The 110,869-nt window shown below is 70.1% G+C and carries 105 protein-coding genes (1 of these 105 cut by a window edge); 56 read left to right on the forward strand and 49 right to left on the reverse strand.

Features of this window, described 5'->3' with window-relative positions:
- Window positions 1-55: 55 nt before the first annotated feature.
- The 4 genes from CDO81_RS07045 to dnaA form a co-directional block, all read right to left on the reverse strand.
- A complete protein-coding gene (locus CDO81_RS07045; RefSeq protein ID WP_088482485.1) occupies window positions 56-835 on the reverse strand; it encodes an SNF2-related protein in 780 nt (259 codons plus the stop codon).
- A 294-nt stretch (window positions 836-1,129) separates the two neighbouring features.
- A complete protein-coding gene (gene gyrB / locus CDO81_RS07050; protein ID WP_088482486.1) occupies window positions 1,130-3,640 on the reverse strand; it encodes a DNA topoisomerase (ATP-hydrolyzing) subunit B in 2,511 nt (836 codons plus the stop codon).
- Between the two features lie 110 nt (window positions 3,641-3,750).
- Complete coding sequence (gene dnaN / locus CDO81_RS07055) at window positions 3,751-4,863, reverse strand: DNA polymerase III subunit beta (protein ID WP_088482487.1); 1,113 nt, start codon at window positions 4,861-4,863, stop codon at window positions 3,751-3,753.
- Window positions 4,864-5,065: 202 nt separating this feature from the next.
- On the reverse strand, window positions 5,066-6,601 hold the full coding sequence (gene dnaA / locus CDO81_RS07060; RefSeq protein WP_088482488.1) for a chromosomal replication initiator protein DnaA: 1,536 nt from the start codon (window positions 6,599-6,601) through the stop codon (window positions 5,066-5,068).
- Window positions 6,602-6,862: 261 nt separating this feature from the next.
- On the opposite strand from dnaA, the gene rpmH reads away from it, so the two are divergent.
- The 9 genes from rpmH to CDO81_RS07105 all read left to right on the forward strand — a co-directional run bounded on the left by rpmH (window position 6,863) and on the right by CDO81_RS07105 (window position 14,417).
- Complete coding sequence (rpmH, locus tag CDO81_RS07065) at window positions 6,863-6,997, forward strand: 50S ribosomal protein L34 (RefSeq protein WP_054021782.1); 135 nt, start codon at window positions 6,863-6,865, stop codon at window positions 6,995-6,997.
- A gap of 47 nt (window positions 6,998-7,044) precedes the next feature.
- The gene (locus CDO81_RS07070) at window positions 7,045-7,551 is read left to right on the forward strand and encodes a ribonuclease P protein component (RefSeq protein ID WP_088482489.1); all 507 of its coding nucleotides are present in this window, start codon (window positions 7,045-7,047) and stop codon (window positions 7,549-7,551) included.
- Complete coding sequence (gene yidD / locus CDO81_RS07075) at window positions 7,548-7,883, forward strand: membrane protein insertion efficiency factor YidD (RefSeq protein WP_088482490.1); 336 nt, start codon at window positions 7,548-7,550, stop codon at window positions 7,881-7,883. Before CDO81_RS07070 ends, yidD begins: the two co-directional genes overlap by 4 nt.
- Entirely contained in the window at window positions 7,876-9,594 is a 1,719-nt protein-coding gene (gene yidC / locus CDO81_RS07080) for a membrane protein insertase YidC (protein ID WP_088482491.1), read from the forward strand. The genes yidD and yidC overlap by 8 nt, the downstream gene beginning before the upstream one ends.
- 324 nt (window positions 9,595-9,918) lie before the next feature.
- Complete coding sequence (gene mnmE / locus CDO81_RS07085; protein WP_088482492.1) at window positions 9,919-11,283, forward strand: tRNA uridine-5-carboxymethylaminomethyl(34) synthesis GTPase MnmE; 1,365 nt, start codon at window positions 9,919-9,921, stop codon at window positions 11,281-11,283.
- A 93-nt stretch (window positions 11,284-11,376) separates the two neighbouring features.
- A complete protein-coding gene (locus CDO81_RS07090; protein ID WP_144397158.1) occupies window positions 11,377-11,892 on the forward strand; it encodes a hypothetical protein in 516 nt (171 codons plus the stop codon).
- Window positions 11,893-11,909: 17 nt separating this feature from the next.
- Window positions 11,910-12,236 carry a hypothetical protein gene (locus CDO81_RS07095; protein WP_088482494.1) on the forward strand — a complete coding sequence of 109 codons (327 nt, stop codon included), beginning with the start codon at window positions 11,910-11,912 and terminating at the stop codon, window positions 12,234-12,236.
- Window positions 12,237-12,253: 17 nt separating this feature from the next.
- Window positions 12,254-12,949, forward strand: a complete 696-nt coding sequence (locus tag CDO81_RS28460; protein ID WP_206602079.1) for a C40 family peptidase — start codon at window positions 12,254-12,256, stop codon at window positions 12,947-12,949.
- Window positions 12,950-13,058: 109 nt separating this feature from the next.
- The gene (locus tag CDO81_RS07105) at window positions 13,059-14,417 is read left to right on the forward strand and encodes a tetratricopeptide repeat protein (RefSeq protein ID WP_158218177.1); all 1,359 of its coding nucleotides are present in this window, start codon (window positions 13,059-13,061) and stop codon (window positions 14,415-14,417) included.
- Here CDO81_RS07105 and CDO81_RS07110 read toward each other — a convergent pair.
- Genes CDO81_RS07110 through CDO81_RS07125 form a run of 4 tightly spaced genes read right to left on the reverse strand, consistent with a single transcriptional unit; the run spans window position 14,384 to window position 17,614 of the window.
- A complete protein-coding gene (locus CDO81_RS07110) occupies window positions 14,384-15,301 on the reverse strand; it encodes an SMP-30/gluconolactonase/LRE family protein (protein WP_158218178.1) in 918 nt (305 codons plus the stop codon). The genes CDO81_RS07105 and CDO81_RS07110 overlap by 34 nt on opposite strands.
- Complete coding sequence (locus CDO81_RS07115) at window positions 15,288-15,773, reverse strand: acyl-CoA thioesterase (RefSeq protein ID WP_088482497.1); 486 nt, start codon at window positions 15,771-15,773, stop codon at window positions 15,288-15,290. Before CDO81_RS07115 ends, CDO81_RS07110 begins: the two co-directional genes overlap by 14 nt.
- 9 nt (window positions 15,774-15,782) lie before the next feature.
- Window positions 15,783-16,850 (reverse strand): aldose epimerase family protein, encoded by a 1,068-nt coding sequence (locus CDO81_RS07120; protein ID WP_088482498.1) that lies wholly within the window; start codon window positions 16,848-16,850, stop codon window positions 15,783-15,785.
- Window positions 16,847-17,614 (reverse strand): SDR family NAD(P)-dependent oxidoreductase, encoded by a 768-nt coding sequence (locus CDO81_RS07125; protein ID WP_088482499.1) that lies wholly within the window; start codon window positions 17,612-17,614, stop codon window positions 16,847-16,849. Before CDO81_RS07125 ends, CDO81_RS07120 begins: the two co-directional genes overlap by 4 nt.
- A 228-nt stretch (window positions 17,615-17,842) precedes the next feature.
- Between CDO81_RS07125 and CDO81_RS07130 the strand changes: the two genes are divergently transcribed.
- From CDO81_RS07130 to CDO81_RS07150, 5 genes are all read left to right on the forward strand, one after another.
- Window positions 17,843-18,772 carry a dihydrodipicolinate synthase family protein gene (locus CDO81_RS07130; RefSeq protein WP_088482500.1) on the forward strand — a complete coding sequence of 310 codons (930 nt, stop codon included), beginning with the start codon at window positions 17,843-17,845 and terminating at the stop codon, window positions 18,770-18,772.
- 8 nt (window positions 18,773-18,780) lie between these two features.
- Complete coding sequence (locus CDO81_RS07135; RefSeq protein ID WP_241516904.1) at window positions 18,781-20,667, forward strand: glycoside hydrolase family 97 protein; 1,887 nt, start codon at window positions 18,781-18,783, stop codon at window positions 20,665-20,667.
- 29 nt (window positions 20,668-20,696) lie between these two features.
- A complete protein-coding gene (locus tag CDO81_RS07140; protein WP_158218179.1) occupies window positions 20,697-21,449 on the forward strand; it encodes a FadR/GntR family transcriptional regulator in 753 nt (250 codons plus the stop codon).
- A gap of 2 nt (window positions 21,450-21,451) precedes the next feature.
- Window positions 21,452-22,429, forward strand: coding sequence for a LysR family transcriptional regulator (locus CDO81_RS07145; protein WP_088482503.1), 978 nt, complete (start codon window positions 21,452-21,454; stop codon window positions 22,427-22,429).
- 99 nt (window positions 22,430-22,528) lie between these two features.
- A complete protein-coding gene (locus tag CDO81_RS07150) occupies window positions 22,529-23,989 on the forward strand; it encodes a hypothetical protein (protein WP_088482504.1) in 1,461 nt (486 codons plus the stop codon).
- A 1-nt stretch (window position 23,990) separates the two neighbouring features.
- Here CDO81_RS07150 and CDO81_RS07155 read toward each other — a convergent pair whose 3' ends face one another.
- A complete protein-coding gene (locus CDO81_RS07155; RefSeq protein ID WP_088482505.1) occupies window positions 23,991-24,302 on the reverse strand; it encodes a hypothetical protein in 312 nt (103 codons plus the stop codon).
- Between the two features lie 65 nt (window positions 24,303-24,367).
- Here CDO81_RS07155 and CDO81_RS07160 point away from each other — a divergent pair, with 65 nt between their 5' ends.
- From CDO81_RS07160 to CDO81_RS07170, 3 genes are all read left to right on the forward strand, one after another.
- Window positions 24,368-24,736 (forward strand): hypothetical protein, encoded by a 369-nt coding sequence (locus tag CDO81_RS07160; RefSeq protein ID WP_158218180.1) that lies wholly within the window; start codon window positions 24,368-24,370, stop codon window positions 24,734-24,736.
- Window positions 24,737-24,865: 129 nt separating this feature from the next.
- Window positions 24,866-25,087 carry a hypothetical protein gene (locus CDO81_RS07165; RefSeq protein ID WP_088482507.1) on the forward strand — a complete coding sequence of 74 codons (222 nt, stop codon included), beginning with the start codon at window positions 24,866-24,868 and terminating at the stop codon, window positions 25,085-25,087.
- Window positions 25,084-25,437 carry a hypothetical protein gene (locus CDO81_RS07170; protein WP_088482508.1) on the forward strand — a complete coding sequence of 118 codons (354 nt, stop codon included), beginning with the start codon at window positions 25,084-25,086 and terminating at the stop codon, window positions 25,435-25,437. The genes CDO81_RS07165 and CDO81_RS07170 overlap by 4 nt, the downstream gene beginning before the upstream one ends.
- On the opposite strand, the gene CDO81_RS07175 is transcribed toward CDO81_RS07170, so the two are convergent.
- Together CDO81_RS07175 and CDO81_RS07180 are read right to left on the reverse strand one after the other, a co-directional pair.
- Window positions 25,432-29,541: a hypothetical protein gene (locus CDO81_RS07175; RefSeq protein ID WP_144397159.1), complete on the reverse strand. Its 4,110-nt coding sequence runs from the start codon at window positions 29,539-29,541 to the stop codon at window positions 25,432-25,434. The genes CDO81_RS07170 and CDO81_RS07175 overlap by 6 nt on opposite strands.
- 51 nt (window positions 29,542-29,592) lie before the next feature.
- Window positions 29,593-30,693 carry a PQQ-dependent sugar dehydrogenase gene (locus tag CDO81_RS07180; protein ID WP_088483011.1) on the reverse strand — a complete coding sequence of 367 codons (1,101 nt, stop codon included), beginning with the start codon at window positions 30,691-30,693 and terminating at the stop codon, window positions 29,593-29,595.
- Window positions 30,694-30,858: 165 nt separating this feature from the next.
- On the opposite strand from CDO81_RS07180, the gene CDO81_RS07185 reads away from it, so the two are divergent.
- Complete coding sequence (locus CDO81_RS07185) at window positions 30,859-31,422, forward strand: DUF3617 domain-containing protein (RefSeq protein ID WP_158218181.1); 564 nt, start codon at window positions 30,859-30,861, stop codon at window positions 31,420-31,422.
- 25 nt (window positions 31,423-31,447) lie between these two features.
- Here the strand turns inward: CDO81_RS07185 and CDO81_RS07190 are convergent, their stop codons facing one another.
- From CDO81_RS07190 to pdxR, 3 genes are all read right to left on the reverse strand, one after another.
- Window positions 31,448-32,185: a TFIIB-type zinc ribbon-containing protein gene (locus tag CDO81_RS07190; RefSeq protein WP_088482511.1), complete on the reverse strand. Its 738-nt coding sequence runs from the start codon at window positions 32,183-32,185 to the stop codon at window positions 31,448-31,450.
- A gap of 64 nt (window positions 32,186-32,249) precedes the next feature.
- Entirely contained in the window at window positions 32,250-33,878 is a 1,629-nt protein-coding gene (locus CDO81_RS07195) for a peptide chain release factor 3 (RefSeq protein WP_088483012.1), read from the reverse strand.
- 72 nt (window positions 33,879-33,950) lie between these two features.
- Window positions 33,951-35,402, reverse strand: coding sequence for a MocR-like pyridoxine biosynthesis transcription factor PdxR (pdxR, locus tag CDO81_RS07200; protein ID WP_088482512.1), 1,452 nt, complete (start codon window positions 35,400-35,402; stop codon window positions 33,951-33,953).
- Window positions 35,403-35,473: 71 nt separating this feature from the next.
- Here pdxR and CDO81_RS07205 point away from each other — a divergent pair, with 71 nt between their 5' ends.
- Together CDO81_RS07205 and CDO81_RS07210 are read left to right on the forward strand one after the other, a co-directional pair.
- The gene (locus CDO81_RS07205) at window positions 35,474-35,941 is read left to right on the forward strand and encodes an OsmC family protein (protein ID WP_088482513.1); all 468 of its coding nucleotides are present in this window, start codon (window positions 35,474-35,476) and stop codon (window positions 35,939-35,941) included.
- The gene (locus tag CDO81_RS07210) at window positions 35,938-36,573 is read left to right on the forward strand and encodes an FMN-binding negative transcriptional regulator (RefSeq protein WP_088482514.1); all 636 of its coding nucleotides are present in this window, start codon (window positions 35,938-35,940) and stop codon (window positions 36,571-36,573) included. The genes CDO81_RS07205 and CDO81_RS07210 overlap by 4 nt, the downstream gene beginning before the upstream one ends.
- A 12-nt stretch (window positions 36,574-36,585) precedes the next feature.
- Here the strand turns inward: CDO81_RS07210 and CDO81_RS07215 are convergent, their stop codons facing one another.
- The 7 genes from CDO81_RS07215 to CDO81_RS07245 form a co-directional block, all read right to left on the reverse strand.
- Window positions 36,586-37,284 carry a LytR/AlgR family response regulator transcription factor gene (locus tag CDO81_RS07215; protein ID WP_088482515.1) on the reverse strand — a complete coding sequence of 233 codons (699 nt, stop codon included), beginning with the start codon at window positions 37,282-37,284 and terminating at the stop codon, window positions 36,586-36,588.
- A complete protein-coding gene (locus tag CDO81_RS07220; protein ID WP_088482516.1) occupies window positions 37,281-38,327 on the reverse strand; it encodes a sensor histidine kinase in 1,047 nt (348 codons plus the stop codon). Before CDO81_RS07220 ends, CDO81_RS07215 begins: the two co-directional genes overlap by 4 nt.
- Complete coding sequence (locus tag CDO81_RS07225) at window positions 38,324-38,893, reverse strand: hypothetical protein (protein WP_088482517.1); 570 nt, start codon at window positions 38,891-38,893, stop codon at window positions 38,324-38,326. The genes CDO81_RS07220 and CDO81_RS07225 overlap by 4 nt, the downstream gene beginning before the upstream one ends.
- A 121-nt stretch (window positions 38,894-39,014) precedes the next feature.
- The gene (locus CDO81_RS07230; protein WP_088482518.1) at window positions 39,015-39,638 is read right to left on the reverse strand and encodes a type 1 glutamine amidotransferase family protein; all 624 of its coding nucleotides are present in this window, start codon (window positions 39,636-39,638) and stop codon (window positions 39,015-39,017) included.
- 2 nt (window positions 39,639-39,640) lie between these two features.
- Window positions 39,641-40,141, reverse strand: coding sequence for a Dps family protein (locus tag CDO81_RS07235; RefSeq protein WP_088482519.1), 501 nt, complete (start codon window positions 40,139-40,141; stop codon window positions 39,641-39,643).
- Between the two features lie 246 nt (window positions 40,142-40,387).
- On the reverse strand, window positions 40,388-42,610 hold the full coding sequence (gene katG / locus CDO81_RS07240; RefSeq protein WP_088482520.1) for a catalase/peroxidase HPI: 2,223 nt from the start codon (window positions 42,608-42,610) through the stop codon (window positions 40,388-40,390).
- Between the two features lie 116 nt (window positions 42,611-42,726).
- Complete coding sequence (locus CDO81_RS07245; RefSeq protein WP_088482521.1) at window positions 42,727-43,647, reverse strand: hydrogen peroxide-inducible genes activator; 921 nt, start codon at window positions 43,645-43,647, stop codon at window positions 42,727-42,729.
- 65 nt (window positions 43,648-43,712) lie between these two features.
- Between CDO81_RS07245 and panB the strand changes: the two genes are divergently transcribed.
- Both panB and panC read left to right on the forward strand, forming a co-directional pair.
- Window positions 43,713-44,519 carry a 3-methyl-2-oxobutanoate hydroxymethyltransferase gene (gene panB, locus CDO81_RS07250; protein ID WP_241516905.1) on the forward strand — a complete coding sequence of 269 codons (807 nt, stop codon included), beginning with the start codon at window positions 43,713-43,715 and terminating at the stop codon, window positions 44,517-44,519.
- 115 nt (window positions 44,520-44,634) lie between these two features.
- Entirely contained in the window at window positions 44,635-45,471 is an 837-nt protein-coding gene (gene panC, locus CDO81_RS07255; protein ID WP_088482522.1) for a pantoate--beta-alanine ligase, read from the forward strand.
- Here the strand turns inward: panC and CDO81_RS07260 are convergent.
- Entirely contained in the window at window positions 45,464-45,931 is a 468-nt protein-coding gene (locus tag CDO81_RS07260) for an FKBP-type peptidyl-prolyl cis-trans isomerase (RefSeq protein ID WP_088482523.1), read from the reverse strand. The genes panC and CDO81_RS07260 overlap by 8 nt on opposite strands.
- 151 nt (window positions 45,932-46,082) lie before the next feature.
- On the opposite strand from CDO81_RS07260, the gene CDO81_RS07265 reads away from it, so the two are divergent.
- Window positions 46,083-46,778 carry a peptidylprolyl isomerase gene (locus CDO81_RS07265; RefSeq protein ID WP_241516906.1) on the forward strand — a complete coding sequence of 232 codons (696 nt, stop codon included), beginning with the start codon at window positions 46,083-46,085 and terminating at the stop codon, window positions 46,776-46,778.
- A 19-nt stretch (window positions 46,779-46,797) separates the two neighbouring features.
- Here CDO81_RS07265 and CDO81_RS07270 read toward each other — a convergent pair whose 3' ends face one another.
- Both CDO81_RS07270 and CDO81_RS07275 read right to left on the reverse strand, forming a co-directional pair.
- Window positions 46,798-47,226, reverse strand: coding sequence for a type II toxin-antitoxin system VapC family toxin (locus CDO81_RS07270; protein ID WP_088482524.1), 429 nt, complete (start codon window positions 47,224-47,226; stop codon window positions 46,798-46,800).
- Entirely contained in the window at window positions 47,223-47,495 is a 273-nt protein-coding gene (locus CDO81_RS07275; protein ID WP_088482525.1) for a FitA-like ribbon-helix-helix domain-containing protein, read from the reverse strand. Before CDO81_RS07275 ends, CDO81_RS07270 begins: the two co-directional genes overlap by 4 nt.
- A 194-nt stretch (window positions 47,496-47,689) precedes the next feature.
- Here CDO81_RS07275 and CDO81_RS07280 point away from each other — a divergent pair, with 194 nt between their 5' ends.
- From CDO81_RS07280 to CDO81_RS07300, 5 genes are all read left to right on the forward strand, one after another.
- Window positions 47,690-48,586, forward strand: a complete 897-nt coding sequence (locus CDO81_RS07280) for an alpha/beta fold hydrolase (RefSeq protein ID WP_206602080.1) — start codon at window positions 47,690-47,692, stop codon at window positions 48,584-48,586.
- A 25-nt stretch (window positions 48,587-48,611) separates the two neighbouring features.
- Window positions 48,612-49,661 (forward strand): sensor histidine kinase, encoded by a 1,050-nt coding sequence (locus tag CDO81_RS07285; protein ID WP_088482527.1) that lies wholly within the window; start codon window positions 48,612-48,614, stop codon window positions 49,659-49,661.
- Window positions 49,658-50,377: a LytR/AlgR family response regulator transcription factor gene (locus CDO81_RS07290; RefSeq protein WP_088482528.1), complete on the forward strand. Its 720-nt coding sequence runs from the start codon at window positions 49,658-49,660 to the stop codon at window positions 50,375-50,377. Before CDO81_RS07285 ends, CDO81_RS07290 begins: the two co-directional genes overlap by 4 nt.
- Window positions 50,378-50,405: 28 nt before the next feature.
- On the forward strand, window positions 50,406-51,527 hold the full coding sequence (locus tag CDO81_RS07295) for a 6-phosphofructokinase (RefSeq protein ID WP_206602081.1): 1,122 nt from the start codon (window positions 50,406-50,408) through the stop codon (window positions 51,525-51,527).
- Between the two features lie 127 nt (window positions 51,528-51,654).
- Window positions 51,655-51,843, forward strand: coding sequence for a hypothetical protein (locus CDO81_RS07300; RefSeq protein WP_144397160.1), 189 nt, complete (start codon window positions 51,655-51,657; stop codon window positions 51,841-51,843).
- Between the two features lie 38 nt (window positions 51,844-51,881).
- Here the strand turns inward: CDO81_RS07300 and recG are convergent, their stop codons facing one another.
- Window positions 51,882-53,948, reverse strand: a complete 2,067-nt coding sequence (gene recG / locus CDO81_RS07305; protein WP_088483016.1) for an ATP-dependent DNA helicase RecG — start codon at window positions 53,946-53,948, stop codon at window positions 51,882-51,884.
- 83 nt (window positions 53,949-54,031) lie between these two features.
- On the opposite strand from recG, the gene CDO81_RS07310 reads away from it, so the two are divergent.
- The 3 genes from CDO81_RS07310 to CDO81_RS07320 all read left to right on the forward strand — a co-directional run bounded on the left by CDO81_RS07310 (window position 54,032) and on the right by CDO81_RS07320 (window position 55,917).
- Entirely contained in the window at window positions 54,032-54,403 is a 372-nt protein-coding gene (locus CDO81_RS07310) for a COG4315 family predicted lipoprotein (protein ID WP_088482530.1), read from the forward strand.
- A gap of 159 nt (window positions 54,404-54,562) precedes the next feature.
- The gene (locus CDO81_RS07315) at window positions 54,563-55,078 is read left to right on the forward strand and encodes an RNA polymerase sigma factor (RefSeq protein ID WP_088482531.1); all 516 of its coding nucleotides are present in this window, start codon (window positions 54,563-54,565) and stop codon (window positions 55,076-55,078) included.
- Window positions 55,075-55,917, forward strand: coding sequence for an anti-sigma factor family protein (locus CDO81_RS07320; RefSeq protein WP_088482532.1), 843 nt, complete (start codon window positions 55,075-55,077; stop codon window positions 55,915-55,917). Before CDO81_RS07315 ends, CDO81_RS07320 begins: the two co-directional genes overlap by 4 nt.
- A 16-nt stretch (window positions 55,918-55,933) precedes the next feature.
- On the opposite strand, the gene CDO81_RS07325 is transcribed toward CDO81_RS07320, so the two are convergent.
- From CDO81_RS07325 to CDO81_RS07335, 3 genes are all read right to left on the reverse strand, one after another.
- On the reverse strand, window positions 55,934-56,686 hold the full coding sequence (locus CDO81_RS07325; RefSeq protein WP_158218182.1) for a substrate-binding periplasmic protein: 753 nt from the start codon (window positions 56,684-56,686) through the stop codon (window positions 55,934-55,936).
- Window positions 56,687-56,805: 119 nt separating this feature from the next.
- Window positions 56,806-57,174, reverse strand: a complete 369-nt coding sequence (locus CDO81_RS07330; protein WP_088482534.1) for a hypothetical protein — start codon at window positions 57,172-57,174, stop codon at window positions 56,806-56,808.
- Window positions 57,175-57,191: 17 nt separating this feature from the next.
- On the reverse strand, window positions 57,192-57,563 hold the full coding sequence (locus CDO81_RS07335; protein ID WP_158218183.1) for a TraR/DksA family transcriptional regulator: 372 nt from the start codon (window positions 57,561-57,563) through the stop codon (window positions 57,192-57,194).
- Between the two features lie 129 nt (window positions 57,564-57,692).
- On the opposite strand from CDO81_RS07335, the gene queA reads away from it, so the two are divergent.
- Complete coding sequence (gene queA / locus CDO81_RS07340) at window positions 57,693-58,757, forward strand: tRNA preQ1(34) S-adenosylmethionine ribosyltransferase-isomerase QueA (RefSeq protein ID WP_088482536.1); 1,065 nt, start codon at window positions 57,693-57,695, stop codon at window positions 58,755-58,757.
- Here queA and CDO81_RS07345 read toward each other — a convergent pair.
- Both CDO81_RS07345 and CDO81_RS07350 read right to left on the reverse strand, forming a co-directional pair.
- Entirely contained in the window at window positions 58,709-59,314 is a 606-nt protein-coding gene (locus CDO81_RS07345) for an IMPACT family protein (protein WP_088482537.1), read from the reverse strand. The genes queA and CDO81_RS07345 overlap by 49 nt on opposite strands.
- Window positions 59,315-59,319: 5 nt before the next feature.
- Window positions 59,320-60,144: a substrate-binding periplasmic protein gene (locus CDO81_RS07350; protein ID WP_158218184.1), complete on the reverse strand. Its 825-nt coding sequence runs from the start codon at window positions 60,142-60,144 to the stop codon at window positions 59,320-59,322.
- A 43-nt stretch (window positions 60,145-60,187) separates the two neighbouring features.
- Between CDO81_RS07350 and tgt the strand changes: the two genes are divergently transcribed.
- The 3 genes from tgt (at window position 60,188) to CDO81_RS07365 (ending at window position 62,844) form a co-directional block, all read left to right on the forward strand.
- Window positions 60,188-61,315: a tRNA guanosine(34) transglycosylase Tgt gene (tgt, locus tag CDO81_RS07355; protein WP_088482538.1), complete on the forward strand. Its 1,128-nt coding sequence runs from the start codon at window positions 60,188-60,190 to the stop codon at window positions 61,313-61,315.
- A gap of 151 nt (window positions 61,316-61,466) precedes the next feature.
- Window positions 61,467-62,216 carry a PEP-CTERM sorting domain-containing protein gene (locus CDO81_RS07360; RefSeq protein ID WP_088482539.1) on the forward strand — a complete coding sequence of 250 codons (750 nt, stop codon included), beginning with the start codon at window positions 61,467-61,469 and terminating at the stop codon, window positions 62,214-62,216.
- A 130-nt stretch (window positions 62,217-62,346) separates the two neighbouring features.
- Window positions 62,347-62,844 (forward strand): hypothetical protein, encoded by a 498-nt coding sequence (locus tag CDO81_RS07365; protein ID WP_241516907.1) that lies wholly within the window; start codon window positions 62,347-62,349, stop codon window positions 62,842-62,844.
- Window positions 62,845-62,867: 23 nt separating this feature from the next.
- Here the strand turns inward: CDO81_RS07365 and CDO81_RS07370 are convergent, their stop codons facing one another.
- The 9 genes from CDO81_RS07370 to CDO81_RS07410 all read right to left on the reverse strand — a co-directional run bounded on the left by CDO81_RS07370 (window position 62,868) and on the right by CDO81_RS07410 (window position 71,909).
- Complete coding sequence (locus tag CDO81_RS07370; RefSeq protein WP_088482540.1) at window positions 62,868-65,084, reverse strand: sensor histidine kinase; 2,217 nt, start codon at window positions 65,082-65,084, stop codon at window positions 62,868-62,870.
- A gap of 11 nt (window positions 65,085-65,095) precedes the next feature.
- Window positions 65,096-65,926 carry a phosphate/phosphite/phosphonate ABC transporter substrate-binding protein gene (locus CDO81_RS07375; RefSeq protein WP_088482541.1) on the reverse strand — a complete coding sequence of 277 codons (831 nt, stop codon included), beginning with the start codon at window positions 65,924-65,926 and terminating at the stop codon, window positions 65,096-65,098.
- Between the two features lie 156 nt (window positions 65,927-66,082).
- On the reverse strand, window positions 66,083-67,540 hold the full coding sequence (locus CDO81_RS07380) for a radical SAM protein (protein ID WP_088482542.1): 1,458 nt from the start codon (window positions 67,538-67,540) through the stop codon (window positions 66,083-66,085).
- Window positions 67,537-68,262 (reverse strand): prolipoprotein diacylglyceryl transferase, encoded by a 726-nt coding sequence (locus CDO81_RS07385; protein ID WP_206602082.1) that lies wholly within the window; start codon window positions 68,260-68,262, stop codon window positions 67,537-67,539. The genes CDO81_RS07380 and CDO81_RS07385 overlap by 4 nt, the downstream gene beginning before the upstream one ends.
- Window positions 68,259-68,489, reverse strand: coding sequence for a hypothetical protein (locus CDO81_RS07390; protein ID WP_088482543.1), 231 nt, complete (start codon window positions 68,487-68,489; stop codon window positions 68,259-68,261). Before CDO81_RS07390 ends, CDO81_RS07385 begins: the two co-directional genes overlap by 4 nt.
- Window positions 68,490-68,492: 3 nt before the next feature.
- The gene (locus tag CDO81_RS07395) at window positions 68,493-68,771 is read right to left on the reverse strand and encodes a hypothetical protein (protein WP_088482544.1); all 279 of its coding nucleotides are present in this window, start codon (window positions 68,769-68,771) and stop codon (window positions 68,493-68,495) included.
- Complete coding sequence (locus tag CDO81_RS07400) at window positions 68,768-70,666, reverse strand: MFS transporter (RefSeq protein WP_088482545.1); 1,899 nt, start codon at window positions 70,664-70,666, stop codon at window positions 68,768-68,770. Before CDO81_RS07400 ends, CDO81_RS07395 begins: the two co-directional genes overlap by 4 nt.
- The gene (locus CDO81_RS07405; RefSeq protein ID WP_088482546.1) at window positions 70,663-71,439 is read right to left on the reverse strand and encodes a DUF2145 domain-containing protein; all 777 of its coding nucleotides are present in this window, start codon (window positions 71,437-71,439) and stop codon (window positions 70,663-70,665) included. Before CDO81_RS07405 ends, CDO81_RS07400 begins: the two co-directional genes overlap by 4 nt.
- Window positions 71,436-71,909, reverse strand: coding sequence for a hypothetical protein (locus tag CDO81_RS07410; protein WP_088482547.1), 474 nt, complete (start codon window positions 71,907-71,909; stop codon window positions 71,436-71,438). Before CDO81_RS07410 ends, CDO81_RS07405 begins: the two co-directional genes overlap by 4 nt.
- Before the next feature lie 190 nt (window positions 71,910-72,099).
- Here CDO81_RS07410 and CDO81_RS07415 point away from each other — a divergent pair, with 190 nt between their 5' ends.
- Entirely contained in the window at window positions 72,100-72,879 is a 780-nt protein-coding gene (locus CDO81_RS07415) for a hypothetical protein (protein WP_144397161.1), read from the forward strand.
- An 8-nt stretch (window positions 72,880-72,887) separates the two neighbouring features.
- Here CDO81_RS07415 and CDO81_RS07420 read toward each other — a convergent pair whose 3' ends face one another.
- Both CDO81_RS07420 and CDO81_RS07425 read right to left on the reverse strand, forming a co-directional pair.
- On the reverse strand, window positions 72,888-73,355 hold the full coding sequence (locus CDO81_RS07420) for a YiaA/YiaB family inner membrane protein (protein WP_088482549.1): 468 nt from the start codon (window positions 73,353-73,355) through the stop codon (window positions 72,888-72,890).
- A 108-nt stretch (window positions 73,356-73,463) separates the two neighbouring features.
- Window positions 73,464-74,690, reverse strand: a complete 1,227-nt coding sequence (locus CDO81_RS07425) for an amidohydrolase family protein (protein ID WP_088482550.1) — start codon at window positions 74,688-74,690, stop codon at window positions 73,464-73,466.
- A 127-nt stretch (window positions 74,691-74,817) separates the two neighbouring features.
- On the opposite strand from CDO81_RS07425, the gene CDO81_RS07430 reads away from it, so the two are divergent.
- Entirely contained in the window at window positions 74,818-75,597 is a 780-nt protein-coding gene (locus CDO81_RS07430; protein ID WP_088482551.1) for a helix-turn-helix domain-containing protein, read from the forward strand.
- On the opposite strand, the gene CDO81_RS07435 is transcribed toward CDO81_RS07430, so the two are convergent.
- Genes CDO81_RS07435 through CDO81_RS07455 form a run of 5 tightly spaced genes read right to left on the reverse strand, consistent with a single transcriptional unit; the run spans window position 75,594 to window position 83,327 of the window.
- Complete coding sequence (locus tag CDO81_RS07435) at window positions 75,594-78,377, reverse strand: serine/threonine-protein kinase (RefSeq protein WP_088482552.1); 2,784 nt, start codon at window positions 78,375-78,377, stop codon at window positions 75,594-75,596. The genes CDO81_RS07430 and CDO81_RS07435 overlap by 4 nt on opposite strands.
- Window positions 78,377-78,952: an ECF-type sigma factor gene (locus tag CDO81_RS07440; RefSeq protein WP_088482553.1), complete on the reverse strand. Its 576-nt coding sequence runs from the start codon at window positions 78,950-78,952 to the stop codon at window positions 78,377-78,379. The genes CDO81_RS07435 and CDO81_RS07440 overlap by 1 nt, the downstream gene beginning before the upstream one ends.
- A 6-nt stretch (window positions 78,953-78,958) precedes the next feature.
- A complete protein-coding gene (locus CDO81_RS07445) occupies window positions 78,959-80,251 on the reverse strand; it encodes a tryptophan--tRNA ligase (RefSeq protein WP_088482554.1) in 1,293 nt (430 codons plus the stop codon).
- Complete coding sequence (locus CDO81_RS07450) at window positions 80,233-81,315, reverse strand: LacI family DNA-binding transcriptional regulator (protein ID WP_338139986.1); 1,083 nt, start codon at window positions 81,313-81,315, stop codon at window positions 80,233-80,235. Before CDO81_RS07450 ends, CDO81_RS07445 begins: the two co-directional genes overlap by 19 nt.
- Before the next feature lie 59 nt (window positions 81,316-81,374).
- Window positions 81,375-83,327 (reverse strand): glycoside hydrolase family 3 protein, encoded by a 1,953-nt coding sequence (locus tag CDO81_RS07455; protein ID WP_158218185.1) that lies wholly within the window; start codon window positions 83,325-83,327, stop codon window positions 81,375-81,377.
- A gap of 215 nt (window positions 83,328-83,542) precedes the next feature.
- Here CDO81_RS07455 and CDO81_RS07460 point away from each other — a divergent pair, with 215 nt between their 5' ends.
- From CDO81_RS07460 to CDO81_RS07495, 8 genes are all read left to right on the forward strand, one after another.
- Complete coding sequence (locus CDO81_RS07460; RefSeq protein WP_088482556.1) at window positions 83,543-86,290, forward strand: TonB-dependent receptor; 2,748 nt, start codon at window positions 83,543-83,545, stop codon at window positions 86,288-86,290.
- 58 nt (window positions 86,291-86,348) lie between these two features.
- Window positions 86,349-87,710 carry a GH1 family beta-glucosidase gene (locus CDO81_RS07465; RefSeq protein ID WP_088482557.1) on the forward strand — a complete coding sequence of 454 codons (1,362 nt, stop codon included), beginning with the start codon at window positions 86,349-86,351 and terminating at the stop codon, window positions 87,708-87,710.
- Window positions 87,711-87,845: 135 nt separating this feature from the next.
- Window positions 87,846-89,075: an ABC transporter substrate-binding protein gene (locus CDO81_RS07470; protein WP_088482558.1), complete on the forward strand. Its 1,230-nt coding sequence runs from the start codon at window positions 87,846-87,848 to the stop codon at window positions 89,073-89,075.
- A 136-nt stretch (window positions 89,076-89,211) separates the two neighbouring features.
- Window positions 89,212-90,102 carry a carbohydrate ABC transporter permease gene (locus CDO81_RS07475; protein WP_088482559.1) on the forward strand — a complete coding sequence of 297 codons (891 nt, stop codon included), beginning with the start codon at window positions 89,212-89,214 and terminating at the stop codon, window positions 90,100-90,102.
- Between the two features lie 125 nt (window positions 90,103-90,227).
- The gene (locus CDO81_RS07480; RefSeq protein WP_088482560.1) at window positions 90,228-91,094 is read left to right on the forward strand and encodes a carbohydrate ABC transporter permease; all 867 of its coding nucleotides are present in this window, start codon (window positions 90,228-90,230) and stop codon (window positions 91,092-91,094) included.
- On the forward strand, window positions 91,091-92,146 hold the full coding sequence (locus tag CDO81_RS07485; RefSeq protein ID WP_088482561.1) for an ABC transporter ATP-binding protein: 1,056 nt from the start codon (window positions 91,091-91,093) through the stop codon (window positions 92,144-92,146). Before CDO81_RS07480 ends, CDO81_RS07485 begins: the two co-directional genes overlap by 4 nt.
- Before the next feature lie 12 nt (window positions 92,147-92,158).
- Window positions 92,159-93,550, forward strand: coding sequence for a glycoside hydrolase family 30 protein (locus tag CDO81_RS07490; RefSeq protein ID WP_088482562.1), 1,392 nt, complete (start codon window positions 92,159-92,161; stop codon window positions 93,548-93,550).
- A 113-nt stretch (window positions 93,551-93,663) separates the two neighbouring features.
- A complete protein-coding gene (locus tag CDO81_RS07495) occupies window positions 93,664-95,931 on the forward strand; it encodes a putative bifunctional diguanylate cyclase/phosphodiesterase (RefSeq protein WP_088482563.1) in 2,268 nt (755 codons plus the stop codon).
- Here the strand turns inward: CDO81_RS07495 and asd are convergent.
- Window positions 95,917-96,753 carry an archaetidylserine decarboxylase gene (gene asd / locus CDO81_RS07500; RefSeq protein WP_088482564.1) on the reverse strand — a complete coding sequence of 279 codons (837 nt, stop codon included), beginning with the start codon at window positions 96,751-96,753 and terminating at the stop codon, window positions 95,917-95,919. The two genes, CDO81_RS07495 and asd, sit on opposite strands and share 15 nt — an antisense overlap.
- A 192-nt stretch (window positions 96,754-96,945) precedes the next feature.
- Here asd and trhO point away from each other — a divergent pair, with 192 nt between their 5' ends.
- From trhO to CDO81_RS07530, 6 genes are all read left to right on the forward strand, one after another.
- Window positions 96,946-97,743, forward strand: coding sequence for an oxygen-dependent tRNA uridine(34) hydroxylase TrhO (trhO, locus tag CDO81_RS07505; protein ID WP_158218186.1), 798 nt, complete (start codon window positions 96,946-96,948; stop codon window positions 97,741-97,743).
- A 108-nt stretch (window positions 97,744-97,851) separates the two neighbouring features.
- On the forward strand, window positions 97,852-99,153 hold the full coding sequence (locus CDO81_RS07510; RefSeq protein WP_088483021.1) for a UDP-N-acetylglucosamine 1-carboxyvinyltransferase: 1,302 nt from the start codon (window positions 97,852-97,854) through the stop codon (window positions 99,151-99,153).
- Between the two features lie 151 nt (window positions 99,154-99,304).
- Window positions 99,305-100,222, forward strand: coding sequence for a TIGR02285 family protein (locus CDO81_RS07515; protein WP_088482565.1), 918 nt, complete (start codon window positions 99,305-99,307; stop codon window positions 100,220-100,222).
- A 2-nt stretch (window positions 100,223-100,224) separates the two neighbouring features.
- Window positions 100,225-101,142, forward strand: a complete 918-nt coding sequence (locus tag CDO81_RS07520) for a pseudouridine synthase (protein WP_088482566.1) — start codon at window positions 100,225-100,227, stop codon at window positions 101,140-101,142.
- Window positions 101,139-102,221 carry a sensor domain-containing diguanylate cyclase gene (locus tag CDO81_RS07525; protein WP_088482567.1) on the forward strand — a complete coding sequence of 361 codons (1,083 nt, stop codon included), beginning with the start codon at window positions 101,139-101,141 and terminating at the stop codon, window positions 102,219-102,221. Before CDO81_RS07520 ends, CDO81_RS07525 begins: the two co-directional genes overlap by 4 nt.
- A 124-nt stretch (window positions 102,222-102,345) precedes the next feature.
- Complete coding sequence (locus CDO81_RS07530) at window positions 102,346-103,323, forward strand: GGDEF domain-containing protein (protein WP_088482568.1); 978 nt, start codon at window positions 102,346-102,348, stop codon at window positions 103,321-103,323.
- A gap of 276 nt (window positions 103,324-103,599) precedes the next feature.
- Here the strand turns inward: CDO81_RS07530 and CDO81_RS07535 are convergent, their stop codons facing one another.
- Together CDO81_RS07535 and CDO81_RS07540 are read right to left on the reverse strand one after the other, a co-directional pair.
- On the reverse strand, window positions 103,600-104,418 hold the full coding sequence (locus CDO81_RS07535; protein ID WP_088482569.1) for an HDOD domain-containing protein: 819 nt from the start codon (window positions 104,416-104,418) through the stop codon (window positions 103,600-103,602).
- A 39-nt stretch (window positions 104,419-104,457) separates the two neighbouring features.
- A complete protein-coding gene (locus CDO81_RS07540) occupies window positions 104,458-105,219 on the reverse strand; it encodes a sulfite exporter TauE/SafE family protein (protein ID WP_088482570.1) in 762 nt (253 codons plus the stop codon).
- Between the two features lie 325 nt (window positions 105,220-105,544).
- Here CDO81_RS07540 and CDO81_RS07545 point away from each other — a divergent pair, with 325 nt between their 5' ends.
- The 5 genes from CDO81_RS07545 to CDO81_RS07565 all read left to right on the forward strand — a co-directional run.
- Complete coding sequence (locus tag CDO81_RS07545) at window positions 105,545-106,942, forward strand: TIGR03790 family protein (protein ID WP_144397162.1); 1,398 nt, start codon at window positions 105,545-105,547, stop codon at window positions 106,940-106,942.
- Between the two features lie 103 nt (window positions 106,943-107,045).
- A complete protein-coding gene (gene gspG / locus CDO81_RS07550; RefSeq protein WP_088482571.1) occupies window positions 107,046-107,462 on the forward strand; it encodes a type II secretion system major pseudopilin GspG in 417 nt (138 codons plus the stop codon).
- Between the two features lie 10 nt (window positions 107,463-107,472).
- Complete coding sequence (locus CDO81_RS07555; RefSeq protein WP_158218187.1) at window positions 107,473-108,660, forward strand: type II secretion system F family protein; 1,188 nt, start codon at window positions 107,473-107,475, stop codon at window positions 108,658-108,660.
- Window positions 108,657-110,171 carry a GspE/PulE family protein gene (locus tag CDO81_RS07560; RefSeq protein ID WP_088482573.1) on the forward strand — a complete coding sequence of 505 codons (1,515 nt, stop codon included), beginning with the start codon at window positions 108,657-108,659 and terminating at the stop codon, window positions 110,169-110,171. Before CDO81_RS07555 ends, CDO81_RS07560 begins: the two co-directional genes overlap by 4 nt.
- Window positions 110,164-110,869, forward strand: partial view of a hypothetical protein gene (locus CDO81_RS07565; protein ID WP_088482574.1) — the 5' portion only. 437 nt of this gene lie beyond the right edge of the window; only the first 706 of its 1,143 coding nucleotides appear in the window; it begins with the start codon at window positions 110,164-110,166; its stop codon lies beyond the right edge, outside the window. Before CDO81_RS07560 ends, CDO81_RS07565 begins: the two co-directional genes overlap by 8 nt.

Below are 110,869 nucleotides of genomic sequence, written 5' to 3' on the forward strand. Positions count from 1 at the left end.
CGCGCTCACGCACCTCGGGCGAGAACTTGTTCGACTTGCTCATGGCTCAATCCTCTCAGAGTGTTGAGCCTCCTCGAAACCCGGGGCGATTCAGTACAACGTGCAACCGGCGATCCAGTAGTCCTTCTAGGCCAAAGCGCACAGACAGTTCTGAACGCCACTGTTGCACCAGCGTGGCAGGAACGACCACAACCGTCCGCGCGTGCTCGGGTTCATCAAGGAAGTACTGCCGGATGATGATCCCCGCCTCAATCGTCTTGCCCAGGCCCACCTCGTCGGCCAGCAGGTAGCGCTGTACAGGATCAGTCAGGACCCGGCGAACCACTTCAAATTGGTAGTCGACCAGATCAATCGCTGAGCTAAGCAAGGCCGTTATACCCATGGCTGCAGCACGCTGCCGCGACACTTGCCTAACGAACTCACTGCGCGCGTCGGCAAGGAATGGGGTCTCAGTGGCCTCAACTGCCAGTAGCGACAGTGGATCGTGCAGTGGCCGCCCCCAGCGTACCTGCAGGTGCTCAGTTTCGATCGTCAAGCGATCATTGTTCGGAAATTGGACGAGGACCTCGTTGTCCTCGTCGTGTAGCACGCGTCCCACTTGCCACCGGCCCGCGGCGTGCCGACGGTACACGCGCGTCTGGATAGGGAGTCTTACCCCCTGCAGAGAGGCCACCGGGCATTCAACGATATCGGGCAGCGGTGCCCCCGGAGCGTCGAAATACTGGACACGTGCCACGCCACCGATAGCGCCTAGGAACTTGCCGATGCCCCAGGTGTTGTAAGGCGTCAGCTTCACCTCCACGAAGGAGCCTGGCTTGATGCCGATCGAACGCATCAGTAGGACCAGCGCCGGCGAAACACAAAGACATCACTCGGCTCATGCGAGTGGCAGCCGCTGAAAAGCTCGGACAGTCCCAAGCTGCCTTGGCTCCCCACAACAGGGCAATCTAGCTCAACCATTTCCTAACCTCCACTGCAGTCGAACGACGAGCTTGTGTGCCCAAGCTTCTTCGTAAGTGCTTTGAAATCGTGCCGCTATCTCATTAGTCAGTCGCAAGAACTCTGGCGTTCAGTCGCATTTAAGTGGCGCCGGTCGCATTTAATCTGGCGCCCTACGGATTCAGTCAGATCAAACGTCGATATTCCCCGCCCTCAACGCATTCGTCTCAATGAAATCACGACGGGGTTCAACTTCATCGCCCATCAGCATCGTGAAGACCTTGTCCGCCTCGATGGCGTCTTCGATCTGCACGCGCAGCAGGCGGCGCACGGTGGGGTCCATGGTCGTTTCCCAGAGCTGCTCGGGGTTCATCTCGCCCAGGCCCTTGTAGCGCTGGCGGTTGACGGCGTTTTCGGCCTGGCCCATCAGCCAGGCCATGGCGGTGCGGAAGTCGTCGACCTTGGCTTCCTTGGCTTTTTCGCCTTCGCCCTTGCGCACCAGCGCGCCGGGCTTGATGAGGCCCTGGAAGCTCAGGCCGGCGTCGGCCAGCACTTCGTAGTCGGCGCCGTGCACGAAGTCAGCCGAGATGATGCTGGCGCGCACGTTGCCGTGGTGGATGCGGGCGATCTTCAGGAAGAACTTGTCGGTGCGCGGGTCGGTCTCCACCGTCACCTCGGCGTTGTGCAGCGCGGCCTTCAGGGCGGCGGCGCTGGCCTCGGCTTCTTCGCGGGTGTCGACCTTCAGCGCCAGGCCGTTGGCCAGCACGTGCAGGGCTTCGATGTCCATCCAGTTGGACAGGCGCTCGATGACGCTTTGCGCGGTGACGTACTTGCGAGCCAGCGCGTCGAGGGCGTCGCCCACGAGCGTGGTGCCGTCGCCGGTGTCCAGGCTCGCGTCCTGCAGCGCCACCTTGAGCAGGAAGCCGTCGAACTCGTGGCCGTCCTTCAGGTATTGCTCGTGCTTGCCGACCTTGACCTTGTACAGCGGCGGCTGCGCGATGTAGATGTGGCCGCGCTCCACGAGCTCGGGCATCTGGCGGTAGAAGAAGGTCAGCAGCAGGGTGCGGATGTGGGCGCCGTCCACGTCCGCGTCGGTCATGATGATGATGCGGTGGTAGCGGAGCTTGTCGGGGTTGAAGTCGTCGCTGCCCGCGCCGCGGCCGATGCCGGTGCCCAGGGCCGTGATGAGCGTGATGATTTCGTTGCTGGTCAGCAGCTTTTCATAACGCGCCTTCTCCACGTTCAGGATCTTGCCGCGCAGCGGCAGGATGGCCTGGAACTTGCGGTCGCGGCCCTGCTTGGCGGAGCCACCGGCGGAGTCACCCTCCACGATGTAGATCTCGCACAGCGACGGGTCTTTTTCCTGGCAGTCGGCCAGCTTGCCGGGCAGGCCCAGGCCGTCGAGCACGCCCTTGCGGCGCGTCATCTCGCGGGCCTTGCGGGCGGCTTCGCGGGCGCGGGCGGCATCGAGGATCTTGCCGCAGATGGTCTTGGCATCCAGCGGGTTCTCGAGCAGGTAGTCGGTCAGCAGGCGGCTGACGATGTCTTCCACCGGCGCGCGCACTTCCGACGACACGAGCTTGTCCTTGGTCTGCGAGCTGAACTTGGGCTCGGGCACCTTCACCGAGACCACGCAGGCCAGGCCTTCGCGCATGTCGTCACCGGCGACTTCGACCTTGGCCTTCTTGGCGAGTTCGTTGTCTTCGATGTACTTGTTGATGACGCGGGTCATGGCCGCGCGCAGGCCGGTCAAGTGGGTGCCGCCGTCGCGCTGCGGGATGTTGTTGGTGAAGCAGAGGACGTTCTCGTTGAAGCCGTCGTTCCACTGCATGGCCACCTCGACGCCAATGGTGGTGCCCTGGTCGGACACCTTCTCGCCGACGGCGTGGAAGATGTTCGGGTGCAGGGTCGTCTTGCCCTTGTTGATGAACTCGACGAAGCCCTTCACGCCGCCGGCGTAGGCGAAGTTGTCTTCCTTGTTGCTGCGCTCGTCGACCAGGCGGATCTTGACGCCGTTGTTCAGGAACGAGAGCTCGCGCAGGCGCTTGGCGAGGATGTCGTAGTGGTAGTCGTTGTTCTCTTTGAAGATCTCGGTGTCGGGCAGGAAGTGGACCTCGGTGCCGCGCTTGTCGGTCTCGCCGATGACCTTCATGGGGCGCGTTTCGACGCCGTCGACCATGACGCTCTCGCCGTTCTGCGGGATGCCCTTGGCGAACTCCAGGAAGTGCACCTTGCCGTTCTGGCGCACGGTCAGGCGCAGGAACTTGGACAGGCCGTTCACGCAGGAGACGCCCACGCCGTGCAGGCCGCCCGAGACCTTGTAGCTGTTCTGGTTGAACTTGCCGCCGGCGTGCAGCTCGGTCAGCGCAATCTCGGCGGCAGAGCGCTTGGGCTCGTGCTTGTCGTCCATCTTGACGCCGGTCGGGATGCCGCGGCCGTTGTCGATGACGGAGATGGAGTTGTCGGTGTGGATGGTGACGACGATGTCGTCGCAGTGGCCCGCGAGCGCTTCGTCGATGGAGTTGTCGACCACCTCGAACACGAGGTGGTGCAGGCCGGTGCCGTCGGAGGTGTCGCCGATGTACATGCCCGGGCGCTTGCGCACCGCCTCCAGGCCTTCCAGGATCTGGATGGAGCTGGCGTCATAGGCCTGCTGCGGGGCTGGTGCGGGGACGTTCTCGGGAGTGGCGTTATCGCTCATCGGGGACTTTCAAGGCCGCAACGCGGCCGTACAACTCTCAAACTAGAACCCCCGCTTGGCGGGGGCAGGGGGTGCGAAACGAGCACGGCATGCAATGCCGATGCGGATCGCTAGATCCGCATCGGCATCACGACGTACTTGAACCCGGTGGTGTCAGGGATGGTGAGCAGCGCGCTGCTGGCGCTGTCGTTGAGGTCGATGCACACCATGTCCTGGCTCATGTTGGACAGGGCATCCATCAGGTAGGTGACGTTGAAGCCGGTCTCGATCTTGTCGCCGCCGTAGTCGATCTCGATCTCTTCCTTGGCTTCTTCCTGCTCGGCGTTGCTGGACGCGATGGACAGCAGGCCCGGCTCGAAGGTCAGGCGCACGGCCTTGAACTTCTCGCTGGTCAGGATGGCGGCGCGCTGCAGGCTGCTCAGCAGCGGGGCGCGGCCGAGCGTGAGGCGGAACTTGTGGTTCTTGGGGATGACGCGGTTGTAGTCAGGGAACTTGCCCTCGACCAGCTTGGTCACGAACTCCATGCCGCTGAAGCTGAACTTGGCCTGGTTGCCGGCAAAGCGCATCTCGATGGCATCGTCGTCCTTGCCGTCCTTCAGCAGGCGCTGCAGCTCCAGCACGGTCTTGCGCGGCAGGATGACTTCCTGCTTGGGGATGTCGGTGTCGAGCTCCGCCTGGGCCAGGGCCAGGCGATGGCCGTCGGTGGCCACGAGCGTGAGGTTCTTGCCCTCGGCAACGAACAGAATGCCGTTGAGGTAGTAACGGATGTCGTGCACCGCCATCGCGAAGTGCACCTGGTTGATCAGGCCCTTGAGCGCCTTCTGCGGCACGCTGAACGCGGGGCCGAAGTCAGCGGCTTCCTGCACCAGCGGGAAGTCATCGGCCGGCAGGGTCTGCAGCGTGAAACGGCTCTTGCCGCCCTGCAGGGTCATCTTGTTCTGGTTGCTCGTCAGGCTCACCGTCTGGTCGGCCGGCATGGAGCGCAGGATGTCGATGAGCTTGCGGGCGCCCACCGTGGTGGACAGGTTGCCGGCATCGCCGTCGAACTGCACCGTGGTGCGCACCTGGATCTCGAGGTCGCTGGTCGTGAGCTCCACCTGGTTGCCGGTCTTGCGGATCAACACATTGGCCAGGATCGGCAGCGTGTGACGCCGCTCGACGATGCCCGACACCGCCTGCAGCGCGGCGAGCACCTGATCCTGGGGAGCTTTCAGAACGATCATGGAGGCCTCTTGGGTAAGAGCTTGTGAGAGCTGAACAAGGGATTTCAGGGGGGCGTACACCCTCTGAAACGCGCGCGCGCGTGAAGCTGCGATTGTCGCCCGGAATCGTGACGGCGCCGGGCTGGGGGCAGGCGGTGGGAGCTACGGGTCAACCCTGAAATGGGTGACCGCGTCCTCGGCGGGCCGTCTCGCGCGGCGGGGGTCAGCCCTTCAGCGTCTGCTCCAGCACGTGCAGCTGCTGGTTCAGTTCGGTGTTCTTCTGACGTTCGCCGCCGATCTTGCGCACCGCGTGCAGCACGGTCGTGTGGTCGCGCCCGCCGAAGAGTTCGCCAATCTCGGGCAGGCTCTTCTGCGTGAGCTCCTTGGCCAGATACATCGCGATCTGGCGCGGCCGGGCGATGCTGGCCGGGCGCTTCTTGGAGTACATGTCGGCGACCTTGATCTTGTAGAAGTCGGCCACCGTTTTCTGGATGTTCTCCACACCGATCTGGCGGTTCTGGATGGACAGCAGGTCCTTCAGCGCCTCGCGCGCCAAGGTGATGCTGATCTCCTTGTGCGAGAACTTGGCATAGGCCAGCACCTTGCGCAGCGCACCTTCGAGCTCACGCACGTTGGCGCGCACGTTCTTGGCGACGAAGAAGGCGACGTCTTCGGGCATGGGCTGGCCCTCGGCCTCGGCCTTCTTGATCAGGATGGCCACGCGCATCTCGAGCTCCGGCGGCTCGATGGCGACCGTCAGGCCGGCGTCGAAGCGGGAGGTCAGGCGCTCGTCGATGTCCACCAGGCCCTTCGGGTAGGTGTCCGAGGTCATGATGATGTGCGCCTTCTTGGCCAGCAGCGCCTCGAAGGCGTTGAAGAACTCCTCCTGCGTGCGGTCCTTGCCGGCGAAGAACTGCACGTCGTCGATCAGCAGCAGGTCCAGCGAGTGGTACTTGGCCTTGAGCTCGTCGAAGGTCTTGCGCTGGTAGTTCTTGACCACGTCCGAGATGAACTGCTCGGCGTGCAGGTAGAGCACGCGGGCGTCCGGGCGGTCCTTCAGCAGGGCGTTGCCGACGGCGTGGATCAGGTGGGTCTTGCCCAGACCCACGCCGCCGTAGATGAACAGCGGGTTGTAGGTGATGCCCGGCGCGCCGGCCACATGCAGGGCGGCGGTGCGGGCCATCTGGTTGGCGCGGCCGGGCACGAGGGTGTCGAAGGTGAGCTGCGGATTGATGCGGTGCTTGGCCGAGGCCGGCGCCTGCGAGGGCAGCACGATCGGGCTGGCCGCAGGCGCAGCCGCCGCCCGAGGCGCGGCGGCGCTGGGCTCGATGGGCAGGCTGGCCTGCTGCGGCGCGGCGGCGGGACTGGCCGGGGCGGCGGCCACGTCGCGTGCGGGCGCCGACAGCGCCAGTTCCAGCCGCGTCGGACGGCCGGCGAGGTCGGTCAGGATGGACTCGATGCGTGCTGCGTACTGGCGGCGGATCCAGTCCCGCTTGAAATGATTGGGGACCTTCAGCGTGGCCACCAGCGCGCCGGCGCTATCGGCTGCCACGGTGGCGGCGGGCAGCGGGCGGATCCAGGTGTTGAATTGCTGCTCGGGCAGTTCGGTGGCCAGGCGCTCGCAGCCGCGCTGCCACAGGTCGGACGCCCACTGCGCCGACACGGCGCCATCGCCATCCGCTGCATTCACTGCCACGACACCTGCTGCGCCCGAGTTCAAAGCCTGCACCCCGTCCACCCTGTATTCTTCTTCGCTCATTGTGGAAAACTTCTTTTCGAGCGGCCGGATTGTACGGAATCGGGGGCGCTCGAGGGCAGGTTATCCACAGAATTTCGGAGGGGGTCAATCCCTGGCAAACCCGCCTTGAGCCAGGCCACTTATTGACCGCCTGGGCGGCTTCTGCTGTAATGCCGGGTTTTCGCGCATCGCAACGTGGCTTGACGGTCAGGTTAGATGCGCTTTTTAGTCGGGCGCCAACCGCTGTGCCCGGCCAGCACAAACCCTCAAAAGAGGTCTCCCATGAAGCGTACCTACCAAGCCTCCAAGACCCGCCGCGCCCGTACCCACGGCTTCCTCGTGCGCATGAAGACCCGCGGTGGCCGCGCCGTCATCGCCGCTCGTCGCGCCAAGGGCCGCAAGCGCCTGGCCGTCTAAGCCGCGCGGCGGCGCCCCTCGCGCCGCCAGCCCTCCGGGCGCACCCGATGATCGGCAAGCTGCAACGCCCGGTGGATTTCGAGCGTGTGCTCGGCCACCAGAGCCGGGCGCGCAGCGCGCATTTCGCGTTGCACCACCTCCCGGCCTCTCCGGCGCCCAGCGCCTGGCACGCCGCCAAGTTGCGCACAGCTCAGGCTGAGTTATCAACAGGTGGCCCCGCATCTGTGCATAACCCTGTGGACGATGTCCCGCCCGCGCCGCAAGGCTGCTGGGTGGGTATGGTCGTTCCCAAGCGTCACGCGCGCCGGTCGGTGACACGCCAGCTCTTGAAGCGCCAGATTCGCGCCGCATTTGCCGAGCGGCCCGGCATGCCGCCCGGGATGTGGGTGGTGCGCTTGCGTTCTCCGTTCGATCGCCAGAAGTTCCCGAGTGCCGCGTCTGACGCCTTGCGTCAGGCGGCGCGTGCCGAACTGGCGCAGCTGCTCGACCGCGCCCTCAAGCCGCGGGTCGAGACGCGCGCTGAGCTGGCGCCGCAGGCCAAGCCCACGCCATGACCGCGCCCGCGTCACCTCAACCCAGCTGGGCTGCGCGTGCCCTGATGGCCGTGGTGCGCGCCTACCGTCTGCTGCTCAGCCCGTGGCTGGGCAATGCCTGCCGCTTCGAGCCAACCTGCTCGCGCTACTCCCTGGCAGCCCTGGAGCGCCACGGTGCGCTGGCCGGCAGCTACCTGACGGTGCACCGCCTGCTGCGATGCCAGCCGTTCTGCAAGGGTGGGCACGATCCGGTGCCTGACAATCCGCCGCGGCTCTTTTCGCGCCTGCTTTCTCCCTCCGTCGCGCGTGCCAGCGCGTCGTCGTCTCCCTCGCCTGAGTCCTTCCATGACTGATATTCGCCGCACCGTGCTGTGGGTGGTGTTCACCGCGTCGCTGTTCCTGCTGTGGGACGGCTGGCAGAGGCACAACGGGCATCCCTCGATGTTCAGCCCGGCTCCGCGCCCCGTGGCTGCCGCGTCGGCACCGGCCGGTGCCGCCAACGCGGGCGTTCCGGCCGCTGCAGCAAGCACCGGCGCTGCCGCACCGACCGCTGCCGCCCCCGCGGCTGCGCCTTCGGAGAAGGTGACCATCCGCACCGACGTGCTGACCGTCACCGTCGACACCCTGGGTGGCGACATCGTTCGCGCCGAGCTGCCCAAGTACCTGACGTCGCCCGACCCGACGGTGACGGACCAGCTGCTGCAGATGGTCCACCTCAAGCAGCCCGCGCCGTTCACGCCTGAGCCGGTTGTGCTGTTCAACGCCGCCCAGCACTACCGCGCCCAGACCGGCCTGGTCAGCGCCCAGGGCCCGCTGCCCGCCCACACCACGCCGATGACGGTGGTGGCCGGCGAGCGCGAACTCAAGGACGGCCAGGACGAAATCAAGCTGCGCCTGGAGTCGGCCGAAGTCGGCGGCGTCAAGCTGGTCAAGACCTTCACCTTCAAGCGCGGCGCCTACACCGTGGGCGTGACGCACGAAGTCATCAATGCCGGCGCCGCGCCCGTCACGCCGCAGGTCTACCTGCAGCTGGTGCGCGACGGCAGCACCGTCACCGGCGGCGCCGCCTTCACGCCCAGCTTCACCGGCCCGGCGGTCTACAACGACAAGACCAAGTTCAAGACGATCAAGTTCGAGGACATCGACAAGAACAAGGTCGACATCGAGAAGACCGCCAACGACGGCTGGGTCTCGATGGTCCAGCACTACTTCGCCAGCGCCTGGCTCGTGAACGAGCCGGGCAACCGCGAGTTCTTCGTGCGCAAGCTGCCCGGGCAGGTCGGCCTGCGTGCCGACACCTATGCCACCGGCATGGTCTTCACGTTGCCCACGCTCGCGCCGGGCGCCAGCACCACGCAAAGCGCCACGCTGTTCGCCGGTCCGCAGGAAGAGAACAACCTCGCCAAGCTGGCCCCAGGCCTGGAGCGCGTCAAGGACTACGGCATGCTGACCATCATTGCCGAGCCGCTGTTCTGGCTGCTCGACAAGCTGCATGGCCTGATCGGCAACTGGGGCTGGACCATCGTCGCGCTGGTGCTGCTGCTCAAGATCGCGCTCTACGGCCTGAACGCCAGCGCCTACCGCTCCATGGCCAAGATGAAGGCGCTCGCGCCGCGCATCAACGACCTCAAGGAGCGTTACAAGGACAAGCCGCAGGAGATGCAGCAGGAGATGATGCGCATCTACCGCGAGGAGAAGGTCAACCCCATCGGCGGCTGCCTGCCGATCTTTGCGCAGATGCCGATCTTCATGGCGCTGTACTGGGTGCTGCTGTCCACCGTCGAGATGCGCCAGGCGCCGTGGATCCTCTGGATCACCGACCTCTCGGTGCGCGACCCCTACTTCATCCTGCCGCTGCTGATGATGGCTTCCAGCCTGTTCCAGGTCTGGCTCAACCCGCCGGCCGCCGACCCCATGCAGCAGAAGATGATGTGGATCATGCCGGTGGCCTTCGGCATCATGTTCTTCGTCTTCCCGGCCGGCCTGGTGCTGTACTGGCTGACGAACAACATCCTGTCGATCGCGCAGCAGTGGATGATCAACAAGCAGCTAGGCGTGAACTGACCCACCCCCTGCGGCCTGACGGCCGCCCCCTCAAAGGGGGCGCCACCAGCGGCCCGGCAAAGCCGGTTCCGCGGTGGCCGCTGGAGGAAGCGCGGCGCTACACGCGCGCAGACGGCAGGCGTGAATTGGTTCACGCCCCCTGAATAAGCCCCCGCAGCCGGGGGCTTCTTTTTTGCCGCGGACAGCAGTTCAATGGCTCCGCGGGGCAGAGAACACCGGCCCGGACGAGTCTCACGCGAGCACTCGAACCAGGCCTCCCCCGCGCCAATTCCGCAAACAGCCACCTCCGGGGGGCTGTTCGCCTTGGGCGCCGACAATCGCGCCATGCTCGCCCGCCAAGCCGACCCCATTGCCGCCATCGCCACTGCGCCCGGACGAGGCGCGGTGGGCATCGTGCGGGTGTCGTCCCCACAAGATCTGGTGCCGCTCATCCGCGCCGTTTGCGGCCGTGACCTGAAGCCGCGCGAGGCCACCTATCTGCCCTTCCGCGACGCGTCCGGCGCGCCCATCGACCATGGCCTGGCGCTGTACTTTCCGGCGCCGCATTCCTACACCGGCGAGCATGTGCTCGAACTGCAGGCCCACGGCGGCGCGGTGGTGATGCAACTGCTGCTGGCGCGCGTCATCGAGGCGGGTGCCGCTGTCCGTCTGGCCGAACCCGGCGAGTTCACGCAGCGCGCCTTCCTCAACGGCAAGCTCGACCTCGCCCAGGCCGAGGCCGTGGCCGACCTGATCGACGCCAGCACCGAGGCCGCCGCGCGCAGCGCCAGCCGGGCCCTGGGTGGCGCCCTGAGCCATGAGGTGGGTGTGCTGCGTGACCAGCTCATCCAGCTGCGCATGCTGGTGGAGGCTACGCTCGACTTCCCCGAGGAGGAGATCGACTTCCTGGACAAGGCCGATGCCTTCGGCCGCCTGGACCGCCTGACGGCGCAACTGAGCGCCGTGCAGGCCCGCACCCGCCAGGGCGCGCTGCTGCGCGACGGCCTGAAGGTGGTGCTCGCCGGCCAGCCCAACGTGGGCAAGAGCTCCCTGCTCAATGCGCTGGCCGGCGCCGAACTGGCCATCGTCACGCCCATCCCCGGCACCACGCGCGACAAGGTCAGCCAGACCATCCAGATTGAAGGCGTGCCCCTGCACATCACCGACACCGCCGGCCTGCGTGACGATACGGCGGACGAGGTCGAGCGCATCGGCGTGTCGCGCAGCTGGGATGCCATCGGCGAGGCCGACGTGGTGCTCTTCCTGCACGACCTGTCCCGCGTCGGCCAGGCCGACTACGAAGCCGAGGACGAGCGCATCCGCGCGCGGCTGGCCGGCGTCGAGGCCCATCGCATCGTGCAGGTCTTCAACAAGACCGACCTCGGCACGCCGCCCACGGGCGAGATCGCGCTGAGCCTGAAGACCGGCGAAGGCCTGGCCGCGCTGCGCCAGCGGCTGCTGCAGACGGCCGGCTGGCAGGCGGTGCCCGAGGGCCTCTTCATCGCTCGCGAGCGGCATGTGCAGGCGCTGGCGCGCACCGCCGAGCACCTGGCCCTGGCCCGCACCATCGCCGAGCAACGTGATGCCGCGCTGGACCTGCTGGCCGAGGAGCTGCGCCTCGCGCACGACGCCCTGGGCGAGATCACCGGTGCGTTCTCGGCCGACGAACTGCTGGGCGTCATCTTCAGCAGCTTTTGCATCGGCAAGTAGCTCCCGCTTCATCCGCAAGGGAGAGCATGAGCCCGCCACCGGCCTGGGCTAGGCTTGGCCACCGCCCGTGAGGCGGTGAACCGGGACCTGACCATGTCGACACCTACTCTGCCGGCCCGGGCTGCACCGGCGGCACCGATGCCGCTCTGGCGCCTGCTGGCGGCCGGCCTGTTGCTCAGTCTGCTCTGCGCCTGCACCGGCCTGAAGCTGGTGGCCGACCACGATGCCGAGGCGGCCAAGGGCATCACGGAGACCTCGGCCGAGGTCTTTGCGTTCTACGACAAGCTGATCGATGCCCGCGCCGAGCCGGGCAGCGCGAAGTTGGCCTATGCGGGCTATGCCGCTGACTGGGGGCGCATCGAGACGCGCATCCGGGTGATGGAGGTGCGTGAGGCCGCGCGGCCGCTGAATGCCGAGTCGCAGCGCATCGCGCGCACCATCCTCGAGTTCTGGCAGAAGTACCGCGCGGCCCACCAGAAGAATGGTGACTATCCGGCCGCCTTGGCGGCCATCCACCGCGACCGCTTCCAGCGGCTGTTCACCGCCGCACTCGTGGCCGAACGGGCCAAGGGCCTGGCGACGGCGGATGCCGACCCCGGCAAGGATTGAAGGACGAGGACACAGCCATGGACATCGACATCGGCGCCATCCTGCAGACTGCGCTCGGCGCGGCCACTGATGCCGTGCGCAAGAGCGCGCCGCAGGTGGAGGACTACTTGCGCGAGATCGCCCACGGTCACGAGGCCGCGATCCGTTCGCTCGCCGAGGCCTTGGCGCGGGGCGACATCGACGAAGCCACCTTCAATGATGAGATGGACGACGAGGGCCGCACCCTGCAGGCCGAACTGCAGGCCGTGGCCGTGGTCACCAAGGCGATCGCGCAGCGGGCCGTGAACGCCTTCCGGGATGCGCTGGTCGACGGCATCACCACGGCGGTCAAGGCCGCACTCTGACACGGGGAGAGGCAAGCATGGCCACGGGTGAACAACTGCTGGCGCTGGCGGCGCCCCATGTCGGCGAGACCTATGTACTGGGCGCGCGCGTGCCCAAGGACAACCCCGCCTGGACGGGCCCCTGGGATTGCGCGGAGTTCGCGTCCTGGTGCCTGTACCAGGCCAGCGGCCGGCTGTTCGGCTGCGACCAGAACACCAAGCCTGCCATTGCCGACGCCTACACCGGCTACTGGCAGCGTGATGCGCTGGCGGCGCACTGCACGGTCGCCGTGGCGGTGGCGCGCGCCACGCCGGGTGCCTTCCTGCTGCGCTACCCGGCCGCCGGGCTGATCGGCCATGTGGCCATCTCGGACGGGCAGGGCGGCACGGTGGAGGCCCATTCCACGGCCACCGGCGTCATCCGCGGCCAGGTGGACGGCCGCCGCTGGGACGTGGGCGTGCTGCCGCCGATGCTGAGCTACGCGGAACCCGTGCTGCTGCAACCTACCGTGCCGCCCGGGCTGGTGCTGCGCCTGAAGCAGCCCAACATGAAGGGCGCCCTGGTCACGCGGCTTCAGCAGGCCCTGGCCGCGCGCGGCTTCTCGCCGGGCGATGTGGACGGCGCCTACGGGCCGCACACCGCGGCGGCGGTGCATGCCTTCCAGCTGTCGCAGGGCCTGCTGGCCGACGGCGAGGCCGGCGACAAGACGCTGAAGGCCCTGGGCTTGCGATAAGCGCGCTCGGGCGTGATGTACGACAGCTTCCGCCGCGGTGCCGGTGCGCCGCGGGCGGGGTGGCCGTTGCACACTCGCCGCCAGCCTGGATGGCTGGAGGGCGCGCCCCATGTCCGCACGATCCATGTTCCGTTGGCTCCCGGGCCTGTTGCTGGCCTGGGGCACCGCCTGTGCGCAAGCCGAGCTTGCGTGGCAGCGGTCACTGCACCTGTCCTATGCCGAGGCCATCGAGTCGGTGGCCCGGGCGCAGGCGGCGGCGGTCACGCCGGCCGAGCGCGACGAGGCGGCGCGCCGGGCGTTGGAGGTGCAGGCGCTCTACGGCCGCCATGCCGAATTGGCCGCGCTGCTGCGCGAGTTGTCCGAGCGGCCCGGGCTGGCGGATGAGCGGCTGCTCTACCAGGCGCGGCTGGACATGCTGGCCGGGCGTCATGCCGAAGGCGCGCGCCTGCTGGAACCGCTGCGGCGCAAGTTCGTGCGCCTGCCCGAGGGGCCGCTGCGCCGCGAATTGCGGCTGACCCTGGCCACACTCGACCTGCACCTCGGCCAGCCCGAAGACGCCACGCGCGAGCTCAACCGCATCGTGGATGCCGCCCGGGAGGCGGGAGATCTCGAATTGGCCGCGCGGGCCTTCAGCGCCTTGGGCGCGGTGCAGCTGGAGATGTTCGACTATGCGGCGGGCCTTGCCTACTACCAGCAGGCCTTGCGACTGGCGCCAGCCTGGGCGTTGCAGACGCGCGAGCGCGCCCGCATGGGCATGGCGCAGATGCATCACATGCTGGGCAACCGCCGGGAGGCCCTGGCGCTGCTGGACACCGCGCTCGCGGCCTTCCACCGCAGCCAGAACCTGCGCGCCGAAGCGGATGCGCTGCTGCTGCGCGGTTTTTTCCTGAGCCGTGACGGCCAGGTCCAGGCGGCCCTGGAGCCTTACCGTCAGGCCTTGGCGCTGCGCGAGCAGCTCGGCGGCGACGCCGACGTCGTGAACGCGCTGACGCATCTGTGCGGCACGCTCAGCGATGCGCGCCTGCTCAGCGAGGCACTGTCGCTGTGCGAGCGGGCCACCCGCATGGCCGAGGCCACCGACAGCCAGAGCCTGCGCTGGGATGCCTACTGGGTCAGCGCCGAGGTCCAGGCCGCGGCTGGCGACTTCCGCCTGGCTTACGAGCATCAGCAGCGCGCCACGCGGGCGCTGCAAAAGCACGCGCGGCTCAACCTGGTGAACATGACCGGCGCAATGCGCGAGCGCTTCGACACCGATCGCCAGCGTCAGGAGGTGGAGCGGCTGACCACCCAGCTCGAGGACGCGCAAGCCATGCGAGCGCAGTGGCAGCGCATTGCCGCCGTGCTGGGCCTGCTGGCGGTGGCGCTGGCGGGTGTGGTGGCCTGGCGGTGGCCGCGGCGAGGGCTTGCCGCCGAGCCACGCGCCCAGGCCAGCACTCAGGCGTCGTTGAACAGCGCCTCGGCCTTGTAGAGGCCAGGTTCGACCGTCATGCCAAAGAGACTGCCCGACTGCGGCTGGGCCATCAGCGCGGCGCTGCTCAGGCCGGCGCGGGCGCTCGTGACGAGCAGCTGGTCGCCGGCCGGCCCACCCAGGGCCGGGCAGGTGGTGTGGGCCACGGGCGCGGTGTAGCGGGCCACCAGGCGGCCATCCGGTGCATAGCGTGCCACCGTGCCGGCACCCCATTCAGCATTCCACAAGTGGCCTTGGGCATCGACCACGGAGCCATCAGGAAAGCCGTGCCCGGGCGCTTTCTGCACGAACAGCCGCGGCTCGCTGACCCGCGCGCTGGCCGAGTCGTAGTCACACACCACGATGCGCCGCGTGGGCGTGTCGCAGTAGTACAGACGCCGCCCGTCGGGGCTGAAGCACACGCTGTTGGCAATCGCCACGCCGTCCAGCGGCAGCCGGCGCAGGCCGCGGGCCAGGCTGTACTGGTAGAGGCCGCCCACCGGCCGCTGCGGGTCGGCCTCGTGCAGCGTGCCGAACACGAAGGCGCCGCTGCGGTCGCAGCGCCCGTCGTTGGCGCGGGTGGCGAGTTGCGGCTCCAGCGGTGCGATGGTTTCGGGTTCGGCCGTGAGGCGGCCGGTGGCGCGCAGGTCGGGCAGCGTCAGCCAGGCCAGGCGCTTGGCCAGGGCGAGCAGCAGGCGGCCCGAGCGCGCATGCACGAAGCTGCCCACGCGCTCGGGCAGGCGCACCTGCAGCGGGCAGCTCTCGCCGGGCGTCCAGGCGTAGAGGCAGGCGCCTTCGATGTCGGTCCACCACCAGCGGCCGCTGCCGGCATGCCACTGCAGGCCTTCGCCCAGCGTGGCGGCCTGGGCGAGGGCGAGGGACAAGGGGTGTTCAGCTTTGCTCATCGGGGGTCTTGTCGCGAGGGGTCTCCAAGGCGGCGCGGGCCTGCTTGCGGGCGATCGCCGCGGCATGGCGGCTGCGTTCCTCGGGCGTGAAGGGGCGCAGCGGCGGCACCGGCACGGGCTTGTTGGCGTCGTCCACCGCCACCATCGTGAAGTAGCAGCTGTTGACGTGGCGCTTCTGCTGGGTGCGGATGTTCTCGGCCACCACCTTGATGCCCACCTCCATCGAGGAGGTGCCCGTGTGGTTGATGCTGGCCAGGAAGGTCACCAGCTCGCCCACGTGGATGGGCTGGCGGAAGATCACGCGGTCGACCGACAGCGTGACCACGTAGCGCCCGGCGTAGCGGCTGGCGCAGGCATAGGCCACCTGGTCCAGCAGCTTGAGGATGTTGCCGCCGTGCACGTTGCCGGAGAAGTTGGCCGTGTCGGGGGTCATCAGCACCGTCATCGTCAGCTGGTGCGCAGGCAGGTCCATGGGTCGCTCCTAGGTGAAGCGGTGGATTGTGGAGCTGCGCCACACCTCGCCGGGCCGCAGCACGGTGCTGGGCCAGTCTTCGCTGGCTTCGTGATGCGGGGAGTCGGGGTTGTGCTGCGTCTCCAGGCACACGCCGTCGCCCTGTCGGTAGATGTGCCCGCCGGGGCCGACCAGGCTGCCGTCGAGAAAGTTGCCCGCGTAGAACTGCACCGCGGGCTCGCTCGTGAGGATGGCCATGCATCGGCCGGAGGATGGGTCGTGCAGGTGCGCGGCGAGGCGCAAGCCATCGGCATCGCGCGGGCCGTCGAGCAGCCAGTTGTGGTCGTAGCCCCGCGCATGCAGCAGCTGTGGATGGGCATGGCGGATGCGCGCCTCGATGACCGTGGGCTCGCGGAAGTCGAACGGCGTGCCCGCCACCGGCGCGTGGCGCTGCGGGATCAGGTGCTCGTCGACCTCGCTGTAGCGCGAGGCTGGCAGCTGCAGCCGGTGGCCGAGCGCACTGCCCCTGCCTGCCAGGTTGAAGTAGCTGTGGTGGGTGAGGTTCACGACCGTGGCGCGGTCGGCGGTGGCCTCGTAGTCGATGCGCCAGCTGTTCTCATCCGCGCCGAGCGCATAGCGCACGCTGGCCTGCAGCTCGCCGGGGAAGCCCATCTCGCCGTCCGGGCTGGTGTAGCGCAAGCGCAAGGCCGCAGCCTCGCCTGCGTGCGGCACGTCGGGTTCGGCCTGCCAGAGCCGGTGGCCGAAGCCCTCGGCACCGCCGTGCAGGCAGTTGGGGCCATCGTTGCGGCTGAGCGCGTACGTGTGGCCGTCGAGCGTGAAGCTGGCTCCGCCGATGCGATTGCCGTAGCGACCCACGATCACGCCAAAGGCGGGGTTGCGGTGGATGTAGTCGTCGAGGTTGTCGAAGCCCAGCACCACGTTGGCCACGCGGCCCGCCGCGTCGGGCACGTTCAGCGTCGACACGATGCCGCCGAGCGTCAGCACCGTCATCGCCAGGCCGTGGGCATTGCTCAACGTGTACTCGTGGACGACCCGGCCGTCCGGCAGTCGGCCGGCTTCGCGGCGCTCGACCGTCATGCCCAGCCACCATCGACGACGAAGTCCTGCGCGGTGCACATGGCGGAATCGTCCGCCGCCAGGAACAGCGCCATGCGGGCGATGTGCTCCGGCATCAGGGGCGTGCTGATGCACTGGCCCTTGGCAATCTCCTGCTTGGTCTCTTCTGTGACCCAGAGCTTGAGCTGCTTCTCGGTCATGACCCAGCCCGGCACCAGCGTGTTGACGCGAACATTGAACGGCCCGAAGTCTCGCGCCAGGCAGCGCGTGAGCCCCTGGATGGCCGCCTTGCTCGCGGTATAGGCCGGCATGCCGCCCTGCTTGAGCATCCAGCTGATGGAGCCGAAGTTGACGATGCTGCCGCCGCCGGCGGCCTGCATGTCCGGCAGCACGGCCTGCGCGGTGAAGAAGGGGTGCTTGAGGTTCACGCCCACGCTCGCGTCCCAGAAGTCGGACGTGGTGTCGGTCACCGCATGGCGCTTGTCGTTGGCGGCGTTGTTGAGCAACACGGTGAACGGGCCGGTACGGCTGCGCAGCGTGGCGACGGCCGCGCGCAGAGCGTCCACGTCAGACAGGTCAGCCACCACGAACTGCGGGGCATGCCGGGCGGTGCGCGCCAGCCGCTCGGCCAGCGCCTGCCCTTCGTCCGCGGCCAGGTCGATGAAGCCCACCCGGGCGCCCTGCGCTGCGAAGGCCTCCACCAGGGCCTGGCCGATGCCGGTGGCCCCGCCGGTGATCAGCACCCCGCGGTCCTGCAGGCTGGGATAGAGAGCGTAGGAACTCATGCGTGTGTCTCCGGAATCGGCTCACCCCTCGGGCGGCCTGGCTTCTGCGGCCGGGTGGGCCGATTGTTAGTCATACTTTTTGATTCAAAACAGATCGATTCACGGGTAAACCCGATCATCTGCCTTAAATAGTCATACTTTAATGAAGGCCGGGCCGGCGGAACAGCCGGCCGCGGCTGTCGTCTGGCGGCGCCGCGGACACCATTTCCCACCGAGACAAGGGACGCCATGAACGCCAATGCCAGCCGCCCTTACCGCGGCGTCTTCCCCGTTGTGCCCACCATCTTCCATGCCGACGGCACGCTGGACTTGGCCGGCCAGCGGCGCTGCGTGGACTTCATGATCGACGCCGGCTCCACAGGCCTGTGCATCCTGGCCAACTTCTCGGAGCAGTTCGTGCTCTCCGACGCCGAGCGTGAGACGCTGACGCGGGCCATCCTGGCGCATGTGGCCGGCCGCGTGCCCGTCATCGTCACGACGACGCACTACTCCACGCAGATCTGCATCGAGCGCAGCCGCCTCGCGCAGGACCTGGGGGCGGCCATGGTGATGGTGATGCCGCCCTACCACGGCGCCACCTTCCGCGTGTCGGAGGGGCAGATCGAGGCGTTTTACCAGCGGCTGTCCGACGCCATCGGCATTCCCATCATGATCCAGGACGCTCCCGTGGCCGGCACGCCGCTGTCGGTGCCGCTGCTGGCGCGCATGGCCAGCCAGATTGAGCACGTGAAGTACTTCAAGCTGGAGATGCCGCAGGCGGCCAGCAAGATGCGCGAGCTGATCCGTGTGGCCGGTGCGGCCATCGAAGGCCCCTGGGACGGCGAAGAAGCCATCACGCTGCTGGCTGACCTGGACGCCGGCGCCACCGGGGCCATGACCGGCGGCGGCTACCCGGATGGCATCCGGCTGATCGTCGATGCCTACCACCGCGGCGACCGCGAGGAAGCCGTGGCGCAGTACGGCCGCTGGCTGCCCCTCATCAACTACGAGAACCGCCAGGGCGGCATCCTGACCGCCAAGGCGCTGATGAAGGAAGGCGGCGTGATTCGCAGCGATGCGCCGCGCCACCCCTTCCCCGAGATGTCGCCCGAGGTGCGCGCCGGCCTGCTCGATGCCGCCCGACGCCTGGACCCCCTCGTGCTGCGCTGGGGCCGGTGATGCGCGCCATGCTTTCCGCGCTGCTGGCGCTGCCCGCGCTGGCCCACGCCCTCAGCAGCCCTGACGGCCAGTTGCAGGTCGATTTGAGCGTCAATGCGGACCGACAACTCGTCTACGCGGTGCAGCGCGCCGGCGTGCCGGTGCTGCTGCCCTCGCGCCTGGGCCTGGTGCTGGAGGAGGCCGACTTCAGCCATGACCTGCGCCTGGTCGCCACCTCGCCCGTCGCGCGCCAGCGCGAGCGCTACACCCTCTACAGCGGCAAGCGCAGCCAGGTGGACGTGCGGGCGAACGAGCAGCGCTTCACCGTCGCCAACGCCGCCGACCAGGCCCTGGTGCTGACCGTGCGCGCCGCGAATGACGGCGTGGCCCTGCGCTACACGGTCGAGGGCACCGGCCGCAAGCGCTTCCAGCGCGAGCTGACGAGCTTCGCCTTCGCGCCGGATGCGCGGGCCTGGCTGCAGCCCATGGCGGTCGCCAAGACCGGCTGGAAGCGCACCAATCCGTCCTACGAGGAGCACTACCAGATCGACATCCCGGTGGGCACGCCGGCGCCGTCGCAGGCGGGGTGGGTCTTTCCGGCGCTGTTCCGCAGCGGCGCCCACTGGGTGGCCGTGACCGAGGCCGGCATGGACGGGCGCTTCCACGCCTCGCGCCTGGCGGCGGACTCGACCGGCGGCACCTACCGCATCGACGGGCCCGAGCCGAGCGAGGTCTTCACCGGCGGCCGGCTGCTTGCGGAGACCGACGGCCCCCTGACCACGCCCTGGCGGGTGCTGGCCATCGGGTCGCTGAAGACGGTGATGGAGTCCACCCTCGGCACCGACCTCGCCGCGCCCGCCGTGCCGGTGGACCGCCGCGTGCTCAAGCCCGGCGCAGCCGCCTGGAGCTGGGCGCTGCTGAAGGACGATGCCACCGTCTTCGACGTGCAGAAGCGCTTCATCGACTACGCCGCCGACATGCGCTGGCCCTACACGCTGGTGGACGCCGACTGGGACCGCAAGATCGGCGATGCGCAGATGAAGGTGCTGGCCGACTACGCCCGCACCCGGGGCGTGGCGCTGCTGGCCTGGTACAACTCCTCGGGCGACTGGAACGACACGCCCTACACGCCCAAGAGCGCGCTGCTCACCGCCGCCGACCGCCAGCGCGAGTTCGCCCGCATGAAGGCCCTCGGCGTGAAGGGCCTGAAGGTGGACTTCTTCGGCGGTGACGGCGCCTCGATGCAGGCCTACTACGTCGACCTGCTGAATGAAACCGCCGCGCAGGGCCTGCTGCTGAACTTTCACGGCGCCACGCTGCCGCGCGGCTGGAGCCGCACCTACCCGCAGCTGATGACGACCGAGGCGGTGCGCGGCTTCGAGTTCGCCACCTTCGGGCAGGACGACCAAGACCAGGTCGCCCGCCACGCGGCCATGCTGCCCTTCACCCGCAATCTCTTCGATCCCATGGACTTCACGCCCCTGGTGTTCGGCGACATCCCCAACATCAAGAGGGCCACGCGCAACGGCTTCGAGCTGGCGCAGAGCGTGCTGTTCCTGTCGGGCCTCCAGCACTACGCCGAGACGCCGCAAGGCATGGCCACCGTGCCGGCCTACGTGAAGACCTTCCTGCGCGAGCTGCCCGCGCGGTGGGACGAGGTGCGCTTCCTGGACGGCGTGCCGGGCGAGTACGTCGTCCTGGCGCGCCGTGCGGGCCGGCAGTGGTTCCTCGCCGGCTTCAATGCCGGCGAGGCGGCGCGCCCGTTGCAGCTCGATCTGCACTGGCTTTCGGGCCGCACGGGGCAGCTCATCACCGACGGCGCGGGCGAACGCGAACTGGTGCAAGGGCGCCTGCGCGGCCCCACCGCCACGTTGACCCTGGCACCCCGCGGTGGCTTCGTTGCCCGGTTTCGATAATGCCCTTTTCAGCTGCGAGCCTGCCGCCGATGCGAACCCGCGCGGACCATTCCACCTACAGTGCCCAGCCCGAGGGCAAGAGCCAGCATGCGCGCATCGTCGGCGAGCTGGGGCAGGCCATCGTCGGCGGCGAGTTCAAGCCCGGCGACAAGCTGCCGCCCGAGCCCCAGCTGCTGGAGCGCTACGACATCAGCCGCCCCGTGCTGCGTGAGGCGGTGCGTGTGCTGGTGGCCAAGGGCCTGGTGGTATCGCGCCAGCGGGCCGGCGCCATCGTGCGGCCGCGCAACGAGTGGCACATGCTCGACCCCGACGTGCTGTACTGGCTCATCCAGGCCCAGCCCCCGCGCGACTTCGTGCAGACGCTGCTGGAGGTGCGCCGCGTGTTCGAGCCGGCGGCCGCCGCGCTGGCCGCCCGGGCGGCCAGCGACGAGCAATTGCAGGGCATTGCAGCCGCCTATGAGGGCATGGCCTCGGCCACCACCACGGCCGAGCTGCTGGAGCCCGACCTGGCCTTTCATCGGCGCATCGCCGAGGCTACCGGCAACGACCTGCTGGCCTACATCGGCAACATGCTGTCGCTGGCGCTGCGCGAGTCGATCATCCTGTCCAGCCAGCTGCCCAACACCCACGAGCTCTCGCTGCCTCGCCACAAGGCCATCCTGACCGCGCTGCAGGCCCGCGACCCGCTCGGCGCGCGGCAGGCCACGCTGGTGCAGCTGGAAGAAACGGGCGACGACATCAACACCGTGCTCGCCGCCGACGGCCGCGTGAACCTGGCCTGAGCATGGACGACGACGACGACACCGCCGCCCCGCTGACCGACGCCAGCCCCAACCCCAACTGGTTCCTGAGGGCACGGCTCAAGACGCGCCAGCTGCTGCTGCTCATCGCGCTGGACGACGAGCGCAACATCCACCGCGCCTCCGAGGTGCTGTGCATGACCCAGCCCGCCGCCTCCAAGCAGCTCAAGGACCTGGAGGACATGCTGGACGTGAAGCTCTTCGAGCGCCAGCCGCGCGGCATGACGCCCACGCTCTACGGCGAGACCATGATCCGCCACGCGCGCATGGCGCTCACCTCGCTGTCAGCCGCGCATGAGGACATCGTCGCGCTCAAGCACGGCCTGTCGGGCCAGGTGGAGGTGGGCGTCATCATGACCCCGGCCATGGGCCTGCTGCCGCGCGCCATTGCCCGCATCAAGCAGCAGGCGCCGCGGCTGCGCATCGGCGTGCACATGGAGAGCAGCAAGGTGCTGCTGGACATGCTGCAACGAGGCTCGCTCGACTTCATGATCGGCCGCATCCTGGAGGGCGACACCGCGGGCGGCCTGCACTACGAGGAACTGGCGGTGGAGCCGGTGTGCGCGGTGGCCCGGGTCGACCACCCGCTGGTCAAGGCCGACAACCTCAAGCTCGCCGAGCTGGCCGACCGGCCGTGGGTGCTGCCGCCCCCGGGCAGCGTGCTGCGCCACCGCTGGGAGCTGATGTTCCGCCGCGCCGCCCTCGACCCGCCGGCCGACGTGGTCGACACCACGGCGCTCTTGCTGATCACCGCCCTGCTGCAGCAGACCGATGCCCTGCACGTGATGCCCGTGGAGGTGGCGCGTTACTACGCCTCGCTCAAGGTGCTGGCCATCCTGCCCATCGAGCTGCCCTGCCACATGGACGCCTTCGGCATCATCACCCGCGAAGGCCACCTGATGTCGCCGGGCGCGCGGCAGCTGCTGCATGAGGTGAGGCTGGTGGCGAGAGACCTGTATTGAGGGTCGGCTCACGCCTCAAGTTGCCGGTTCGGATGCCGATACCACCGATATCGCCGTCAAGCGCCGACCGAGTGCCGCGGCTTTCAGGGAAGGCAGCGCGTGACCGTCATCTCATCCACTGCAGGCATCACGATCGGCCAATGGCAGTCCTTTGCGGCGGTGGACCGCACCGTCACCCCAGCGGCAGCCGTGCGGGTCGGGTCGACCCGCTTCGCCGCCAGCGGGGCCGCGGGCGCGAGCGACACCTATGCCGATCCGCGCCTGTCCGCGGCGCCTCGCGCCATGAACAGTCTGTGGGCGGCGCCCGAGCGCAGTGGTGACACCATCAGCCGCCTGATGGCCGGCAACCGCAGCACGCGCGTCTACAACCTCGGCGAACAGTGGCGTGGGCTCGGAGGAGCGCTGCTGCGGCAACTGGCTGCGACCGGCCAGGGCTACCAGCAAACCCGGGCCAACGATCCGGCGAGCTTCGACGATCCCGGCGCGCTTGCCCGGCTGTCGCCAGAGATGCGGGCGCAGCACGCCGATGAGGTTGCCAGCGCGCAAGCGGCGGCCCTGGCCGACGTGGGCAAGGAGGCGTCCACGGCCGAGCTGCAGCTGCGCCTGCAATCCGGGCGCACGGTGACCCTGCGCCTGGCCGACAGCCTCGGCTTCAGCAGCGCGGGCACCCAGGTCAGCATCGAAGCCTCCGCCCCGCTGAGTGCGCAGGAGCGCGACGCCGTCCAGGGCTTGGCCGATGGGCTGGACCGGGCGCTCGCCGCGCTCGGCCAGCCCGACGTGGCCGAGCTCGATCTGGGCGGCCTGCTCGGGTATGACCGGCAGGTCATCGCCGGGCTGGACCTCACCGTCAACAGTGCGATGCAGGGCCAGTTCCTTGAATCGTTCGAGCTGCATGCCGGGGGCGAGAAGCCGTCCGTGCTTCTTCGCGGGGTCGATGGCGAGATGCGGCTGAGCGTGGATGCCCGCACCGCGGTGGCCACTTCTCCGGCGGCGCGTGGCGAGGCGCTGCAGGCGGTGCTGAAACGCGTCGGTGCTGCGGGCGAGCGTGGCCAAGCCAATGCGGCGCTGGTCGAGCAGATGAAGTCGGCCCTGGTACAGCTGCAGACAGCGGTGGCCGGCTCGGCGACGGGCAGCCGTTCGGCAGGCTTCGGGGGGTTGGCCGACTTCGAGGCCAGCTTCGGCGGCCAGACCTGGCGAACGAATGCGGGAGGCACCCACCGCCAGGGCGGTCAGGTGGCCTACCAGCTGCGCCAGACAACCGAAGGCGGCGGTGGTGTGGCCGGGGGGCGGCAGACCTTCTCGGAGTCGTTGACCGCCGACTTCAAGGCGTCGCCGCGCGGCGGCATGCTGGACGTGAGCACCGGGCACTACATCGCCACGCAGGTGCGCGACCGCAGCACGGTCACGACGCTGCTGGAGGCCTTGCCCGGCGGCCGGCAGCGAGTTCGCCGCGAGACCGAGGGCGAGCAGAGCCGCGTCGTCACGACCTACGAGGGGGGACGGGCGGTGCGGCAGCGGCGCGACCCGCCGCAGCCCGTGGCGGCACGCCTGCCGGGCTGAGTCAGTCGTCCTCGGGCGCGCCGAACCGCGCCTGAAAGGCCTCGGCAAAGGCGGGTGACGCGCTGAAGGTCAGCGTCGCCGTCACCCAGCCGCCAGCCTCCTGCTGCACCAGCAATTCGTGATCCCACTCGTACCCATCCTCGACCGGCCCCGGCGGGCCGCCGAACTCGTCGCGCGCCCAAGCCAGCACGGCCTCCACCTCGGCCATCACCGTGGCATGGGTGGCCGTGTCGCTGGCCCGGCTGGAGGCCATGGCCTCCAGCGTCAGGACGCCGTCGGCGCCCTCGGAGAGATCAAAGCTGAGGTGCTGCATGGCCGCCACTGTAGGCGGCGTTGCGCGCCTGTCGCACACTGCCGGGGTTGCCGACCCGCATGCCCATGACACGCCTGGCCTCGCCTCTGGTGCGCCGCTTCACCACGCTGCTGTTGACCCTGCTGCTGGCCGTGGTGCTGGCGCTGGCGTCGGTGCGGGTGCAGCGCCAGGGCACGGAGCAGGTCGCCTATGGCAATGTGTGCGGCCCCCGCGCGGACGGCCTCTGCCTGCGGCCCGCGTTGAAGGGCGGCTTCCCGGTGGCCTATCTCGTCGACCGGCCCGGCGTTTCCGTGGAGGGGCAGCTGTCCCTGTGGGGGGACGAACTGCTGCCCCTGGCGCTGCTGGTCGATATCGTCTTCTACGTCTTGTTGCTGCAGCTGATGAGGCTCGGCTGGCGTCGTCATCGCACCTCGCGCGTGAACCGGGCGTCGTGACGAGGCGCACTTCACGTTCGCTTCACCGGCTTCTCAAGCCCCTCACCGACGCCGCTCAGACTCGTCGACAGTGCTCCTGGCCTCGGCGTCCGCCTGCAGGCGCAGCCAGGGCCTGGAGAACGACCACCGATGAACACGACGTCCGCGCCCGACGGCACCGCCACGCCTCACTGGATCGCCATCCTGGACCGCCAGGGCCAATGTCCACCCTGGCGGCTGGGGCCGTTTGCGGATGCGCGCGAGGCGCGGCGCATCGAGAGGGGTGTGAGGCGCTTGATCAACCTCGGGCGTTTCAGGGTGACGATCGACGCAGCTGACGTGACGTCCGTCAGCGCCGAACCCGCCCCATGAACGCAGAGCGATGCCGGGCGGCGGGGCGCATCGGCGATGTGCTGACGTTGGCATGCTGGGTGACCGCTCTGGGCGGGGCGGTCTATTTCGGACTGGCGTCATGCGGAACCTACGCCTGGCACAAGATAGCCTTCCGGTGGCTCGCAAGCCTGCTCTACGTCTTGGCGCTGGTGTTGCCAGGCCACGGTTCGACAAAGCCTGGCGCGAGACTTCGCTTCGCGCTCGGCCTGCCGCTCAGCTACGTTCTTCTTGAATCGGCTGTCGCACCTTTCTACCCGGGGCTTCCAGAATCGCTCACGGAGTACCTGCAGCTGTTCGTGACGGCGCTGGCCTTTGGCCCGTGCTCATGAGCGTGGTGAGTCCGCATCGGGGCTGGCTCCATCCGCCGCACCCGGCTTTGCCCGCGATTCGGTGGGCTTTGCCACGCTCGCCGGCCAGGCGCCGCCTTCGCTGAAGCAGCGCCAGCCCCAGCCCAGCCACTTCAGCAGCGACACCGCCAGCCACAGTGCCCAGGCGAGCATCAGGGCGCGGTAGAGCCACATCGGGGCGCTCAGCGCCCAGGCGCTGGCGGTGTGGTCGGTGAAGCGGTCGGAGAACCAGCTCAGCAGCTGGCTGCTCGACCCCGGCCCGGCCACCAGCAAGTCGGGGTAGCCCAACAGGCCGGTGCGCAGCACCTCCAGCAGCGCGCCCAGGGCCATCAGCGTCCACAGCAGCAGGCCGAGCTGCACCAGCACACGCAGCCAGCGAGCCAGGGTGGCCAGCGCCGGCGCCCAGCGGCGGCGGGTTTCCAGCAGCGCGAACCAGCCGGCCAGCACCACCAAGGCACCCATCGACACCGGCGCCACGCCCAGGGCCAGCACCAGCCAGGCCGGCCGGGCCATCACGCCCGGCAGGCCGCGCGGTGCGAACCACGCGAGCACGAGCACCACGCCGAGCACGCCCCAGATCAGCACCGCCGGGCCCATCAGCGGCCCGCCTGTGGCCAGCACGATGCGGTCCTGCGGCACGTGCAGCAGCAGTGCATCGTTGACGCCTGGCAGGCCCAGCGGCAGGCCTTCATGCCGCCACAGCAGGCCCATGGACTCGGGCGCGCGCCAGCGCACCTCCACCGACTGTGCGCCGGGCGTCAGCGGCAGGCTGAGGGCGCCGTCACGCAACTGCAGCGGCAGGGCGTTGCCGTTCAGGGTCACGCCCAGCAGCTCGGCGCCTGGTGGCAGGGCCAGGCGTTGCGGTCCGCCCAGGCTGGCACGCAGCTGCAGGGCCAGCGTCATGTCGGTGCTGCGCTCGCCCGGGTTGACCGTCGTGGTGGCGGCGTCCAGCGTGAGCGTCTGCCCGGCCACGCCGGCCGGCTTGCGCACGGTGAGCTTGAGCGTCTCGCCCGGCCAGGGGCGCCACTCGGGCTGCCAGCGGCCGTCCTGTTGCAGGGCGGTCGCCGGCAGGCCGCCGGCGTCCACATGCCATTGCGTGGCTGCGTCCAGGGTCCAGCGTTCCACCTGGTGCGGGGCCTGGCTGGCGGTCAGCGTCAGGGCTTTGCTGGGCTTGATGCTGCTGGCCACTTCCACCAGGTCTTCGGCGCCGAGCTGCAGGCTGGCGGTGTCACCGTCCACCGTCACGCGGGCATCGCTCACGGCTTCGCCAGGCAGCAGGCGCCAGCTCACGCGCAGCGGCGCGCGGCTCGGGGCCAGGCGTTCCAGCGTCGTGGTGGCCTGCCAGAGCAGGCCGAGGTCGAGGCGGCGGTTCACGCGCACCAGCGGGGGCAGGGCGTCGCGCTGGGTGCCGGCGTCCTCGGCGCGGGCGGTGCCGGCCACGGGCTCACGGCTCAAGGTGATGGCGCCGGTGCTCTGCCCGCGGGGGTCCAGCCCGGCCAGGGTCCAGCCCTTGAGGTCGGCCTGCAGTGCGCGTGGCGGCAGCGGCAGGCTGATGTCCAGCCCAGCCGCACTGCCGACGTCGGCGCTCAGCACCACTTGGTGCACGCCGGCCGGCACGGCCACCCAGAGCTGGCCCTGGTCGTCGCGCCGGGTGGCGGCAGGCTGCCCGTCCAGCGTGATGCTGGCGGGCTGCCAGCCGGTGCCCTGGCCGGGCAGCGGCACGGCCACCAGCGCCTGCGCGTGGATCTCGGCGCGCAGCTGCACGCTCGAGCCCGCCGCGCTCACCAGCAGGCGCGACAGCTCGGCGCAGTGCGGCAGGCAGTCGGGCGGGGCGGCGAGCTTGTCGCGCAGCGTCTTCAACTGCGCCTCGTTCGGCCAGGCGGCGGCCGACGTCGTATCGGCCGCCACGGGCGAGGGGGCTACCGGTGCCGTGGCGTCACTCGGGGTCGGGGTGCCCAGCAGCCCGAGGGACAGCGCCAGCATGGATGCCGCGCCGGCCGACGGCCGCCGCAGCACGGGCAGCTTCACGCCCGCCACGGCCGCCAGCGCCAGGGCCAGCAGGGCCAGGCCGGCGAGGTGCAGCAACGCCGTCGCCCAGGGCGGCAGCAGCCACAGGCGCAGCGTCTGCTCGGGCGTGACCGGCCCGCTCCATTGCAGTTCATGCTCGCGCCAGGTCCAGGTCGGCAGGCCGGGGCCGGTCTGCACGCGGGCGCTGGGGTCCACGCGTTCCAGTGCGTTGCGGGTGCTCGACAAATACACACGCTCGCGGCCGGGCGCTGCCTTCATCGCGGGTGCTGTTGCGACCTTCTCTTCGATCATCGCGGGTGCCTGCGCAAGGGGCGGCCCTTGGCGTGTTGTGGCGGTGCCGTGCACCGGCTCCAGGCTCGGGTACAGCGCCAGTCGCACTTCATCCACCGCGAACGGCAGCATCACCAGCGCCAGCAGCGCGGCCACCGCGAGGCGACCGCGGGCGAAGGCTGCCTGCGCGCGGCCGGCCGGCAGCACGCGGGCCAGGGCCGTCAGTGCCAGCAGCCCGAACCACAGCGCAGCCGGCGGGCTGCCGGGCGTGTGCCAGGTCAGCACCAGCGCCACGGCCAGCAGCGCGCCCACGCGCCAGCCCAGCAGGCGGTAGGCGGCCAGCGCGGCCAGCAGCACGAAGAAAAAGTCCCACAGCGTCCACAGGCTCGTCCAGGCGCCTTGCGCCACGCTCGGGCCTTGCGCATGCAGCAGGCGCCAGCCCGGTGGCAGTTGCAGAGCGGCTTGCAGCGCGTCCACGCTGACCGTCCAGCCGCTGGCGGGCAAGGGGGCGCCTGTCGGCCAGCGGCTGTCGGCTTCAATGCGGGTCTCACGCTCGCGCACCTCGAAGCCGGCGGGGCCGTCGGCGGCGAGCCGGGTGATGGGCTGGTCCTGCCCTTGCAGGGCCGCGCGGCCGAGTTGGCCGGGAGCCGCCATGGCCAGGCGCGCGCTGGCGGTGATCTGGCCCGTGAAGCGGTCCTGCGCCGTCAGGCCCTGGCCGTCGAAGTCCAGCCACAGCCGCCGGTTCAGGCGCAGCGCATCCGGCGCGGCCTTGGGGTTGCCGCGCTGCAGCTCGGTCAGCTTGAGGGTCTCGCCCGGCTTCATCCGGAACGCCGGCAGCGAACGCCAGGCCTCGGGCATCTCGACCTGGCGCGGGTCGACGCTGGTGGCCCCCTCGGGGCGGATGAGTCGCAGCGTCGGCTGGGCCTTCACCACCCACACCTCCTCGTCGCTGGCGGCCTCGGGCAGCTTGAGCGCCTGCACCGGCGTGTTCAGCCGCGAACGGAGTTCAAGGTGCCAGCTGCCCGGGCGCGCCTGCACGATGAGGCGGCCATCGTCGGCCAGACGGGCGGGCAGGGGGCTGGTCAGCTCCACCGCACGCAGGCCCGGCAGCAGGGCCTGCGGCAGCTCCACTGCCCGGGCCCGGCCGGCCACCCGCAGCTCGAAGGCGGTGGTCACCATCAGCGGCAGGTCGTCGTCCACGAGGCGCGTGGTCTGCACGCTGAGGCTGTCGCTTGCCTCGGCCGGGCTCGCGACGGCGCGCAGCCACAGCCGGCCGTTGCCATCGGGGCTGCGGGCCTGTGTGGCGCCATCGCTGCTGACGACGATGGCCGCCAGCCCCGGCGGCACCGCCAGGTCCTGCGGCATGGCGCCGCCCCAGGCGATGCGGCCTTCCAGCACATGCGCGCCGGGCGGCAGCCACACGGTGGGGCGCTCGTCGGCACCGATGACCGGCAACGCGCGGCCGGCGGCCTTCACGTCCTGCGGCCAGGCGCCGGCTTCGCCCGGCAAGGCCACGCGGGCCGGCGCGCCGAACACCTGCACTTCCAGCCGGAAGCTGGCCTCACGCGCACTCGCGCTCAACTGCAAACGGCCCGGCCACACGCACACCGGGGCGTCGCCCTCGGCGGCGCCTGCCGGGCAGCCGAGGGCGGGCTGGCCCTGCAGCGCCCAGGGCAGCCAGTCGCGCGCGGCAGGGGGCAGGTCGGCGGGGGTGAGCGGCGCAGCCTGGGCGGTGGCAGCGGTCGTCAGCAGTGCCGCGGCCAGGCGGCGGATCTTGTCGTTGAGCATCGGCATCTCCCTTGCGGGGCCGATGGTCGCAGACTCAGGCGGGGTTTCGCATCAGGGCTTCACGCGCACGATCTTGCCGTGGGCTTCGAGCACCAGGTAGAGCAGGCCGTCCGGGCCTTCGCGCACATCACGCATGCGGCCGGCATCGGGGAAGAGGCGCTCCTGCTCGGCCGGGCGGTTGCTGGCGTCGAGCTTCACCCGCTCCAGATGGCCGAACTTCAGCGAGCCGATGAAGAAGCTGCCCTGCCAGGCCGGGCCGTACTTGTCGCTCTTCAGGCGCACCAGACCGGCCGGCGCGATGGACGGCACCCACTTCACGACCGGCTGCTCCATGCCGGCCTTGGCCGCGATGCCTTCGCCGATCTTGCCGCCGCCGTAGTTCTCGCCGTAGGTGATGACGGGCCAGCCGTAGTTGAGCTTCGGGCTGATCAGGTTGAGCTCGTCGCCGCCCTGCGGGCCGTGCTCGTGCTCCCACAGCCGCCCTTGCGCGTCGACGATGAGGCCCTGTGAATTGCGGTGGCCGTAGCTCCAGATCTCGGGCAGGGCGCCGGGCGTGTTCACGAAGGGGTTGTCGGCCGGCGCGCTGCCGTCCTTGTTCACGCGCACGATCTTGCCGAGGTGGTTGTCCAGCGTCTGGGCGCTCTGCATGCCCTTGTAGCGCTCGCCCAGGCTCAGGAAGAGCTTGCCGTCCGGCGCCTCGGCGATGCGGCAGCCGAAGTGATGCTTGCTGTCCATCTTGGGCTGCTGGCTGAAGATGACCTTCACCTCGCTCAGTCGCTTGTTGTCCTCGCTGAGCCGCGCGCGGGCCAGCGCCGTGCTGTTGGTCTTCTTGTCAGCGCTGGGCTCGGCAAAGCAGAAGTAGATCGTGCGGTTGCGGGCGAAATCGCTGTCCAGCTGCACGTCCAGCAGGCCACCCTGGCCCTCGGCCACGACCGCCGGCACGCCGGCGATCGGGGCGCTGGGCTTGCTGCCGGGTCGGGCGGTGCGCAGGGCGCCATCGCGTTCGGTGATGAGGAACTGCCCGTCGGGCAGGAAGGCCAGGGCCCAGGGCGTCTTCAGGCCTTCGACGACGGTTTCGAGTTCCGGCGCGGCCTGGGCCGTGGTGGACAGGGCACCCAGGGCGAGGGTCAGGGAGAGGAGTCGCTTGCTCATGGGGACGTGTGCGAAAGGGCAGGGGTCGAAGGCGCGCATCATCGCAGTGCCGGGCCTGTGGCGCGGGCGCATCGAGGCGAAACCGGATGCAACCGAGGGATGTCGCGCCGGCGCCGCGGCTGTTGCAATCGCGCGTCCTGGGTTCTCCCTCACACGCTTCTCCTCATGCGCTCTTGCCTCTTTCGCCGCCGTGTCGGCGGTCTCGCTCCGCTGCTGCTCGCTGCCACGGCCGCCCACGCGGCCCCCGTCATCGAGGTCAAGCCCGGCCTCTGGGCGTCCGACAGCGAAATCTGGATCAACGGCCAGTCGCTCAAGGCCGGCATGCAGGCCCTGCGCGCCAAGGTGCGCAGCGGCCTGAGCGACGCGCAGAAGGCCGAGCTCGACAAGGCCCAGGCCGGCGAGCACCAGGCCTGCCTGAGCCCCGCGCAGGCCCGCATCGACCTGGCCCGCTACCTGGAGCAGTCACTGCGCAACTCCGGGCCGTGGACCTGCGAGGTCAACGCGAGCCAGCTCGACAAGAGCGAGGCGGCCGGCAGCTATGTCTGCCGCACCGGCGGCGGCGGCCTGAGCCAGGGCAGGTTCTCGGCCAGCTACGGCCCCACGAGCTACCGCTTCGAGCTCAACGGCCGCGGCAATGCGGTGGACGGCCGCACGGGCCAGGCCCTGGGCGCCCTCGAGATGGATCAGCGCATGCTGTCGACCGGGCGTTGGGTGGGCGGGGACTGCTGAGGGCGACTGCAGGGCCGAGGCGCCCTCAGTCGTCCAAGAGCCGGCCCACCAGCCGAAGCCCGACCGACATCAGGTCCAGCGACATCACGGCACCAGCGACGCCCAAACTGCGCCCCGCAAGCGCGGGGCGTTCGCGCGTCAGGCGGGACTGCTCGCGCGCCATGGCCACCAGCGCGTCAGCCACCACCGTTGGCGGCATGGGGGCGCTGCTCGCCGCCGTGCCCAGGCGCTGCACGGCCTTCTCGACGGCCTGCGGGTCCAGCAGCGACAGCGACGAGCGGCAGTGCGAGCAGGCGTCTTCGCGCCGCAGGTCCACCGGCGCGCCGCAGCTGCTGCAGTGGATGACGCCCACCTTGGCGGCGATGTCGGCGATCTCCGGCCGTGTGAGCTGGCGCACGAAGCCCTTCTCGATCATGAACGACGCGAACGTGCTGAAGCGCCCATGCTGCTGCGGGCAGCGGTGGGTGATGTAGCGGCCACTGCGCACCACGTCGAAGCCCTGCACCAGTGCGCCCCGGCACTGCGGGCAGTGCAGCCGCTCGGACAGCGGCTGGCGCGGCGCGTTTTCGTGCCGGTGCATGGCCTTGAAGAGCAGGGCGATGGCGCGCGGCGCCAGCTTCATGCTCTCCAGGTGGTCGAACCAGAGCCCGTGGCAGGCGAAGCAGGCGTCGATCTCGACATCGCCCGTGTAGACCCCGGGCAGCACCAGCCGCTCCATCGGGTCGTGGCAAGAGGGGCAGGATCTCGCGCTGTTCAGGGCCATGGGCAGAGATGTTAGGGGCACCCGCTCGCCAGCACGGCCGCAACCCGGCCCGCGGCAGCGGCCCTCAACCCTCCAGCCGCTGCTGGAACACCAGCCCCGCGTGCTCGCGCAGCGCGTGGAACTTGATCTTGGGCCAGTTGCTCTCGATGGCGCGCAGCTCGGGTGCGTACTCCACCAGCACGGTGGGCGCGTCGACGGCGTCGTAGGCCATGCGGTGGTCGTTGGCGTCGATGAAGCGCTTGAGCTCGGCGGGGTCGTCGCAGGTCACCCAGCGGGCCACCTGGAAGCGGCTGGGCATGATGCGCGCCTTGCAGCCGTACTCGTGCTCCAGGCGGTGGGCCACCACCTCGAACTGCAGCTGGCCCACGGCGCCCAGCAGCAGCACGCTGCCGGCGATCGGGCGGAAGACCTGGATGGCGCCTTCTTCACCGAGCTGCTGCAGGCCGGCCTTGAGCTGCTTGGTCTTGAGCGGGTCGGCCACTTCCACCGCGCGGAACATTTCCGGCGCGAAGAAGGGCAGGCCGGTGTATTGCAGGGCCTCGCCTTCGGTGATGGTGTCGCCGAGCTGCAGCACGCCGTGGTTCGGGATGCCGATGATGTCGCCCGCGAAGGCCTCGTCCAGCAGCTCGCGCTTCTGGCTCATGAAGGTCACCACGCTGTTGGGGCGCAGCGTCTTGCCCGAGCGCACCACCTTCAGGTTCATGCCGCGCTCGAAGCGGCCCGAGGCCACGCGCACGAAGGCGATGCGGTCGCGGTGGGCGGGGTCCATGTTGGCCTGGATCTTGAACACCACGCCGCTGAACTTGGGCTCCTCGGGCTTGACGGTGCGCTGCATGGCCTCGCGCACATCGGGCGCGGGCGCCAGCTCGACGAGGGCGTCCAGCACCTCCTGCACGCCGAAGTTGTTGACGGCCGAGCCGAAGAACATCGGTGTCTGCTTGCCGGTGAGGAAGTCGTCGTGGCTGAACTCGGGCGCAGCCTCGCGCACCAGCTCGATCTCGCCGGCGGCGTTGTCGTACTGCATGCCAAAGCGCTCGGCGTAGAGCGGGTTGTCCAGGCCTTCCAGCACTTCCTCGGTGCCGGCCACGCGGTCCTCGCCGGGCGCGAACACCCGCATGCGCTGCTGGCGAAGGTCCATCACGCCATGGAACTGCTTGCCCATGCCCACCGGCCAGGTGAAGGGCACGACCGTCATGCCCAGCTCCTGCTCGATCTCGTCCATCAGCGCGAGCGGGTCCTTCACTTCACGGTCCATCTTGTTGACGAAGGTCAGGATGGGCGTGTTGCGGGCGCGGCAGACCTGCAGCAGGCGACGGGTCTGCGGCTCCACGCCGTTGGCCGCGTCGATCACCATGAGCGCCGCGTCCACCGCGGTCAGCACGCGGTAGGTGTCTTCCGAGAAGTCCTGGTGGCCGGGCGTGTCGAGCAGGTTGATGACGCAGTCGCGGTACTCCATCTGCATGACGGAGGACGCCACCGAGATGCCGCGCTGCTTCTCGATCTCCATCCAGTCGGACGTCGCATGCCGCGAGGCCTTGCGCGCCTTCACCGAGCCGGCGATCTGGATGGCGCCGGAGAACAGCAGGAGCTTTTCCGTCAGCGTGGTCTTGCCAGCGTCGGGGTGGCTGATGATGGCGAAGGTGCGGCGGCGGCGAACCTCGCTCTGGATGCGGCTGGGCAGGTCGGCGGACATGGGCGGCTCGGAGGAAAACATAAGCCCGCAGTGCGATCCGAGAGGCTCGGCGGCTGCGGGCGATGGCGCGCATTATCGCGGTGCGGTCAGCTGGCCCAGCAGCGGGGCCAGCCTTTGGGCGGCCCGGGTGAGTTCCGCCTCGTCGTAGCCTGCATAGCCGAACAGCCAGCCGCGCCGCGGTGAGGCCAGGGCGTAGCGTGACAGCGGGGTCAGCATGACGCCGGCCGCCAGAGCCTGCTGCGACAGCCGCTCGTCGTCCTGCGGGCCGCGCCGGGCAGCGGGCCCGAGTTCGTGCAGCAGGTGCAGGCCCTGCGCGCTGGGAGCCAGCTGCAGCCGGCCCTCGCTGGCCTCGGCCAGGGCCTGGATGAGGTGCTGCTGGCGGCGCGGGTAGAGCTCGCGCATGCGGTTGAGGTGGCGCAGCAGATGGCCGTCGGCAATGAAGCGGGCCAGCACCGCCTGGCTGTCGCCGGGCGCATGGCGGTCGCAGACCGCGCGGGCCGCCGCAAACGGGCGCAGCAGCGGCGCCGGCAGCACGATGAAGCCCAGCCGCAGGCCCGGATGCAGGATCTTGGAAAACGTGCCCACGTAGAGCACACGGCCGGCCTGCGGCAGGCTGGTGAGGGCCTCCAGCCGGTGCGGGCCGTACTGGAACTCGCCGTCGTAGTCGTCCTCCACCACCCAGGCGCCGCAGCGCTCGGCCCAGTCGAGCAGCTCGCGGCGCCGCGCCAGGCTCATGCACACGCCCACGGGGAACTGGTGCGTCGGCGTCACGACCGCCAAGCGTGCGGCCGGCCAGCGCTCGGCGCCCGCAGCGATGCACAGGCCTTCGTCGTCCACCGGCACCGGCCGCACCTGCACGCCCTGGCCCAGCAGGGCAGCGCGGATGCCGGGGTAGCCGGGGTCTTCCACCAGCACCTCGTCGCCCGGGTCCAGCAGCAGCCGGGCGATCAGGTCCAGGGCCTGCTGCGAGCCCGAGCACACCAGCACCTGGCCGGCATCGCAGCGCACACCGCGCGCCACCCACAGCCACTGCGCCACCGCCTCGCGCAGCGGCGCATGGCCGGCGGGGTCGAGGTACTGGGCCAGTCGCTGGCGCTCGCGCGGGTCGATCTGCCGCGCCAGGCGGTCCCACAGCGCGTAGGGAAAGCTCGCCACCTCCGGCGCGCCGATGCGAAACGGCAGGGCCGCGACCAGCGGCGGCTGCCAGCGCGCATGCGTCTCGGCAATCGCCTGCCCGCGCCGGGAGAGCTGCGGCAGGGGCGGCAAGGGCACACGCACGCCAGCCTGCGGCGCCAGGGCGGCGGCGACATAGCTGCCGTCGCCCACCCGCGCCGTCACGTAGCCCTCGGCCTGCAGCCGTGCCATCGCCCACAGCAGCGTGTTGCGGCTCACCCCCAGGCTCAGCGCATGCTCGCGCGTGGGCGGCAGCCGGCTGCCTGGCGCCAGCGTGCCGGCCTCGATGGCCCCGCGCAACTGGCGGTAGAGCTGCAGCCGCAGCGGCACATTGGCCCGCGTCGACGCCATGGATTGGCTCCTTTGATCTCGGCAATCAGCCCTATTCTGGCAAGCCAATCCACCCACCCGCCGTGAGCCCCATGTCCGACCACCACGCCCGCGTGCTTTGGCAGCGCGATGCCGCCGAGCCCTTTGTCGACCAGCGCTACAGCCGCCGCCACAGCTGGCATTTCGATGGCGGCGCGGTGGTGGCGGGCTCGTCCTCGCCGAGCGTCGTGCGCCTGCCGTTCTCGGACCCGAGCGCCGTCGACCCCGAGGAGGCGCTGGTGGCCAGCGTGTCGAGCTGCCATCTGCTGTGGTTCCTGTCGCTGGCGGCCGAGGCCGGCTGGTGCGTGGACGACTACGAGGACGAAGCCGTCGGCCACCTGGGCCGCGACGAGCGCGGCCGGGCGGCCATCACCCGCATCGTGCTGCGCCCGCGGGTGCGCTTTGGCGGCGACCGCCGGCCTGACCACGCCGAGGTGGAGCGCCTGCACCACGCGGCGCATGAGGCCTGCTTCATCGCCAACTCGCTGCGCAGCGAGATCGTCTGCGAGCCCCAGCCATGAGCGCGCCCACCACCTACCTGCCGGGGCACTTCGAGGAACGCGACCTGGCCACGCTGCACGCCTTCATCGAGGCGAATCCGCTGGCCACCTGGGCCACGACGCAGGACGGCGAGCTGGTGGTGCACCACGTGCCGTTTCGGCTGGACCGCACGCGCGGCCCCTTCGGCACGCTGGTGGGCCATGTGGCGCGGGCCAACCCGGTGTGGCGCGCGCCGCAGCCCAGCCTGCTGGTGTTCGGCGGCCCGCAGGCCTATGTGTCGCCCGGCTGGTATGCGTCCAAGCCGCTGCACGGCAAGGTGGTGCCGACCTGGAACTACGCCGTCGTGCATGCCCGCGGCACGCCGGTGGTGCTGGAAGACGCTGCTTCGGTGCTTCGCATCGTCAGCGCGCTGACTGACACCCACGAGGCCCGCCAGGCCCACCCCTGGCAGGTGGGCGATGCGCCGCCGGAGTTCGTGGATCAGATGCTGCGCGCCATCGTCGGCATCGAGATCCCGATCGAGCAGCTGGTGGGCAAGTGGAAGGTCAGCCAGAACCGCTCGGCCGACGACCGCGCCGGTGTTGCCGCCGGCCTGCGCGCGCAGGATCCGGCTGACCCGATGGCAGCGCTGGTGGCGCCGCCATCGCCCTGAGCGCCGGCCGCGCTACATGCCCTTGAACCGCGCCCGCTGGGTGCGGCTCACCGGCAGGGCCTGGGCCAGGCCGCGCAGCTGTACCCACAGCTCGCCGTCGTCGCGCCGCTCGATGCGCTCGATGGCGCGGGCATTGACGATGCAGCCGCGATGGATCTGCCAGAAGAGTGCCGGGTCGAGCTGTTGCTGCAGCTCGCCCAGCGGCATGCGCAGCAGCAGCTGCTCGCCCCCCTGGCTGAGTGCGCGTGTGTGGCGCAGCTCGGAGCGCAGGGCGGCGAGTTGCTCCACCTCCAGCAGCTTCATCGTGTTGCCGGTCCAGGCCTGCAGGAAGCGCAGCTGCTCGGGGGCCTGTGGGCGGGCCGAAGCCTGCAGCCGTTGCACTGTGGCCGCGAGGCGTGCCGGCGTCACCGGCTTGTGCAGGTAGTCCACCGCGGCATGCTCGAAGGCGTCCAGCGCATGCTCGGCATGGGCGGTGACGAACACCAGCCGGGTCTGCGCCGGGGCGAGCCGCGCCAGCGCCAGGCCGTCGATGCCGGGCATGCGGATGTCGAGAAAGGCGATGTCGGGTTGCAGTGCATCCAGCAGCCGGCGGGCCTCGCTGCCGTTGCGCGCGCGGCCGACGATGGTCAGCTCAGGCCAGGCCTCGGCCAGCAGCTGCGCCAGTTCTTCGAGCAGCTGCGGTTCGTCGTCGGCGAGCAGGGCGGTGGTCATGGCAGCGGCAGGGTGAGGGTGGCCAGCGTGGCGCCTTGTGCATCGCTGGCGAGAGTCAAGCCAGCAGCATCGCCGTGCAGGGCCTGCAGGCGTTGGCGCAGGTTGGCCAAGGCCAGCCCGTGGCCGGGTGGCGTGCTGCTGGCCAGCGGTAGGCCGGTATTGCGCACGACCAGCTGCAGCTGGCGGCCCGCGCGGCGCGCCTGCAGTTCGACCTCGCCGCCGGGCTCGCTCGGTTCGATGCCGTGCTGGAGGGCGTTCTCCACCAACGGCTGCAGCATCAGCGGCGGCAGGGGCAGGGCGTGCAGCGCCGGGTCAACGTCGATGCGCCAGCGCAGCCGCTCGCCGAGGCGCAGCTCCAGGATGGCGAGGTAGTGCGACACCACCTGCAGCTCCTGGCCGAGCGTGGTGCCGTCGGTCTGGCGCACGCGGTCCAGCGAGGTTTCGAGCAGGCCGCTGACGGCGTCCAGCATGGGCAGCGCCTGGGCCGAGCCCTGGCGCACGAAGCTGCGCAGCGTCGCCAGCGTGTTGAACAGGAAATGCGGCTCGATCTGGGCCTGCAGCATCTGCAGCTCGGCCCGCAACCGGGCGCGCTCCTGCTCCACCCGTCGCACCGCCCGCAGCCGGCGCAGGCCCAGCAGCAGGGGCCAGGCCAGCATGATGGCGCCGAAGGCGAAGTGCAGCCAGGCGCGCGTCACGCGAGCCTCGGGCGTGAAGGGGGTGGCCCTCACGGCCTGCTCCACCGCCCAGCCCAGCAGGGTGCCCAGCAACAGCGCGCCCAGCAGCAGGGGTGGCAGCACCTCGGGCCGGTCGGTGCGCCAGCGTCGTGCCAGCGCACCGCAGAGTCCGTCGCTTGCCGCATGGCCCACCCAAAGCCCCAGAGACAGCGCCCAGCCCGGCTCGCCCCGCAACCAGGCCGCCGTCGTCGCGAAGAACAGCAGCCCGGCCAGCAGCGGCCCGCGGCGCTGCCAGCCCAGACCCTCGTCGCGTGCGGCCTGGGCCAGCTCGTGGCCGAGCGTGGTGGTGGGCGTGGGGGTGAGGCTCAAGATGGTGTCATCGACCGCGGCTGGTTCGGCAGCACCGGCGTGCCGGTGGTGCCCGTGACAGGCACGTCGGCGCCCACCACATCGAGCTTGAACTGCGTCGCCTGCAATTGGCCCGCGCCGTTCAGCAGAAAACCGAAGTTCAGCGTCGTCGCGTCGGCCGGCACGTCCAGCACGACCTCGGCACGCTGCCAGCCGAAGCTGCCGCGCAGCGGCCGGTTGTACATGTTGTCGAAGCCACTGACGCGCTGGCCGCTGTCCACGCGCATCCAGAGCCCGCCCCAGGCCGCGAGCTGGTCGCCGCGCAGCTGAGCGCTCAGGCGCACGCGCTTGCCGGCGTAGTCGCTGCTCTGGATCTGCTGCATCAGCGTCGAGAAGCCGGTGGTGTCGGCCTGGCAGTCCAGGCTGAACACCCTGAGGCTCGGCGCGCCGACGGCGGCGACGACGTCGCCCTTGCAGGTGCGCGCGTCACCGGTCTGGAGCCAGCCAGCCGGCAGGCCGTCGGTGGCGGCCAGCGCCGTGGCCAGGCTGCCCACGGCCAGGGCAGCCACGAGGGCGGTGTATTTCATGGTTCGATCTCCCGTGTCAGACCCACATCGGTCTGATCGGAGACTAGGTGCAGGCCCCGTTCGCCGCCGGGTGATGGGGCGAACGGTTCCAGGCCGCGCAGCAGCGGTGCCGAACGCGACATCAACGGGACGTGTCGGCCGCAGGCTCGGGCAGGAAGGGCTCAACCACGGTCATCAGGCGGTCGACGTAGGTCGTCTTCTCGCCCACGGGGGCGGCGTAGGTCAGGGCGCTGCGGGCGGCCTCGCGGCCGGCGCGGGCGGCCATGGCCCAGGCGGCGAGGTATTGCGAGGCCAGGCAGCCGCCTGCGGTGGCGATGGGGCCACGGGCGTGGAAGGGTTCTTCCACCACGCGCACGCCGGCTTCCACCACCCAGGGCTTGGTGATGGTGTCGGTGCAGGCGGGCATGTCGGCCAGCAGGCCCAGGCGGGCCATCAACAGGGTGCCCGAGCATTGGCCGCCGATCAGCTGGCGCAGCGGGTCGAGCTGCAGGCGGTCGAGCAGCGCCCCATCGGCGGCGATGGCGCGGGTGTGGATGCCGCTGCCGAAGAGCACGATGTCGGCTTCGTTGGCGAAGCTCAGCGGCTGCTGGGCGGTCACGGTCACGCCGTTCATCGACGTGACCTGCGCCGTGGGGCTGGTGATCTCGGCCCGCCACCCGAGATGGCCGAGCCGGTTGATCAGCCCCAGCGCGATGAAGCTGTCGAGCTCGTTGAAGCCGTCGAAGGTGACGACGGCAATCTTCATGCTCACTCTTCGAGCAGGCTGCGCAGCATCCACGCCGTCTGCTCGTGCACGGTCAGACGTTGCGTCAGCAGGTCGGCGCTGGGCTCGTCACCGGCCTTGTCCACCAGCGGGAAGAGGGCGCGCGCGGTGCGGGCGATGGCTTCGTGGCCTTGCATCAGCAGCTCCACCATCTTCAGCGCCTTGGGCGGCGTGGCGGGCGCGTCGGGCAGGCCGCTGAGCTTGGCAAACTGCGCGTAGCTGCCGGGGGCAGCGTGGCCCAGGGAGCGGATGCGCTCGGCGATCGGGTCGACCGCATTCCACAGCTCGGTGTACTGGGCCATGAACATCGCATGCAGGCTGTTGAACATCGGGCCCGTCACGTTCCAGTGGAAGTTGTGGGTCGTCAGGTACAGCGTGTAGGTCTCGGCCAGCAGCTTGGACAGGCCGGCGGCGATCGCGGCGCGGTCCTTCTCGCTGATGCCGATGCTGATGGTGGGGGCTGCAGATGCGGACTTCTTGGCCATGGGGCTCTCCAGAAATGAATCAGGGCGAGCCTAACGGATTCGGCTCGCCCCTGTGGTGTCAGCCCTTGCGGGCTGCTCGGCTTTCAGCCCTTGCGGGCCGCGCAGCTTCAGCGCCTCAGGCAGACAGCCCGTGGATCAGCATCGCCACGCCGGCCAGGTTGCCGCTGGCGAAGATGAACCACCCGAGGCCCTGCTGGGCGGTGCGTACGGCTTGTTTCATCGCAGAACTCCTTTCAGTGGTGCCGGTCAGGCATGCAGGTCGAAGCGGTCCAGCTCCATGACTTTGGTCCAGGCGGCGACGAAGTCGTTGACGAACTTGGCCGATGCATCGCTGCCGGCGTAAACCTCGGCCAGCGCGCGCAGCTGCGCGTTGGAGCCGAAGACCAGGTCGACGATGGTGGCCGTCCACTTGCGCTCGCCGGTGCTGCGGTCGACACCTTCGAGCACGTCGCCGTTCTTCTTCCACTGGGTGCGCATGTCCAGCAGGTTCACGAAGAAGTCGTTGGTCAGCACGCCGGGCCGCGTGGTGAACACGCCGTGGGCGCTGCCACCGGTGTTGGCGCCGAGCACCCGCAGGCCGGCCACCAGCACCGCCATTTCCGGGGCGGCGAGCGTCAGCAGCTGGGCCTTGTCGACCAGCAGTTCCGCCGCTGCGGCCTCGGGCAGACCCGGGGCGAGGTAGTTGCGGAAGCCGTCGGCACGGGGCTCCAGCGGCGCGAACGAGTCGACGTCGGTCTGGTCCTGGGTGGCGTCCATGCGGCCGGGGTGGAAGGGCACCTCCACCGGCACGCCGGCAGCCTGGGCGGCCGCCTCAACGGCGGCACCGCCGGCCAGCACGATCAGGTCGGCCAGCGACACCTTGCGCCCGCCAGCGGCGCTGGCGTTGAACTGCTGCTGGATGGCTTCGAGCTTGGCCAGCACCGTGGACAGCTGGGCCGGCTGGTTGACCGCCCATTCCTTCTGCGGCGCCAGGCGGATGCGGGCCCCGTTGGCGCCACCGCGCTTGTCGCTGCCGCGGAACGACGCGGCCGATGCCCAGGCCGTGCTCACCAGCTGGGCCGTGGTCAGGCCGGAGGCCAGCACCTGGGCCTTCAGCGCGGCGATGTCGGCCGCGTTGATCAGCGGGTGGTCGACCGCAGGGATGGGGTCCTGCCAGATCAGGGTTTCCTTCGGCACCAGCTTGCCGAGGTAGCGGTTGATCGGGCCCATGTCGCGGTGGGTCAGCTTGAACCAGGCGCGGGCGAAGGCGTCGGCGAACGCGGCCGGGTCGGCATGGAAGCGGCGCGAGATCTTCTCGTAGGCCGGGTCCATGCGCAGGGCCAGGTCGGCGGTGGACATCATGGGCGCATGGAACTTGGTCGGGTCATGCGCGTCGACCACGGTGCCGGCACCGGCGCCGCCCTTGGGCGTCCATTGGTGGGCGCCCGCCGGGCTCTTGGTCAGCTCCCACTCGTACTTGAACAGGGTGTCGAAGTAGCCGTTGTCCCAGGTCGTGGGGTTGGGCTTCCAGGCGCCCTCCAGGCCGCTGGTGATGGTGTGCCCGGCCATGCCCGAGGCATAGCTGCTCTTCCAGCCCAGGCCCTGGTCCAGGATGTCGGCGCCCTCGGGTTCCTTGCCCACATGCTGGGGGTCGCCGGCGCCGTGGGCCTTGCCGAAGGTGTGGCCGCCGGCCACGAGGGCCACGGTCTCTTCGTCGTTCATGGCCATGCGGGCGAAGGTCTCGCGGATGTCGCGGGCCGACAGCAGCGGGTCGGGGTTGCCGTCCGGGCCTTCGGGGTTCACGTAGATCAGGCCCATCTGCACGGCGGCCAGCGGGTGGGCCAGGTCGCGCTCGCCGCTGTAGCGGCTGTTGGGCGTGCCGCTCAGGGCGAGCCACTCGGCCTCCGGGCCCCAGTCGATGTCGATCTCGGGCTCGTAGATGTCTTCACGGCCGCCGCCGAAGCCGAAGGTCTTGAAGCCCATGGATTCGAGGGCGACATTGCCGGTCAGCACGAAAAGGTCGGCCCAGGAGAGCTTCTCGCCGTACTTCTGCTTGATGGGCCACAGCAGGCGGCGGGCCTTGTCGAGGTTGCCGTTGTCGGGCCAGCTGTTCAGCGGGGCGAAGCGCTGGTTGCCGGTGCCCGCGCCGCCGCGGCCGTCGGCCACGCGGTAGGTGCCGGCGGCATGCCAGGCCATGCGGATGAAGAAGGGGCCGTAGTGGCCGTAGTCGGCCGGCCACCAGTCCTGGGAGTCCGTCATCAGGGCCTTCAGGTCGGCCACGACGGCATCCAGGTCCAGGCTCTGGAAGGCCTTGGCGTAGTCGAATGACTCGCCCATGGGGTTGGACTTGGGCGCGCGCTGGTGCAGGACGGCCAGGTTCAGCTGGTTGGGCCACCAGCGCTGGTTGGCCGTGGCCGCGCGGTTGGGGCTGGCGCTGCCGCCGTGGTGGAAGGGGCACTGGGCGGCGGCGGTCTTGGGCGTCTCGGACATGGCGGTCTCCTGGGTCGTGAACAGTGAGACCGAATGATCCTCAGCGAGAGTTAATTGAGCAATTTGATTGGAGATAAGTCATAATTAGGCAATTGCTATTGATGACCGGTTGCCGATCAACTCAGCCGCTTGACGCCGTCCAGCGCGCAGGCATAGATGGCGTTGCGCAAGGCCGCGATCGCCTCATAGCGGGTGAAGCTGCGCCGCCAGGCCAGCACCACGCGCCGCGTCGGGATGGGTTCGCTGAAGGGCACGTAGCGCAGGTGCGCCGACGGCTCCTTGGGCACGCTGAGGGCCGGCACCACGGTGATGCCCATGCCCGAGGCCACCATGTGCTTGATGGTTTCAAGCGACGAGCCCTCGAAGCTGCGCCGGATGCCTTCGCCGTCGCTGGAGAAGCGCGCGAACTCGGGGCAGACCTCCAGCACATGGTCGCGAAAACAGTGGCCGGTGCCGAGCAGCAGCATGGTCTCGCGCTTGAGTTCCTCCGCGCTGATGGACGCGCGCTGCGCCAGCGCATGGGCGGCGGGCACGGCCACGACGAAGGGCTCGTCATACAGCGGCGCCACGGCCAGGCCGGTGTCGGGGAAGGGCTCGGCCATGATGGCGCAGTCCAGCTCGCCGGTGCGCAGCATCTCCAGCAGCTTCACCGTGAAGTTCTCCTGCAGCATCAGCGGCATCTGCGGGTAGAGCTCGATGCTGTGCTTGACCAGCTCCGGCAGCAGATAGGGGCCGATGGTGTAGATGATGCCCAGCCGCAGTGCGCCGGCCAGCGGGTCCTTGCCGCGCTTGGCGATTTCCTTGATGGCGCCGGCCTGGTCGAGCACCGACTGCGCCTGGCGCACGATCTCCTCGCCCAGCGGCGTGACCGTGACTTCGCTGCCGCCGCGCTCGAAGATCTTCAGGTCGAGTTCCTCCTCCAGCTTCTTGATCGCCACCGACAAGGTCGGCTGCGACACGAAACAGGCCTCGGCCGCGCGGCCGAAATGGCGTTCGCGGGCGACGGCGACGATGTAGCGGAGCTCGGTGAGGGTCATAGACCCGAACGCTACACTGCGCCCGCCTCGGGGGGTGCCCCAGGGTTTTCCAGGAGATGCCAGCCATGAGCGACCGCAAACCGATGACCTTGCCCCGCCTCGCGCAGATGCACGCCAGCGGCGAGAAGATCGCCATGCTCACCTGCTACGACGCGGCCTTCGCCGGGCTGCTGGACGAAGCCGGCGTGGACATGCTGCTGATCGGCGATTCGCTCGGCAACGTGCTGCAGGGCCGGGGCTCCACCGCGCCGGTCAACCTCGACGACATGCTCTACCACACCACCTGCGTGCGTCGGGGCGTGAAGTACGCCTTCGTCGTGGCGGACCTGCCCTTCGACAGCTATCACGTCAGCAAGGAAGAAGCCTGGAAGAGCGCCGCGGCGCTGGTGAAGGCGGGCGCCCACATGGTCAAGCTCGAAGGCGGCGGCTGGACGACCGAGACGGTGCGCTTCATCAGCGAGCGCGGCATCCCGGTGTGCGCCCACCTCGGCTTCACGCCGCAGACGGTCACGTCGCTGGGCGGCTTCAAGGTGCAGGGCCGCGACGAGGCGGGTGCCGCCCGCATCAAGCGCGAATCGCAGGAACTCGTGGAGGCCGGCGCGGCCATGCTGCTGTACGAGATGGTGCCGGCCACGCTGGCCGCCGAGATCACGGCGGCGTCGCCCGTGCCCGTCATCGGCATCGGTGCCGGCGTGGGCACCTCGGGCCAGGTGCTGGTGCTGCACGACATGCTGGACATCACCCAGGGCAGGAAGCCGCGCTTCGTCAAGAACTTCATGGCCGGCCAAGACTCCATCCTGGGCGGCGTGAAGGCCTATGTGAACGAGGTCAAGGCCGGCACTTTTCCGGTGGACGCAGTCCATGGCTTCTGAGGCTCCGGAACACAGCCACAGAGACACAGAGACACAGAGAGATCGTCAGCAGCCGACGAGCCTCTCTGTGCCTCTGTGCCTCTGTGGCGCCTTTTGAATATCGATGGGACGCGCGATGCAAGTCATCCACACCACCGCCGAGTTGCGCGAAGCGCTCGCCCTTCACCGCCAGCGCGGCTTCGTGCCGACCATGGGCAATCTGCACGACGGGCACCTGGCCCTCGTGAGGCAGGCCCGTGAACTCGTGGGCCCGGCCTGCGCGGTGGTCGCCAGCATCTTCGTGAACCGGCTGCAGTTCGCGCCACATGAAGACTTCGACACCTACCCGCGCACGCTGGCGCGCGACTGCGAGCTGCTCGAAGGCGCTGGTTGCGATGTCGTCTTCGCGCCGAGCGAGGCCGAGCTCTACCCCGAGCCCCAGGGCTACAAGGTGGTGCCGCCGGCCGACCTGGCCGACATCCTCGAAGGCCATTTCCGCCCCGGCTTCTTCACCGGCGTGTGCACCGTCGTGCACAAGCTCTTCAACATCGTGCAGCCCACGCTGGCGGTGTTCGGCAAGAAGGACTACCAGCAGCTGATGGTCATTCGCCGCATGACGGCGCAGATGGCCCTGCCGATCGCGATCCATGGCGGCGAGACCCGCCGCAGCCCTGAGGGCCTGGCGCTGTCCTCGCGCAACGGCTACCTGAGCGAGGCCGAGAAGGTGGAGGCGCTGCGCCTGTCACGCACTCTGAAAGGCCTGATCGCCCGTTGGCAGGCCGGCGAACGCGACGTGCCGGCGCTGGAGGCCGAGGCGATGCAGGCGCTGCGCGATGCCGGCTGGGCGCCGGACTACGTCACCCTGCGGCGCCAGCATGACCTGGGCGCCGCCGCCGAAGGCCAGCCCCTGGTGGCGCTGGCCGCCGCGCGCCTGGGCAGCACGCGGTTGATCGACAACTTCGAGGTCAGTTGACCGCGGTCAGCTCGATGTCGAACACCAGCGCGGCGTTCGGCGGAATGACGCCGTTGCCCGCGCCCGTGCTGCCGTAGGCCAGGCTGGCCGGAATGGTGACGGTGCGCTTGCCGCCGACCTTCATGCCGGTCACGCCAGTGTCGAAGCCCGAGATGACGCCGCCGCCACCCAGCACGAAGGAGAAGCTGCCGCTGTCGAACTTGGTGCCGCGGGTGTCGGCCACGCGCACGTCATACAGATAGCCGCTGTAGGTCACGGTGGCAGTCTTGCCGCGGTCGGCCGAGGCGCCCGTGCCGACCGTGGTGTCGGTGATCTTGAGCGCGGTCACGCCGGTCCAGCCGTAGGGGTCGTTGTTGACGGGTGTGCCCGAGCTGCCACCGCCGCCGCCGCAAGCGGCGAGACCGAGGCTGGCGCTCAGGGCGAGCAGGAGAGCGGAACGGCGGGAAACGATCGAAGACATGCGTTGAACTGCAGCGGTAGTGGATGAAGCCGCGGATGGCGGCGCGCGGACTATAGCCAGGGCCGGTCAACGCCAGCGCCGGTAAACGCTTGTAAGCAGCGTCAACAGCCGCGCGTGCCGTGCGTTGAGCCAGCATTCCACGGGAGACACCATGCGTCAGCGAATCGCCACCCTGTTGCTTGCCCTGGGCACCGCCGCCCTGCTCAGCGCCTGTGGCGGCGGCGTCGAAGTGGAGGTGGGCGGCGGCGGTGGCGGTGGCGGCACGCCCTACCCGCAGCCCAACCCCAACCCCAACCCGCCCACGCTCTCCTGCAGCCCGGCGGGCCTCGCGGCCTCGGCGGCCAGCAAGTGGGGCACGGTGTGCATGCTGACGAGCAGCGGCGAGATCGTCGTGGAGCTCTACGACACCTACTCGCCGCAGACGGTGGCCAACTTCTACAAGTACGTGTCAGCGGGCTTCTACAGCAACACCCTCATCCACCGGGTGGACCGCGACTTCGTCATTCAGGGCGGCGGCTACACCAGTGGCATGGTGAGCAAGCCGGCGCTGTACGCGCCCATCAAGCTGGAGAGCAACAACGGCCTGTCCAACCTGCGCGGCACCATCGCCATGGCCCGCCGCAGCGACCCCGACAGCGCCACCAGCCAGTTCTTCTTCAACGTCAACGACAACACCAGCCTGGACTACCAGAGCCCCGCCAATCCCGGCTACGCGGTGTTCGGCCGCATCATCTCCGGCCTGCCCACGCTGGACGCCATCAACGTGGTGCCCACCTACACCTACAGCTCGACCGACATCGAGCCCCGCACCGAGGTGCTGGTGTACTGGATGCAGCGGCTGAAGTAGGCCGGTCGGGCCCTGCCCCTCAGTCGACCGCCTGCCAGGGGTTGATCACGGTCAGGCCGCAGCCGTCGAAGTCGTCGACATTGCGCGTGACCAAGGTGGCCCGGTGCGTCAGGGCGATGGCTGCAATCTGGGCATCGAACTGCGAGATCGGCTGCCCGGCGCTGCGGCGTCCGGCCACCAGAGCGGCGTAGGCGACAGCGGCTTGGCCGTCGAAAGGCAGCACGCGTCGGGCAAAGTCTTCATCGAACATGGCTTGCAGTTGCTCCTCCAACTGCGTCCGCCGACGGCCGCGCGGCAGCAGTGCGGCGCCATAGAGCATCTCGGCCTGGGTGACGGCACTGACGAAGAGTGCCTCCGCATGCCGCTGCGAGAACCAGCTCAGCACGTGGCCGTCGGGTGCGGCGCGCAGTAGCTCCGACAGCACGTTGGTATCGAGCAGCCACTTCATCCGCGGCGGGCTTTGGCGGGGGGCGTGCCCAGGGCCGGTGGCGTGCGCACGGCCTCGCGCGGCGCCAGGGGCAGGTCCACCCCACCCAGAGCCGAGAAGCGGGCCCGGATGCGTTGCGCCAGGTCCACCGAGGGCGCTGGCGCCTCGGCGAGGGCCTCCCGCAGGATCTGGCGGGCTTCTTCCTCCATGGATCGATTGCGGTGAGCGGCGCGCACGCGCAGGCGCTGCTTCAGGTTCTCGTCCAGATCGCGGATGGTCAAGCTGGCCATGTGGCCTCCCGTGCAATCAATGCAAGCATTGTAGGCATTGGCGGTTCTGAAGCCCGACCCACACCCGAACCGCCGCTCACCCGCACGGCTTGCCATTCGTCCGCGGCGCCCGCCGTTCGTCATCGGCCGGGCGCGCCGGGCGGCCGGAGGCGGCAACATGCGCTCCATCACAACACCTGCATGGAGATTCCCGCATGTCACGCCGCCGTTCCTGGATGGGTCTTTTTGCTGCCGCCGTCGCGATCGCCACGGCGCTGGGCGTGAGCCACAGCCGTGCCGCCACGGTTGAGTTCCGTGACCTGAAGGTCGAGGTCGTCGGTACCGGCCGTCCGGTGCTGATGATCCCGGGTCTGAACAGCGCCGCCAGCACCTGGACCGAGACCTGCGCCGCGCTGCAGCCCCAGGTGCAGTGCCACATCGTGCAGCTGCCGGGCTTTGCCGGCGCCCCGGCCGTCCAGACCGACGCCTTCCTGGACGGCATGCGCGACCGCCTGCTGGCCTACCTGGATGACCGCCAGCTCCAGCAGCCCGTGGTCATGGGCCACAGCCTGGGCGGGGCGCTCGCGCTCAAGATGGCGGCCGAGAAGCCGGGCCGCATCGAGCGGCTGGTCATCGTCGACTCGCTGCCCTTCTTCGCCGGCCTGCGCGGCATGTCGCCCGAGGCGGCCAAGGGCGCGGCGGCAGCGATGCGCCAGCAGATGCTCAACTCGACGAACGAACAGTGGGAGGCCGGCGCCCGCCAGGGCAGCATGGGCATGAGCCGCAACCCGGCCAACAACGAGCGCGTGGCCGGCTGGAGCCTGGCCAGCGACCGCGCCACCTCGGCCCAGGCCATGTCCGAACTCTGGGGTGAAGACCTGCGCCCGCTGCTGCCGAAGATCACCACGCCCACCCTCGTGCTGGGCGCCTGGGCGGCCTATGAGCCCATGGGCTCGACGATGGACAGCACCCGCAAGATCTTCGAGGGCCAGTATGCGGGTCTTGCGGGCGTGAAAGTGGCCATGAGCCAGCGCGGCTTCCACTTCCTGATGTGGGACGACCCGGAGTGGCTGGTCGGTGAAGTGAAGGGCTTCCTGGCCTCGGCCCGGTGATGTCCAGCGACCGGGGAGCGAACGCATGACGACAGGCCGGCGTGCTGCGCTGCAGGCGGCGGTGTGGGGCGGCTATGTCGTCATCTCGCTGGGCATGCTGGCGAGCTACCAGCCGGTCAGCGCTTCCTTCGTGTTCGTGATGGTGGCGCTGGGCGGCCTCTTGTGGCTGGCCACGGAAGGGCTGCGGGCCCTCGCCTTGCGCCAGGCCTGGCTGGACGCCAGCACCCGCGGCCTGTTGCTGCGCCTGGCGGTGCTGCCGCCGCTCGCCGCGCTGGCTGTGCAGGCCACGCTTTTCGGCCTCAACACGCTCGGCCTGGCGCTGGGCCTGCTGAGCTTCCCGCGGGGCACGCCGCAGGGCTGGGGCGTGCTGCTGGGCTACACGGCCAACACCACCATCATGCTGTGGCTGTGGATGTCGGTCTGGGTGGGCGTGCAGACGCTGAACCGCTGGCGCCTGGGCGAGATCGCCAAGTGGCAGGCCGAGGCCGCAGCGCGCGAGTTGGAGCTGCAGGTCTTGCGCGCCCAGATCAACCCGCACTTCCTGTTCAACGCGCTGAACAACCTGCGCGCCCTCATCAATGAAGACCCGGCGCGCGCCCGCGAGATGGTCAGCCGCCTGTCCAACACGCTGCGCCACACCCTGCAGCACAGCGCCAAGGCCCGCGTGCCGTTGGCCGATGAGCTGGCGGTGGTGCGTGACTACGTGGCCCTGGAGCAACTGCACCACGAGGAGCGGCTGCGCGTGGACTGGCGGGTCGACCCGGCGACCGACGGTGCCAGCCTGCCCCCGATGCTGCTGCAACTGCTGGTGGAGAACGCCATCAAGCACGGCATCGCCCGCACGCCCGGCGGCGGGGTGGTGGGCATCGACATCGCCCGCGACGGCCAGCGGCTGCGCATCCGGGTGGACAACCCGGGCGAGTGGCAACCTGGGGAGCCCGGCCGCGCCGACAGCACGGGCCTCGGCCTGGCGAATCTGCGCGAGCGGCTGCAGCGCGCCGGGGGCGAGGCTGCCGACTGCCGCATCGATGCGGCGGACGGCCGGGTCCAAGTCAGTGTGCAATTGAGCGCATGAAGATCGTCATCGTCGAAGACTCGCGGCTGGCCCGTCAGGAGCTGCGCACCCTGCTCGCCGCCATCCCGGATGCCGAGATCGTGGGCGAGGCCGCCGAACTCGCGGCCGCCCGCGAGACCATCGAGCGCCTGCAGCCTGAGCTGCTGCTGTTGGACGTGGAGCTGCCCGGCGCTACGGGTTTCGACCTGCTGGACCAGCTCGACCATGTGCCGCTGGTGGTGTTCACGACCGCCTACGACCAGCATGCGCTCGCCGCCTTTGAGCGCAATGCGCTGGACTACCTGCTCAAGCCCATCGCGCCTGACCGTCTGGAGGCGGCCCTGGCCAAGGCGCGCGAGCGGCTGCGCCCGCCGCCGGCCTCGGCCGCGCCGGTCACCGTCAAGGGGGCCGACGACATGGTCTTCCTGCGCGACGGCGAACGCTGCTGGTTCGTGCGCCTGGGCGACATCGCCGGCTTCGAGGCCACCGGCAACTACGCCCAGGCCTGGTTCAACGGCCAGCGCCCGCTCATCCACCGCACCCTCACCAGTCTGGAAGAGAGGCTCGACCCGCAGCTCTTCTTCCGCGCCAGCCGCAGCCACCTCATCAACCTGCGCTGGGTGCAGGCGATTGCGCCCTGGCACAACGACGGCTACCGCGTGACCCTGCGCGACGGCCACGAGGTGGAGGTGTCGCGCCGCCAGGCCAAGCTGTTGCGCGAGCGCCTGGAGCTCTGAGAAGCTCATACCTTCTAGACTTTTGCGCATGACTGCCTTGCATCAGCCCATCCGACGCATCGCCATCACCACCGGCGGCGGCGACGCCCCCGGGTTGAACGCGGTCATCCAGGCCGTCACGCGGTCGGCCCTGCAGCGCGGCTGGACCTGCGTGGGCATCCGCGACGGCTACGACGGCCTGCTGCGGCCCGAGCGTTATGGGCCCGGTGAGGGCCTGATCCCGCTGACGTTGCCGCGCGTGGACGGCATCGCCGCCCTCGGCGGCACGCTGCTGGGCTCCACCAACCAGGGCAATCCCTTCGCCTACCCGGTGCGCCAGGCCGACGGCAGCACCGCGCTCATCGACCGCTCGCAAGACTTGCTGGATGCGCTGTCGCGCGAGCGTGTGGATGCGCTGGTGGCCGTGGGGGGCGATGGGTCGCTGGCGATTGCGCATCGCCTCGCCCAGCGCGGCCTGCCGGTGGTGGGCGTGCCCAAGACGATCGACAACGACCTGGACGGCACCGTCACCACCTTCGGCTTCGACACCGCCGTGGCCTTTGCCAGCGAGTGCATCGACCGCCTGCACACCACCGCGGCCAGCCATCACCGCATCATCGCGGTGGAAGTGATGGGCCGCTATGCGGGCTGGATCGCGCTGCATGCGGGCCTGGCGGGCGGGGCGCATGCCATCCTGCTGCCGGAGCTGCCCTTCGACCTGGCCCCCGTGGCCGAGATGGTCCGGCGACGTGATGCACAGGGCCAGTCGCATTCGCTGGTCGTGGTGGCCGAGGGCGCACATCCGCGCGGCGGTGAACGGGCGCTGAGCGGACCGGCCGAGGCGGGGCATGCCGAGCGCCTGGGCGGCATGGGCGAGCAGGTCAGCCAGGCGCTGGCGCGGCTCGCCGGCAAGGACGCGCGCTGCGTGGTGCTCGGCCACCTGCTGCGCGGAGGCAGCCCCAGCGCCTTCGACCGCGTGGCCGCGCTGCGCTTTGGCGCCGCGGCGGTGCGGGCGCTCGCAGCGGGCCTGAGCGGTGTCATGGTGGCGCTCGACGGCAACACCGTGCGACCCGTGCCCCTGGCCGACGTGGCCGGCCGCATGAAGGCCGTGCCGCTGGACGGCGACACGCTCGCCACCGCGCGTGATCTGGGCATCTGCCTGGGTCAATGACCACTCGCCTGAGCCGCTGCGGCGTGCAGCCTGTCCCCGCGGACATGCAGCCCGTCGCATGACGGGCGACGCGCGGCGCGGCGTCGCCTACCCTGCGCGCCGTCATCAAACCAACAAGGGGAAGCCCATGAACCGCATCACGACCGCCGCCGCCGCTCTGACCGCCGCCGCCCTGCTCAGCGCCTGCGTCTTCGCGCCGCCCGTCACCACCACGACCGACTCCGCCTCCATCACTCGCATGAGCGAGCAGGCCGTGGCCACCTGCGGCGCGGGCAACGTCAAGGAAGTGAACGCCAAGAGCTTCACCTGCAAGTGAGTTGAGCTCGCGGCGGGCGCTTTGCTTCGCCGCGGGTTTCAGGCCTTCAGGAACTCGGCCTTGGTCCCCAGCCAGCGCATGACCTGTCGCTGCGCCGCCGCTGGATGCTCGTCCAGCAACCGCGGCGCGAGCGCACGGGCGGCCACCAGCAGCGGTGCGTCTTCCTGCAGGTCAGCAAAGCGCAGCAGCTCCGCGCCGCTCTGGCGCGAGCCCATGAACTCGCCCGGGCCGCGGATGTCCAGGTCGCGCCGCGCGATCTCGAAGCCGTCGGTCGTCTCGGCCATGGCCTTCAGGCGCGACTTGCCGGTGTCGCTGAGCGGCGGCGTGTAGATCAGCACGCACACGCTGGCCTTGGCGCCGCGCCCCACGCGGCCGCGCAACTGGTGCAACTGCGCCAGGCCGAAGCGCTCGGCGTGCTCGATGACCATCAGGCTGGCATTGGGCACGTCCACGCCCACCTCGATGACGGTGGTGGCCACCAGCACACTCATCTGGCCGCTGGAGAACTCGGCCATGACGGCCGCCTTGTCGGCCGGCGACATGCGGCCGTGCAGCAGCCCCACGTTCGTGCCGGCGAGTGTGGCGGCAAGCTCAGCATGTGTCTCCGTGGCATTGCGCAGGTCCACCGCCTCGCTCTCTTCCACCAGCGGGCAGACCCAGTAGACCTGGGCCCCGTCGGCCACCGCCATGCGGATCTTGTCGATGACGTCGTCTCGCTTGCTGTCAGTGAACACCTTGGTGACGATGGGGCTGCGGCCAGGCGGCAGCTCGTCGATGGTGGACACGTCCAGGTCGGCGAAGTAGGTCATGGCCAGCGTGCGCGGGATGGGCGTCGCACTCATCATCAGCATGTGAGGTTCGAGGGCCATCGCCTTGAGCTTCTGGCGCAGGGCGAGCCGCTGCGCCACGCCAAAGCGGTGCTGCTCGTCGATGATGGCCAGCCCCAGCCGCGCGAACTTGACCTTGTCCTCGATGACCGCATGCGTGCCCACCACGAGCTGGGCCTCGCCCGAGGCGGCGGCGTCCAGCATCTTCTGGCGCGCCTTGCCCTTCACGCTGCCGGTGATCCAGGCGATCTTCAGCCCCAGCGGCTCCAGCCAGCCCACCAGCTTGCGGAAATGCTGCTCGGCCAGGATCTCGGTGGGCGCCATCAGCGCGCACTGCCAGCCCGCATCGATCGCAACCGCCGCCGCGAGCGCGGCCACCACCGTCTTGCCCGAGCCCACGTCGCCCTGCAGCAGCCGGTGCATGGGCTGCGGCCGGGCCAGGTCTTGCGCAATCTCCTCGGCCACCCGCTGCTGGGCGGCGGTCAGCTGAAAGGGCAGGGCGCCCAACAGCTGCTCGTGCAGCCCGCCGGGCCTTGCCTGCAATGCCGGCGCCACCAGCCGGGCGCGCTCTCGCTGGGCCTGCAGCTGCGACAGCTGCTGGGCCAGCAGCTCCTCGAACTTGAGCCGCTGCCAGGCCGGGTGGCTGTGGTCTTCCAGCGCGGCGAGCGAGGCGCTTGGCGGCGGGTGGTGCAGGTAGTGCAGGGCGTCCTTCAACGGTGGCAGCCCGCGCGGCACCACGCCCTCGGGGAGCAGCTCGCGCAGGTCGGCCCGGGCCAGGCCCGACGCCACGGCCTTGCGCAAATAGGCTTGGGGCAACTGGGCCGAGGCGGGGTAGACCGGGGTGAGCGACTGGGCCAGCGGCGTGGTCTCGTCCACCACCTTCACGACCGGGTGCACCATCTCCCGGCCGAAAAAGCCCACGCGCGCCTCGCCCCGCACCCGCAGCCGGTCAGCGCCCGACATCTGCTTCTGCTGCGACGGGTAGAAATGCAGGAAGCGCAGCAGCAGCGTCCCGGTGTCGTCCTTCAGCCGCACCAGCAGCTGGCGGCGCCCGCGCATCTCGACCTGGCAGTCCACCACCACGCCCTCCACCTGAGCGGCCTCGCCCTCGCGCAGCGCGGCAATCGGGGTGAGGCGGGTTTCGTCCTCGTAGCGCATCGGCAGGTGCAGGGCCAGGTCGATGTCGCGCACCAGGCCGAGCTTCTCCATGGCCTTCTGCGGGGCCGATTTGGTGACGGTCTTGGCGGGGGCGGGGGGCTGGGCGGCGGCCTCGGGCATGGTCGTCATTTTGCGGGCATGGAATAGTTGGCGCCTCTGGCGTGTTCACCGTCATGTCCCCTCCACTTTTCATGGGTCTCGACATGAACCTTCGTCTCCTCGCCGCTGCGGCGGCCCTTGCCCTGTCCGCCTGCGCCTCGGCACCGCCGGCGCCGGCCACCGTGGCTGACGGCGTCTTCGTGGGCGCCAACGGCATGACGCTCTACACCTTCGACCGCGACGCCGCCGGCAGTGGCAAGAGCGTCTGCAACGGCCCGTGCGCCACCAACTGGCCCCCGCTGATGGCGGCTGCCGGTGCGGCGGGCAGTGGCGACTGGAGCGTCATCACCCGCGACGACGGCAGCAAGCAGTGGGCCTACAAGGGCAAGCCGCTGTATTTCTGGGCCAAGGACCAGAAGCCCGGTGACCGCACCGGCGACGGCTTCAACAAGGTCTGGCAGCTCGCGAAGCCTTGATGAGCCCCCCGACTGGTCTTGCCCCGCTGAACGCGGGCAACCCCACCCGGCCCCCCGAGGGGGCGGCGATGCTTGGCGGCTTGACCGCCAAGCACATCGCCAGTACGGGCCGGCTTGGGAGCGGCCCGGCGCTCGGCCCGGCGTAAGTGAGGACCCGCCGTGGCCGTCGAACAACTGCTGCTGCATATCCCGGCCCTGCGCCGGTATGCGCGGCTGTTGACGGGTGACGCCACGCGGGCCGACGACCTGGTGCAGGACACCCTGGAGCGCGCCTGTCGCAAATGGAGCCTCTGGCGCCCGGGCACGGCGCTGCGGCCCTGGCTGCTGTCGGTGATGCACAACCTGCACCTGAACCAGCTGCGCGATTGGCACCTGGACGATGGTCATGCCCTGCTCGACGACCTGCCCGAGCCCCTGGACCCCAGCGCCCCGGCCGGCGACCGGCTCGACCTGGAGCGCGCCCTGGCTGCACTGCCGCCAGGGCAGCGGGCGGTCATGCTGCTGGTGGTCGTCGAGGAGTACACCTATGCCGAGGCTGCCGAGATTCTGGGCGTGCCGGTCGGCACCGTGATGTCGCGCCTGCACCGCGGGCGCGAGGCGCTGCGCATGCGCCTGGCCCCCGCCGCCACCCCGGCCGGCGCCCAGATCGTGAACCTGGCGCGAGTCAAGCGATGAGTTCTGCCTTTCCTCCCCCCCCGCCCGCGCTGCCTGACCGCGAGGCGCGGCTGCATGCCTTCGTGGATGACCAGCTGTCGCCCGAGGCGCGCGCCGCGGTGCTCGACGAGCTCGACGCCGATCCCGCCATGGCGGCCCGCGTGGCGCAATGGCAGGCCCAGCGCCAGGGCCTGCGCAACTTGGCGCGCGACTGGCCGCTGGACGACACCCCGGCCGACTTGACCGGCATCGTCATGCGCGCCGCGTCGGCCCAGCGCTGGCGGCGGCTGTGGCCACAGGCGCTGGCCGCCGGCCTGCTGCTGTCGCTGGGGCTCGCCGGCGGCTACCAATGGGGCCGGCATGATGCGGCTGGTTCCGCCTGGCCGGCGCTTGCCGCGGGGCGCAGTGCCAGCGTGCCCGAGTTCGCCCGCCAGGCTGGCGTGGCCTACGCCGTCTACAGCACCGAAAAGCGCCATCCGGTGGAGGTCTCTGCCGCCGAGCAGGCCCATCTCGTGCAGTGGCTCAGCAAGCGGCTGGGCCGGCCGTTGACCGTGCCCGTGCTGACCGACCGAGGCTACGCCCTGCTCGGCGGCCGCCTGCTGCCGGGCGACGCCACCCAGCCAGGCAGCCCGCGGGCCCAGTTCATGTACGAGAACGCGGCGGGTGACCGTCTCACGCTCTACGTGGCCGTGTTCGCGCCAGGTGCCGCGCCGGCCGCAGCCGAGTTCAGGCTGCTGCGGCAGGAGGGCCGCACCACGCTCTACTGGGTGGATGGGGACTTCGGCTACGCCCTCAGCGCCCAGCCCGCGGTCGAGCTGCAGCCGCTGGCCCAGCGGGTGCACGAGCAACTGGCCGGCTGAGGGCCGCCGCGCGCCGTCAGCGGAAATAGCGCTGGCGCAGCCGCTCGTAGCGGCCATCGCGCTTGAGCGCGTCCAGCGCCGCCTGCAGTCGCCGCACCAGGGTGGCGTCGGTGTCCAGCCGCAGGCCGTAGAAGTAGCTGCGCGCGCCGTCCTGCTCCATGACCGGTTGCAGCGTGGCGTAAGGCAGGTTGAGCTGCCGCAGGTTCCAGGCCGCTGCCCAGTCCAGCAGCGCGATGTACTCCATGCGACCGGCCAGCAGCTTGCGCAGGTTGGTGGCGTCATCCAGCCCCTGCTCCAATTGCAGCCCCGGCTTGAGGCCGGTGGCCTGCAGCTGGCGGTCGGCCGCGGAGTCGCGCACCACGCCGATGCGGGCACTGCCGAGCTCGCTGAACTGCGTCATCGCCAGGTCGGTGCGGCTGGCCAGGCGGTAGATCAGGATGCGGCGCGGCGCGATCGGGCCCACCCACTGGTACAGCGCCTCGCGCTCTGGCGTGCGCGTCAGCGAGAACAGCACGCTGCGGCCTTGCGCTTCGGCGGCCTGCACGGCGCGCTGCCAGGGCATGACCTGCAGTTCAAGCGGCACGCCCGCCTGAGCGGCCATCAGCCGCAGCAACTCGACGCTGAAGCCCTGGGCGACTTGTTGCTCGTCCAGGTAATTCAGCGGCGGCAGGTTCTCGGTGATGCCCTGCAGCGGCAGCTCGGCCGGCCCCGCAAGGGCAAGGCAGGTTCCGAGCAAGGCGGGCAGGGCGAGGCAGGAGCGGCGTCTCACGGCGGCAGGCAAAGGCCGCCGCAGTCTAGGGGCCGCTCATGACAGTTCTCTTGGCAGGTCAGCCGCGGGTGTGCGATTTGTCCCAACCTGCGGCGGGAGCACCTGGAGCACTTGGCAGCTCAGCTCGGTGTCGGCACGCCGGCCATGCGGTCGTGGGCCAGGAAGAACTGGCGCGCCATCGCCAGCAGCTGGCCCTGGCTGAGCTCGGCCGCCGGCCGGTAGTCGGCGATGTGCGGCGCCAGCTTGGGGCGGTGGCTTTCGACGTAGTGACGGAACTGGCTGATCACGACATGCGAGCCCGTGACCAGCACCTCCGGCGTGTCCTGCAGCGCCTGGCAGAGCGACTCGTACAGCGCCTGCTCCTGGCGGTGCGTGTCGCCGTGGCTGTGACGCTCATGCGCGTCGATGCGGGCGGCGTGCACTTGGTGGGCATCGAAATGCAGCACCTGGGCGTGATGGTGGTCAAGATGGACGACGGCGTGGAACATGGCTTCTCCTGTGGGGTTCAGTGATGGGCTTCGGCGGCAGCCTGGCAGCCCAGGCAGCGCAGGGCCTGGGGCTGGCGCTGCAGCCGGTCGAAGGGAATGGCGTCGCCGCAGTCGGTGCAGCGGCCGAAGCCGGGGCTCTTGAGCCGCACCAGCGCGTCGTCCAGCGCCTGCAGTTCAGCCAGCAGATGGCTGTCGCGCGCCTGGTCCAGCGCCCGGTCGGCATCGTGTTCGCGCTGGTCGTGCGGGTCATCGGCCAGCAGCGCCGCGGCATGGGCCACGCGGCTCGCGCCTTCGCGCTGGGCCTGCAGGGCGGCCTGCACGCGCTGGCGCGCCAGCGTCAGCTCGGCTTCCAGCAGGGCATGTTGTCCGGGGGTGAGGGCTGTGGGCATGGGGAACCTCCTGGAACCCATGCTGTCAGCCCGGCTGCCGCGCTGCCTTGAGCTGCATCAACACCGGGCGATGGGAGAATGCGCGCCCCCACGAACTTCTTGGTACGGGTCTGTCCGGCCCTCAACGACATGTCTGCTGCTGCGCCTGCGACCTACACGGTTGCTGACTTCGATTTCGACCTCCCGCCCGAGCTGATCGCCCAGCATCCCGCCGCCGAGCGCAGCGCCTCACGCCTGCTGGACGGCACCGGCCCGACGCCGGTGGATCGGGTCTTCCGCGACCTGCCTGGCCTGCTGTCGCCGGGCGACCTGCTGGTCTTCAACAACACCCGCGTCATCAAGGCGCGCCTGTATGGCATCAAGGCCACGGGCGGTCACGTGGAGGCCCTGGTCGAGCGCGTGCTGCCCGGCACGCAAGAGGTGTGGATGCACCTGCGCGCCAGCAAGAGCCCCAAGCCGGGCAGCCGGGTGCGCTTTGCCGAGGCCTTCGATGCCGAGGTGCTGGGCCGCTGCGGGCCCGACAACGGCCTCTTTCACCTGCGCTTCGACGGCGACCCCTTCGCGCTGCTGGAGGCCCACGGCCATGTGCCGCTGCCGCCCTACATCGAGCATGCCGACAGCGCCGATGACGAGCGCCGCTACCAGACGGTGTTCGCCAAGGAGCCCGGCGCCGTGGCAGCGCCCACGGCCGCGCTGCATTTCGACGAGGGCGTGCTGGCCGCACTCACCGCGCGCGGCGTCGAACAGGCGCATGTGACGCTGCATGTGGGCGCCGGGACCTTCCAGCCGGTGCGCGTCGAGAAGATCGACGAGCACAAGATGCACAGCGAATGGTTCGAGGTGCCGCAGGCCACGGTCGAGGCCGTCGCCGCCTGCCGGGCGCGTGGCGGCCGGGTCGTCGCGGTGGGCACCACCACGCTGCGGGCGCTGGAGTCCGCGGCACGCGACAGCACATTGCAGGCCGGCGCGCGCGAGACCGACATCTTCATCACGCCCGGTTTCGAGTTCCGCGTGGTGGACCGCCTCGTCACCAACTTCCACCTGCCCAAGAGCACGCTGATGATGCTGGTGAGCGCCCTGGCCGGCCATGCGCACGTGATGGCGCTGTACCGGCATGCGATCGCCGAGCGCTACCGGTTCTTCAGCTATGGCGATGCAATGCTGCTCTCGCGCGCCCAGGCCACCCGGCCCTGAGCGACCTCGTCGACCGCCGCCGTGAACGCAGCGCGGCCGGTGACGGGCAGCGAGAAACGCATGCTCACGCGCGCGGCATGCGCCACGTCCAGCAGCTGTGCGCCGTGCTGCTCGGCCAGGCGGCGCAGCCGGCCTTCCAGCTCATAGGGCAGCTCGCAGCCGAGCTCCATCTGCGGCACGCGCTCGATCTTCTCGGCCGTGAGCAGCGCCTGGGCGATGCAGTCGGTGTAGGCCCGCACCAGACCACCGGCGCCGAGCTTCACGCCGCCCCAGTAGCGCACCGCCGTGGCCAGCACGCCGTCCAGGCCCTGGTGGCGCAGCACGTCGAGCATGGGTCGGCCGGCGGTGCCGCCGGGTTCGCCGTCGTCGTTGGCGGCCGAGTGGCCACCGGCGAGCAGGGCCCAGCAGACATGGGCTGCGCCGGGGTGCTCGGCGCGCAGGGCGGCCACGCGGGCCAGCGCGGCAGCGCGGTCGGCGCAGGGCTCCACGCAGCCGAGAAAGCGGCTCTTCTTGACGACGAGTTCATGCCGCGCGGGCGCGGCCAGGGTCAGGGCCATCGGAGTCAGTCGCCGCGCAGCAGCATGACGCTGGCGCCATAGTCGCCAAAGTGGCGCTTGATCAGGCTCTGCAAGGTGCCGTCCTGGCGCATCGAGGCCAGGGCCTGGCGCAGGCGCTGGCGGTCGGCTTCGGGCAGGTTCAGGCTCAGCGCCATGCCCACCAGCAGGCGCTCGTTGGGCGCGGGGTCGAGCACGCGCGGCGGCCTGGTGCCCTGGAAGGCCGCCTTGACCTCGGGGATGGCGGACGGCGCGGCGATCAGACCATCGGCTCGGCCGGCGCGGAACATGCGTACCGCGCCCTGGAAGTCGCTCGCCTCCACCAGCCGCCCCTGCTCGCGCAGGCGCTGCGCCCAGGCGCCGAAGGTGGGCCCGTAGGCGTAGCCGCGCACGCCCAGCAGCTTGAGCCCCGGGCGGGCATCGAAATGTGCGATGCCCTGCACACCGGTCGTGGCCGTGCCGTGCAGCACGAGCTGGAAGCGCGCCTGCAGATAGGGGTGGATCTCGGCCACCTCGCGCCGCTCCGGTGTGATCACGGAGGACAGCGTCAGCTGCAGCACGCCGCGGCGCATCTGGTCCCAGATGCGCAGCCGCGACTCGACCACGCTGCGCAGCTCGCAGCCGGAGCGGCGCTGCAGCTCCTGCAGCATGTCCAGGTCGAGGCCGTGGGGCTCGGGTTCTTCTTCATAGAAGGGGGCCGAGAGGTACAGGCCGGCCACATGCGGGCCGCAGCGCGGCGGGCCCTCGGTGGCCCCGGCCGCGCCCCATCCGAACGCGCCTGAACAGGCGAAGAACGCGGCAAAACGCCGCCAGGACGGGCTTCGGCGAGGCATGGCGCATTGTGGCCCAGGCCCTGGCTGCGACAATCCGCGCCCCATGCTGAAGTTCGAACTCCTCAAGACCGAAGGCCGCGCCCGCCGCGGCACGCTCACGCTCAACCATGGCGTCGTGCAGACGCCCATCTTCATGCCGGTGGGCACCTACGGCACGGTCAAGGGCGTCACACCGCGCTCGCTGAACGAGATGGGCGCGCAGATCATCCTGGGCAACACCTTCCACCTGTGGATGCGGCCGGGCCTGGACGTGGTCAAGCAGTTCGGCGGCCTGCACCGCTTCGAGAGCTGGGGCAAGCCCATCCTGACCGACTCCGGTGGCTTCCAGGTCTGGAGCCTGGGCGCCATGCGCAAGATCAGCGAGGAAGGCGTCAAGTTCGCCTCGCCGGTCAATGGCGACAAGCTGCTGCTCACGCCCGAGGTCAGCATGCAGATCCAGACGGTGCTCAACAGCGACATCGTCATGCAGTTCGACGAATGCACGCCCTACGAGACCAAGGGCGTGCTGACCACCGAGCGCGAGGCCAAGGCCTCCATGGAGCTGAGCCTGCGCTGGGCCAAGCGCTGCATCACCGAGTTCCAGCGCCTGGAGAACCCGAACGCGCTGTTCGGCATCGTGCAGGGCGGCATGTACACGAACCTGCGCGATGCCTCGCTGGCCGGCTTGGCCGAGCTCGACCTGCCCGGCTACGCCATCGGCGGCCTGAGCGTGGGCGAGCCCAAGGCTGAGATGCAGCGCATCCTCGATCACACCGGCCACCAACTGCCTGCGAACAAGCCGCGCTACCTGATGGGCGTGGGAACGCCCGAAGACCTGGTCGAGGGCGTCAGCCAGGGCATCGACATGTTCGACTGCGTGATGCCCACCCGCAACGCGCGCAACGGCCATCTCTTCACCCGCTTCGGCGACCTGCGGCTGCGCAACGCCCGCTACAAGGCCGACGAAAGCCCGGTCGACCCCACCTGCAGCTGCGAATGCTGCACCGGCTTCAGCCGCGCCTACCTGCACCACCTGGACCGCTGCGGCGAGATGCTCGGCCCCATGCTGACCAGCGTCCACAACCTGCACTACTACCTGAACCTGATGCAGGAGATCCGCGACGCGCTGGACGCTGGCCGTTTCGAAGCCTGGCGGGCGCAGTTCCACGCCGACCGCGCCCGGGGCGTCTGACGCTGATCGGGCTGCACCGCCCGCCCGACTGAGGGGTGCGCCACCCCCCGCACCCGGGTGGGAGGCCGGCGCAACCGATGGGCGACGTCCTTGGACAATCCAGCGTCCGAGGGTTGGCTTTCGTCAACCCCTAGAACAACAAGAGGTCTGGATGTCCTTCGCACCCAAGCTGGCCCTGGCGGCCCTGATTTCCTTCGGCGGCGCGGCCCAAGCGCTGCCGGTGCTGGCGTCGAGCGACGCCAATGGCTGGGCGCTGTCGAGCAGCGCGTCGGCCGTGACCGCGAGCGCCGCGGATGGCGCCATCACTGGCGAGGCCCTACGCTTCACCGGCAACAGCGACAGCGCCGCCACCCGTCAGCTCGGCCAGGCGGTGAGCGCCAGTCGTGTCGTCGTGCAGTTCGACCTGCAGTTCGACACAGGTAGCGTCGACACCAACGACTTCCTGGGCCTGTGGCTGGGCAGCAGCACCGGCCCGAACATCGGCCTGAAGGGCAACTGTGATGGCGCCGCGGCCTGCAACGGCAACGGGGCCGACCTGTTCGTGCGCACCACCGGCACCAGCGGCAGTTTCTCGACGCCCATCGTCGTGGGCCAGACCTACCACCTGTTCGGCCTGCTCGAGAAGGTCAACGGCTCGGTCAACTACAACCGCTATTCGCTGTGGGTGAACCCCACGGGTGCCGAGATGGCCGGCTTGACCGGTGCCGACGCGGTCTTCAGTGACAACTCCGGCATCAGCAGCTTCAGCACCATCGGCTTTCGCAGCGTCAACCTCGACGCGGGCGACGCCGTGCTGGTGGACAACCTGAGCATCAGCACCGTGCCCGAGCCGGCCACGGCTGCGCTGGCGGGCCTGGCCTTGTTCGGCGTGGCCGTCGCCAGCCGCCGCCGCGCGCGCTGAACCGCTGCCGGCCGCGTGCCGGTGTTTAGAAGTCCGCCCCTGGGTCGCCGCCCGAGGTGGACTTTCGCTTTTCGGGCGGCGGTGCCCGCTGACCTTCGCCACGGCCCGCCAATGACGGCAAGATGCGACCGTGCTGAAACTGCTGCTCGCGCCCCTGCGCTGGATCTTCCGGGTCGTCTTCGCCCTCCTCATCCTCTTCGAGGAATGGGGCTGGGAGCCGCTGCGGCGGGCCTTCGCGCTGTTCGCGCGGCTGCCGGTCATCCGGCAGATCGAGGCCCTGCTCAAGCGCCTGCCGCCGCGCTGGGCCTTTGTCGTGCTGCTGTTGCCCAGCCTGCTGATCCTGCCAGTCAAGCTGGCTGCGCTGTGGCTGGTGGCGCAGGGCCGCGTGGTGCTGGGCGTGGGCGTGGTGGTGCTGGCCAAGGTGGTCGGCACGGCGCTGCTGGCCTGGTTATTCCAGCTCATCCAGCCGGCCCTGATGCAGCTGCCTTGGTTCGCGCGGCTGCATGCGCGATGGACGGCCTGGAAGGCCGAGCTGCTGGCGTGGATTCGAGCCAGCGCGGTGTGGCGCACCGCGCGGGCGATGAAGGCAGAGGTGCGGCGTGCCTGGCGGCGGCTTCGCGGCCGATGAGCGGCCGATGAGCGGCGCCGGGGTCAGGGCGCCTGCATGGTGGGCAGCCGCACGGTGACCCGCGTGCCCCGCTGCGGCTCGCTGGCCAGTTGCAGGCTGCCGCCCATCAGCTCGACGATCTCCTTGACGATGGCCATGCCCAGGCCCGTGCCGGGAATCGCGCCTGACTTGTCGGCGCGGTAGAAGCGCTCGGTCACACGCGCGAGCTCCTCCGGCGTCATGCCGATGCCTTCGTCCTCGATCTCGATGTCGGCATGCCCGTTGTCCAGTGCCTGCACGCGCACCATCACCCGGCCGCCGCCCGGCGAGTACTTGTAGGCGTTGGACAGCAGGTTGCGCAGCGCCTGGCCCAGCTTGCTGGCGTCCACGCGCACCCACTGCGGGGTGTCGCACAGCTGCAGCTCGGCGGCTGCCCGGCCCTCCGGGGCGCCGAAGTCGTCCACGGTCTGGCGCACCAGGTCGCGCAGGCAGACCGGCGCGAACTCGAAGTCCAGTGCGCGGCGCGACTCGATGCGGGCCAGGTCGAGCAGCTCGTTGAGGATGTCCACCATGGCCCGGCTCTGGCGGTGGATGCGCTGCAGCAGGTCGGCCTGGGTCTCCGGCGACATCTTGCGGTGCAGCAGCAGCTCCGAGAAGCCGTAGATGCTGGTCATGGGCGTGCGCAGCTCGTGGGCGGCCGTGGTCAGGAACTCGCTCTTCAGCCGGTCCAGCTCGAACTGCTGGCTCACGTCGCGGATGTGCAGCATCTGCGACGTCTGCGAGCCGCCGCCGTCATGCAGCGCAAAGCTCAGGATGCGCGGCATGGGCCGGGCCATCTGCACCGTGCGCGGCTGGTCGCGCAGCTCCTGCAGGCGCAGCGGGCGCTGGCTGTCGGCATGCTCGATGCGGCCCTGCAGCAGGGCTTCCAGCCCGGCCTCGTCCTGGCCCAGCACATGCCGGTCGCCAAGGGCGGTGAGCAGCGCGCACGCCGGGCTCACGTACTGCACGCGGCGTTCGGCATCGAAGGAGATGAAGCCGTCGGGGCTGAGGTTGAAGATGGCGCGCAGCTGGTCGGCCTGCTGGCGCAGCCGCACGACGAGGTCGCCCACCTGTCGCGACAGCGCCTCCACCGCGTTCACCTGCCGTGCATCGGCTGGCGCACCGGCGGAGCCCAGCAGCTCGCTCATGGTGTGCATCGCATGCGCGCGGGCCGAGAGCTCGGCGCGCAGCTGGTTCTCCAGGGTCTGCTGCTCGGTCACGTCGCGCAGCACCAGCACCACGCCGGCAGCCTCGCCCTGGTCACCGCGCACACGGGTCAGGCTGGCTTCCAGCACCTGCTCGCCCCGCTCGAAGCGCCGGCCGCGCCAGCCTTCATCGCCCGGCGCCTGCAGCGCCTCGGCCAGCTCGGGCAGCAGGGCCGCGGCCGGCTGTCCGAGCAGGGCCTGGCTGGGCTGGCCCAGCAGGCTGCCGAGCACGGGGTTGGCCAGCACCACATCGCCCGCGAGGTTGACGGCCGCCACGCCCTCGGCAATGGAGGCCAGCGTGACGGCGGCTTGCGCGCGCTCGGCCTGCAGCGAGGCCGCCACCTGGTTGAGCACCTCGAAGGTCTTCTGGAACTCCAGCGGCGCCTCGCCCGAGGCGACCGGCTGGATGCGGGCATCGCCCTGCTGCAGCTGCGCGCCCAGGGCCTGGATGCGGGCGAGCTGCCCGAGCCAGCGGCGCAGCGGCCACCACACCAGGGCCGCGCCCGCGACCAGCCCCAGCAGCGCCAGCACCAGGCCCATGCGCACCACCTGCCAGATGTCGGCGGCGACCCGCTCGCTCCACACATGCAGCCGGGTGATGCCGTAGTCGCGGCCACCCACCACGATGGGCGTGTTGATGACGTCCAGCTCGGCGGCCACGCGGTTCACCAGCCAGCGCGGCGGCGTGGGGCTGGGATGGTCCTGGCGCACCACCTCGATGCGGGCGCCTTTCAGGTCGATGAACGCGGCGCGCTCGAACAGGGGGTGCGCGATGGTGCGGTCCAGCGTGCGCTTGATGGTGTCGTAGTCGCCGATGACGGCGGCGTCCGACACGGCGGGCGCCAACATCGACGACAGGGCTTGTGAGCCGACCTCGGCATCGTCCAGTGTGGAGCGCACCTCGTAGGTCAGAAAGGCGCCCAGGCCGACGGTGATCAGCAACAGCAGTGCCGCCACATAGAGCAGCATGACGCGGCTCAGCAGCGAGCGGGGCAGCAGGGGGACGAAGCGCGGCACGGCCCAGGATCTCAGCGCAATGCGGCCGGTGCCGACAGGTAAAAGCGCCGATAGGGCGCGTACTCCCGGCCGTCCGAAGCGATGAAGACCGCGTCGGCCGGCAGGCCGATGAGCTTGTTCACGCTGGCCAGGATCTCCCGGCCCTGCGGATCGCTGGCCATGCCGACGAAGGCCCGCGCCACCGCCTGAGCGTCGCGCTCGGGCACCTTGGGCGCCACCATCAGGGCCAGGTCGTGATAAGGCTCCGAGGTCCACAAGGTGCGAAAGGCCTTGCCCTCGCGTTTGGTGTAGCCCTCGGCCAGTTGGGAATTGGCGCCCACGGCAGCCACCTTGCCGCTGAAGAGCTGGGCGAAGGCGCCGTCCATGTTGCCGCCAAAGACGCTGCGCACCTGGACCTTGCGCTGCAGCAGTTGCGCGTACGTGGTCTTGTAGGCGATGAAGGCCTCGGGGCCCGGGAAGCCCACTTCCTTGCCCGCCAGCTGGGCCAGGTCGGTGATGGGCGAATCGGCCGGCACGACGATGACGCCATGCAGGGCCGGCGTGTTGCGCCGGCCGAAGACCTTCCAGCCGAGCTGCTCCCGCTCGGGGCTGAAGAGGTGGTTGGTGAAGGCGAAGTCCACTTCCTGCGCCAGCACGTAGGCGGTGGTGTCGGCCGAGGTGCGTCCGAGCTTGAGCGTGAGCTTCACGCCCGCCTTTTCGGACACATAGGCCACGATGGGGTTCCAGTACGACGCCGCGGTGGCGATGTTGGCCTGGTTGACCGGCGAGAAGCGGTATTCGGTCTGGGCAGCAGCCGGCAGGGCCAGCAGGCCCGCTGCCAGCAGGGCGATCAGGGACTTCATCGGGAGGCTCCGTCAGCGCGATGGCGGCGCGCCTGATGGAAATTCTGGGTGCGCCGCGCGCCCGGCTGCTTGGCGCTCAGTCAAGAAAAAGTCGCCGGCCCCCGACCGGGGCGCAAAAGCGTGAACTTCTGCGCAGCGTGGGCCGCTGGTGCGGCGTCAGCGCGAGGTCAGCCACGTCACGCCGGGGCTGGCGCGGCGCTGCTCGCGGGCTGCATCCAGCGCCTGCCGGATGGCGGCCAGGCCCTGGGCGCGCTCGTCGCGGTAGAACAGGTTGTAGGCCTCGAAGGGGATCATGCGACCGTCGGGCCGGGCCATGTGCACGCAGCTCTTCTTCAGCGCGCGGATGTCCAGCGACTGCGCGTCCATGAACTGCACGATCAGCACGCGGAACACATCGTGGTAGCCCAAAGCCGGCGCGTCGATGCGCGGCAGGCAGCAGAGCAGCTCCGACAGGCAGTTGGCGCCGCTCTCGGGCGAATGGTTGGTGGAGAAGAGCCGGAACAGCCGCTCCTTGAAGCGCGGGTCGCCCTCGAAGGCGATGGTGCTGCGGTCGCCGGCCAGCAGCGTCTCGGCGTCCACATAGCGGGTCAGCGGCGCCAGGCCATCAGGCGTGCGCAGCGCGTAGGCCATGGCCAAGGTGTCGGGGTTGCAGGGCACGGGCAGCACGTCGTCGAGCGTGAAGCTGCCGCTTTGCGCGGCGATGCGCCGGCGCAGCTCGCTGACGGTCAACCGGTGCCTGGCCGCGTCGTAGCCCTGCACGCGGCCGGCGTCCTGGATGGGCTGCAGCGTCACGCCGCGCACGCAGCGGTGGGCCACGCCGTGGCGGATGACGTCGCCGATCTCGTCGTCGTTCACGCCGCGCTTGACGGTCATGACCAGCGTGGTGGAGAGGTCCAGCGCCTCCAGCCGCGCGAGTGCGGCCTCGTGCGGGCCGCGCAGGTCGGCGCCGCGCAGGTCCATCAGGGCCTCGCGCCGCAGGGAGTCGAACTGCAGGTAGATCTCGATGCCCGGGGCATAGCCTGCCAGCCGTTCGGCAAAGGCCGCATCCTGCGCGATGCGCAGCCCGTTGGTGTTCACCATCAGGTGCTTGATCGGGCGCGCGCGGGCGGCATCCAGGATCTCGAAGAACTGCGGATGCAGCGTGGGCTCGCCGCCGGAGATCTGCACCACATCGGCCTCGCCTTCGCTGGCGACCACGGCATCGAGCATGGCGATGACTTCGTCGAGCGAGCGGTGCGTGAGTCGCTCCGGGCCCGAGGCGGCGTAGCAGGTGGGGCAGCGCAGGTTGCAGTGGTCGGTGATCTCGACGATGGACAGGCAGCTGTGCTGCATGTGGTCGGGGCACAGGCCGCAGTCGTAGGGGCAGCCGTACTGCATCGGCGTGGCGAAGCGCGCGGGCATCTCAGGCGGCTTCACGAACACCTCGCGGCACCGACGGTAGTAGTCGGCGTCATCGCTCACGAGCACGCGCTCGGTGCCGTGGGCGGGGCACCATTTGTCCATGAACACCTGGCCGTCCTTGACCAGGATCTTGGCCTCCACCGGGTGCAGGCAGGTGGTGCAGACGGACTGCGTCGTGTCGTAGAAAAGGTAGGGGCGGACTTTGCGGCTCATGGGGCGGGGCGCAGCGCGCGCAGCGTGAGGGGCAGGTAGACGATCAAAGCCACAAGGCAGGTCCATTGGATGCCCGACAGGCCCAGCGGCCAGGCCACGGGCACCGGCTTGATGAACTCCACCGCGAAGCGCCAGGCCAGGTAGCTGCTCAGGAAGACCTTGAACGCGGCGCCGGGTGTGGCGAAGCGGGCGCGGTGCAGCGACCAGCCCAGGGGCAGGACGATCGCGATCTCGTACACCTGAGTCGGATGCCGGCGCACACCGTCGCCGAAATCCACGCCCCAGGGCAGGGCTGTGGGCAGGCCGTAGGTGTCGTCATGCAGGCCGGCGAGGAAGCAGCCGACGCGGCCGACGGCCAGCCCCACGGCGATCGGCCAGACCATCGCGTCGCCGGTGCTGCGCGTCTGGCGTGTGAGGGCCTTGGCGATCTCCACGCCGATGAGTCCGCCGAGCAGCCCGCCGACGATGCTCTGGCCGGGCCACACCGGCTGGCCCTGCCACATCGCGAGCGCCACGTCCGGTCGCTCCAGCAGGAACACCGCCTTGTTGCCGATGGCCGCCCCCAGCAGCAGTCCGACGACGACCGCGAAATTGCCCGGTGCCAGCGCGCCGCCCGTGGGCTGATGGCGGATGGACGCGCGCCACAGTGCCGCGCCGAGGGCCATGCCGGCCCAGGCGAAGGCGCTGTGCACCCAGGCGGCGGTGGAGGCGGCGAGGATCAAGGCTTGCGATGCGCCAGCCGCCACAGCATCCGCCCGCACCACCAGGCCACGCCGCCGCCGATCAGCAGACTGGGCACGGCGATGACGAGCGCGGCGCCGGCGTAGTTGTCGTGGCGGGACGAGAACATGTCGGGCAGCGACATCAGCGTGAAGGCGGCCCCGCACAAGCCCGCGGCGCCGAAGCCGAGGGTGGCGACGGCCAGCACGAAGATCAGAAGGACACGCATGACTCAGTCTCCCCGGTCCGTGAGGTCGTGCGATGCCGGTGGCTCGCGCCAGCGGACCAGCTTGCGCACGCACAGCCTCGCCAGCAGGACGCCGCCGATCAAGGAGGGCACCGAGATCATGAGCACCATGATGGCCCCGCCGCCGCCGGGTTTGAGCAGTGCCGGCACGGCCTTGACCGTCCAGTACCCGCCGCAGAGCCCGACGGCCCCCACGCCAATCGTGGCCGCGGCGAGCGCGACCAGCGCGAAGGCCCGTCCGACACGGTCGAGATCAGCGCTCATGCGGCCCGCGTGTTGAGCAGGCCCTGCACCCGCGCCTGCAAGCCCTCCGGCGTGACCTGACCCGCCGGCAGCGGCGCGTCCACGGTCAAGCTCACCCGGCTCCAGAAGCCGCGGCGCAGCGGCTTGACCATCGCCTTGCCCCCTTCCACGCGCGAGAAGAAGCTGCCCCACAGATTGCCCAGGGCCATCGGGATGACGGGCAGGTCCGGCCGGCCCTCGATCAGCTTCATGACACCGCCCTTGAAGGGCTGCAGTTCACCGTCGCGCGTGAGGCCGCCCTCGGGGAAGATGCAGACCATCTCGCCGTCGTCCAGCACGGCTTGCGCCGCCGCAAAGGCGGCTTCATAGGTGGCCGGGTCGGTCTTCTGCGGTGCGATCGGGATGGCCTTGGCGAGGCGGAACATCCAGCCCAGCACGGGGATCTTGAAGATCTGGTGGTCCATCAGGAAGCGGATGGGCCGGGGGCTGGCGGCCATCAGCAGCACCGCGTCGACGAAGCTCACGTGGTTGCACACCAGCACGGCCGGGCCGGTGGTGGGCAGGCGCTCGTCGTGCACGATGCGAAAGCGATAGACCAGCCGCGTGAGCACGAAGGCCGCGAAGCGCAGCAGGTATTCCGGCACGATCAGGAAGATGTAGAAGGCCACGATGGCGTTGGCGATGCCGACCGCCAGGAAGACCTGAGGAATGGTCATGCCCGCGCCCAGCATGGCACCCGCGGCGATCGAGCTCGCGATCATGAACACCGCGTTCAGGATGTTGTTGGCCGCGATGATGCGAGCCCGGTGGCTGGGCTGGGCGCGCAGCTGGATCAGGGCATACATCGGCACGCTGTACAGGCCGGCGAACAGGGCCAGCAGCGTCAGGTCAGCCAGCACGCGCCAGTGGGCCGGCACGGCCAGGAAGGCGCTCACGGTGTAGGGCTCGGCGGCGGGCAGACCGGTGGACGCGAAGTACAGGTCGATCGCGAACACGCTCATGCCGATGGCGCCCAGCGGCACCAGGCCGATCTCCACATGCCGCTTGGACAGCATCTCGCACAGCAGCGAGCCGATGCCGATGCCGATGGAGAACACCGCCAGCAGCAGCGAGGCCACCTGCGGGCTGCCGTGCAGCACCTCCTTGGCGAAAGCCGGGAAGTTGGACAGGAACACCGCCCCGAAGAACCACATCCATGAGATGCCCAGCAGCGAGCGAAACACCGCCAGGCCCTGGTGGGCCAGCTTCAGGTTGCGCCAGGTCTCGGTGAAGGGGTTCCAGTTGATGACGAGGTCGGGGTCGGTCGACGGGCTGGGCGGAATGGCCTGCGCCGTGGCGCGGCCGAGCACCGCCAGCACCAGGCAGGCGATGGCCACGTGATGGGGGCCCACCACCGGCGTGTCCACCAGCACGCCGCCGAGCAGCTGGCCCAGCAGGATGGCGACGAAGGTGCCCATCTCCACCATGCCGTTGCCGCCCGTCAGCTCGCGTTCGCTCAGCTGCTGCGGCAGGTAGGCGTACTTCACCGGGCCGAACAGCGTGGAGTGCAGGCCCATCAGGAACACGCAGGCCAGCAGCGCGGGCACGTTCGTCGTCCAGAAACCCCAGGCGGCGATCACCATGATGGCGATCTCCAGGCTCTTCACGAGCTGCATCAGGCGCGCCTTGTCGTGCTTGTCGGCCAGCTGGCCGCTGGTGGCCGAGAACAGCACGTAGGGCAGGATGAACAGCGCCCCGATCACCAGCCCGGCCATCTTCGGCTCCAGCCAGCTCAGCTGCAGCTGGTAGGTCACCATCAGCGTGAACGCGAACTTGAAGACGTTGTCGTTGGCCGCGCCGAGGAACTGCGTCCAGAAAAAGGGCGCAAAGCGGCGCTGCCCCAGCAGGGCGAACTGATTCGGGTGTTCTTGGCTCATTGCGGGACGAGTTGAGGTGCTTGTGAGAGGCCGGTGCGCTGCAGCCACGCGAACATGGAGTCGACCGTGACCGTGTCGATGTGGCTGCTGAAACGACGCGCGCTCGGATGATCGTCGAAAGCGATGTTCGCGCGAGTCAGGCGACCCCCTAGTCGCGTCAGCGTGGACAGGTGCAGGTCGGTCGGCTCGTAGCCCTGGTGCTGCAGCCAGTCCTGCGCCGCCCGGCGGCTCACCACGCCCGGCGCGGCAGCACCGGCCAGGGTCTCCAGCGCCCATTGGTTGCTCTGCTGGTAGCGGGTGCCGAAGGCATAGGCCACCATGCTGTAGCGCGGTTCGTGGAAGCGCGCCACGCGGGTGTTGTCGGCCAGCACGGGCAGCAGGGCCTGCTGGAGTTCGGGCTTGAGCACCACGAAGGCGGCCTCGTAGCGGAAGGGGTTGTCCAGGAAGAACTCGCCCAGGCCCTGACGGTAGACCGCGGCCTGGTCGGTGCCGCAGTGGTTGAGCTTGTGCACCACGCGCCAGACGCCGTCCTGGCGGTAGGCCAGGCCCAGGTGCGACCAGCGCAGGCCGTACTTCGACAGGTCCTGCCCGGCGCGGGCCAGCACGGCGACGTCGGCGCCGCTGGCGTCCAGGGCCCGCAGCGTGGCCTCGGCCAGGCGCAGGCCCTGTTCGACCTGGGCCGTTGAGGGCGGCTTCTCTTCGCAGGAGCGACCCGCGTGGGCTGGCGCCGCCAGCGTCAGCGCGAGGGCCGCGGCAGCCAGGGCGCGCTTCACCGCGTCACCCGTTCGTTGTGCAGCAGGGCCTTGCCGATCTCGTTGGGGATGAAGGCGATGACCTCGCCCGCAGCTGACAGCAGCGTGCCGGCCCCGATCACCGACACCGCCACCGCAGCGCCGGTGGACACCGCGAAGCCCTCGGCCAGCTTGCCGGCGGTGCGGATGCTGATGCGCACGCCATCGGACACGCGCTCCAGCACCCACACCGTCGCGCCGCCCACCACCTGCACGCTGACCACGACCAGCGCCGTGCCCGCCGACAGCAGTGCCACCGGGGCGGCACTGAGCGCCACGCCAGTGGCGCTCACGGCGCCCACCGACAGGGCCACCGGTGCCAGCGAGATGGCGAGGCTGGCTTCCGACAGGCTGGCATCGGCCCGGGCGGCCGGCGTGGCGGCGAGGCTGGCACACAGCGCCAGGCCCATCAGCAGGGGTGTCAGGCGACGAGGGCGTTGAACTGGGTTCATGGGGCAGGACCGAAGTCCGGAAGTGAAGACGGCCGGATGTTGCGTGAAGCCCTGGGTGGCGTGCGAGGAATCGTGAACGGGTGCACGCCGAGCGCCGGCGGGTAGCGTGCAATGACACCGGCTGGTTAGGATGCCGCGGCCCGGCTGCCGCGCTATCGTGACGGCGCCTGCGGTGTCTTTTGTCCAGCTCATGCCTGCTCCTCCTCCTGAGTCCTCTTCGCGGCTGGCCGTCGGTGCCCAGCCGGTGAACCGGCGCACCCACCGCCCGCTGGCCGCGGCGGGCGAGGACGCGCCCGAAACCCTGCAGCTGCGTCAGCAGCAATTGCGGGCGCGGCACGAACTCGGTCGGCCGCTCGCCGCCGGGCCGCAGCCGGCGCGCGCCCGTGCGCCGCTGCCGCTGGCCGCGCGCGTGCAGGCCGGGGTGGGCGTGGTGTCGCTGTCCGGCGCGTTGTTCGTCGCACAGCCGCTTGCGATGGGGGTGCTGGTGGTGGTGGGCGCCGTGAGCCTCACCTGGGCGGCCCGGGGCTTGTGGCGCGCGCCGCGGCCGGTGCCCGGTGTGCCGGGCGAGCTCTTGCCTGCGGCGGCACTGGCGTCGCTGGACGCGTTGCTGGTGCGCGCAGCGCCCGAGCTGCCCGAGGCCGCCAAGCCGGTGCTGCAGCGTATCAACGCAGCCCTGGCCCAGGCCCAGCAGCCCGAGGTCATCGCAGCGCTCAGCCTGCAGGACCGTGCCTTTGTGCTGCAGACCGTCGTGCGTTACCTGCCCGACAGCCTGGAGGCTTTTCTGCGCCTGCCGCCGTCGCGCCGGGCGGTGCCGTTGGCCGATGGCCAGCCGAGTGCTGATGATGCGCTGGTGCAGCAGCTCGGCGCCGTCGACGAACGCCTGCAGCGCTGCCTGCAGGCGGGTCACGATGAGGCGGCCGAGGCGCTGCTCAGGCAGCAGCGCTTCCTGGACGCCAAGGCTCGCGAGTAGCGCCCGCCTCAGGCGGCGCGGTTGCCGGCGTCCACTTCGCCGCGGGCGCGCTGGGCGTTGGACTGCTCCAGCAGGTCGGCCTCGTGGCGGTCGCGCAGGGTCTTGGCCAGCGTGAAGGTGCTCGACACGAGGAACAGCCAGGACACGCCCATGTAGCGCTTGATCCAGGCGTCCATCTCCATGCGCCACAGGCCCCAGGCGGTCAGCGCCAGGGCGGCGGCCAGCGCGATCCAGACCATCATCACCCAGCCCTGGGTGTCGACCTGGCCATCGCGGTTGTCGCGCTGGGTCTTGGCCACGGCAAAGCAGGAGAAGACCGAGAAGATGATGCCGATCGCCAGGAAGGCGCGGTCCAGGTCCTGTCCGGGGGCGCCGAACACGCCCCAGCCGCAGGCCAGCAGCGAGAGAACGAACGAGGCCCAGACCTGGATGCGCCAGGAGTTGGTGTCGCGTTGCATGACGAAGCGGGTGGCCATGGTGAAGAGTTCCTTGTGCTGTCTTGGGGCCGCGATGTTCGGCGATGTCGGCCGGCGCGGCCTCGGGAATAGTGCCGGGTGGCGTGCCAAGCGCCTCGAAGTTGCGCCTCATGACACGCTTGGCCGCTCGAAGTGGGGGCGCGTGGCGAACACCGCGGGCGACCAGGCGGACCCTTGCCAGCGCACCCGGCGCTTGAGGGCGAGGTCGAACAGCAGCGGGTTGTGCTCGCGCAGTGCCGCCAGCGGCGCGACATCCGCCTCGGCCAGCAGGCCGGCACGCACCAGCGCGGGCAGGCGCAGCAGCGCCGCGATGCCGGGCAGCGGGTAGTCGGAACCCTGCAGCAGGCGTGCGTGCCAGTCGCTGCGGGCCAGCAGCGCGCGGGCGACCTCGGGGCGGCGGTTGGTCTGCAGCACGCAGGAGATGTCGCCCATGAGATGCGCGCCCCAGCCTTCGTCCATCAGCCGGGCGAACAGCGAGAAGGCGCTGACCTCGCGCGGGCGCCGGGCATCCAGGTCCAGTGCATGCCCCAGCGAGCCGCAGTGGGCGACGATCACCCGCACGCCCCGGGCCAGCGCAGCGCGCACGTGCAACGGGTTGCCGAGGTCCTCGCGGCCGGCGCCGGGCACGGCCTTCTCCTCGCCGCAGTGCACGATGACCGGCAGCCGTGTGCTGGCCAGGCGCTCGTAGAAGGGCGTGAGCCGAGGGTCGCGCAGGTCGATGGCCATGCTGGACGGCAGCCACTTCAGCGCCACGGCGCCTTGTGCGAGCGCGCTGTCGAGGCGGTCCAGCGCATCCGGCCGCTGGGGGTGGATGGACGCCACCCAGCCGAAGCGATCGCGGTGTTGTGCGGCCACGTCGGCTGCGTAGGCATCGGGCACGTGGAAGGTCGTCTGCGCCACCACGGGGCGGCCCTGCGCGTCGCAGGCATGGTCGAAGGCGAACAGCAGCCAGCGGGCACCGGCGGGGAAGTCATCGGCCAGGGCGCGCAGCCGCTGCACGTAGGCGCGGTCCACGCTGGGTGCATCCGGCGGCACGCAGGCGGCGTTGAGGATGAAGCGCTTGCGCAGCGACTCGATCGGGTGCCACCACTGGTCGAGCTGGGCATTGATGGTGCAGCCGGAGCCGGAGTCGCCGGTGCCCAGCAGGTGGGTGTGCACGTCCCAGAGCTGGTCGATGGCCAGACCATCGAAGCTGGCGGCGACGAAGTCACGCAGCGCGGGCGGGATGCCGGGGCGGCATGGGTTGAGCAGGCTGGCACGCGCGGGGTCGGCGAGGCTGGTGAACAGGCCCGCAGCGGCGGCGCCGCAGCACAGCAGGTGACGTCGATTGAGCATTCAGGCAACGGAAGGCGGGTGGCGAAGGCCGCGAATGTCGCGAGCACCCGGCGGAGGGCGGCCGTATTTCTCGCCGCGGTGCAGGCCTTGCGCCAGACGGTGGCGTCATGCGCTACCGTCGCGGGCCATGTCGAGCACGCAATCCCTTGTCGCCCTGATCAAGGCCGAGCTGAAAAGCCAGGGCCTGAGCTATGCCGAGCTGGCCGAGGCGCTGGACCTGTCCGAGAGCAGCGTGAAGCGCATGCTCGCGCCGGGCGGCGAGATGCCCCTGTCGCGGGTGGACGAGATCTGCCGTGTGCTCAAGCTGGAGTTCGCCGAGCTGGCTGGCCGGCTGGCCGCGCAGGCGCCGACCCTGCGTGAGCTGAGCCTGGAGCAGGAGCGCGCCGTCGTGGCTGACCCGAAGCTGCTGCTGGTGGCCATCTGCTGCCTGAGCCATTGGGCCATCGAGGACGTGCTGGCCCGCTACCGCATCACCGAGGCGGATGCCATCGCGGCGCTGGCGCAGCTCGACCGCCTGGGCGTCATCGAGCTGCGGCCGCACAACCGCTACAAGCTCAAGGTGGCCAAGACCTTGCGTTGGCGGCCGCAGGGGCCGGTCATGCAGTTCTTCCGCGAGCGGGTGATGGCCGACTTCTTTGCCGGCGGCTTCGATGGCGACGGCGAGATGCTCACGCTGGTGCACGGTGAGTTCGGCGCCGGCCATGCGCGCGAGCTGGCCGAGCGGCTGCAGCGCGCGGCTGACGATTTCGCGCGCCAGCACCTGCTCGACCAGAAGCTGCCCTCGTCGGAGAAGCGCCCCTACAGCGTCGTCATCGGCCTGCGCTCCTGGGTGTTCGAGGCCTTCCGTGACCTGGAGCGCGCGGGGCTCGGCCAGCGCAAGTCGGACTCGATCAGCCCCAGGCGTTAGAAGCGCCAGTCACAGTCTTTGGGCGCGCTGCCGTCGGCCAGGCGGGCGGCGGTCTCGGTCAAGGGATGCGCCGTGGGCGTGAGGCTCACGAGGTTGGCGGGACGGGCGCTCTCGGCGCGCGTCAGGGCCTGCTGCCACGGGTGTCCGGCGGCGCGCAGGGCGCAGGCGAGCTGCAGCCGGGCGCTCCACTCGGGCAGGCCTTGCGGTTCGGGCAGGGTGTCGAACCAGGCCGAGCGGGCCTGGGCGGCGGTCAGCCAGGCCGCGGTGCCGCCGTTGAGCCGGGCCTTGAACAGCTCGATGCGCGTGGACAAATTGCGAGCCTGGGCGAGCAGCGGGGCCAGGGTGCTGAGCCGGTGTTCGATGTCGCGGGCCAGGGCCTGTCCGGCATCGCCTGCGCCGGGGGCGAGTGCCACGCGGCCGAGCATCAGCAGGCCGTCGGCGCGGCGCACGTCGCCAATCAGCGGTGCGGCATCCAGCGCCTTCAGCGCCTGCACGGCGGCTTGCACCGTGTCTGCGTCGGCGCGCCCGGCAGCCAGGGTGCGGGCTTCGAGCAACTGGGCGCGGCGCAACAGGCCGGTGACGGCATCGTCCGCACCCGCCGACTCGGTCTCCGCCTGCGCGCGTTGCAGCTGCTCCAGCGCGGGGGCGAACTGGCCGAGCTGCTGGAAGTAGACCGCGAGCATCTGGCGCATCAGCGTGCTGGCGTGATTGCCGGGGCGGGCCACGGCCTCCCAGCGGCGGATCAGGTCGTCACTGCGTGCTGCGGCCTCGGAGAAGGTGTCGCGGGCCAGCCGCCAGCGGATGAAGGCGAGGTTGCGTTCCAGCACCAGGGCCGGGCGCATGCGGTCGGGCTCCGTCGGGTTCCAGAACGGGCGCGCCCGCTCCAGGGCGCGCTCGGCGTCCTGCAGCCGGCCTTCGGCGGCGTAGACCACGTTCTCGTAGGTTGCAAAGCCCGCGTGCTCGAACGGCTTGCCGGCGTTGAGCGCCTCGTTGGAGCGCTTGGCCACGGCGAGTTCGCGCTCGGCATCGGCGAAGCGGCCCAGGCGCGCATAGGCGGGCATCAGCTGCAGCCGCAGGCCGTGGGACTTCTCGCTCATCGGCCCGTACAGCGCGTCCCAGCGCTGCAACAGCGGCTCCAGCAGCTCGATGATGGGCTGGCCGCCGCCGATGGCGGTGTGCACGCGCGCCAGCGCGACGGTCGCGGCCTCGGTGCGCGGGTCTTCCTCGCCGAAGGCCTGACGCGCCTGTGCCAGCCGCTGTTCGGCCAGCGGTGCGGCCACGTCGAAGCGCTGCAGCGCGAAATAGGTCTTGACCAGCGTGTCGAAGATGCGGTCCTTGATCTCGGGCTGGTCGTTGAAGCGGGTGGCCAGCTCTTCGCGCTTGCGGTCCAGCAGCTCCACCACCGTGGGCTGGCGGCCGCCGTTCTGGTCGGGGCTGGCCGCGCCCAGCAGCTCGGCGAGGTAACTCGTCACCTGCTCGGACTCGCGCGCTGCGGCCTGGGCCTCGCCCCGCTGCCACAGGCTGACCACCAGGCCCAGGCTGAGCGTGGCAAAGACCAGCGCGCCGCCGATGGCAATGGCCGCATTGCGGCGGGACCAGAGGTAGAGCCGGTGCCGCCAGTCCTCGGAGCGCACGCTGACGGGGCGTTGCTCCAGCCAGCGCTGCAAGTCGTCGATGAGGGCGCCGACGCTGGCGTAGCGCTCGGCGGGGTCCTTGCGCAGCGCCTTGGCAGCCACGGCTTCGAGGTCGCCGCGCGCCTGGTCGGCATCGGGCGGTCGCCCGGGGCCGTGGTCACGCTCGTCTTCCTCGGCATCGGCGGTGCGGCTCAGGCGCGTCGGCTCGGTGTGCAGTACCGCGTGTTCGAGCGCGGTGCGGCTGCGGCCCCGGTTGCCGAAGGGCAGCTGGCCGCTGGCGAGTTCGTACAGCATCACGCCGAGCGAATACACGTCGGCCGCCACCCCGATGGCACCGCCGCGGATCTGCTCCGGCGCGGCATAGGCCGGCGTCAGGCGGCGGCCGGCGATCAGGGTCAGCTGGCTGTCGGCCTGCATGCCGGCGTTGTTCAGCAGGCCGGCGATGCCGAAGTCCAGCAGCTTGGCGTTGCCGCGGTCGTCCAGCATGACGTTGCTGGGCTTGAGGTCGCGGTGCACCACCAGCTGCGCATGCGCATGCTCCACCGCGCGGGCCACTTCGATGAGCAGGCGCACCCGCGCGGCCAGCGGCAGGTCGCGGCTGCGGGCATGCTCGGAGAGGGTCTGCCCGGACACGTACTCCAGTACGAGGTAGGCGCGGCCGTCCTGCTCGCCGGCATCCAGCAGCCGTGCGATGCCGGGGTGGGTCAGGCGGCCCAGTACGGCCCGCTCGCGGGCGAAGCGGGCCATCAGGCCGGGGGTGGCGAGATCGTCGCGCAGCAGCTTGATCGCGGCCTGGCCCTGGTAGAGGCCGTCGGCGCGCTCGGCGCGCCAGACCTGGCCCATGCCCCCTTCGCCCAGCAGGGCGACGAGCCGCCAGTCTCCCAGGCGGTCCCCTGCTTGCGCCGGGGGCAGGTCGCTCGGCTCGGCCAGGGCCGCGGCCAGATGGGTCTCGAAGCCGGGCAGCGCGGCCAGCAGCGTGGCGTCGTCGTCCGGCAGCGAGGCCAGCATGCGCGCCAGGCGTTCGGCCAGCTCGGGTGGCTGCAGCGTGGCCAGCCGCGCTTCGCGTTGCTCGCGTGGCAGCTCGGCGAATTCGTCGAACAGTGCCGACAGCCGTTGCCACTCGCTGGGCTGCAGGCGGCTGTCCATCAGTAGACCGTGTTGGGGGCGTCGCCCAGCAGTTCCTGCAGCAGCGCGCGGGCCTTGAGCAGCTCGCGGTTGACGGTGCGGGTCGACTGGCCGCGCAGCTCCGCCACCTCGGCAATCGTGAGGCCGGTGAAGCCCACCATCTCGATGAGCTCATACAGCCCGCGGTCCAGGCCCTGCATGCGGGTCAGGGCGCGGTCCAGGCCGATCATGTCGACGGCGGGCGTGCCGTCGGCTGCCACGTCGCCGGCGGCCGAGAGGGTCACCATCACCGCGTCGCCGCCGCGCTTGTCGCGGCCTTCGCCGCGGAGATGGTCGATGACGACGGAGCGCAGCACGCGGCCGACGTAGGCGAAGAACTGGCCGCGCGTCTCGCCCTGCAGGCCTTGTTGGTCGGCCATGCGCAGGAAGCCCTCGTGCACCAGGGCCGTGGTGTTGAGCCCCGCGGCGTGGCCGCTCTGGGCCAGGCGAATGCGGGCGACGCGCTTGATCTCGGGGTAGAGCAGGGCATAGAGCCGCTGCAGCGCCTCGGGGTCGCCCTTGGCGGTGCCGATCAGCAGCTCGGTGACGTCCGCCATGGCGACTCAGGCCTCCTGGAAGGCGGCCAGCGCGGCCGTGATGTCGGCCTCGGTGCCGGCGCGCTGCACGGGGGCGTCCGCCGTGAGCGCGGCCGCGCCTTCGCGCTTGAGCCGGGCCACCCACTGGCCGGCATCGCGGCCCTGCTCGAAGCCCTGGCTCTGCAGCAGCAGCTCACCGTCGGCGGACAGCAGCTTGAAGTAGAACTTGCCATCGGTCTCGCGGTATTGCTTGAACACCGGCAGCGCCGCTTTTTCGGCCTTCGCGGCGACGGTGGTGGCCGTCGAGGTGTAGGCCCGCAGGCCCACGGCCTCGCGCAGGCGCTGCAGCGCCGGGCCGGCCAGCGCGCGGGCGCGGGCCGCGCCGGCCTGCAGGATGGCTTCGAGTTCGGCCGGGTTGGCCATCAAGGCTTCGTAGCGGGCGCGCATCGGGCCGATGTGGCTGTCGATCAGGGCCACCAGCTGCTGCTTGGCCTCGCCCCAGGCCAGGCCGGCGTGCAGTGCGGCGCGGAAGCTTGCGCGCTGCTCGGGCGTGGCGAAGGCGTCGTAGAGGGTGACCAGGGTCTGGCCGTCCGGGTCTTTCGGTTCGCCGGGCAGCTTGCTGTCGGTGACGATGCGCGCGACCGCGTCCTTCAGCGCCTGGGCGCCGCCTTCGAAGAGCGGGATGACGTTGTCATAGCTCTTGCTCATCTTGCGGCCGTCCAGCCCGGGCAGCAGCTCCATCTCGGCGTCGACCACCGCTTCGGGCAGCACGAACAGCTCCTGCCCGCGGCCGTAGAGGTGGTTGAAGCGCTGGGCGACGTCGCGCGCCATCTCGATGTGCTGCACCTGGTCCTTGCCCACCGGCACCTTGTGCGCATTGAACATCAGGATGTCGGCCGCCATCAGCACCGGGTAGCTGAACAGGCCCATGCTGACGTGGGCGTCCGGCTCCTCGCCAGCAGCGACGGCCGCATCCACCGCCGCCTTGTAGGCGTGCGCGCGGTTCATCTGGCCCTTGGCGGTGACGCAGGTCAGCAGCCAGGTGAGCTCGGGGATCTCGGGGATGTCGCTCTGGCGGTAGAAGACGACGCGTGCCGGGTCCAGCCCCGCGGCCAGCCAGGTGGCGGCGATGGAGCGGCTGGAGTGGGCGATGCGGTCGGGGTCGTCGCACTTGATCAGCGCATGGAAGTCGGCCATGAAGAAGAAGCTCTCCACGCCGGGGGCGCGGCTGGCTTCGATGGCCGGGCGGATGGCGCCGACGTAATTGCCGAGATGCAGGGTGCCGGTGGTGGTGATGCCGGTCAGGACGCGGTGGGACATGGGCTCAAACCAGAGTTCAGCCCTCGATTGTGGCGTCTGGCGGGTTTTAGTTCCGCTTGCGTGACGCGGGGGCGGCGACCGAGGCCCGCCAGGTGACGGAAATGTCGAACTGCCGGTCCACCGGCAGAGCCAGGTCGTAGCAACGGTTGAGCAGCCAGTGCAGGCCCGCCAGCGTGACCTCGTGGCTCGGGATGTGCACCGAGGCGCGGCGCGGCGAAGGCGGCGCTGGGCGAATCGTCATAGCCCAGCACCGACACCTCGTGCGGCACTGACACGCCGCGCTCCTGGAAGTGGGCCAGCAGGCCGATGGCCATCTCGTCGTTGGCGCAGAACACGGCGGTCGGCAGGCGTTTGCCCTGGAGCAGCAGGCCCGCCGCGTCCCAGCCGGCCTGGTTGGAGAAGTCGCCGGGCACGGTGAGCACCTTGGACGGGTCCAGCCCCTGGCGGGCGAGTTCGCCCATGAAGCCCTCCAGCCGTGCGATGTTGTCGGGCGAGGTGGTCGGGCCGGAGACCACGGCGATCTGCTTGTGCCGGTGCTGCAGCAGGGCGCGCGCGGCCTGCACGCCGCCCTGCACATGGTCGGCCGTGAAGCACTGGGCCTTGATGCGCTCGAAGTGGCGGTTGAGCACCACGACCTGGCGCGCCGCCGGGCCCAGGGCCTTGAGGTCTTCGTCCTGCAGCGCGTTGGACAGCACCACGAGACCGTCGCAGTCGCGGTCGAGCAGGAAGCGCATGCCTTCGTTGGTCTCGACGCGCTCGTCCTCGATGCCTTCGCCGAAGGCCACCACCATGTGCAGGCCCTGGGCCCGCAACACCAGGTCGATGGCGCGCAGGATGGGCGTGTAGTAGGTGCCGCGCAGGAAGGGGATGTAGACGCCGATCAGCTTGGACGTGCCCGCGCCGAGCGAGCGCGCGGCATGCGACGGCCGGAACTTCAGCTGGGCGATGACCTTGCGCACCCGCTCGGCCGTGGCCGGCGCGACGGAACCGTTGCCGCTGATGACGCGTGAGGCGGTGCCCACGCCCACCCCGGCCAGTCGTGCGACATCCTTGATCGTTGCCATTCGCCCTCTGCTTGTTCTGGCGCGAATTGAATCACAGCGGGCGTGGCCTCACGCGGCCTTCACAGAGGGCAGATGGGCGCCGGATCAGCCGGCTCGGGCAGGGGCCGGGTGTTGACTAGGGTCTCCTTGCCGCTGAGCCCGCCGCCGATGGGCCACCAGGGCCGGGCTTCATGCGTGCTGAACTGGCAGGGGCCGGCAGGCCATGGGAAGGACAGGCGGCCCTGGAAGCCCGCCCAGGGGCGTCCGTCGGCGGGTGCGATGAGTACATCCGTCAGGCCGGCGCCCTCGGTGCCCGGCTGCCAGGCGGCGATGAAGGCATCGCTCTTGTTGGCCAGGTCGTTCACGTACAGCGGCCGGCCCGAGTACAGCAGCGTCACGACTGGCGTGCCGCGGCCGGCCACGCGCTGCAGCACGGCGGCGTCCTGCGGGTGGCGGCGGCTGTGGCGCAGGTTCTCGGTCAGGCGCACATCGCCTTCGCCTTCGGCATAGGGCGTCTCGGCCAGCACGGCGATGACGGCGTCGAACTGCTTCGGGTCATGCCGGCTGGCGTCGGCGTCGAACGTGACCTGGGCCGTGCCCAGGCGCTGGCGCAGGGCGGCCAGCAGCGTGGTGCCCTGGGGGAAGTCGGCATTGGTGGTGTCGCGGCCCTGCCAGGTCACGCTCCAGCCGCCGGCCTGGTGAGGCAGGCTGTCGGCGGCAGCGCCCACCACCAGCAGGCGGGCCGTGGGCTTGAGGGGCAACAGCCCGGGCCGGTGCTTGAGCAGCACGAGGGATTCACGCACCGCGCGGCGTGCGAGGTCGGGGGCCTGCAGCGCGTCCATCGTGGCCGGCACCGCGCTGGGGACGGCCATGCTGAACTTCACGCGCAGGATGCGGCGAACGGCGTCGTCCAGCCGCGCCATCGGGATGCGGCCGTCTTCCACGGCACGCAGCGTGTTGGCGTGGAAGGTTTTCCAGTGGAAGGGCACCATGACGATGTCGATGCCGGCGTTGATGGCGTCCGGGCAGTCGTCGTTCTTGCAGCCGGGCAGCTGGCCGATGCCGTCCCAGTCGCTGACGATGAGGCCGTCGAAGGCCAGGCGCTGTTTGAGCAGGTCGGTCATCAGCGTCTTGTTGCCGTGCATCTTGCCGTGCTGCACGTAGTCGGCGCTGTTGGTCCAGCTGCTGAAGGAGGCCATGACGGTCAGCACGCCGGCGTCCAGCGCGCCGAGGTAGCCGGCGCCATGCACCTGGGCCAGCTCGGCGGGCGTGCTGCTGCTCACGCCCTGGTCGATGCCGCGGCGGGTACCCCCGTCGGCGATGAAGTGCTTGGCGGTGGCGAGTACGCCGCGGCCGTCCTTCAGGCCGTCCTGCAGGCCTTCGACCGCGGCCTGGCCCAGGCGGCGCACGAGGGCGGGGTCTGCGCCGTAGCTCTCATAGGTGCGGCCCCATCGCACGTCCTGCACGACGGCGAGCGTGGGTGCAAAGGCCCAGTGCACACCGGTGGCGCGCACCGCGCGGGCGGTGGCCCGGCCGATGTCGCGCACCAGCTCGGCATCGCGCGTGGCGCCGAGGGCGATGTTGTGCGGAAAGATCGTGGCGCCGCGCACGTTGTTGTGGCCGTGCACGGCGTCCGTCCCCCACAGCAGCGGGATGCCGGGTGTGGCCTGCTGGGCCGCCGCCTGGAACTGGTCGGACAGCGCCCGCCATTGCGCCGGGCTGGCTGCACGGTCCATGCCGGGCCAGCCGCCGCCGCCGTTGAGCACGGTGCCGATGGCGTACTCGCGCACCTCGTCGGGCGTGATGGTGCGGATCTCGGGCTGGGTGATCTGGCCGACCTTCTGCCGCACCGTCAGCGTCTTGAGGGCGGCTTCGACGCGGGCTTCCAGCGCGGCGTCGCGCGCCGGTGCGCGCGTGGGCCAGGCCTGCAGCACGGCTGCGTCGTCGGGGCTGGCGTGGGTCGCGTGGAGGGGTGCGGCCAGGCTCAGGGCGGCACAGAGCAGGCGGAGTTGGCGGCGGTGGCGTCGGGTCATCGTGTGCGCTCGGGGTGAGGTGCGACGGTAGGGGCTGAAGCAAAAAAACGTCAACCCTCGGGGCAGCGAGATTGACATGGCCAACTTTGCCGCATTAGATTGGCGGCGCGTTTGGAACCGGTTCCATTTTGTCGGGCGACCGACCCGCCTGGCAAGCGGGCCACCCCGCGGGGCACCTTCCCAAGCAGCGAACAAGACGAACCAGGAGACAAGCCATGACCCACCCCTTGCTGCGCGCCGCAGAGCGCGCCCCCCTGCCTTCACGGCGGCGCCCGACCAGCCGCCACACGCCCGTCGCGGCCGTCTGCGCCGGGCTGCTGAGCCTGCCGCTGCTGTCGGCCGCGCAGACCGCGCCCACGACAGACCAGAAGCTGGAGACAGTGACGGTCACAGGCTTTCGCGCCAGCCTGGAGTCGTCGATCAGCACCAAGCGCAATGCGGACGCCATCGTCGAGGCCATCTCGGCCGAGGACATCGGCAAGCTGCCCGATGTGTCGATCGCTGACGCCATCTCCCGCCTTCCCGGCCTCACCGCCCAGCGTGTGGCTGGGCGCTCCTCGGTCATCAGCATTCGCGGCATGGCGCCGCGCTATGGCGTGACGCTGCTCAACGGGCGCGAGATCGTCTCCACCGGCGACAACCGCTCGGTGGAGTACGACCAGTTCCCGTCCGAGCTCATTAACGCCGCCACGGTCTACAAGACGCCCGACGCCAGCCTGTCGGCCCAGGGCCTGTCGGGCACCGTCAACATGAAAACGCTGCGCCCGTTGGACTTCGGCAAGACGCAGGCCGTCGTTGGCGCGCGTCTGGAGCGCAACTCCAACGGCTCGCTCAACCCCGAGATCTCCGGCACCGGCAACCGCCTGAGCGCCTCCTACGTGACCCAGTCGGCCGACCGCACCTGGGGGGCAGCCATCGGCTTTGCGCACCTGGACTCGCCCAACCAGGAGAAGCATTACAAGAGCTGGTGGTGGGCCAACACCAACGACTGGGGCTCGCCGCTGGCCGGCACCCCGACCGATTCGGTCGCGCTGCAGGGCTTCGAGCTCGGCGCCGCGTCATCCAGCCAAAAGCGCAACGGCCTGATGGCGGTGCTGGAGTACAAGCCCAACGCGCAGGTGCACAGTACGCTGGATCTGTACTACTCCAAGTTCGACCAGACGGAGGCGCGCCGCACCGTCATGTCCGACATGTCCACCTGGGCCGGCGTGAGCTGGAGCAATGCGGCCACCACCGTCGTCAGCGGGGACAAGATCGTCACCAGCGGTGTGGTCAATGGCGCCAAGCCGGTGGCCCTCACCACCTACAACAAGCGCCAGGATGACATCCGCGCCATTGGCTGGAACAACGAGCTGAAGCTGGCGGACTGGACGCTGGCGGGCGACCTGAGCTGGTCCAAGGCCAAGCGCGACGAGCAGAACGCCGAGTTGCAGGCGGGCGCGCTGGCGCCCATTAGCCTCGGCCAGGCCACCATTGCCACCGGCGATGGCCTGTCCACCTTCGCGCCGGCCTTCGATTTCTCCGATGGCAAGGCGGTCTATCTGGGCGACCCCTCCGGCTGGGGGCGCGACGGCCGCAGCCAGTTCCCCAAGGTGCGCGATCAGATCAAGGCCCTGAAGCTCAGCGCCGGCCGCGGCTTCGAGGGCTGGTTGAACCGGTTTGACGCGGGCCTGGACTACTCCGAGCGAGACAAATCCATGAACCGCACCGAGGTCTACTACAACCTCAAGAACGGTCGCACCCCGGTGCTCATCCCGTCGGCGCTGCTGCGCGACCCCACCGACCTGAGCTTTGCGGGCAGCAACATCCGCATGGTCAATTTCGACCTGCCCAGCGCCCTGGGCCTGTACGACGTGGCCACCGCGGCGGCCGACCAGGCGCCCGGTCGCGTGTGGTCTGTGCACGAGAAGGTGACGGCTGCGCACGCCAAGCTGGGCTTCGACTTCGATTGGGGCGTTCCGGTGCATGGCAACCTGGGATTGCGCGTGGTTCACGCCCAGCAGGATGCGAACGGTGAGCTGTGGGATTCGAAGGCCAAAGTCACGTTGCCCATCACGGGAGGTACTTCCTACACCGACACCTTGCCCAGCTTGAACGTGACGGTCGACCTGACGCCGGAAACTCTCCTTCGCTTCGGCTTGGCCAAGGTGATTGCACGCCCGAACATGGAAGACATGCGGGCCGGCGTGACGGATGTGACCGTCGATCAAACAACGCGAACCTGGCAAGCCAGCGGCGGCAATCCGAAGTTGGAGCCGTGGCGAGCCAACGCGGCCGATGTGTCGCTGGAGCGGTATCTTGGCAAGCGAAGCTATGTGTCAGCGGCGAGCTTCTACAAGAAGATCAAGAACTTCGTGTACTCCCAGACCATCCTGGCGGACTTCACCGGTTTTCCCAACCCGACGAGCTACACGCCCATCAGCAACATCGGGCGATTCAACACGCAGGCCAACGGCAAGGGCGGCATGATCGCCGGCACCGAACTCAGCGCCTCGCTCGATGGCTCGCTGGTGAGCCCCTCGCTGGACGGCATCGGATTCACGCTCAGCTACTCCGACACACGCAGCTCGCTGCACGAGGATGACAACGTCAGCAAGCCGCTGGACGGCCTCTCCGGCGTGGCCACCAACTTCACGGTGTATTACGAGCGCGATGGCCTGTCGGCTCGCATCGGCAGCCGGCACCGTTCGCCCTTCGTCACCACGGTGCGCGGCACCTTCGGCGAGAACGTGCCGAGCATGATCTCGGGTGAAACCATCGTGGACGCGCAGATCGGTTATGCCTTCGAATCCGGCCCCTGCAAGGGCCTGTCGCTGACGCTGCAGGTCAACAACCTGACCGACCGCGCCTACCGCACGCGTGTGGGCATCTCCACCGGCTCCAAGGACCCGACCGCGACCCTGCCGGAGCGCTACACGACCTACGGTCGGCAGTTCCTGATCGGCGGCAGCTACAAGTTCTGAGCTTTCTCCACTGCGCCGGTCCGGGCAGCCGCCCGGCGGGCGCCTTATCACCTGACCCATGACCGTCCATCCCGTGCCCGCCCGCTCCGACTTCCCCGCCGACTTCCGCTGGGGCGTCTCCACGTCCTCCTTCCAGATCGAAGGCGCCGGCCGTGAAGACGGCAAGGGCGAGTCCATCTGGGACCGCTTCTGCAGCCAGCCCGGCCGCATTCGCGACGGCAGCGATGCGCAGGTCGCCTGCGACCACTACCACCGCTACCCGCAGGACCTGGACATGGCCCGGGCGCTGGGCGTGAACGCCTACCGCTTCTCCATCGCCTGGCCGCGCATTCTGCCGAAGGGGCGTCTCGGGCTCGGTGCCGTGAACGAGGCGGGCCTTGCCTTCTACGACCGGCTGGTGGACGCCATGCTCGAGCGGGGCCTGGACCCCTGGTGCACCCTGTACCACTGGGACCTGCCGCAGGCCCTGCAGGACGAGGGGGGCTGGACGGTGCGCAGCACGGTGGACGCCTTCGTGGCCTACACCGACGTCGTCACGCGCCGCCTGGGTGACCGCGTCAAGCACTGGATCACGCACAACGAGCCCTGGTGCTCCAGCATGATGAGCTACTGGGAAGGCGTGCACGCCCCTGGCGGCCGCAGCCTGCCGGATGCGCTGCAGGCCTGCCACCACATCCTGCTCTCGCATGGCCTGGCCATTCCGGTCATCCGCCGCAATGTGACCGAAGCGCAAGTCGGCATCACGCTGAGCCTGCATCCCATCACCGCGGCCTCTGACAGCGCCGCCGACCAGGCCGCCGTGCGGCGCCACGACGGCCTGCGCAACCGCTGGTTCCTGGACCCTCTCTTTGGCCGCGGCTACCCCGAAGACACGCTCGCGCTGCTCGGCGAGGCAGCGCCTGCTGTGCAGCCGGGTGACCTCGCCGCCATCGCCACCGCGACCGACTTCCTCGGCGTGAACTACTACTTCCCCGAAATGGTGGCCGACGATCCCACCGCCCTGCACAGCCCGATGCGCAGCCGCCTGGTGGAGCGCCACGGCGTGGAGCGCACCGGCTTCGGCTGGGAGGTGTCGCCCCAGGGTCTGGTGGACCTGCTCACCCGCGTGCAGCGCGACTACGCGCCCGCCGTGATCCAGCTCACCGAGAACGGTTCCACCTTCGAGGACGTGCTGACGCCCGAAGGCCGGGTGCATGACGCCGAGCGGCTGTCCTACCTGCAGCGTCACCTCGCCGCGCTCAAGCAGGCGCTGGACGCCGGCGTGCCGGTCAAGGGCTACTTCGCCTGGAGCCTGCTGGACAACTTCGAGTGGGCGGAGGGCTATCTGCGCCGCTTCGGCCTGGCCTATGTCGACTACCCCACCCAGCGTCGCATCCTGAAGGACAGCGGCCTCTGGTATGGCCGGTTTTTGAACGAATGATTAACGTCGCAACCCCCAGATTCAGCGGGGTACGGCCGGTTTCTAAATGAAAAATTACAGGGTCCACCCTCAGGCGCGCGGCGGCCAACCGCGCGACACTGCGGCTCCACCGACCCCACAAGATCCGGAGACAAGATGAAGTTCCCCCGCCACGCCCTGGCGGTGGCCGCCGTCCTGGCCGCCACTGCCTTCCCCGCCGCCGCGCAACTCAAGGCGGAGGTGATCCACTGGTGGACCTCCGGCGGCGAGTCGGCCGCGGCCAAGACCCTGGCCGAGGCCTACAAGGCCCAGGGCGGCCAGTGGGTGGACACCGCCATCGCGCTGGGCGAGCAGGCCCGCTCGGTGGCCATCAACCGCATCGCCGGCGGCAACCCGCCGACCGCGGCGCAGTTCAACACCACGCAGCAGTTCCGCGACATCGTCGAGCAGGGGCTGCTGAACAACGTCGACGACGTGGCCAAGCGCGACGGCTGGGACAAGTTCCTCCCCGAAACCGTGCTGCAGGCCATCCGGGTGAACGGCCACTACTACGCCGCGCCGGTCAACATCCACAACATGAGCTGGTTCTGGTTCTCCAAGGCCGCCTTCAAGAAGGCCGGCATCGCGGAAGAGCCCAAGAGCTTTGACGAGCTCTTCGCGGCGCTGGACAAGCTCAAGGCCGCCGGCCTCGTGCCCCTGGCCCATGGCGGCCAGCCCTGGCAGGACGGCATCGTCTTCACCGCCACGCTGGCCCACTACGGCGGCCGTGACCTCTACCTGAAGGTCTTCCGCGACCGCGACCCCAAGGCCATCATGGGCGAGGACTTCAAGAAGGTCTTGCTGGCCTTCAAGCGCCTGCAGAGCTACACCGACAAGGGCTCGCCCGGCCGCAACTGGAACGACGCCACCGCCATGCTCATCAACGGCCGCGCCGGTGTGCAGATCATGGGCGACTGGGCCAAGGGCGAGTTCGCCCAGGCCAAGCAGGAAGCCGGCAAGGACTACGGCTGCAGCTTCGGCTTCGGGCCGAACGCGCCCTACATCGTGCAGGGCGACGTGATGGTCTTCCCCAAGACCAGCAAGCCCGACCAGATCAAGGCCCAGCAGCTGCTGGCCAGCGTCATCACCCAGCCCGCCACCCAGGTGGCCTTCAGCCAGAAGAAGGGCTCCATCCCGATCCGCACCGATGTCGACGTGAGCAAGCTCGACATCTGCGCCCAGATGGGCGTGGCCGCGATGAAGGACAAGGCGCGCCAGCTCGGCAACGGCGAGATCTACATCACGCCTGACCAGAACGGCGCGCTGCAGGATGTGCTGACCAGCTACTGGAACCGCAACATCCCGGTCGAAAAAGTCCAGAAGGACGTCCTGTCTGCGCTGAAGTGATGCGACTTGTCGCGCACATGAACACAGCCACAGAGACACGGAGTCACAGAGAGGCCGTGCACAGGGACACATCTCTCTGTGTCTCTGTGCCTCTGTGGCTTTGTTGTTCAGCCTTCCCACACATCGCGGGGTCGCCATGACCAGCCCTCGACGTTTCCTCAAGCGCAGCGCCGCATGGTTCGCCCTGCTGCCTCTTGCCCTCATCGTGTGTGTCGGCTATGTCGGCACCGTGCTCTGGACGCTGCGCACGTCCGTCTCCAGCTCGCGCACCTTCCCCAAGGACGACTTCGTCGGCCTGCAGCAGTTCGAGCGACTGCTGGACAACGAGCGCTGGCAGCTCGCCATTCACAACCTGGCCGTCTACGGTGTGCTGTACATCGCCGCGGCCATGTTGATCGGCTTTCTGCTGGCGGTCTTCATCGACCAGAAGGTGCGTGGCGAGGGCGTGCTGCGCACCGCCTTCCTGTACCCGTACGCGATGTCCTTCGTTGCCACCGGCCTCGTGTGGCAATGGGTGCTCAACCCCGACAGCGGCCTGCAGAACGCGATGCAGCAACTCGGCTGGACGAACTTCCAGTTCGACTGGATCGTCGACCAGGACATGGTCATCTACACGGTGGTGATCGCCGGCACCTGGCAGGGGGCGGGTCTCGTCATGGCGCTGATGCTCGCCGGCCTGCGCGGCATCGACGAAGAGATCTGGAAAGCCGCGCGGCTGGACGGCATCCCGGCCTGGCGCGTCTACCTGTCGGTCGTGCTGCCCATGATGGGCCCGACGCTGGCCACCGTCTTCACGCTGCTCGCCGTCAGCGTGGTCAAGGTCTTCGACACCGTCGTGGCCATGACCCAGGGCGGCCCGGGTACGGCCAGTGACGTGCCGGCCAAGTTCATCATGGACCACCTCTTCGGCCGCGCCAACCTGGCGCTGGCTTCGGCCGGCGCCGTGATGCTGCTGATCACCGTGCTGGCCCTTGTCGCGCCGCTCGCCTACGTGCGCAGCCGCCAAAAGTCGCAGGGAGGCCACTGACATGCCATGCAAACAAAGCCACAGAGGCACAGAGCCACAGAGGCAGCGGGATGACAGTCCCTCTGTGTCTCTGCGCCTCTGTGGCTCTGTACCTTTCTCATGCGCAGCAGCCGAGGGCGACTGAGATGGCCAAGCAACGCAAAGTCACGGCCGTCTGGGCCCGCATCGGCATCTACGCCTTCCTGCTCGCGGCTGCCGCGTTCTTCCTGCTGCCGCTGTACGTGATGCTCACCACGTCCTTCAAGAGCATGGAGGAGATCCGCCTCGGGCAGATCTTCGCGCTGCCCTCGGCGCCCAGCTTCGACGCCTGGCGCGCCGCCTGGAGTGAGGCCTGCACCGGCGTCAGCTGCGAAGGCGTGCGGGGCGGTTTCTGGAACTCGGTGGCCATCGCCGTGCCCTCGGTCGTGCTGCCCATCCTGCTGGGCGCGGTCAACGGCTACGCGTTGTCGTGGTGGAAGCCCAGGGGCGGCGAATGGCTGTTCGGCATCCTGATGCTGGGCGCCTTCATCCCCATCCAGGTGATGATCTACCCGCTCGTCAAGCTGGAGGCCGCACTCGGCATCTACAGCAGCCTGCCCGGCATCGTTGTCGTGCACCTGGTGTTCGCCATGCCGATCATGACGCTGCTGTTTCGCAACTACTACGCAGGCCTGCCGGCGGAGCTGTTCAAGGCGGCGCGGGTGGACGGGGGCGGCTTCTGGCGCATCTTCGTGCAGCTCGTGCTGCCGATGTCCACGCCGATGCTGATCGTCGCGGCCATCATGCAGATCACCGGGGTGTGGAACGACTACATCCTGGGCTTGACCTTCGCCGGCCGCGAGAACCAGCCCATGACGGTGCAGCTCAACAACGTCATCAACACGACGACGGGTGAGCGCCTCTACAACCTCAACATGGCCGCGACCATCCTCACGTCGGCCGTTCCCCTCCTTGTCTACCTGATCTCCGGCCGCTGGTTCGTGCGCGGAATCGCTGCCGGAGCCGTCAAATGAGTGGCGTGAACATCCAGGGCCTGAGCATCAAGTTCGGCGCCAACGAAGTCATCAAGGGCCTGGACCTGCAGGTCGTCGAGGGCGAGTTTCTCGTGCTGCTCGGCCCCTCGGGCTGCGGCAAGTCCACGCTGCTGCACAGCATCGCCGGCCTGATCGATGTGAGCGGCGGCCGCATCGAGATCGGTGGGCAGGACATGACCGACGCCGAGCCCTCCGAGCGCGGCATCGGCATGGTGTTCCAGAGCTATGCGCTCTACCCGACCATGACCGTCGAGAAGAACATGAGCTTCGGCCTGCGGGTGGCGGGCACGCCCAAGGCCGAGATCGCCCGCCGGGTGGACAAGGCGGCGCAGATGCTGCAGCTCACGCCCTTGCTCCAGCGCAAGCCAGCCCAGCTCTCCGGCGGCCAGCGCCAGCGCGTGGCCATCGGGCGCGCCCTGGTGCGCGAGGCCGGCGTGTTCCTGTTCGACGAGCCGTTGTCCAACCTCGACGCCAAGCTGCGCGCTGAGCTGCGTCGGGAGCTCAAGCTGCTGCACCACACCCTGGGCAGCACCATGATCTACGTCACCCACGACCAGGTGGAGGCCATGACGCTGGCCTCGCGCATCGTGGTGATGAAGGGCGGCGTCATTCAGCAGATCGGCACGCCGGCCGAGGTCTACGAGCGGCCGGCCAACCTCTTCGTCGCCGGTTTTCTGGGCGCGCCGGCCATCAACCTCGTGCCCGCCCGCGTCGGTGCCGATGGCCGCACGCTCGACGGCGCGCTGCCGCTGCAGCTGGCCGAAGGCCGTGCCACCGCGGGCCAGGCCGTGGTGCTCGGCGTGCGCCCGGAGCACATCCGTCTGCAGGACGACGGTCGCTGGCGTGCCACGGTCGAGCTGGTGGAGCCCATGGGCAACCACCAGGTGGTGTGGATGAAGCTCGGCACCCAGGGCTTCTCGGCGCTGGTGCACGACGGCCGCCGGGTGGCCGCGGGCGACGTGCTCGCCTTCGACCTGGACGAATCGGCCCTGAGCGTCTTCGACGCCACCACCGAAACCCGACTGGACTGAGCCGTGAAGCCCATGCGCCGCCTCGCCCTTGTTGCCGCCGGCCTGGCCGTCGCTGCAACCACCGCCCACGCCGCGCCCGTGCAGGCCTGGCTGACCACGCCCGACCAGCAGCACCTGCTCGCCCCGAGCCCGGTGACGGCCGCGCCGGCACGCAGCGATGCCGTCGTGCGCGTCGACCCCGCGCGGCAGCACCAGCGCATGGCGGGCTTCGGCGCGGCCATCACCGAGGCTTCGGCCTGGCTGATGCGCCACGGCATGACACCCGTGCAGCGCGAGGCGCTGATGAAGGAGCTGTTCACCCGCGAGGGCGGCGGCCTGGGCTTCGACCTCACGCGGCTGACCATCGGCGCGTCGGATTTTTCGCGCCACCACTACAGCCTGAACGACATGCCCCCGGGCCAGACCGACCCGGCCCTGCGGCACTTCTCGCTGGACCCCGAGCGGGCGGACGTCATCCCGGCCGTCAAGCAGGCGCTGGCGCTGAACCCGCAGCTGCAGGTCATGGCCTCGCCCTGGAGCGCCCCGGGCTGGATGAAGACGACCGACAGCCTGGTGCAGGGCCAGCTCAAGCCAGAGTTCTACGGGGCCTTCGCCCAGTACCTGGTGCGCTATGTGCAGGGCATGGCGGCCGAGGGTGTGCCCATCTTCGCGCTGACGCTGCAAAACGAGCCCCACTTCGAGCCCGGCGACTACCCCGGCATGCGCATGACGCCGCGCACCCGCGCCGAGGTGGTGGGGCAACACCTGGGCCCGCTGCTGAAGGCTCAGGGCCTGAAGACGCAGATCCTGGAGTGGGACCACAACTGGGACGAGCCGTGGAGCCCGCTGTCCATGCTGTCTGACGCAGCCGCGCGCAAGTTCGTTTCGGGTGTCGCCTGGCATTGCTATGCGGGCGACGTGGCCGCGCAGTCGCAGGTGGCGCAGCACTACCCCGAGCTGGATGTGTGGTTCACCGAATGCTCCGGCGGCGAATGGAAGCCGCAGTGGGCCGAAACCCTGCCGTGGATCACCCGCAACCTCGTCATCGGCAGCACGCGGCATGGTGCCCGTGGCGTGCTGATGTGGAACCTCGCACTCGACCCGAAGCACGGGCCGCACCTGGGCGGCTGCAAGGACTGCCGCGGGGTCGTCACCATCGACCCCGCCACCGGCAAGGTCACGCGCAACATCGAGTACTACGCCTTCGGCCATGCGAGCCGCTTCGTGGTGCCGGGCGCGCGGCGTATCGCCTCCGAGGGCGGTGGCGAGGGGCTGGACCATGTCGCCTTCCGCAACCCGGACGGCAGCGTGGTGCTGGTCGCCAGCAACTCGGCCGCCTCGCCGCGGCGCTTCACGGTGCAGGCGCCGGGGCGCCGTTTTGCCTACGAACTGCCGGCCGGCAGTGTGGTGACGTTGCGCTGGTAAGGCCCGGCGCGGGGTGATGCGCCCGGGCCGGGCGTGACATCCATCCTGTGTTCTGACGACGGCCGGGCCCGTACGGGCTCGGCGGCGTAGGCCGTCGTCGCTACGATGGCCCGATGACATGGCTGCTGTTGATCAGCTCCAGCCTGCTGCTGATGCTTGGCATCACGCTGCTGGTGATGTCACGCCTGGAACCCGGCCACCTGCACATGCGCGACTGGGGCTGGATGCATGTCTTCCTCGCCTTCGGCCTGGCGTTGGGCGTGGCCCTGGTGCCCTCGGATGCGCAGTCGCTGCAATACCGTCTGCAGGCGCCGATCGCCACCGCGAGCATCATCGCGGCGCTGGCCTGGCAGCTGGCGGGCGCCAGCCACTACCGGGGCCGGCCCTGGCGCTGGCGGCGCACGGCGCCCCTGTTCATCGCTTTGCTCGGCTTCATCCTGGCGCTGGCCCTGGTGCAGCTGCGGCTGGCGGTGCTGGCCGCGGCATTGCTGCTCACGGCCGGTGCCTGGCTGGCCGCCTGGTGGCTGTGGCAGGGCGGCGAGCGGCATGAGCGCTTCGTGGCGCTGTGCTTCCTGGCGCTGGGTGGCGTGCACCTGAGCGGCCCCTTGTTCGACCCCCTCGCGCGCTCGCCCGCCACGCATCTGGCCGGCACCTATGTGCAGACCACGCTGGCGCTGGGCCTGCTGCTGCTGTCGGTGCGGCGGGCCCATGGCGAAGCCAAGCGCGTGGGCGAGCGCCTGCAGCAGCTCTACGAGCAGTCCATGCAAGGCTTGGTGGTGGTGCGCGCGGACGGCCAGGTGGCCTATGCCAATCCGGCCGCGCTGGCGATGTTCGGTGTCGACCAGGGGGCGGCCGTCGGCAGCATCGATCACCTCATCGGCGAGCAGCGCTTGGCGGAAGCCCGTCAGCGCTTCGACCGGCTGCTGCAGGCACGCGAGGGTCATCTCGCCTGGGAGGGCGAGCGCTTCCGGCAGGACGGGCGCGCGCTCTACCTGCGCGGCACCACCAGCTATCTCGAGTGGGAAGGCGAGCCGGCCCTCTTGGTGCTGATGCTGGACGACACCGAGCGCCAGCGCGCCACGGCGGCCCTGCGACGCCAGGCGCTGCATGACGAACTGACCGACCTGCCCAATCGCCATGCCGCGCTCGACCGCCTGGGCGCGCTGACCCAGCCCGGCGCCCCGGGCTTTGCGCTGCTGTCGGCGGATGTCGACCGGTTCCAGCTCGTCAACGAAAGCCTGGGCCACGAGACGGGTGACGCGCTGCTGCAGGCCATCGCCGCGCGCCTGCGCGAGAAGCTGGGTCCGGGCGGGCTGGTGGCCCGCCTGGGTGAAGACCAGTTCCTGCTGGTGCAGCCGGGCGTGGAAGATGACGACGCGGCGCACCTCACCGGCCAGCGGCTGCTGGCGCTCATGAACCCGCCGTTTCACATTGGCCACCGGGCGCTGCACGTGCATGTGTCGGTGGGCCTGGCGCGCTTCCCGCTGCACGGCGGCGACGGGGCGGCCCTGCTGCGCGCGGCCGACATCGCCATGCACCAGGCCAAGGCCCTGGCGGGCGCGGCCGTGGTGGTCTACCAGCCGGGCATGGCCACCGCCGCGCGCGGGCTGCTGGACATCGAGCAGGCCCTGGCCTGGGCCATCGAGCAGCAGGAGTTCCAGCTCGACTATCAGCCCAAGTACACGGCCGGCACCCGGCAGCTCGCGGGCTTCGAGGCGCTGGTGCGATGGCAACGCCCGGGTCGGGGCCGCGTCAGCCCGGCCGACTTCATCCCGGCGGCCGAGCGCACCGGCCAGATCGTGCCGCTGGGCGCGCTCATCCTGCGCCAGGCCGCGCAGCAGTTGCGCACCTGGCAGCAGCAAGGCCTGGCCCTGCTGCCGGTGGCGGTCAATGTGTCACCTCTGCAGTTCGAGGATGCAGGCTTTGCGGACTGGCTGCTCAACCTGGTGCTGGCGCATGGCGTGTCGCCCGCGCTGCTGGAGGTGGAGATCACCGAGACCGCGGCCATGACTCACATGGACCGCGTGCTGCCCCAGCTCGCCCGGCTGCGCGATGCGGGTGTGGGCGTGGCCTTCGACGACTTCGGCACCGGCCAGAGCTCGCTGACCCTGCTGCGCCGCCTGCCCATCACCACGCTCAAGCTCGACCGCAGCATGGTGGACCCGCTGCCCGAGCCCTCGGCCGGCGCGGTGGTGCATGCCGCCTGCGTGCTGGCCGGCTCGCTGGGGCTGGCCATCGTGGCGGAGGGCGTCGAGCGCGAGGAGCAGGCGGCCGAGGTCGAGCGACTGGGCTGCACGCATCTGCAGGGCTGGCTGCTGTCGCGGCCGCTGGCGCCCGAGGCGGCGGCGGCGCTGCTGGCCTCGGGGTCAGCGGGCCATTGATTCGCCCATGCGGATGCTGCCGCCCGGCTGCCAGGCCGGGTTGAACTGCAGGCCGCTCTTCTCGAACAGCATGACGACCGTGGAGCCGAGCAGGAAGCGGCCCATCTCGTCGCCCTGCGCGAGCGTGACCTGACCGGGCGCGTAGTCCCAGGCCTTCACGGCGCCGCCGCGCTTGATCTGGCCATGCCAGACCGTGGCCATGCTGCCCACGATGGTGGCACCCACCAGCACCAGCACCCAGCGGCCCAGGGTGTCGTCGTCGAAGACGCAAACGACGCGCTCATTGCGCGCGAACAGGCCCGGCACGCCGCGCGCGGTGGTGGGGTTCACCGAGAACAGCTCGCCCGGCACATGCACCATGCGCACCAGGCGGCCGGCGGCGGGCATGTGGATGCGGTGGTAGTCGCGCGGGCTCAGGTAGAGGTTGGCGAACAGGCCGTCCTGGAAGCGCGCAGCCAGTTCCGCATCGCCGCCCACCAGTGCGGTGGTCGTGAAGGTTTGCCCCTTGGCCTGGTAGACCTGGTCACCCTGGATGCGGCCGACCTGGCTGATGGCGCCGTCCACCGGGCAGATCAGAGGCGCCTGCGCCAGCGGGCGAGCGCCGGGCTTCAGCGCCCGGGTGAAGAAGTCGTTGAAGGTTGCGTAAGCGCCGATGTCCGGCTCGGCCGCCTCGGCCATGTCGACGCCATAGCGGGCCACGAAGCGGCGGATGGTGGAAGTCGTCAGGCTGCCCATGGGTTTGGCGGCGTAATGCCCGGCCAGGCGCGTGAGCGCCAGCTTGGGCATCAGGTATTGGGGCAGAACTTTGAGGCGGTCGGACATGTTCGAGTTCCAGCATTTCGGCCGAAGGAGCGCCTGACCCGGGTCGCAGGGAACAAAGCCACAGAGGCACAGAGACACAGAGAAAAGGCGTGACTTCTCTGTGTCTCTGTGCCTCTGTGGCTGTGTTGGAGAGCCCTTGCAGAAGCCGGTTGGCGCGATGGCAGCCAGTGTACGGGCCGACAATTCGCGTCCATGGCCCTGCTGCACAGCTCCTTCTACCGTTTTACCCCGATGGCGGACCCGACCGCCTTTGCCGACTGGCTGCGTGCCCGTGGTGCGGCGCTGTCGCTCGGCGGCGTGGTGCTGGTGGCCGAAGAGGGCCTGAGCGCGGCCATCGCCGGGGAGGCCGCCGATGTGCTGGCGATGGAGGCCGAACTGCAGGCGCTCCCCGGGCTGGCCGGCCTGCCCGTCAAGCACAACCGCTGCGAGCGCCGGCCGTTCAGCCGCTTCAAGGTCTCGGTCAAGCGCGAGATCGTCGCCTTTGGCGTGCCCGGCGTGTCGGGCATGCAGGCCGGCACCCACGTCAGCCCTCAGCGCTGGCGCGAGCTGCTCGACGACCCCGACACCGTGGTGATCGACAACCGCAACAGCTTCGAGTTCAAGCTCGGCCGCTTTCGCGGCGCCATCGACCCCGGCGTGGCCCACTTCCGCGACTTCCCGGCCTATGTCGAGGCCCACCGCGCCGAATGGCAGGGCAAGACGGTGGCCATGTACTGCACCGGCGGCATCCGCTGTGAGAAGACGGCGGCCTGGATGCAGGCCCAGGGCCTGAAGGTGGCCCAGCTCGACGGCGGCATCCTGAACTACCTCGCCACCTTCGACGACGCCGCAGCCGATTGGCAGGGCGAGTGCTACGTCTTCGACAAGCGCATCGCCATCGACGCCGCCGCCCGCGAGACCGGCACCACCGCCGAGCAGGTCTTCACCGACCCGGCAGACGCCTGGCGGCTGGCGCGGGCGAAGCGGCTGGACCCGGCGGCGGATGATTGAAGCCCCGAGCCGGAGCAAACCTTCCGCCCCTGCAGCGGCAACCTGGCGCCGCAAACCCCGACAATCCTCTCCGCGCGCCGCTTGCGCGCACTGCCCACCAGCCCTTCGATGTCTCACCTGATCGTCCACGGCGGCACGCCCCTCTCGGGCCGCATCATTCCCTCGGCGAACAAGAACGCCGTCCTCCCCATCCTCTGCGCCACGCTGCTGACCAAGCAGCCGGTGCGTCTGCGCGGTGTGCCCGAGATCACCGACGTGAAGAAGATCGTCGAGGTCTTCCGCAAGCTCGGCTCCAAGGTGGAGCTCGATTTCAAGACCGGCATCCTCGACGTGCACCACGCCGACACGCATTTCGACCCCAACGTCGACCGCCTGCCGGAAGAGATGCGCTCGTCCATCATGCTGGTGCCCGGGCTGATGGCCCGCTTCGGTGCGGCCCGCATTGAGGACGACGTCAAGGGCTGCACGCTGGGCGCTCGCGAGATCGACCCGCACGTGGAGGTGTTCGAGCGCTTCGGCGCCCAGGTGGAGCGCCTGCCGGACGGCCTCATCCTGCGCGTGCACCGGCCGCTGACGGCCAACGCCCACTGGACGGACTACGCCTCGGTCACCACCACCGAGAACTTCGTGCTGTGCGCCGCCCTGGCCGATGGCGTCTCCACGCTCACCAACGCCGCCAGCGAGCCGCATGTGCAGGAGTTCTGCAACTTCATGTCGCTGCTGGGCGCCAAGATCGAGGGCCATGGCACCTCCAAGCTCAAGATCACCGGCGTGCAGGACCTCGGCGGGGCCGACTACACCTTCACCGAAGACTTCCACGAGATCGTGACCTTCCTCGCCTTGGGTGCCATCACCGGGGGCAATGTGCAGGTCAAGAACGGCGCGCCGGAGATGTTCCCGCTGCTGGATCGCACCTTTGCCAAGTTCGGCGTGCAGATCGTGCACGAAGACGGCTGGAGCCGCTGCGTGGTGGACGGCCCGCTGAAGGTGAAGGAGCCCTTCACCCGCAACATCCTGCAGAAGGTCGAGGCCGCGCCCTGGCCCTATGTGCCGGTGGACCTGCTGCCCATCTTCGTGGCGCTGGGGGTCAAGGCCGAGGGCAGCGTGATGTTCTGGAACAAGGTGTACGACGGCGCCATGGGCTGGACGAGCGAGCTGGCCAAGTTCGGCGCGCATGCCTTCCTGAGCGACCCGCACCGCATGATCACCTTCGGCGGCAAGCCGCTGAGCCCGGCCGAGGTCGAGAGCCCCTACATCATCCGCGTGGCCATCGCGCTGCTGATGGTGGCCGCGAGCATCCCGGGCAAGAGCGTGATCAAGAACGCGACGCCCATCCGCCGCGCGCACCCGAACTTCGTGGAGCACATCGGCGAGCTGGGCGCGCGCATGGAGTGGGTCGAAGGCGATTGAGATGGAGCCCGTCGTCCAACCTCGCGGCGCTGGACGTGCGCGAGTCTGGCCGGTCTTGCCGACCGCGCCGCGGCTCGCGCCGCAGGCACATCACCAGACCGGGCCGGCTTCGGAGCGGCCCGGCGCTCGGCCCGAAGACCAGGGGCGCTGAGTGAGCCTGCGTGTGTTCGTAGCTGCATTGACGGCAGCCTTCGCTACGTTTGCAGCTGCTGCTCCGGCGCCGGCGTCGCTGGGCACCATCCGCTGGGTGGTGCAGGACGTGCCGCCTCATTTCACCTTTGCGCAAGGCCACGCGCCGCGCAGCGTGGCGGAGCTGGGGCGGGGCGAGGTGGACGGCTTCATGCGGGTGCTGATCGCGCGCATGCCGGGCTGGCAGCATGAGTTCGTCGAGGCCAGCACCGCGCGCTACGAGGCTGAGAGCCGGCGCGGCCGGACGCTGTGCTCCACGCTGCATGTGCGCACCCCGGAGCGGCTGCAGTGGGCGTGGTTCTCGCACCTGTACCCGCCGCTGGTATCGCGAGAGATCCATGTGGTCGTGCGGCGCGAGCTGCTGGACCGGCTGGCGCCGGCGCGGCCGGAGGATGGCCGCTTGCAGTTGGCCGAGTTGCTCAAGCGCCCGGAGCTGCGCCTGATCGTTGCGCGCGACCGGGCCTTCGGCGCGCAGATCGACAACCTGCTGGCCCAGCACACCGTCGCGCGCATCCCGGTCGGCACCAAGCTGGGCTCGCAAGTGCTGGACATGCTGCGTGCCGGCCGCATGGACTACACGCTCGAGTACCCCACGGTGCTGCATGAATACCTGGCCCGCCAGAGTGACCCCGGGGCCCTGGTGGCCCTGCCCATGGCCGAGGGTCTGAGCACGCTGCTGGCCACGGTGTCGTGCAGCCGCACGCCGGAGGGCCGGCGCGCCATCGAGGCGATCGACGCGGCGGTGCGCGACCTGGCCCGCGACCCTCGGCGCGAGGCCTGGGTGCGTGAATGGCGGGGTGACCGCTCCACGCCCCAGGACCTGCGTCGCCTCAATGCCTACATGGACGAGCGCGCCCGGGGCGGGCCGCGCATCGAGTAGCCGTGGCCCGCCCGCCCAAGCCTGCGTTGCCGCTGCGCCAGGGCGTGGCTGCCAGCGCGGTGTTCTGCCCGCCGGGCGCGTGGCCGACGACCACGGCCTTCCTGAACGAGCGGCTGCCGCGGGTCGACGACTGGGCCGAGCGCGTGGCCCGTGGCGATGTCGTCGACGACGAGGGCCGCGCCGTGCCCGATGCGCCCTACCGTGGCAACCGGCGCCTGTATTACTGGCGCCATCTCGACACCGAACCCGAGGTGCCGTTCGAGGCACGCATCGTCTTCCAGGACGAGCACCTGCTGGTGGCTGACAAGCCGCACTTCCTGCCGGTCACCCCCAGCGGCCTGTACGCGCGCCAGACGCTGATGGCCCGCCTGCGCGACGCCACCGGCCTGGTCGACCTGAACCCCGTGCATCGGCTCGACCGCGAGACCGCCGGGCTCGTGGTCTTCAACCTCCGGCGCGAGGCCCGTGACGCCTACCACCGGCTCTTTCGGGACCGTGCGGTCGAGAAGGTCTACGAGGCCATCGCGCCGTTGGGCGCCGGCCCGTGGCCGCGCACCGTGCGCCACCGCCTGGCCGAGCCGCCGGGCGAGAACTTCATGCAGATGCAGGTGGTGGCGGGCGAGCCCAATGCCGAGACCTGGATCGACCTGGTCGAGCCCTTGCACGGTCCGCATGAGGGCCTGGCGCGCTACGAGCTGCGCCCGCGCACAGGCCTGCGCCACCAGCTGCGCGTGCAGATGAACGCGCTGGGCCTGCCGCTGCTGGGCGACCGCATCTACCCGGTGTTGCAGCCGCATGAAAACCCGCCGTCCTTCGAGGCGCCGTTGCAGCTCGTGGCGCGCGCGCTGTCGTTCACCGACCCCATCACCGGACAGGCGCGTCATTTCGAGCGCGCAGCGCTCACAATCGCGCACCGATGAATGCGTCCAACCCCCAAGATCAGGTTCAGGAGCTGCGCCGCCAGCTGAAGTCGCTGCTGGACGCCGCGACCGCCAACGAGCGCAAGCTGGACCGCTTCGACGCGCTGGAGCGCCGCCTGATCGCGGTCAGCTCCATGGAGGAGCTGGTCAACCTGCTGCTGGTGGACTGCCGTGACGATTTCGGGCTGGATGCCGCCGAGCTGTGGCTGCTCGATCTTGATGAAGAGCTGCGCCGCGCGCTGCCGGCCCTGCCCATGGTCAAGCCGCCGCGCCTGCTGGATGGCCACGGCCCGCTGAAAGACCTGTTCGGCGCGACGCGCAGCACGCGGCTCATCGGGCCGGGCGCGGACGAAGGCCTGCTGGCGCTGGCGTTCGCGCCCGAGTCGGGCATCAAGTCGGCTGCCCTGCTGCCGCTGATCCGCCAAGGCCTGCTGATCGGCAGCCTGCATTTCGGCTCCCGCGACCCCGAGCGCTACGACAGCAGCTCCGGCACCAAGTTCCTCGACCGCCTGGCCGCCATTGCCGCCATCGCCATCGAGAGCATGCTCAACCGCGAGCGCCTGCGCCGCGCGGGCATGACCGACGGCCTCACCGGCGTGCACAACCGCCGCTATTTCGACCACCGCAGCCTGATCGAGTTCAGCCAGGCGGTGCGCCACCGCTACCCGCTGGCCTGCCTCTTCCTGGACATCGACCACTTCAAGGCCATCAACGACCGCCACGGCCACCCCACCGGGGATGAAGTGCTGCGCCAGGTCGGCGGGCTCATCCAGCGCTCCCTGCGCACGGGCGATCTGGCCGCGCGCTATGGCGGCGAGGAGTTCGTCGTGCTGCTGCCGCGCACCGACGAAGCCGGCGCCCGCGAGGTGGCCGAGCGCATCCGGCAGATGGTGCAGGACGCGCCCTTCGTGACGCCCGAGGGCGGCACGGTCAGTGCGACGCTGTCGGTCGGGCTGGCCATGCTGCCGGTCGAGGCCACGAGCTTCGGGGACCTGCTGGCGGCCGCCGATCGTGCGGTCTACGAGGCCAAGCGCCGCGGCCGCAACTGCACCGTGGTGGACGAATCGCCCGCCGCCTGACGCGGCCTGGCCCGGTCCTTCCTGACAGGCGGCCTACGGCGTGGCGGCCTGGAACGCCCAGACAAACCCCGAGCGCGCCTCCCGAGGGTGGCCTTGACAATTTGTGACGCCCGCCGAATCAAGCATGACCACCGACTCCCTCGCCGAAGCACCCGATGCCGGCGGCTCTCGCCGGCTGGCATCCCTGCGGCTGCGGCTGGCGCTGGCGGTGCCGTTGCTGACGAGCGGGGTGGTGCTGATCTTCGAGTGGAGCCTGGGCGGGGCCGACCCCATCCGCGAGAGCCTGGCCCGCATGGCCTGGCTGGTGCTGCTGCTCAGCGTGGCGCTGCTGCTGCTGATCGAGGCGCTGCTGTTGCGGCCGCTGCGGCGTTTGGCCGAGGGTGGTGAGGCGATGGCCGCGGCGCCGGCCACCGCGCCATTGGAGGACGTCACCGGCCTCGGGGGCGAACTGGGCCGCGTGGGTCGCGCGCTGGCGCAGGTCAGCGGGCTGTGGCGCCAGCAGGAGAGCGAGGCGCGCGAGCTGCGCCGCGAGTTGGCCCAGCAGCGGCAGTTGCTGCAGCAGGCCCATGTCGCCCTGGAGGCCAATCAGCGCGAGCTGGCCAGCCTCGCGCGCGTGGACCCGCTGACGGGCATTGCCAACCGGCTGGTCTTCGAGGAGTCGCTGCGGCGGGAGTTCAAGCGCGCCCAGCGGCTGCGCGGCCTGCTGGCGGTGGCGGTGCTCGACCTGGACCAGTTCAAGCAATTCAACCTCGCCCACGGCGCGGCCGCGGGTGACGCCGCACTCAAGCGCGTGGCGGGCCTGCTCAGCGATCGCTTCAAGCGCGACACCGACCTTGTTGCCCGCCTGGGCGGCGAAGAGTTCGTGGCCCTGCTGCCCGGCTTCGGCATGGCTGAGGCCCAGGGCGTGCTCGAAACCCTGCGCGAAGACCTGCGCGCGCTGCGCCTGCCCGACGGCCAGGGCGACCTGACCCTCAGCATCGGCCTGGCTGCGGCCAGCCCGGCCCATCCCTACCTCAGCGCCCAGGCGCTGCTGCAGGCGGCCGACGAGGCGCTCTACATCGCCAAGCACACCGGGCGTGATCGCTTGAGCCTCGCGGCGTAGATGGGTGCCCCTCGCCCAGCTGCGCCGCGCTGAACGCGGGCGACGCTGATCGATCCCCCGAGGGGATGGCGATGCAGGCGGCATCGAGCCGCCCGCACATCGCCTGCGGGCCGGCTTGGGGCGGCCCGGCGCCGGTCCGCATGCCAGCCGCTTGCCCAGCCGCCAGTCGCGCCGCAGGCCGCGACCCCTCCAGCAGCCGCCGTGGAACCGGCTCTGCCGGGCCACCGGCGGTGCCCCCTTGAGGGGGCTGGCGAAGCCAGTAGGGGGTGGACTTTTTTACCGGCCGTGTTCCTGCGCGGCGAGCAGTTGCTCGTTCACACGGCGCGCGGCGCGCAGCACGAGGGTTTCGTCGAGCTGGGCCTGAGGGGCGATCTGGCTGGCGATGTCGTCGAGCTGGTCGGGGTGGTTGATCAGCGCCCAGGCAACGGTCGAGATGGCGGCCACGCTGCGGCGGGCGAGGGCATCGGGCATGGTCAGCGACGACTGGATCTCCACATGGTGGCGCACGCTGGCCACCGCCGCCGGGGCCAGGCCCCAGCTCTCGCACAGGGCAGCGCCCAGCGCGTCATGGCTCACACCGAAAGCGGTGCGCTCCAGTTCCACCAGTTCGGCGTCGCGGGTGGCGGCGCGCAGCATGGCGGGGTAGTGAGCCGGCGCGTGGCGGTAGAGCACCGCCTTGCCACACTCCTCGAACAGGCCTGCGGAGTGTGCGGCCCAGGGGTCCACGCCCAGCATCTGGCCCATGCGGCCCATCAGCAGGCCGCGCTGCGATGCGCGGGCCCACACCGACTCCAGCTCCGCCGCCGCCGGGAAGGCGGCGCGCAGGCCCATCTCGAACGTGATGGCCGCCACTTCGCGCATGCCGAGGTAGGTCAGCGCCTGGTGCACGGTCTGCACCCGGCCGCGCAAGCCATAGAGGGAGGAATTGACCGCCTTCATCACCGCGGCGGCCAGCGCCATGTCGGTCTCGACCAGGGCGGACATGGCCTGCAGGTCGATGTCTTCCGCCGCCATCAGCAGCGAGAGCTTGACCAGGACCTCGGGCTGGGTCGGGATCTCGATGTCCAGATTGCGCAGTTGAGGATCGACGGGCATGGTTTCGGGGGTGTCTTTCGGGGGATGTCTGATCGTAGTTCAGCGCAGGAAGGCATCCCAGGCTGTTTTGAGGATGAGCGCCCCCACGACCGTGATGAACACACCACGAACGAAGCCTGCGCCATGCTTGAGCGCCAACCGGGTGCCCGCCAGGCTGCCGATCACGTTGGTCACGGCCATCACCGCGGCCACGTGCCACCAGATGTGGCCCTTGCTGACGAACAGCGCGATCGCGAAGCCGTTCGTCACCAGGTTCATCAGCTTGGCGGTGGCTGAGGCGTGCAGGAAGTCGTAGCCCAGCACACGCACGAACAGGAACACGAAGAAGCTGCCGGTGCCTGGGCCGAAGAAGCCGTCGTAGAAGCCCACGGCCAGCGCGATGGCGCCGGCCACGGTGGCCTCGGCCCGGCCGGTGAAGCGCGGCGCGTGTTCGCGGCCGAGATCCTTGCGCGCGAGGGTGTAGACGAAGACCGCCAGCAGGATCAGCGGCAGCGCCTTGCGCAGGCCGTCGGGGCTCACCAGCGTCAGGACCCAGGCGCCGGTGAAGCTGCCCGCCCCGGCCAGCACGGCGGCCGGCAGCAGGCGCGCCCAGGGCAACTGCACCCGGCGCACGTACTGCAGCGTGGCCCAGCCCGTGCCCCAGATGGCCGCGCCCTTGTTGGAGCCCATCAGCGTGGCCGGGGCGGCATTCGGGAAGGTGCTGAAGAGGGCGGGCGTGAGGATCAACCCGCCGCCGCCGGCCACGGCATCGATGAAGCCGGCGAGCAGGGAGGCGAGGGCGACGATGGTGAGGTCGAGCATTCCGAGGCGGCGAGAGGCGGTGCCGAGAGGGCGGGCCGGGCGAGGGCAGAAAAAAGAAACGGCCACCAAGGGTGCCTTGGTGGCCGTCGTGATTGTCTTCGGGGTTACGAAGCAACCATGTGCGTCTAGCGCTTGTCTTGTCTCCTCACAACCCGCCCGGCGGTCCTGGACCGGGAGCCCGGAACCGCGTCGAGTGACGAGAATGTATTGCCCCGCGCCGGTGCACGAAACTGGGGTATTTACGGGTTCGCTGGCTACGAAAGGTGCATATGCGCCCCAAAAGTGTGCGCTACCAGGGCTTCCGGCGCCCGTCAGAATGTCGCCCATGCGTCACCTGAACCGTGCCTTCGCTCTGCTGGTGCTCTCGTGCCTGGCCGCCTGCGGTGGCGGCGGCGGTGGCGCCTCAGGCAGCGTCGGGACCGGGGGCGACAGCGGCTCCGGAGGCGCCACCGGCCCCGGGCAGACGCTCACCCTCATGCTGCCTGCCAGCGGCCTGGCGCCGGCCGACCTGGCGGTGGTGGTGGCCGAGGGTGATGCGCTGAGCGAAGCCGTCGGTGCGGCCTACCTGGCGGCACGGGGTGTGCCGGCAGCCAACCTCGTCCGGGTGAGGGTCAACACCGCCAATGACGTGATCTCCGCCGCCGACTTCGCGTTGCTAAAAGCCGACATCGACGCCCGGCTGCCCGCCGGCGTGCAGGCCACGCTGCTGACCTGGGCGGCGCCCAGCCGCGTGTTCGGCACCTGCAGCATGGGCATCACCAGCGCGATGGCCTTCGGTTACGACGCCCGCTGGTGCAACCCGGCACCCACCACCAACACCTGTGCGGCCACGGCCGTGTCGCCGCTGTACGACAGCGAATCCCGCCGCCCGCAGGCCGACCTGCAGGTTCGGCCGTCCATGCTGCTGGGCGCCCGTACGGTGGCCGCGGCCCAGGCCCTGATCAGCCGCGGCGTGGCTGCGGACGCCACGCGGCCCGGCGGTGATGCCTGGCTGGTGCGCACCACCGATGCCGACCGCAGCGTGCGCTGGACCGATTTCGCCGGCCTGCCCACCGCCTGGAGCGGGGCGCTGACCGTGAATTACCTGGACAACAGCAGCGGCCCGGCGACCGGCAACTCGCTGTCGGGCCGCAGCGGGCTGCTCTTCTACCTGACGGGCCTGGCCACTGTCGACCAGCTCGCGACGCTGCAGTTCCGCCCCGGCGCCCTGGCCGACACGCTGACCTCCTTCAGCGGCCTGCTGCCTAGCGCCAACGGCCAGACGCCCGTGACCGCCTTCCTCGACGCCGGCGCCACGGCCAGCTACGGCACGGTCGAGGAGCCCTGCAACCCGCTGCAGAAGTTCTCCCGCGCCTCCGTCCTCATCGACCACTACTGGCGCGGCGCGACTGCGATCGAGGCCTACTGGCGTGCCGTGCAATGGCCGGGTCAGGGCCTGTTCGTCGGCGAGCCGCTGGCCCAGCCCTTCCGCGATACGCCGAGCTTCGCCATCGTCAACGGCGAGTACCAGATCAAGACCCGCCAACTGCGCCCCGGCAGCCGTTACACGCTGGAGTACCTGCAGGGCGGCAGCTGGACGGCGCTCGCCAGCTTTACCGGCGTGCGCGGCCAGCCGCTGGACGGCCGTGCACCACTGCCCCCGGCGGCGGCGACCCAGATCCGCTGGGTTGGCCCCTGCCCGAGCAACGCGGCCAACCGTTGCACGCTGGCGCAGTCGACCTGAGGGTCTGGCGGCCGCTTACCTCCAAACGCGCGTCGGTCAAATCCCGATTGCAGGGGGCTGCTTGGCGTTGAATAGTCGCAGCCCCGCAGTACCCTCGCTCCCCATGCTCCCGTCTTCCCGCGCGCGCGGCTTCACGCTGCTTGAACTCCTGGTCGTCATGGTCATCATTGGCCTGCTGGCGGGTTATGTGGGGCCGAAGTTCTTCGGCCAGATCGGCAAGAGCGAGGTCAAGGCCGCCCGGGCGCAGATCGATGCGCTGCAGAAGGCCCTCGACCAGTACCGCCTGGATGTCGGCCGCTACCCGAGCACCGATCAGGGCCTGGCGGTGCTGGTCACCAAGCCGGCCGACGAGCCGAAGTGGGCCGGCCCCTATCTGGCCAAGGCCGTGCCCAAGGACCCCTGGGGCAACGACTACCAGTACCGCAGCCCCGGCGAGCATGGCGAGTACGACCTGCTGAGCTTCGGCAAGGACGGCCGCCCCGGCGGCGAGGGTGAGGACGCCGACCTCACGTCCTGGTAACGGGCCGCCCGTGCCGCAGTTCCAGACCCGCGTGCTGCGTGCCGGCACGGTGAGCACCCAGCGCGTCGAGGCGCCTGACCGCGCCGCGGTGGCGGCGGTGCTCGGCGTGCCGCCGCAGCATGTGCTGGAGGTGCGCGAGCTCGCCGCGCCCGCGCTCGGCCGGCGCCGTGGTGGGCGCTTCCCCCTGCAGCTCTTCAGCCAGGAGCTCGCGGTGCTGCTGGACGCCGGCATCGCCCTGCTTGAAGCCCTGAACACCCTGCGCGAGAAGGAAGGCCAGCCCGGCGTGCGCGCGGCGCTGGATGCGGTCATTGGCCAGATCGAGCAGGGCCAGCCGCTGTCGACGGCGCTGCGCCAGCAGCCGCAGGCGTTTGACGAGCTCATCTGCGCCATCGTGGCCGCCAACGAGAAGACCGGCCAGCTGTCCGTGGCGCTGGCCCAGCATGCGCGCTACCTGGCCTGGGTGGACGCGCTGCGCTCGCGCCTGGTGGCTGCCCTGGTCTACCCGCTGATGCTGCTCGGCGTGGGCGGTGCGGTCATCCTCTTCCTGCTGCTGTATGTGCTGCCACGCTTTGCCGGCATCCTGGAGCAGACCAGCGCCGAGCTGCCCTGGGCCTCGCGCGTGCTGATCGAGTTCGGCCAGACGGCCGGCGGGCATCCGGGCCTGGTGCTCGGGGCGCTGGCGGCGCTGGGCTTCGGGGTCTACGCGTTGTTGCGTCAGCCCGGCGTGCGCCGCCGCGCCCAAGCGCTGCTCTGGACGCTGCCGGGCCTGGGCCCGCGCCTGCGGGTGCTGGCACTGGCGCGGCTGTACCGGTCGCTGGCCATGCTGCTGGCCTCGGGTGTGCCGGCGCTGGCGGCGCTGAAGATCGTGGTCGACGTGGTGGCCGCGCCTTGGCGCGCGGCGGTGCAGGCCGCGGCCCAGCAGATCGAGCGCGGCGAGCGCCTGTCCAGCGCCTTCGACGCCCAGGACCTGGCCACGCCGGTCGCCCGGCGCATGCTGCGCGTGGGCGAGCGCAGCGGCGAGGTCGCCCCCATGCTCGAACGCGCGGCCGCCTTTCATGACGAAGAAGCCGCTCGCCTCACCGACCTGCTGTCGCGCCTCGTGAACCCGGCGCTGATGCTGATCATGGGCGTGCTGATCGGCGGGATCATCGTGCTGATGTACCTGCCGATCTTCCAGTTGGTGGAGCAGGTGCAATGAGTGCCGTCTCGCTGACGGACTGGCTGCCGGCCGACCAGGGCCCCTGGCACCTGGACTTCGAACAATGGCCCCAGGCCCAGGCGCAGCGCTGGCGCGCGGTGCTGGCCGTGGGCGAGCAGGGGCGGCGGGTGCTGCTGGCCGAGCGTGACGAGGATGCACTGCTGCTGCAGAGCATCGAGGCGCGGCTGAATGCGCCGGTGGGCTGGCAGCGTTGCTCGGGCGAGGCGGTGACGCATTTCCTGGGCGCGGGGGAGGCGGATTTCCGCGCGCTGTCGGACGTCGAGGAAGCCCTTGCCGCGGTGGAAGACCACACCGAGGAGCTGTCTGCCCTGGCCTTGAGCGAGCAGGCCAGCCCGGTGGTGCGGCTGCTCAACGCCACGCTGTACGACGCGCTGCAGGATGCGGCCTCCGACATCCACATCGAATGCACCGCCCGTGGCGCGGTCATCCGGTTCCGCGTGGACGGCGTGATGGCCGTGGTGCGGCAGGTCGAAGGGCCGCAGGTGGCGGAGCAGCTGGTCTCGCGCCTGAAGGTGATGGCCGAGCTCGACATCGGCGAGCGCCGCCTGCCGCAGGACGGCCGCTTCAAGCTGCGGGTGCAGGGGCGGGAGATCGACTTCCGGCTGTCCATCATGCCTAGCGTGTTCGGCGAGGACGCGGTCATCCGCATCCTGGACCGCGCCGCCATTGCGCGCGCTGGCACGCTGACGCTGGATGCCCTGGGCTTCGGCGACGACGAGCGCGCCGCCATCCGCCACCAGGCCCGCCAGCCCCACGGCATGCTGCTGGTGACCGGCCCGACCGGCTCGGGCAAGACGACCACGCTCTACGCCACGCTGGCCGAGATCCATACCGGCGCGGACAAGATCATCACCATCGAAGACCCGGTCGAGTACCAGCTCGCGGGCGTGGTGCAGATCCCGGTCAACGAGAAAAAGGGCCTGACGTTCTCGCGCGGCCTGCGCTCCATCCTGCGCCACGACCCCGACCGCGTCATGGTGGGCGAGATCCGCGATGCCGAGACCGCGCAGATCGCGGTGCAGGCCGCGCTGACCGGCCACCTGGTGTTCAGCACGGTGCATGCAAACAATGCGTTCGACGTCATCGGCCGCTTCATGCACATGGGGCTGGACCTGTACAACGTGGTGTCGGCCCTGAACGCGGTGCTGGCACAGCGCCTCTTGCGGCTCACGTGCAAGCACTGCGCCCAGCCGTTCATGCCTGACGCTGCCACGCTGGCGCGCCATGGTGTCCTGAATGGCAATTTCCTGAAGGGCGAGGGCTGTGGCCACTGCCGAGGCACTGGCTACAAGGGGCGGCGCGCGGTGGCCGAGCTGCTGCGGCTGGACGACGGCCTGCGCGACCTGATCGCCGCGCGGGCGCCGATGTCCGAGATCAAGGCCGCGGCGCGGGCGCGGGGCATGAAGTCGCTGCGCGAGATGGCGCTGGCAGCGGTCTGCCGCGGCGAGACCACTTTCGAGGAGCTGGAACGTGTCACCCTCGATGAGTGAACGCCTGCGCCGCCAGCTCGCCGCCCGCCTGGCCCGGCCGCGGCGGCTGTTCGTCACGCCCGGTGGCGACGAGCTTGACGCCTGGTGCCGCGAGCACCCGGGCACGGCGGTGGAGCTGATCGTCAGCGCCCGTGCCTTGCATGAGCTGGTGGTCGAGCCTGGCCTGCCGCTGCCCGACCTGGACGCGGTGCAGGCCTATGCCCAGCAGCAGTTCGCGCATTACTTCGGGGCGGCCGCGCAGCGTTTTGCGGTTGCACCTTGGCGCGTGGCTGGCCGCAGCGGCGCCTCGGCGCTGCACGGGCTGGACCTGGCCGCGCTGCAGGCCCGTGCGTCGGCCGCCCAGGTGCGCCTGGTGCGGGTGCGGCCGGCCTGGAGTGCCTGGCTCGCGTCACTGCCCGCCAGCGTGCGCGCGGCCACGGGCCGGTTGGTCTGGCACGAGGGCAGTGACGGCGATGTGACCGTGGTCGTCATCGAGGTCGAGCAAGGCCGGGTAGGTGCGCTGCAACTGCGCCGCCTGCACCGGCTGGGCGACCTCGGCGGCGCCACGCCGCTGGCCCTGGGTTCGCCCGCCGACAGCCTGGCCCCGCAACCCGGCCCGGCGGTGCCTCAGCCTGATTTCCTGCCGCGCGGCACGCGCTCGCCGCTGGCCTGGCCGTTGGCGGTCACCGGTGCGCTGGTGCTGGCCACGGCCGGCTGGA

It is taken from the genome of Roseateles puraquae (assembly GCF_002205845.1).
In the GTDB taxonomy this organism is placed as follows: Bacteria; Pseudomonadota; Gammaproteobacteria; order Burkholderiales; family Burkholderiaceae_C; genus Pelomonas; species Pelomonas puraquae.

Bases quoted from the DNA above. Each gene is read 5' to 3' on its own strand.
- CDO81_RS07345 (WP_088482537.1), bottom strand. From the start codon at position 59,314: ATGGCCCTGACCCTGGCCGCGCCCGCGCGGCATGAACTCGTCGTCAAG.
- CDO81_RS07160 (WP_158218180.1), top strand. From the start codon at position 24,368: ATGACACGCCTGGCCTCGCCTCTGGTGCGCCGCTTCACCACGCTGCTG.
- CDO81_RS07190 (WP_088482511.1), bottom strand. From the start codon at position 32,185: ATGGCCCTGAACAGCGCGAGATCCTGCCCCTCTTGCCACGACCCGATG.
- katG (WP_088482520.1), bottom strand. From the start codon at position 42,610: ATGTCCGAGACGCCCAAGACCGCCGCCGCCCAGTGCCCCTTCCACCAC.
- CDO81_RS07125 (WP_088482499.1), bottom strand. From the start codon at position 17,614: ATGAGTTCCTACGCTCTCTATCCCAGCCTGCAGGACCGCGGGGTGCTG.
- dnaN (WP_088482487.1), bottom strand. From the start codon at position 4,863: ATGATCGTTCTGAAAGCTCCCCAGGATCAGGTGCTCGCCGCGCTGCAG.
- CDO81_RS07110 (WP_158218178.1), bottom strand. From the start codon at position 15,301: ATGAGCAAAGCTGAACACCCCTTGTCCCTCGCCCTCGCCCAGGCCGCC.
- CDO81_RS07390 (WP_088482543.1), bottom strand. From the start codon at position 68,489: ATGCGTGTCCTTCTGATCTTCGTGCTGGCCGTCGCCACCCTCGGCTTC.
- dnaA (WP_088482488.1), bottom strand. From the start codon at position 6,601: ATGAGCGAAGAAGAATACAGGGTGGACGGGGTGCAGGCTTTGAACTCG.
- CDO81_RS07045 (WP_088482485.1), bottom strand. From the start codon at position 835: ATGCGTTCGATCGGCATCAAGCCAGGCTCCTTCGTGGAGGTGAAGCTG.
- CDO81_RS07295 (WP_206602081.1), top strand. From the start codon at position 50,406: ATGACTGCCTTGCATCAGCCCATCCGACGCATCGCCATCACCACCGGC.
- CDO81_RS07205 (WP_088482513.1), top strand. From the start codon at position 35,474: ATGTCCGACCACCACGCCCGCGTGCTTTGGCAGCGCGATGCCGCCGAG.
- CDO81_RS07090 (WP_144397158.1), top strand. From the start codon at position 11,377: ATGTCGACACCTACTCTGCCGGCCCGGGCTGCACCGGCGGCACCGATG.
- CDO81_RS07335 (WP_158218183.1), bottom strand. From the start codon at position 57,563: ATGCCCACAGCCCTCACCCCCGGACAACATGCCCTGCTGGAAGCCGAG.
- CDO81_RS07215 (WP_088482515.1), bottom strand. From the start codon at position 37,284: ATGACCACCGCCCTGCTCGCCGACGACGAACCGCAGCTGCTCGAAGAA.
- CDO81_RS07260 (WP_088482523.1), bottom strand. From the start codon at position 45,931: ATGTCTTCGATCGTTTCCCGCCGTTCCGCTCTCCTGCTCGCCCTGAGC.
- yidD (WP_088482490.1), top strand. From the start codon at position 7,548: ATGACCGCGCCCGCGTCACCTCAACCCAGCTGGGCTGCGCGTGCCCTG.
- CDO81_RS07420 (WP_088482549.1), bottom strand. From the start codon at position 73,355: ATGGCCACCCGCTTCGTCATGCAACGCGACACCAACTCCTGGCGCATC.
- CDO81_RS07330 (WP_088482534.1), bottom strand. From the start codon at position 57,174: ATGTTCCACGCCGTCGTCCATCTTGACCACCATCACGCCCAGGTGCTG.
- panC (WP_088482522.1), top strand. From the start codon at position 44,635: ATGCAAGTCATCCACACCACCGCCGAGTTGCGCGAAGCGCTCGCCCTT.
- CDO81_RS07140 (WP_158218179.1), top strand. From the start codon at position 20,697: ATGCGAACCCGCGCGGACCATTCCACCTACAGTGCCCAGCCCGAGGGC.
- CDO81_RS07285 (WP_088482527.1), top strand. From the start codon at position 48,612: ATGACGACAGGCCGGCGTGCTGCGCTGCAGGCGGCGGTGTGGGGCGGC.
- CDO81_RS07400 (WP_088482545.1), bottom strand. From the start codon at position 70,666: ATGAGCCAAGAACACCCGAATCAGTTCGCCCTGCTGGGGCAGCGCCGC.
- gspG (WP_088482571.1), top strand. From the start codon at position 107,046: ATGCTCCCGTCTTCCCGCGCGCGCGGCTTCACGCTGCTTGAACTCCTG.
- mnmE (WP_088482492.1), top strand. From the start codon at position 9,919: ATGCTCGCCCGCCAAGCCGACCCCATTGCCGCCATCGCCACTGCGCCC.
- CDO81_RS07485 (WP_088482561.1), top strand. From the start codon at position 91,091: ATGAGTGGCGTGAACATCCAGGGCCTGAGCATCAAGTTCGGCGCCAAC.
- CDO81_RS07395 (WP_088482544.1), bottom strand. From the start codon at position 68,771: ATGAGCGCTGATCTCGACCGTGTCGGACGGGCCTTCGCGCTGGTCGCG.
- CDO81_RS07545 (WP_144397162.1), top strand. From the start codon at position 105,545: ATGCGTCACCTGAACCGTGCCTTCGCTCTGCTGGTGCTCTCGTGCCTG.
- CDO81_RS07380 (WP_088482542.1), bottom strand. From the start codon at position 67,540: ATGAGCCGCAAAGTCCGCCCCTACCTTTTCTACGACACGACGCAGTCC.
- CDO81_RS07290 (WP_088482528.1), top strand. From the start codon at position 49,658: ATGAAGATCGTCATCGTCGAAGACTCGCGGCTGGCCCGTCAGGAGCTG.
- CDO81_RS07445 (WP_088482554.1), bottom strand. From the start codon at position 80,251: ATGTCCCACCGCGTCCTGACCGGCATCACCACCACCGGCACCCTGCAT.
- CDO81_RS07540 (WP_088482570.1), bottom strand. From the start codon at position 105,219: ATGCTCGACCTCACCATCGTCGCCCTCGCCTCCCTGCTCGCCGGCTTC.
- CDO81_RS07135 (WP_241516904.1), top strand. From the start codon at position 18,781: ATGCTTTCCGCGCTGCTGGCGCTGCCCGCGCTGGCCCACGCCCTCAGC.
- CDO81_RS07145 (WP_088482503.1), top strand. From the start codon at position 21,452: ATGGACGACGACGACGACACCGCCGCCCCGCTGACCGACGCCAGCCCC.
- CDO81_RS07235 (WP_088482519.1), bottom strand. From the start codon at position 40,141: ATGGCCAAGAAGTCCGCATCTGCAGCCCCCACCATCAGCATCGGCATC.
- CDO81_RS07440 (WP_088482553.1), bottom strand. From the start codon at position 78,952: ATGGCGGACGTCACCGAGCTGCTGATCGGCACCGCCAAGGGCGACCCC.
- CDO81_RS07070 (WP_088482489.1), top strand. From the start codon at position 7,045: ATGATCGGCAAGCTGCAACGCCCGGTGGATTTCGAGCGTGTGCTCGGC.
- CDO81_RS07410 (WP_088482547.1), bottom strand. From the start codon at position 71,909: ATGAACCCAGTTCAACGCCCTCGTCGCCTGACACCCCTGCTGATGGGC.
- asd (WP_088482564.1), bottom strand. From the start codon at position 96,753: ATGTCCGACCGCCTCAAAGTTCTGCCCCAATACCTGATGCCCAAGCTG.
- CDO81_RS07435 (WP_088482552.1), bottom strand. From the start codon at position 78,377: ATGGACAGCCGCCTGCAGCCCAGCGAGTGGCAACGGCTGTCGGCACTG.
- tgt (WP_088482538.1), top strand. From the start codon at position 60,188: ATGCTGAAGTTCGAACTCCTCAAGACCGAAGGCCGCGCCCGCCGCGGC.
- CDO81_RS07320 (WP_088482532.1), top strand. From the start codon at position 55,075: ATGAGTTCTGCCTTTCCTCCCCCCCCGCCCGCGCTGCCTGACCGCGAG.
- panB (WP_241516905.1), top strand. From the start codon at position 43,713: ATGAGCGACCGCAAACCGATGACCTTGCCCCGCCTCGCGCAGATGCAC.
- CDO81_RS07280 (WP_206602080.1), top strand. From the start codon at position 47,690: ATGTCACGCCGCCGTTCCTGGATGGGTCTTTTTGCTGCCGCCGTCGCG.
- CDO81_RS07450 (WP_338139986.1), bottom strand. From the start codon at position 81,315: ATGGCAACGATCAAGGATGTCGCACGACTGGCCGGGGTGGGCGTGGGC.
- CDO81_RS07510 (WP_088483021.1), top strand. From the start codon at position 97,852: ATGTCTCACCTGATCGTCCACGGCGGCACGCCCCTCTCGGGCCGCATC.
- CDO81_RS07460 (WP_088482556.1), top strand. From the start codon at position 83,543: ATGACCCACCCCTTGCTGCGCGCCGCAGAGCGCGCCCCCCTGCCTTCA.
- CDO81_RS07155 (WP_088482505.1), bottom strand. From the start codon at position 24,302: ATGCAGCACCTCAGCTTTGATCTCTCCGAGGGCGCCGACGGCGTCCTG.
- CDO81_RS07270 (WP_088482524.1), bottom strand. From the start codon at position 47,226: ATGAAGTGGCTGCTCGATACCAACGTGCTGTCGGAGCTACTGCGCGCC.
- queA (WP_088482536.1), top strand. From the start codon at position 57,693: ATGTCTGCTGCTGCGCCTGCGACCTACACGGTTGCTGACTTCGATTTC.
- CDO81_RS07430 (WP_088482551.1), top strand. From the start codon at position 74,818: ATGTCGAGCACGCAATCCCTTGTCGCCCTGATCAAGGCCGAGCTGAAA.
- CDO81_RS07175 (WP_144397159.1), bottom strand. From the start codon at position 29,541: ATGCTCAACGACAAGATCCGCCGCCTGGCCGCGGCACTGCTGACGACC.
- CDO81_RS07130 (WP_088482500.1), top strand. From the start codon at position 17,843: ATGAACGCCAATGCCAGCCGCCCTTACCGCGGCGTCTTCCCCGTTGTG.
- yidC (WP_088482491.1), top strand. From the start codon at position 7,876: ATGACTGATATTCGCCGCACCGTGCTGTGGGTGGTGTTCACCGCGTCG.
- trhO (WP_158218186.1), top strand. From the start codon at position 96,946: ATGGCCCTGCTGCACAGCTCCTTCTACCGTTTTACCCCGATGGCGGAC.
- CDO81_RS07225 (WP_088482517.1), bottom strand. From the start codon at position 38,893: ATGAAATACACCGCCCTCGTGGCTGCCCTGGCCGTGGGCAGCCTGGCC.
- CDO81_RS07310 (WP_088482530.1), top strand. From the start codon at position 54,032: ATGAACCTTCGTCTCCTCGCCGCTGCGGCGGCCCTTGCCCTGTCCGCC.
- CDO81_RS07375 (WP_088482541.1), bottom strand. From the start codon at position 65,926: ATGAAGTCCCTGATCGCCCTGCTGGCAGCGGGCCTGCTGGCCCTGCCG.
- CDO81_RS07360 (WP_088482539.1), top strand. From the start codon at position 61,467: ATGTCCTTCGCACCCAAGCTGGCCCTGGCGGCCCTGATTTCCTTCGGC.
- CDO81_RS07525 (WP_088482567.1), top strand. From the start codon at position 101,139: ATGAATGCGTCCAACCCCCAAGATCAGGTTCAGGAGCTGCGCCGCCAG.
- gyrB (WP_088482486.1), bottom strand. From the start codon at position 3,640: ATGAGCGATAACGCCACTCCCGAGAACGTCCCCGCACCAGCCCCGCAG.
- CDO81_RS28460 (WP_206602079.1), top strand. From the start codon at position 12,254: ATGGCCACGGGTGAACAACTGCTGGCGCTGGCGGCGCCCCATGTCGGC.
- CDO81_RS07490 (WP_088482562.1), top strand. From the start codon at position 92,159: ATGCGCCGCCTCGCCCTTGTTGCCGCCGGCCTGGCCGTCGCTGCAACC.
- CDO81_RS07095 (WP_088482494.1), top strand. From the start codon at position 11,910: ATGGACATCGACATCGGCGCCATCCTGCAGACTGCGCTCGGCGCGGCC.
- CDO81_RS07245 (WP_088482521.1), bottom strand. From the start codon at position 43,647: ATGACCCTCACCGAGCTCCGCTACATCGTCGCCGTCGCCCGCGAACGC.
- CDO81_RS07480 (WP_088482560.1), top strand. From the start codon at position 90,228: ATGGCCAAGCAACGCAAAGTCACGGCCGTCTGGGCCCGCATCGGCATC.
- CDO81_RS07195 (WP_088483012.1), bottom strand. From the start codon at position 33,878: ATGTCCGCCGACCTGCCCAGCCGCATCCAGAGCGAGGTTCGCCGCCGC.
- CDO81_RS07265 (WP_241516906.1), top strand. From the start codon at position 46,083: ATGCGTCAGCGAATCGCCACCCTGTTGCTTGCCCTGGGCACCGCCGCC.
- CDO81_RS07470 (WP_088482558.1), top strand. From the start codon at position 87,846: ATGAAGTTCCCCCGCCACGCCCTGGCGGTGGCCGCCGTCCTGGCCGCC.
- CDO81_RS07180 (WP_088483011.1), bottom strand. From the start codon at position 30,693: ATGAGCAAGCGACTCCTCTCCCTGACCCTCGCCCTGGGTGCCCTGTCC.
- CDO81_RS07475 (WP_088482559.1), top strand. From the start codon at position 89,212: ATGACCAGCCCTCGACGTTTCCTCAAGCGCAGCGCCGCATGGTTCGCC.
- rpmH (WP_054021782.1), top strand. From the start codon at position 6,863: ATGAAGCGTACCTACCAAGCCTCCAAGACCCGCCGCGCCCGTACCCAC.
- CDO81_RS07350 (WP_158218184.1), bottom strand. From the start codon at position 60,144: ATGCCTCGCCGAAGCCCGTCCTGGCGGCGTTTTGCCGCGTTCTTCGCC.
- CDO81_RS07170 (WP_088482508.1), top strand. From the start codon at position 25,084: ATGAACGCAGAGCGATGCCGGGCGGCGGGGCGCATCGGCGATGTGCTG.
- CDO81_RS07105 (WP_158218177.1), top strand. From the start codon at position 13,059: ATGTCCGCACGATCCATGTTCCGTTGGCTCCCGGGCCTGTTGCTGGCC.
- CDO81_RS07455 (WP_158218185.1), bottom strand. From the start codon at position 83,327: ATGACCCGACGCCACCGCCGCCAACTCCGCCTGCTCTGTGCCGCCCTG.
- CDO81_RS07210 (WP_088482514.1), top strand. From the start codon at position 35,938: ATGAGCGCGCCCACCACCTACCTGCCGGGGCACTTCGAGGAACGCGAC.
- CDO81_RS07275 (WP_088482525.1), bottom strand. From the start codon at position 47,495: ATGGCCAGCTTGACCATCCGCGATCTGGACGAGAACCTGAAGCAGCGC.
- CDO81_RS07535 (WP_088482569.1), bottom strand. From the start codon at position 104,418: ATGCCCGTCGATCCTCAACTGCGCAATCTGGACATCGAGATCCCGACC.
- CDO81_RS07185 (WP_158218181.1), top strand. From the start codon at position 30,859: ATGCGCTCTTGCCTCTTTCGCCGCCGTGTCGGCGGTCTCGCTCCGCTG.
- CDO81_RS07530 (WP_088482568.1), top strand. From the start codon at position 102,346: ATGACCACCGACTCCCTCGCCGAAGCACCCGATGCCGGCGGCTCTCGC.
- CDO81_RS07230 (WP_088482518.1), bottom strand. From the start codon at position 39,638: ATGAAGATTGCCGTCGTCACCTTCGACGGCTTCAACGAGCTCGACAGC.
- CDO81_RS07300 (WP_144397160.1), top strand. From the start codon at position 51,655: ATGAACCGCATCACGACCGCCGCCGCCGCTCTGACCGCCGCCGCCCTG.
- CDO81_RS07495 (WP_088482563.1), top strand. From the start codon at position 93,664: ATGACATGGCTGCTGTTGATCAGCTCCAGCCTGCTGCTGATGCTTGGC.
- CDO81_RS07120 (WP_088482498.1), bottom strand. From the start codon at position 16,850: ATGACGGTCGAGCGCCGCGAAGCCGGCCGACTGCCGGACGGCCGGGTC.
- recG (WP_088483016.1), bottom strand. From the start codon at position 53,948: ATGCCCGAGGCCGCCGCCCAGCCCCCCGCCCCCGCCAAGACCGTCACC.
- pdxR (WP_088482512.1), bottom strand. From the start codon at position 35,402: ATGGCGTCGACGCGGGCCAATGTGCCGCTGCGGCTGCAGCTCTACCGC.
- CDO81_RS07425 (WP_088482550.1), bottom strand. From the start codon at position 74,690: ATGCTCAATCGACGTCACCTGCTGTGCTGCGGCGCCGCCGCTGCGGGC.
- CDO81_RS07415 (WP_144397161.1), top strand. From the start codon at position 72,100: ATGCCTGCTCCTCCTCCTGAGTCCTCTTCGCGGCTGGCCGTCGGTGCC.
- CDO81_RS07115 (WP_088482497.1), bottom strand. From the start codon at position 15,773: ATGGACCTGCCTGCGCACCAGCTGACGATGACGGTGCTGATGACCCCC.
- CDO81_RS07465 (WP_088482557.1), top strand. From the start codon at position 86,349: ATGACCGTCCATCCCGTGCCCGCCCGCTCCGACTTCCCCGCCGACTTC.
- CDO81_RS07165 (WP_088482507.1), top strand. From the start codon at position 24,866: ATGAACACGACGTCCGCGCCCGACGGCACCGCCACGCCTCACTGGATC.
- CDO81_RS07560 (WP_088482573.1), top strand. From the start codon at position 108,657: ATGAGTGCCGTCTCGCTGACGGACTGGCTGCCGGCCGACCAGGGCCCC.